Annotated in this window: 113 protein-coding genes, 1 other RNA gene, 2 pseudogenes and 2 other annotated features (2 of these 118 only partly in view); of the genes and pseudogenes, 22 read left to right on the forward strand and 94 right to left on the reverse strand. The window is 39.8% G+C overall.

Annotated features, from left to right (window positions below; translation table 11 throughout):
• Both yqeH and NSQ52_RS11985 read right to left on the reverse strand, forming a co-directional pair.
• Positions 1–453, reverse strand: the beginning of a protein-coding gene (gene yqeH / locus NSQ52_RS11980) for a ribosome biogenesis GTPase YqeH (protein WP_007501357.1). 648 nt of this gene lie to the left of the window's left edge; only the first 453 of its 1101 coding nucleotides appear in the window; the start codon lies at positions 451–453; its stop codon lies off the left edge, out of view.
• A gap of 2 nt (positions 454–455) precedes the next feature.
• Positions 456–977, reverse strand: coding sequence for a YqeG family HAD IIIA-type phosphatase (locus NSQ52_RS11985; protein WP_008356191.1), 522 nt, complete (start codon positions 975–977; stop codon positions 456–458).
• 362 nt (positions 978–1339) lie between these two features.
• Here NSQ52_RS11985 and NSQ52_RS11990 point away from each other — a divergent pair, with 362 nt between their 5' ends.
• Positions 1340–1480 carry a sporulation histidine kinase inhibitor Sda gene (locus tag NSQ52_RS11990; protein ID WP_003217327.1) on the forward strand — a complete coding sequence of 47 codons (141 nt, stop codon included), beginning with the start codon at positions 1340–1342 and terminating at the stop codon, positions 1478–1480.
• A 136-nt stretch (positions 1481–1616) separates the two neighbouring features.
• Here the strand turns inward: NSQ52_RS11990 and NSQ52_RS11995 are convergent, their stop codons facing one another.
• From NSQ52_RS11995 to NSQ52_RS12010, 4 genes are all read right to left on the reverse strand, one after another.
• Positions 1617–1766: a hypothetical protein gene (locus NSQ52_RS11995; RefSeq protein ID WP_003217499.1), complete on the reverse strand. Its 150-nt coding sequence runs from the start codon at positions 1764–1766 to the stop codon at positions 1617–1619.
• Between the two features lie 78 nt (positions 1767–1844).
• On the reverse strand, positions 1845–2573 hold the full coding sequence (locus NSQ52_RS12000; protein ID WP_169476094.1) for a GDSL-type esterase/lipase family protein: 729 nt from the start codon (positions 2571–2573) through the stop codon (positions 1845–1847).
• Between the two features lie 71 nt (positions 2574–2644).
• Entirely contained in the window at positions 2645–3385 is a 741-nt protein-coding gene (locus tag NSQ52_RS12005) for a polysaccharide deacetylase family protein (protein ID WP_178930348.1), read from the reverse strand.
• A 166-nt stretch (positions 3386–3551) separates the two neighbouring features.
• Positions 3552–4673, reverse strand: coding sequence for a tetratricopeptide repeat protein (locus NSQ52_RS12010; protein WP_178930349.1), 1122 nt, complete (start codon positions 4671–4673; stop codon positions 3552–3554).
• A 231-nt stretch (positions 4674–4904) separates the two neighbouring features.
• Here NSQ52_RS12010 and sigK point away from each other — a divergent pair, with 231 nt between their 5' ends.
• The 4 genes and pseudogenes from sigK (at position 4905) to NSQ52_RS12030 (ending at position 7895) form a co-directional block, all read left to right on the forward strand.
• The gene (gene sigK, locus NSQ52_RS12015; protein WP_159145846.1) at positions 4905–5633 is read left to right on the forward strand and encodes an RNA polymerase sporulation sigma factor SigK; all 729 of its coding nucleotides are present in this window, start codon (positions 4905–4907) and stop codon (positions 5631–5633) included.
• A gap of 490 nt (positions 5634–6123) precedes the next feature.
• Entirely contained in the window at positions 6124–6783 is a 660-nt protein-coding gene (locus NSQ52_RS12020) for a hypothetical protein (protein WP_008342520.1), read from the forward strand.
• A 27-nt stretch (positions 6784–6810) separates the two neighbouring features.
• Positions 6811–6963, forward strand: a pseudogene (locus NSQ52_RS12025) (RNA polymerase subunit sigma-70); the annotation flags it as partial.
• A 230-nt stretch (positions 6964–7193) separates the two neighbouring features.
• Complete coding sequence (locus tag NSQ52_RS12030) at positions 7194–7895, forward strand: FadR/GntR family transcriptional regulator (protein ID WP_178930350.1); 702 nt, start codon at positions 7194–7196, stop codon at positions 7893–7895.
• A 73-nt stretch (positions 7896–7968) separates the two neighbouring features.
• Here the strand turns inward: NSQ52_RS12030 and NSQ52_RS12035 are convergent, their stop codons facing one another.
• The 12 genes from NSQ52_RS12035 to NSQ52_RS12090 all read right to left on the reverse strand — a co-directional run bounded on the left by NSQ52_RS12035 (position 7969) and on the right by NSQ52_RS12090 (position 17367).
• Positions 7969–8109 (reverse strand): GapA-binding peptide SR1P, encoded by a 141-nt coding sequence (locus NSQ52_RS12035; RefSeq protein ID WP_017358037.1) that lies wholly within the window; start codon positions 8107–8109, stop codon positions 7969–7971.
• A 129-nt stretch (positions 8110–8238) separates the two neighbouring features.
• Positions 8239–9579, reverse strand: coding sequence for an MFS transporter (locus NSQ52_RS12040; RefSeq protein WP_024718794.1), 1341 nt, complete (start codon positions 9577–9579; stop codon positions 8239–8241).
• Positions 9580–9756: 177 nt separating this feature from the next.
• Positions 9757–10515: a 3-oxoacyl-ACP reductase FabG gene (fabG, locus tag NSQ52_RS12045; protein WP_008342528.1), complete on the reverse strand. Its 759-nt coding sequence runs from the start codon at positions 10513–10515 to the stop codon at positions 9757–9759.
• Positions 10516–10531: 16 nt separating this feature from the next.
• Positions 10532–11491 (reverse strand): transketolase C-terminal domain-containing protein, encoded by a 960-nt coding sequence (locus NSQ52_RS12050; protein ID WP_017358040.1) that lies wholly within the window; start codon positions 11489–11491, stop codon positions 10532–10534.
• Entirely contained in the window at positions 11488–12324 is an 837-nt protein-coding gene (locus NSQ52_RS12055) for a transketolase (RefSeq protein ID WP_017358041.1), read from the reverse strand. The genes NSQ52_RS12050 and NSQ52_RS12055 overlap by 4 nt, the downstream gene beginning before the upstream one ends.
• Positions 12325–12582: 258 nt before the next feature.
• Positions 12583–12855, reverse strand: a complete 273-nt coding sequence (locus NSQ52_RS12060) for a DUF3986 family protein (RefSeq protein WP_058336614.1) — start codon at positions 12853–12855, stop codon at positions 12583–12585.
• A 30-nt stretch (positions 12856–12885) separates the two neighbouring features.
• Positions 12886–13296, reverse strand: a complete 411-nt coding sequence (locus NSQ52_RS12065; protein ID WP_144668553.1) for an Imm1 family immunity protein — start codon at positions 13294–13296, stop codon at positions 12886–12888.
• 20 nt (positions 13297–13316) lie between these two features.
• Positions 13317–13745, reverse strand: coding sequence for an NUDIX hydrolase (locus NSQ52_RS12070; RefSeq protein WP_178930351.1), 429 nt, complete (start codon positions 13743–13745; stop codon positions 13317–13319).
• A 558-nt stretch (positions 13746–14303) separates the two neighbouring features.
• On the reverse strand, positions 14304–15716 hold the full coding sequence (locus NSQ52_RS12075) for a polysaccharide deacetylase family protein (protein WP_342473362.1): 1413 nt from the start codon (positions 15714–15716) through the stop codon (positions 14304–14306).
• 154 nt (positions 15717–15870) lie between these two features.
• Complete coding sequence (locus NSQ52_RS12080; protein WP_342473363.1) at positions 15871–16425, reverse strand: delta-aminolevulinic acid dehydratase; 555 nt, start codon at positions 16423–16425, stop codon at positions 15871–15873.
• Positions 16379–16933 carry a GNAT family N-acetyltransferase gene (locus NSQ52_RS12085; RefSeq protein WP_342474114.1) on the reverse strand — a complete coding sequence of 185 codons (555 nt, stop codon included), beginning with the start codon at positions 16931–16933 and terminating at the stop codon, positions 16379–16381. The genes NSQ52_RS12080 and NSQ52_RS12085 overlap by 47 nt, the downstream gene beginning before the upstream one ends.
• Positions 16934–17073: 140 nt before the next feature.
• Entirely contained in the window at positions 17074–17367 is a 294-nt protein-coding gene (locus NSQ52_RS12090; RefSeq protein WP_008342559.1) for a CotD family spore coat protein, read from the reverse strand.
• 184 nt (positions 17368–17551) lie between these two features.
• Between NSQ52_RS12090 and NSQ52_RS12095 the strand changes: the two genes are divergently transcribed.
• Together NSQ52_RS12095 and NSQ52_RS12100 are read left to right on the forward strand one after the other, a co-directional pair.
• The gene (locus tag NSQ52_RS12095; RefSeq protein ID WP_024718781.1) at positions 17552–17869 is read left to right on the forward strand and encodes a hypothetical protein; all 318 of its coding nucleotides are present in this window, start codon (positions 17552–17554) and stop codon (positions 17867–17869) included.
• 27 nt (positions 17870–17896) lie between these two features.
• The gene (locus NSQ52_RS12100) at positions 17897–18118 is read left to right on the forward strand and encodes a hypothetical protein (RefSeq protein ID WP_224558471.1); all 222 of its coding nucleotides are present in this window, start codon (positions 17897–17899) and stop codon (positions 18116–18118) included.
• 241 nt (positions 18119–18359) lie between these two features.
• Here NSQ52_RS12100 and NSQ52_RS12105 read toward each other — a convergent pair whose 3' ends face one another.
• The 4 genes from NSQ52_RS12105 to NSQ52_RS12120 form a co-directional block, all read right to left on the reverse strand.
• Positions 18360–19700, reverse strand: a complete 1341-nt coding sequence (locus tag NSQ52_RS12105; RefSeq protein ID WP_007501378.1) for a sugar porter family MFS transporter — start codon at positions 19698–19700, stop codon at positions 18360–18362.
• Between the two features lie 83 nt (positions 19701–19783).
• Positions 19784–21205, reverse strand: coding sequence for an L-arabinose isomerase (araA, locus tag NSQ52_RS12110; protein ID WP_342473364.1), 1422 nt, complete (start codon positions 21203–21205; stop codon positions 19784–19786).
• Positions 21206–21222: 17 nt separating this feature from the next.
• The gene (locus tag NSQ52_RS12115; protein ID WP_007501382.1) at positions 21223–21927 is read right to left on the reverse strand and encodes an L-ribulose-5-phosphate 4-epimerase; all 705 of its coding nucleotides are present in this window, start codon (positions 21925–21927) and stop codon (positions 21223–21225) included.
• On the reverse strand, positions 21921–23546 hold the full coding sequence (locus tag NSQ52_RS12120; protein ID WP_342473365.1) for an FGGY-family carbohydrate kinase: 1626 nt from the start codon (positions 23544–23546) through the stop codon (positions 21921–21923). The genes NSQ52_RS12115 and NSQ52_RS12120 overlap by 7 nt, the downstream gene beginning before the upstream one ends.
• Positions 23547–23818: 272 nt before the next feature.
• Here NSQ52_RS12120 and NSQ52_RS12125 point away from each other — a divergent pair, with 272 nt between their 5' ends.
• Complete coding sequence (locus tag NSQ52_RS12125; RefSeq protein ID WP_138278755.1) at positions 23819–24931, forward strand: GntR family transcriptional regulator; 1113 nt, start codon at positions 23819–23821, stop codon at positions 24929–24931.
• 5 nt (positions 24932–24936) lie between these two features.
• On the opposite strand, the gene NSQ52_RS12130 is transcribed toward NSQ52_RS12125, so the two are convergent.
• The 11 genes from NSQ52_RS12130 to NSQ52_RS12180 all read right to left on the reverse strand — a co-directional run bounded on the left by NSQ52_RS12130 (position 24937) and on the right by NSQ52_RS12180 (position 40606).
• Entirely contained in the window at positions 24937–25953 is a 1017-nt protein-coding gene (locus tag NSQ52_RS12130; RefSeq protein WP_342474115.1) for a serine hydrolase, read from the reverse strand.
• A 10-nt stretch (positions 25954–25963) separates the two neighbouring features.
• Complete coding sequence (locus NSQ52_RS12135; RefSeq protein ID WP_243173041.1) at positions 25964–26419, reverse strand: MarR family transcriptional regulator; 456 nt, start codon at positions 26417–26419, stop codon at positions 25964–25966.
• A 94-nt stretch (positions 26420–26513) separates the two neighbouring features.
• Complete coding sequence (locus tag NSQ52_RS12140; RefSeq protein ID WP_019743620.1) at positions 26514–27239, reverse strand: DsbA family oxidoreductase; 726 nt, start codon at positions 27237–27239, stop codon at positions 26514–26516.
• A 148-nt stretch (positions 27240–27387) separates the two neighbouring features.
• Entirely contained in the window at positions 27388–27945 is a 558-nt protein-coding gene (gene hxlB, locus NSQ52_RS12145) for a 6-phospho-3-hexuloisomerase (protein WP_041506847.1), read from the reverse strand.
• Positions 27942–28574, reverse strand: a complete 633-nt coding sequence (hxlA, locus tag NSQ52_RS12150) for a 3-hexulose-6-phosphate synthase (protein WP_024718772.1) — start codon at positions 28572–28574, stop codon at positions 27942–27944. The genes hxlB and hxlA overlap by 4 nt, the downstream gene beginning before the upstream one ends.
• A 398-nt stretch (positions 28575–28972) precedes the next feature.
• Positions 28973–29329, reverse strand: coding sequence for a winged helix-turn-helix transcriptional regulator (locus NSQ52_RS12155; RefSeq protein ID WP_029708013.1), 357 nt, complete (start codon positions 29327–29329; stop codon positions 28973–28975).
• Between the two features lie 71 nt (positions 29330–29400).
• Positions 29401–30270, reverse strand: coding sequence for an alpha/beta hydrolase (locus tag NSQ52_RS12160; RefSeq protein ID WP_337902830.1), 870 nt, complete (start codon positions 30268–30270; stop codon positions 29401–29403).
• 451 nt (positions 30271–30721) lie between these two features.
• A complete protein-coding gene (locus tag NSQ52_RS12165; protein ID WP_135009332.1) occupies positions 30722–31333 on the reverse strand; it encodes a hypothetical protein in 612 nt (203 codons plus the stop codon).
• Positions 31334–31343: 10 nt separating this feature from the next.
• Positions 31344–38363 (reverse strand): DNRLRE domain-containing protein, encoded by a 7020-nt coding sequence (locus NSQ52_RS12170; RefSeq protein ID WP_342473368.1) that lies wholly within the window; start codon positions 38361–38363, stop codon positions 31344–31346.
• A gap of 169 nt (positions 38364–38532) precedes the next feature.
• Positions 38533–39321: a BPU family class D beta-lactamase gene (blaBPU, locus tag NSQ52_RS12175; RefSeq protein ID WP_342473369.1), complete on the reverse strand. Its 789-nt coding sequence runs from the start codon at positions 39319–39321 to the stop codon at positions 38533–38535.
• Positions 39322–39436: 115 nt separating this feature from the next.
• Entirely contained in the window at positions 39437–40606 is a 1170-nt protein-coding gene (locus NSQ52_RS12180; RefSeq protein WP_047946479.1) for an acyl-CoA dehydrogenase family protein, read from the reverse strand.
• Between the two features lie 120 nt (positions 40607–40726).
• Here NSQ52_RS12180 and NSQ52_RS12185 point away from each other — a divergent pair, with 120 nt between their 5' ends.
• Genes NSQ52_RS12185 through NSQ52_RS12200 form a run of 4 tightly spaced genes read left to right on the forward strand, consistent with a single transcriptional unit; the run spans position 40727 to position 43793 of the window.
• Positions 40727–41515, forward strand: a complete 789-nt coding sequence (locus tag NSQ52_RS12185; RefSeq protein WP_277687658.1) for an amino acid ABC transporter ATP-binding protein — start codon at positions 40727–40729, stop codon at positions 41513–41515.
• Positions 41512–42372 carry an amino acid ABC transporter substrate-binding protein gene (locus NSQ52_RS12190; protein WP_047946480.1) on the forward strand — a complete coding sequence of 287 codons (861 nt, stop codon included), beginning with the start codon at positions 41512–41514 and terminating at the stop codon, positions 42370–42372. Before NSQ52_RS12185 ends, NSQ52_RS12190 begins: the two co-directional genes overlap by 4 nt.
• The gene (locus tag NSQ52_RS12195; protein WP_041506838.1) at positions 42369–43067 is read left to right on the forward strand and encodes an amino acid ABC transporter permease; all 699 of its coding nucleotides are present in this window, start codon (positions 42369–42371) and stop codon (positions 43065–43067) included. Before NSQ52_RS12190 ends, NSQ52_RS12195 begins: the two co-directional genes overlap by 4 nt.
• A gap of 12 nt (positions 43068–43079) precedes the next feature.
• Positions 43080–43793 carry an amino acid ABC transporter permease gene (locus NSQ52_RS12200; RefSeq protein WP_041090876.1) on the forward strand — a complete coding sequence of 238 codons (714 nt, stop codon included), beginning with the start codon at positions 43080–43082 and terminating at the stop codon, positions 43791–43793.
• 40 nt (positions 43794–43833) lie between these two features.
• Here the strand turns inward: NSQ52_RS12200 and NSQ52_RS12205 are convergent, their stop codons facing one another.
• From NSQ52_RS12205 to NSQ52_RS12225, 5 genes are all read right to left on the reverse strand, one after another.
• Positions 43834–44874, reverse strand: coding sequence for a 2,3-butanediol dehydrogenase (locus NSQ52_RS12205; RefSeq protein ID WP_326242422.1), 1041 nt, complete (start codon positions 44872–44874; stop codon positions 43834–43836).
• A 70-nt stretch (positions 44875–44944) separates the two neighbouring features.
• Complete coding sequence (locus NSQ52_RS12210) at positions 44945–46165, reverse strand: MFS transporter (protein WP_342473370.1); 1221 nt, start codon at positions 46163–46165, stop codon at positions 44945–44947.
• 370 nt (positions 46166–46535) lie between these two features.
• The gene (locus NSQ52_RS12215) at positions 46536–47285 is read right to left on the reverse strand and encodes a glucose 1-dehydrogenase (protein WP_342473371.1); all 750 of its coding nucleotides are present in this window, start codon (positions 47283–47285) and stop codon (positions 46536–46538) included.
• 237 nt (positions 47286–47522) lie between these two features.
• A complete protein-coding gene (locus NSQ52_RS12220) occupies positions 47523–48680 on the reverse strand; it encodes an iron-containing alcohol dehydrogenase (protein ID WP_096881666.1) in 1158 nt (385 codons plus the stop codon).
• The gene (locus tag NSQ52_RS12225) at positions 48677–50119 is read right to left on the reverse strand and encodes an alanine/glycine:cation symporter family protein (RefSeq protein ID WP_056705387.1); all 1443 of its coding nucleotides are present in this window, start codon (positions 50117–50119) and stop codon (positions 48677–48679) included. The genes NSQ52_RS12220 and NSQ52_RS12225 overlap by 4 nt, the downstream gene beginning before the upstream one ends.
• Before the next feature lie 130 nt (positions 50120–50249).
• Here NSQ52_RS12225 and NSQ52_RS12230 point away from each other — a divergent pair, with 130 nt between their 5' ends.
• Positions 50250–51143 (forward strand): LysR family transcriptional regulator, encoded by an 894-nt coding sequence (locus tag NSQ52_RS12230; protein WP_096881668.1) that lies wholly within the window; start codon positions 50250–50252, stop codon positions 51141–51143.
• A gap of 138 nt (positions 51144–51281) precedes the next feature.
• On the opposite strand, the gene NSQ52_RS12235 is transcribed toward NSQ52_RS12230, so the two are convergent.
• From NSQ52_RS12235 to NSQ52_RS12320, 18 genes are all read right to left on the reverse strand, one after another.
• Entirely contained in the window at positions 51282–52403 is a 1122-nt protein-coding gene (locus NSQ52_RS12235) for an ABC transporter permease (RefSeq protein WP_096881669.1), read from the reverse strand.
• The gene (locus NSQ52_RS12240) at positions 52396–53562 is read right to left on the reverse strand and encodes an ABC transporter permease (RefSeq protein ID WP_096881670.1); all 1167 of its coding nucleotides are present in this window, start codon (positions 53560–53562) and stop codon (positions 52396–52398) included. Before NSQ52_RS12240 ends, NSQ52_RS12235 begins: the two co-directional genes overlap by 8 nt.
• 19 nt (positions 53563–53581) lie before the next feature.
• On the reverse strand, positions 53582–54520 hold the full coding sequence (locus NSQ52_RS12245; RefSeq protein WP_144679930.1) for an ABC transporter ATP-binding protein: 939 nt from the start codon (positions 54518–54520) through the stop codon (positions 53582–53584).
• On the reverse strand, positions 54480–55382 hold the full coding sequence (rfbD, locus tag NSQ52_RS12250) for a dTDP-4-dehydrorhamnose reductase (RefSeq protein ID WP_186365920.1): 903 nt from the start codon (positions 55380–55382) through the stop codon (positions 54480–54482). Before rfbD ends, NSQ52_RS12245 begins: the two co-directional genes overlap by 41 nt.
• 41 nt (positions 55383–55423) lie before the next feature.
• On the reverse strand, positions 55424–56368 hold the full coding sequence (gene rfbB / locus NSQ52_RS12255; protein WP_144679927.1) for a dTDP-glucose 4,6-dehydratase: 945 nt from the start codon (positions 56366–56368) through the stop codon (positions 55424–55426).
• On the reverse strand, positions 56365–56922 hold the full coding sequence (rfbC, locus tag NSQ52_RS12260) for a dTDP-4-dehydrorhamnose 3,5-epimerase (RefSeq protein ID WP_144679924.1): 558 nt from the start codon (positions 56920–56922) through the stop codon (positions 56365–56367). Before rfbC ends, rfbB begins: the two co-directional genes overlap by 4 nt.
• 31 nt (positions 56923–56953) lie before the next feature.
• The gene (rfbA, locus tag NSQ52_RS12265) at positions 56954–57823 is read right to left on the reverse strand and encodes a glucose-1-phosphate thymidylyltransferase RfbA (RefSeq protein ID WP_144679922.1); all 870 of its coding nucleotides are present in this window, start codon (positions 57821–57823) and stop codon (positions 56954–56956) included.
• A 43-nt stretch (positions 57824–57866) separates the two neighbouring features.
• Positions 57867–60323 (reverse strand): beta-ketoacyl-[acyl-carrier-protein] synthase family protein, encoded by a 2457-nt coding sequence (locus NSQ52_RS12270; protein WP_144679920.1) that lies wholly within the window; start codon positions 60321–60323, stop codon positions 57867–57869.
• An 8-nt stretch (positions 60324–60331) separates the two neighbouring features.
• Positions 60332–61360 carry an aminomethyltransferase family protein gene (locus tag NSQ52_RS12275; protein WP_144679918.1) on the reverse strand — a complete coding sequence of 343 codons (1029 nt, stop codon included), beginning with the start codon at positions 61358–61360 and terminating at the stop codon, positions 60332–60334.
• Between the two features lie 20 nt (positions 61361–61380).
• Positions 61381–62688 carry a DUF6365 family protein gene (locus NSQ52_RS12280; RefSeq protein WP_144679916.1) on the reverse strand — a complete coding sequence of 436 codons (1308 nt, stop codon included), beginning with the start codon at positions 62686–62688 and terminating at the stop codon, positions 61381–61383.
• A 1-nt stretch (position 62689) separates the two neighbouring features.
• On the reverse strand, positions 62690–65866 hold the full coding sequence (locus NSQ52_RS12285) for a hypothetical protein (RefSeq protein ID WP_342473374.1): 3177 nt from the start codon (positions 65864–65866) through the stop codon (positions 62690–62692).
• A gap of 3 nt (positions 65867–65869) precedes the next feature.
• Positions 65870–66391, reverse strand: a complete 522-nt coding sequence (fabZ, locus tag NSQ52_RS12290; protein WP_144679912.1) for a 3-hydroxyacyl-ACP dehydratase FabZ — start codon at positions 66389–66391, stop codon at positions 65870–65872.
• Positions 66388–66684 (reverse strand): phosphopantetheine-binding protein, encoded by a 297-nt coding sequence (locus NSQ52_RS12295; protein WP_170825866.1) that lies wholly within the window; start codon positions 66682–66684, stop codon positions 66388–66390. The genes fabZ and NSQ52_RS12295 overlap by 4 nt, the downstream gene beginning before the upstream one ends.
• Positions 66685–66708: 24 nt before the next feature.
• Entirely contained in the window at positions 66709–67452 is a 744-nt protein-coding gene (fabG, locus tag NSQ52_RS12300; RefSeq protein WP_144679910.1) for a 3-oxoacyl-[acyl-carrier-protein] reductase, read from the reverse strand.
• Positions 67452–68387: an ACP S-malonyltransferase gene (locus NSQ52_RS12305; protein ID WP_144679908.1), complete on the reverse strand. Its 936-nt coding sequence runs from the start codon at positions 68385–68387 to the stop codon at positions 67452–67454. The genes fabG (NSQ52_RS12300) and NSQ52_RS12305 overlap by 1 nt, the downstream gene beginning before the upstream one ends.
• 3 nt (positions 68388–68390) lie before the next feature.
• A complete protein-coding gene (locus NSQ52_RS12310; protein WP_144679906.1) occupies positions 68391–68801 on the reverse strand; it encodes an acyl-CoA thioesterase in 411 nt (136 codons plus the stop codon).
• 590 nt (positions 68802–69391) lie between these two features.
• Positions 69392–70621, reverse strand: coding sequence for a formaldehyde dehydrogenase, glutathione-independent (gene fdhA / locus NSQ52_RS12315; protein WP_144679904.1), 1230 nt, complete (start codon positions 70619–70621; stop codon positions 69392–69394).
• A 424-nt stretch (positions 70622–71045) separates the two neighbouring features.
• Positions 71046–71648, reverse strand: a complete 603-nt coding sequence (locus NSQ52_RS12320; protein ID WP_017367683.1) for a methyltransferase domain-containing protein — start codon at positions 71646–71648, stop codon at positions 71046–71048.
• A gap of 318 nt (positions 71649–71966) precedes the next feature.
• Between NSQ52_RS12320 and NSQ52_RS12325 the strand changes: the two are divergent.
• A pseudogene (locus tag NSQ52_RS12325) lies at positions 71967–72041 on the forward strand (YjcZ family sporulation protein); the annotation flags it as partial.
• Between the two features lie 43 nt (positions 72042–72084).
• Here NSQ52_RS12325 and NSQ52_RS12330 read toward each other — a convergent pair.
• The 7 genes from NSQ52_RS12330 to NSQ52_RS12360 all read right to left on the reverse strand — a co-directional run bounded on the left by NSQ52_RS12330 (position 72085) and on the right by NSQ52_RS12360 (position 76761).
• Entirely contained in the window at positions 72085–72240 is a 156-nt protein-coding gene (locus NSQ52_RS12330) for a hypothetical protein (protein WP_236552385.1), read from the reverse strand.
• A 165-nt stretch (positions 72241–72405) separates the two neighbouring features.
• Complete coding sequence (locus tag NSQ52_RS12335) at positions 72406–72540, reverse strand: YrzI family small protein (protein ID WP_008342648.1); 135 nt, start codon at positions 72538–72540, stop codon at positions 72406–72408.
• Between the two features lie 445 nt (positions 72541–72985).
• The gene (locus tag NSQ52_RS12340; protein WP_058336778.1) at positions 72986–73216 is read right to left on the reverse strand and encodes a YrhC family protein; all 231 of its coding nucleotides are present in this window, start codon (positions 73214–73216) and stop codon (positions 72986–72988) included.
• Between the two features lie 72 nt (positions 73217–73288).
• On the reverse strand, positions 73289–74437 hold the full coding sequence (locus tag NSQ52_RS12345) for a bifunctional cystathionine gamma-lyase/homocysteine desulfhydrase (RefSeq protein ID WP_008342652.1): 1149 nt from the start codon (positions 74435–74437) through the stop codon (positions 73289–73291).
• A gap of 1 nt (position 74438) precedes the next feature.
• Positions 74439–75362, reverse strand: a complete 924-nt coding sequence (locus NSQ52_RS12350) for a cysteine synthase family protein (RefSeq protein WP_007501427.1) — start codon at positions 75360–75362, stop codon at positions 74439–74441.
• A gap of 46 nt (positions 75363–75408) precedes the next feature.
• Positions 75409–76104, reverse strand: a complete 696-nt coding sequence (mtnN, locus tag NSQ52_RS12355) for a 5'-methylthioadenosine/S-adenosylhomocysteine nucleosidase (RefSeq protein WP_019743016.1) — start codon at positions 76102–76104, stop codon at positions 75409–75411.
• Between the two features lie 15 nt (positions 76105–76119).
• Positions 76120–76761 carry a class I SAM-dependent methyltransferase gene (locus tag NSQ52_RS12360; protein ID WP_041506826.1) on the reverse strand — a complete coding sequence of 214 codons (642 nt, stop codon included), beginning with the start codon at positions 76759–76761 and terminating at the stop codon, positions 76120–76122.
• 187 nt (positions 76762–76948) lie between these two features.
• Between NSQ52_RS12360 and NSQ52_RS12365 the strand changes: the two genes are divergently transcribed.
• The gene (locus NSQ52_RS12365) at positions 76949–77155 is read left to right on the forward strand and encodes a YrzA family protein (protein WP_058336777.1); all 207 of its coding nucleotides are present in this window, start codon (positions 76949–76951) and stop codon (positions 77153–77155) included.
• Between the two features lie 136 nt (positions 77156–77291).
• Here the strand turns inward: NSQ52_RS12365 and NSQ52_RS12370 are convergent, their stop codons facing one another.
• The 11 genes from NSQ52_RS12370 to NSQ52_RS12420 all read right to left on the reverse strand — a co-directional run bounded on the left by NSQ52_RS12370 (position 77292) and on the right by NSQ52_RS12420 (position 88925).
• Positions 77292–77954: a YrrS family protein gene (locus NSQ52_RS12370; protein ID WP_007501430.1), complete on the reverse strand. Its 663-nt coding sequence runs from the start codon at positions 77952–77954 to the stop codon at positions 77292–77294.
• 67 nt (positions 77955–78021) lie between these two features.
• Complete coding sequence (locus NSQ52_RS12375) at positions 78022–79764, reverse strand: penicillin-binding protein 2 (protein WP_025207694.1); 1743 nt, start codon at positions 79762–79764, stop codon at positions 78022–78024.
• 50 nt (positions 79765–79814) lie between these two features.
• Positions 79815–80288 (reverse strand): transcription elongation factor GreA, encoded by a 474-nt coding sequence (gene greA / locus NSQ52_RS12380; protein WP_007501433.1) that lies wholly within the window; start codon positions 80286–80288, stop codon positions 79815–79817.
• Between the two features lie 648 nt (positions 80289–80936).
• Positions 80937–81569 carry a uridine kinase gene (udk, locus tag NSQ52_RS12385; RefSeq protein WP_007501435.1) on the reverse strand — a complete coding sequence of 211 codons (633 nt, stop codon included), beginning with the start codon at positions 81567–81569 and terminating at the stop codon, positions 80937–80939.
• A gap of 7 nt (positions 81570–81576) precedes the next feature.
• Positions 81577–82845 carry a U32 family peptidase gene (locus tag NSQ52_RS12390; RefSeq protein ID WP_342473378.1) on the reverse strand — a complete coding sequence of 423 codons (1269 nt, stop codon included), beginning with the start codon at positions 82843–82845 and terminating at the stop codon, positions 81577–81579.
• Between the two features lie 20 nt (positions 82846–82865).
• The gene (locus tag NSQ52_RS12395) at positions 82866–83795 is read right to left on the reverse strand and encodes a peptidase U32 family protein (RefSeq protein WP_342473379.1); all 930 of its coding nucleotides are present in this window, start codon (positions 83793–83795) and stop codon (positions 82866–82868) included.
• Entirely contained in the window at positions 83792–84457 is a 666-nt protein-coding gene (locus tag NSQ52_RS12400; protein ID WP_008342672.1) for an O-methyltransferase, read from the reverse strand. Before NSQ52_RS12400 ends, NSQ52_RS12395 begins: the two co-directional genes overlap by 4 nt.
• A 212-nt stretch (positions 84458–84669) precedes the next feature.
• Positions 84670–85752 carry an endolytic transglycosylase MltG gene (mltG, locus tag NSQ52_RS12405; RefSeq protein ID WP_024718365.1) on the reverse strand — a complete coding sequence of 361 codons (1083 nt, stop codon included), beginning with the start codon at positions 85750–85752 and terminating at the stop codon, positions 84670–84672.
• A gap of 73 nt (positions 85753–85825) precedes the next feature.
• A complete protein-coding gene (locus NSQ52_RS12410) occupies positions 85826–86914 on the reverse strand; it encodes an acetyl-CoA C-acyltransferase (RefSeq protein ID WP_304717057.1) in 1089 nt (362 codons plus the stop codon).
• The gene (locus NSQ52_RS12415) at positions 86902–88359 is read right to left on the reverse strand and encodes an acyl-CoA synthetase (RefSeq protein WP_342473382.1); all 1458 of its coding nucleotides are present in this window, start codon (positions 88357–88359) and stop codon (positions 86902–86904) included. Before NSQ52_RS12415 ends, NSQ52_RS12410 begins: the two co-directional genes overlap by 13 nt.
• Positions 88359–88925 (reverse strand): biotin transporter BioY, encoded by a 567-nt coding sequence (locus NSQ52_RS12420; protein ID WP_024718368.1) that lies wholly within the window; start codon positions 88923–88925, stop codon positions 88359–88361. The genes NSQ52_RS12415 and NSQ52_RS12420 overlap by 1 nt, the downstream gene beginning before the upstream one ends.
• Before the next feature lie 268 nt (positions 88926–89193).
• Here NSQ52_RS12420 and NSQ52_RS12425 point away from each other — a divergent pair, with 268 nt between their 5' ends.
• Complete coding sequence (locus NSQ52_RS12425; protein ID WP_342473384.1) at positions 89194–90282, forward strand: hypothetical protein; 1089 nt, start codon at positions 89194–89196, stop codon at positions 90280–90282.
• A 62-nt stretch (positions 90283–90344) separates the two neighbouring features.
• On the opposite strand, the gene NSQ52_RS12430 is transcribed toward NSQ52_RS12425, so the two are convergent.
• From NSQ52_RS12430 to NSQ52_RS12450, 5 genes are all read right to left on the reverse strand, one after another.
• Positions 90345–90629, reverse strand: a complete 285-nt coding sequence (locus NSQ52_RS12430; RefSeq protein ID WP_017358102.1) for a DUF1292 domain-containing protein — start codon at positions 90627–90629, stop codon at positions 90345–90347.
• A gap of 15 nt (positions 90630–90644) precedes the next feature.
• On the reverse strand, positions 90645–91061 hold the full coding sequence (gene ruvX, locus NSQ52_RS12435) for a Holliday junction resolvase RuvX (RefSeq protein WP_003216519.1): 417 nt from the start codon (positions 91059–91061) through the stop codon (positions 90645–90647).
• A gap of 3 nt (positions 91062–91064) precedes the next feature.
• Complete coding sequence (locus NSQ52_RS12440) at positions 91065–91331, reverse strand: IreB family regulatory phosphoprotein (RefSeq protein WP_024718370.1); 267 nt, start codon at positions 91329–91331, stop codon at positions 91065–91067.
• A gap of 89 nt (positions 91332–91420) precedes the next feature.
• On the reverse strand, positions 91421–94057 hold the full coding sequence (gene alaS, locus NSQ52_RS12445) for an alanine--tRNA ligase (RefSeq protein ID WP_342473385.1): 2637 nt from the start codon (positions 94055–94057) through the stop codon (positions 91421–91423).
• An 80-nt stretch (positions 94058–94137) separates the two neighbouring features.
• Positions 94138–94345, reverse strand: a binding site (T-box leader).
• A 43-nt stretch (positions 94346–94388) separates the two neighbouring features.
• Positions 94389–95453 (reverse strand): AI-2E family transporter, encoded by a 1065-nt coding sequence (locus NSQ52_RS12450; protein WP_017358104.1) that lies wholly within the window; start codon positions 95451–95453, stop codon positions 94389–94391.
• 224 nt (positions 95454–95677) lie between these two features.
• On the opposite strand from NSQ52_RS12450, the gene NSQ52_RS12455 reads away from it, so the two are divergent.
• The 4 genes from NSQ52_RS12455 (at position 95678) to NSQ52_RS12470 (ending at position 98630) form a co-directional block, all read left to right on the forward strand.
• Positions 95678–96406 (forward strand): amino acid ABC transporter ATP-binding protein, encoded by a 729-nt coding sequence (locus NSQ52_RS12455; protein ID WP_007501456.1) that lies wholly within the window; start codon positions 95678–95680, stop codon positions 96404–96406.
• 14 nt (positions 96407–96420) lie between these two features.
• Positions 96421–97230, forward strand: a complete 810-nt coding sequence (locus NSQ52_RS12460) for a transporter substrate-binding domain-containing protein (protein WP_041506818.1) — start codon at positions 96421–96423, stop codon at positions 97228–97230.
• Between the two features lie 80 nt (positions 97231–97310).
• Complete coding sequence (locus NSQ52_RS12465; RefSeq protein ID WP_268363284.1) at positions 97311–97964, forward strand: amino acid ABC transporter permease; 654 nt, start codon at positions 97311–97313, stop codon at positions 97962–97964.
• A 15-nt stretch (positions 97965–97979) separates the two neighbouring features.
• Complete coding sequence (locus NSQ52_RS12470; RefSeq protein ID WP_008342693.1) at positions 97980–98630, forward strand: amino acid ABC transporter permease; 651 nt, start codon at positions 97980–97982, stop codon at positions 98628–98630.
• A gap of 38 nt (positions 98631–98668) precedes the next feature.
• On the opposite strand, the gene NSQ52_RS12475 is transcribed toward NSQ52_RS12470, so the two are convergent.
• The 8 genes from NSQ52_RS12475 to NSQ52_RS12510 all read right to left on the reverse strand — a co-directional run bounded on the left by NSQ52_RS12475 (position 98669) and on the right by NSQ52_RS12510 (position 105489).
• On the reverse strand, positions 98669–98800 hold the full coding sequence (locus NSQ52_RS12475; protein WP_008342695.1) for a YrzQ family protein: 132 nt from the start codon (positions 98798–98800) through the stop codon (positions 98669–98671).
• 20 nt (positions 98801–98820) lie between these two features.
• Positions 98821–99012: a hypothetical protein gene (locus NSQ52_RS12480; RefSeq protein WP_003216308.1), complete on the reverse strand. Its 192-nt coding sequence runs from the start codon at positions 99010–99012 to the stop codon at positions 98821–98823.
• Positions 99013–99025: 13 nt separating this feature from the next.
• Positions 99026–99484, reverse strand: coding sequence for a PRC-barrel domain-containing protein (locus NSQ52_RS12485; RefSeq protein WP_039167084.1), 459 nt, complete (start codon positions 99482–99484; stop codon positions 99026–99028).
• Positions 99485–99574: 90 nt separating this feature from the next.
• The gene (locus tag NSQ52_RS12490; RefSeq protein ID WP_342467464.1) at positions 99575–101959 is read right to left on the reverse strand and encodes an ATP-dependent RecD-like DNA helicase; all 2385 of its coding nucleotides are present in this window, start codon (positions 101957–101959) and stop codon (positions 99575–99577) included.
• 19 nt (positions 101960–101978) lie between these two features.
• On the reverse strand, positions 101979–102632 hold the full coding sequence (locus NSQ52_RS12495; protein ID WP_008342707.1) for a tetratricopeptide repeat protein: 654 nt from the start codon (positions 102630–102632) through the stop codon (positions 101979–101981).
• Between the two features lie 61 nt (positions 102633–102693).
• The gene (gene mnmA, locus NSQ52_RS12500; protein ID WP_008342709.1) at positions 102694–103812 is read right to left on the reverse strand and encodes a tRNA 2-thiouridine(34) synthase MnmA; all 1119 of its coding nucleotides are present in this window, start codon (positions 103810–103812) and stop codon (positions 102694–102696) included.
• A 96-nt stretch (positions 103813–103908) separates the two neighbouring features.
• Entirely contained in the window at positions 103909–105051 is a 1143-nt protein-coding gene (locus NSQ52_RS12505) for a cysteine desulfurase family protein (protein ID WP_041506813.1), read from the reverse strand.
• Positions 105052–105069: 18 nt separating this feature from the next.
• Positions 105070–105489 carry an Rrf2 family transcriptional regulator gene (locus tag NSQ52_RS12510; protein ID WP_008342713.1) on the reverse strand — a complete coding sequence of 140 codons (420 nt, stop codon included), beginning with the start codon at positions 105487–105489 and terminating at the stop codon, positions 105070–105072.
• 207 nt (positions 105490–105696) lie between these two features.
• Between NSQ52_RS12510 and NSQ52_RS12515 the strand changes: the two genes are divergently transcribed.
• Positions 105697–106962, forward strand: coding sequence for a replication-associated recombination protein A (locus tag NSQ52_RS12515; RefSeq protein ID WP_008342715.1), 1266 nt, complete (start codon positions 105697–105699; stop codon positions 106960–106962).
• 32 nt (positions 106963–106994) lie between these two features.
• On the opposite strand, the gene NSQ52_RS12520 is transcribed toward NSQ52_RS12515, so the two are convergent.
• The 5 genes from NSQ52_RS12520 to NSQ52_RS12540 form a co-directional block, all read right to left on the reverse strand.
• Positions 106995–107759, reverse strand: a complete 765-nt coding sequence (locus NSQ52_RS12520; protein ID WP_008342718.1) for a tRNA threonylcarbamoyladenosine dehydratase — start codon at positions 107757–107759, stop codon at positions 106995–106997.
• Between the two features lie 92 nt (positions 107760–107851).
• Positions 107852–108032: non-coding RNA, 6S RNA (gene ssrS, locus NSQ52_RS12525), on the reverse strand.
• A 77-nt stretch (positions 108033–108109) separates the two neighbouring features.
• On the reverse strand, positions 108110–109888 hold the full coding sequence (aspS, locus tag NSQ52_RS12530; RefSeq protein WP_026050119.1) for an aspartate--tRNA ligase: 1779 nt from the start codon (positions 109886–109888) through the stop codon (positions 108110–108112).
• Between the two features lie 18 nt (positions 109889–109906).
• Positions 109907–111181, reverse strand: coding sequence for a histidine--tRNA ligase (gene hisS, locus NSQ52_RS12535; RefSeq protein WP_008342721.1), 1275 nt, complete (start codon positions 111179–111181; stop codon positions 109907–109909).
• Between the two features lie 73 nt (positions 111182–111254).
• Positions 111255–111494 (reverse strand) — a binding site (T-box leader).
• A 58-nt stretch (positions 111495–111552) separates the two neighbouring features.
• Entirely contained in the window at positions 111553–111723 is a 171-nt protein-coding gene (locus tag NSQ52_RS12540; protein ID WP_003216250.1) for a YrzK family protein, read from the reverse strand.
• Between the two features lie 137 nt (positions 111724–111860).
• On the opposite strand from NSQ52_RS12540, the gene NSQ52_RS12545 reads away from it, so the two are divergent.
• Positions 111861–113441 carry an SH3 domain-containing protein gene (locus NSQ52_RS12545; RefSeq protein WP_041506805.1) on the forward strand — a complete coding sequence of 527 codons (1581 nt, stop codon included), beginning with the start codon at positions 111861–111863 and terminating at the stop codon, positions 113439–113441.
• 97 nt (positions 113442–113538) lie between these two features.
• On the opposite strand, the gene dtd is transcribed toward NSQ52_RS12545, so the two are convergent.
• Positions 113539–113982 (reverse strand): D-aminoacyl-tRNA deacylase, encoded by a 444-nt coding sequence (dtd, locus tag NSQ52_RS12550; RefSeq protein WP_008342725.1) that lies wholly within the window; start codon positions 113980–113982, stop codon positions 113539–113541.
• A gap of 18 nt (positions 113983–114000) precedes the next feature.
• Positions 114001–115343, reverse strand: the 3' portion of a protein-coding gene (locus NSQ52_RS12555; protein WP_017358115.1) for a bifunctional (p)ppGpp synthetase/guanosine-3',5'-bis(diphosphate) 3'-pyrophosphohydrolase. It continues 868 nt past the right edge of the window; only the last 1343 of its 2211 coding nucleotides appear in the window; its start codon lies off the right edge, out of view — the gene reads right to left on this strand; it ends in the stop codon at positions 114001–114003.

Genomic DNA, 115343 nt, shown 5'->3' on the forward strand with positions numbered 1-115343 from the left:
CTCCATAACCTCAGGCACACCTTGTCCTCTGCTCGCACTGATTAAAAACACATCAATCGGATTGAGCCCATTTTCTTTTGCTTCCCGCTTCATCCATTGAACAAGACGGTCTTTTTTCACGGATTTCGGTAAAATATCTACCTTGTTGCCGACAAGTAAAATGGGATTACCACCAACAATACGGCTCAGTCCATTAATCCAGCTTCCGTTAAAGTCAAAAATATCAACGACCTTGACGATCAGAGAATCAGTCTCGCCAATGCTGTGTAAAATATTTAAAAAGTCGTCTTCTGTTAAAGACACATCCTGAATTTCATTGTAGTTCTTTAACCTAAAACAGCGCTGACAGATCACATCTTCTTTCAATAGAGATGCTGCCGGCGCATATCCTAATTGATCTTTATCTTCCGTCTGAATGGCTACACCGCAGCCAATACAAACAACCTTTTCCATTATTACTCTTCCTCCCACTGAATGTGGCCCTTACGCTTTAAGGCTCCTAAAATTCTGCGTTCAATCTGCCTGTTAAACTTCGTGAAAAATCCGTCCGATGCCGCAACAGGTACAACCAAAATGGTATGGAAGCCATGCCTGTTTCCGCCAAGCACATCTGTCATAAGCTGATCGCCAATGACAACCACATCTTCTTTCTTCAATTGCATATCAGCGACGGCCTTATTAAAGGCTCTTCCCATCGGTTTTCTCGCTTTATAAATAAACGGGATATGAACAGGCTCAGAAAAAAGCTTGACCCTTTTTTCATTATTGTTCGATACAATCGTCACCTGTATCCCGTGATCTTTCATCTCTTGAAACCATTCAATTAAACGCGGGGTCGCACTTGGACGATCCCATTCTACTAGTGTGTTATCTAAATCCGTAATAATTCCTTTTACATTTCGTTCTTTTAGTTTTTGCGGCGAAATGTGGAAAATACTTTTCACAAATTCATCCGGTAAGAAATACTTCTTTAGCACAATTTGCACCCTTTCTTCCATTGGTTTTTCAGCGATTGTGTCGAATCAAATCACAATTTGTCTGTCTATCGAATACAATGAAAAAGTTTTCGACATATGATGAGGACCTTCAACAGGTGTGGATAATTTTACACACATTATCCACCTATATTTCATCACGCTTTCATTCAATTATAAACACTCTACCCACAAGTTATCCACTTAACCATGTGGATAACAGAACGATTGTTCTTGTTTCCCATTCATGGTAGATTAAAGATACTTCAAAGACATTCGATCAACCTATGATGATATGTCTTTTCCTCAAGTTTTATGCCAACTTTTTCAGGGGAGGTGTTTTTCCCATCATATGGGTTTCTAGTATGAAAAAGCTGTCAGATGATTTACTTATAGAATCGTATTATAAAGCAAATGAAATGAACTTAAATCGCGACTTCATTGAATTAATTGAGACAGAAATGAAAAGACGTTCGCTCGGGCATATGCTCTCTGTTTCCTCTTAATTCCATATATCCAGGAACCATGCCTCCCGAGCACTCTCCTTTTTTAAACTCAGGTGACTGATATTATATCACTTGCGCTATAGGCTTACTACTATTTTCCGTAAAAAACACCCCTTCTGATCAAAGAAGAGGTGTCTTATTTGCAAGGCTGTTCATTCCAAAACCATAACCCTCCACCTACGACCAAAATGACGACAAGGAACACAACAAGAAAAGCGTAACCGATTCCTGCTCCTTGAGCTGGATAAGGCGAACACGCAGGGTAAGGATAAGGACATCCCCACATATCAGTTACCTCCTTCTAAGAAGATATACTGTTAGACTATGCTGGATGGATCGTCTTGTTTAGGCAGATGGCCTGCATTTAAAAATGTTTAATGACATCACGCTCTTTGATTTCGTTATAAATGATTCTTGCCCCTTTTGGTGTCATATGATTGCCAGAAGGGTCAATGAGGCCAGACTGAATCAAGGCGTTGTCACTATCTTCACCCGCTTCTCGGATGAACGCTTTCCAATTGTCGACAAGCGGCACTTGCTGTTTTTCAGCTACTTGTCTTGTGATGTCATTATATGAGTTTTGCCAAGCTCTCGCCCCGCCTCTCTCAGCAAAATAAGATGACTTATATCTAGAATAATAATACAAGCCCTTTTTGCCTCCTTCCACCACAGGCACGCACGTCATGAGGATCGGGGTAATTCCCTCTTTCCTACTTTCAGAAATGAAGTAGGATAAGTTTTCTTTAAATCGTTTTTTGGTCACACGGGGATGTTTCCCGTCTAGAATCGCCGCATCATTTGTACCGAACATGATGAGGACGTAAGTTGGTTTTTGTTTTAAAATATCCTGCTCAAAGCGAAGCTTCGCATCTTCTGTTGTCTGCCCGCCAATCCCGGCATTCTGTACCTTGATTTGGCCACGCTCGACGTTTTTCATGAGATTCACCCATTTTTCAGATGTGGGATAATCTCGAAAATCCCAGTTCGATCCTCTTGTGTTACTGTCACCAAATGCAATCACGCTTTCCTGCACTGGTTTTGAGCACCCAGCAGCAACACATAACAGGATGAAAAGGAAAACAAATTTCTTCACAACATTCACCTCCAAAAGCCCTCTTCATATAGTAAACGACAAGACTTTTGGTTTCAATGAATGACTGTTTCTCATTGTAATTGAACCGGCAGATAATCTCTGTTATGGTGCACCAGTTCGCTCACTTTCACAAACTCATAGCCCCTTTTCTTTAGTTCAGGTACGACTTGTTTCAGCGCTTCTACTGTCTGCTTACGATTTCCTCCGCCATCATGTAAAAGGATGATATCACCGCCCTGAATATTCTCAATAATACGGCTGGCAATTTTGTGTGCACCTGGCCTAGACCAGTCCTTCGGATCTTGCGTAAAGGACCACATCACGACATCGTATCCTTGCTTTGAAAGAATGCGGAATGACTTCATCGTCAAGCGCCCGCCCGGGGGACGAAATAATAAGGGTCCACCAGGCTGGAGAGAAGCGATATGAGCCGCTGATTCTTTTAATTCTTGCTTGATTTCTTTCGATGACAAAAGATCAAAATACGTATGGTTCATCGTGTGATTGCCAAGCTCATTTCCTTCGCTCACAATCCGCTCTGCGAGCAGGGGATATGCATGAATACGGCTTCCGATGACAAAAAAGCTGGCATTCACTTCATGCTCTCTCAGTACGTCTAGTATTTGATTTGTGTATACCGGATGAGGCCCATCATCAAAGGTTAACGCAATCTTTTTCCGTTCCTCTCTCATGTCCCAAAAGGCTCGTCCTGTTTTTTCTAGGTCGATTCTTTTTAATGTACGCGCCTCTATGTTACCAGGAACAAAAGCGCATATTAGCAATATACATAACAAGATATGCAACCCTTTCATCAGACCGCCTCCACAGAACATCATTACACATTAAATTGCCCGCTTTCTGATGAATTCATTCAAGTTTCGTGATCGTCTACGCTTCTTTTTCACATAAAAAAAGCCGGCCCATCAGGCCCGCTTTTTGTCTCACGTTTGGTTTCTCTCTTCAACTGTCGAACGTTGCTTAGAATTCATACAGACACTCTCCTTCTTGGATTTGATTTTGAGCCCATAACAATTTTTGATAATACTGGTTGGACTTCTGGTATTGTTGAGAGGTTTCTAAGGCTGTCGCAATTTCTAGTGAGATATCCTCTATATAAGAGTATAGGCTAAGTTTTTCCAAATAATCAATGGTTTTTTGCAGTTGTTCTTCATTGATTTCCTGAACATATAAAGCATCCAGATACTCAAACATATGACAGAACAGCTGGTCTTCATGCTTCTTTGCGGCCAATTTCCCATCCTCTAATATGCGCCTTGCTTCGGTCTTCTCATTTTGTCTAAAAAGCAGCTTGGCCAGTGTATAAAGTGTATGAGGCAGCGTGGGAAGCAGCTCTTTTTTGGCGAGGTCAGCCGATTCGGTTAAATATCGTTCTGCTTCTTCTCGATAACCTAACTCCCCGTAACATTTCCCTAAATTATAGAGTGCTGAGCTATAAATGCGCGGGTGGTCAATTTCGGATGCGAGTTGTTTCGCCTTTTTCAAGTGAGGCAGTGCTCGATCTTTACGTTTTAAATCTTGATAATTTCCCGAGATGACAAAGAGGCACTGAATAATGCGAATGGAATATGCATCATGCTGATCGTATATTTCAAGCGCTTTTAAAATATGGTGCATGGAGACATGCGTTTGTTTCATTATATAGTAGGCTTCTGCTACTTTAAAATGAAACTCGGCCTGCTCAATATCATCAAATACCATAGACAGCTGTTTTTCTGCCATGCGATAATATTTGACGGCCTCCAAATATTCTTTTTGACTAAACTCATGCATGCCACGAAAAAATGCATGGTAATAATGCAGCATATCAGATAACTCATGATTGGAATTTTCGATTTTATCGACAAGGTTAGATACTGAGAAAGGTTGATATTTTGAAGGGTGTATATAGTCGAGCATAATTTGGTGCCGAAAACACATGAGCTGATAATAAATCAGTAAATGCTGGTCCTCTTCCATACGTTCAATTTCCGCTTCTACTTCCGCTTTCAAGATTTCCGCATCTGGAACACTGAACTGCCGTATCATTCGATACCATTCATTAATTTTCATACCGACATGTGAAGAAAGAACCTTCCCCATGTTCCGAAAAAACCCCTTCCTTTTCGGTCTAATATTACATATTTTAGCACGCTTCTAGACCGCCAAGCACCGCAAAGAAACCGCAAACATATGAGAGGGGCAGCACAAACATACGCACAGAAGCACGTTTCTTTCAAATAAGATGATTTTTTCATCGTACAGACACAGACAATCCTTCCTTCACATACATTTGAGGATATAGGCAGCGGCCTAAACATGGTGGAGGTGAAAATCGTGACAGGAGTATTTACAGCGATGGGATTGATGGTCAAAGAATTGGTGTTTTTAGTGTCCTATGTCAAAAACAATGCCTTTCCACAACCCCTTTCGGGAGATGATGAGAAAAAATACTTAGCCCTTATGGCAGAGGGCGATGAACACGCAAGAAACATGCTGATTGAACATAACCTTCGGCTCGTCGCCCATATTGTCAAGAAATTTGAAAATACCGGGGAAGACGCTGAAGACCTCATCTCCATCGGGACGATCGGACTCATTAAAGCCATCGAAAGCTATTCCTCTGGAAAAGGAACAAAGCTGGCAACATATGCGGCGCGGTGTATTGAGAACGAAATCCTCATGCATTTACGCGCACTCAAAAAAACAAAAAAAGACGTCTCTCTGCATGACCCCATCGGTCAGGATAAAGAAGGCAACGAAATTTCATTAATTGACGTCTTAAAATCAGAAAATGAGGACGTGATTGATACCATTCAGCTCAACATGGAGCTTGAAAAAGTAAAAGAATATATCGACATTCTCGACGGCCGGGAAAAAGAAGTCATCGTCGGCCGGTTCGGTTTGGACTTAAAGAAAGAGAAAACGCAGCGGGAAATAGCCAAGGAGCTCGGAATATCGCGGAGCTATGTGTCCCGGATTGAGAAGCGAGCGCTGATGAAGATGTTTCATGAGTTTTACCGGGCAGAGAAGGAGAAGCGGAAACGGGAGAAGGGGAAGTGAAAATGAACTTCCCCTAACTTCTAACAAAAACAGACCTTATTAGGTCTGTTTTTTATTTCGGCACTAAGCTACTGTCTCGCTGCATTTCTTTTGATAATAGCTGCCGCCTTAGCCCTCAAGAACAATGGCAAGATTTTGGTGATGAATTTTGGGTCATGCACTTAGACATGAAGGAAATCAACTGATTACACCCCACTGTTTAGAGAATTGTGGAAAATGAAGGACAAACGGTTTGCATATAAGTTTTGTATTTCAACTTTTATGTTTAGAAAAATAATAGCTATTCAGACTTATAATAATTTCACAAATGAAATATCAGCACTTTTTAATGTTACATACGAATTCACCACCGAATGTTTCGTGACTTTAAACCCATGCTATAAGTCATGAATTATTTTGTCTTATTTTGTCGAAAATCATCAATTTAATATTTTTTATATTATAATGTTTCCTGTATTACTAAAATGTGTATATAGAAGGGTGCAGACTAATGAAAAAAGCTAAACTAATTTTATTCTTATGCTTTATGGCAGTTCTAACTGCTTGCGGTAACACTAACAGTTCAACTGATCCAGCAAAAAAAGAAGAAACGAGCAAAGAGGCTTCAAAAGAATCAGCACAAAAAGAGAATAAACCAACGTCAGGACGCTTATCAAAGATTGGGGAGTGGAAGAAAGATAAAAATGGGTCAACACTGACTTTAAAAAAGATAAACAACAAACAAAAAGAAATAGATTTAAGTCCTATTAAGATGAAAATACAAGATATTAAAGTTTTTGAATACAGTAATTTAGGTGAAGACGATAAAGAGCTTCTTTCTGATAATCAATATGAAAAAGATAAATATCATAGAATACAAATCACTTACACGACTGAAAACACTTCCGATAAAGATGTTTTGTTTTCTGGTGTTAAAGTTATTACCACTAATACAAAAAAACAAATTGAAGTCAATGAGTCTAATTTGTATACGGATAAAGGTGTTGGTTCTTTTTATGGTAAAGTCGAAAATGAAGGTATGGTTGTAGTTCCTTTACTTGTAGATGATGTTTCAGATTTGAGCTCAATCACACTTCACTTAGGAGATGTATTTCTAAATGACGAACCTGAATTATTGCATGATGGGGCAAAAGTGAAATTCGATTTTTAAATTCTGCACCCCCCTTTTGACTTTAATAATGAAATCCTCATGCATTTACGCGCACTTAAAAAAACAAAAAAAGACGTCTCTCTGCATGACCCCATCGGTCAGGATAAAGAAGGCAACGAAATTTCATTAATTGCCTTCTTAACATCTGAAAATGAAGATGTGACTGATACCATTCAGCTCTACATGACCGGTCCGGTTTGAAGTTAAAGAAAGAGAAGGCGAAATGAGCAGGGAATTTTAATAGAAAACATTTTGCAACAGAACAGGCCTTATAAGGTCTGTTTTTATTTGTTTAGGCTCTTACCATTTATGAATTATCTTTTAATTTTAAAAATGGTTTCAGTATATTTTTTTGCCCTTCAAATCTGAAAAGTATATAATTAATATACTTGTATGACAAATAAAGAGGGGTGATTTCTATTACATTCAATCCTGTTTCCAATAAAAAATTATACATACAAATTTATAATCAGATCCTTTCTGAAATACAGTTAGGCTCTTTTCAAATAGGAGATAAACTTCCTTCAGAAAGGGAATTATGCGAACAATTTGGTGTCAGCCGCGCACCTGTTAGACAAGCCCTCAGTGCACTAGAAATGAATGGTATTATTTATTCACGTCAAGGAGAAGGTGTTTTCGTTAAGAGTACGACCATACACAATGAAGGGTCCATCTCTATGACATCGGCATCACCTGAGGATATCGTGGAAGCTAGAATGCATATCGAGCCTTTAATTATTCATTTTGCTGCTTTGAGAGCGACTGACGAAGATATTTTAGAACTGAAACAAACCATTAAAAAAATGGAAGAAGAAACACATTCAGGTGTATACGTCCCGGCAACTGACGAGCAGCTACATATGGGAATTGCAAAAGCGTCACATAATGATTTATTCATTACCTTTATGTCTTCCATTACGAATGCTATGAAGCAGCAGGAAATGTGGAGGTTTATACGTGATCGAACCGTTACCCGTTCTGACTATCGTGAGGTCAACTTTCAGGAGCATAAACTGATTATAGAAGCACTCGAAGAACGGAACGCAGCAGAAGCTGTGAAACGTATGACTGCCCACATGCAAAACCTATATGATCGATATTGGAAAAGCTAGGATCTTCCACTTCCAAATAAGACGCATACAACAAGTAGAAGCCTTGCTGTTATGCGTCTTTGTCTTTTTAAATTCATTTATTTTCCGATGCTCGGCACCCTTCGCATATTCCGTATAAGACTTTAACCCCTTCAGAGCCGTAAGCGATGTCAATGATTTCTCCACATTCCCGGCAAACGATCGTATTTTGTGGTACATTTGTCTCTTTTTCCATGAAAATTTCAGCTCCAATCGTTTTATCCTCATGTATTGTCTCGTTTTCTTTCAGAACTTCTCCTGACAGCTAAATCACCACAATATTTCCCCTTACTACTTCCATCATAGTTTTTTTTATGACCCTCGTTTAAATAGACTTTTCTATACTGGATTTTTCTGTACTTGCTTTTACAACTAGTGCTTTTCCTGACTGTTTAACTAAAAACACAATAATAAAAGAAGCCAGTATCATACTAATACCTAAAAAAATCATACTGATGTGAAAAGAACCTGTGACATCCTTAATGTATCCGACTATATATGGCCCAAAGAAACCGCCAAGATTGCCAATACTGTTGATTAGTGCGATCGCTCCACCGGCGGCTGCTCCTGTTAGAAAAGAAGGGGGAATGGCCCAAAATGGAGAATAAGCACCAAAGGCTCCGCACAAGGCAATGGTTAAGAACACAAAGGATAAGATCACACTGGAATTTGCTATATAACTGCTAATGATCATGGCCATCGCACTGACAGTTAAGCAGGCAGATACATGCCATCGCCTCTCGTTTTTCTTGTCAGAATGATTCCCGACCAGCACCATTACAATGATAGCGACGGTATACATGAAACCTAACAGCCAGCCCATTCCCTGCGTACTTAAGGAAATGGTGTCAGATAATCCTTTAGAGATTGTCGGCAAAAACATATTGATGCCGTAAAACCCAACCATCCAGCAGAAATAGCCTGCCGATAAAATGAGTACATCTCGATCTTTTAAAGCTTGAGTAAATGTATATCGCTTGACCTGTTCTTTTTCAAGCTTTTCTTTTGTTGTGACATGAATCAGCCACTCTTTTTCATCTTGATTCAGCCATTTTACATCTTCAAGTTTGTCATCCAAATAAAAGAATGCAATTACTCCAAGAATGAGTGCTGGAATCGCTTCTAAAATAAACAGCCACTGCCATCCAGACATATCCAGCCAATCAACACCTAATAGAAATGTAGAAAGTGGTGCACCTAGGGCATTCGCTCCCGGAATCGCCAGCATAAATCCAGCAATGGCTTTGGCATGATGTTTGGTTTGATAAAAACCGCTCAAATAAAACACCATACATGGATAAAAACTAGCTTCTGCTGCACCCAATAAGAAACGTGCTGTATAAAACTGCCATGGTTCTTGGACAAAAGCCATTAAAATCGCAATAATTGCCCATGTCACCATAATTCGGCTGATCCATTTACTCGCACCGATCTTTGCCATAATGGCACTTCCCGGAACTTCTAATAAAAAATACCCTAAAAAGAATATTCCAGCCCCAAGTCCAAATACAGCATTTGAAAATCCCAAATCTTCATTCATTTGAAGAGCAGCAAATCCAATATTCACACGATCTAAAATAGCGATAACAAAACATAAGGATAAAAATGGGATAAGGCGAAGTGTAACTTTACGAGTCGTCGACTTTTCTAATGCTTGTTGATTCAACATGATTCCCCCTTCAAGTTGCTTTGTCCAACTGCGTGAAGATGTCTAAATGGCATGACATATTTTTATTAAGCGCTTACAAAATATCATTTCATCAATCATTTTGACTGTGACTCTACTTCCTTTTTATTTAAAATAGAGTCAGGCATGTTCATGTGCCTGCTCCATTTCTTTCTACTAGTCCATATGTGAACCACCATTGATATCGATTTCTTCTCCTGTAATGTAGGATGCTTCTTTAGTAGCCAAAAATGTAATGGCGGCTGCGATTTCTTTCGTTTCACCTGGTCGGCCAAGTGGTATATTATCAATTACTTTTTCGGCTTCATCGATAGGAAGTGACTTCCAAATATCCGTATTCACAAGGCCTGGTGCCACACAATTCACTGTGATACCATCTTTCCCTACTTCACGGGCAAGGTTTTTAGAAAAACCTAATACTGCTGCTTTGGAAGCTGAGTAATGTGCTCCTCCAAATACGCCTCCTCCCCTTTTAGCCGATACAGAAGACAGGTTGATAATACGCCCATATTGCTGCTTGATCATTGGTTCTAGCACGGCTTGTGTACACAAGAACAAACCAAACATATTTACATTAAATACTCTTGTCATATCTTCAAGTGTCATGTTCTGAACGGTTACTTTTTGAGAAATACCTGCATTATTCACCAATATGTCAATGCGGCCAAACGCCTCAAGCGTTACAGCCACCATTTGATCAATTGATTCCTTATTTGTTACATTTACTACTACGCCTAACGCTTTTCCTCCGGCTTTTTGAATGGCTTCTACTGTGAAGCGAATCCCTTCTTCATTGATATCTGCTACCACGACAGCAGCACCCTGTTTAGCAAGTGTTAGAGCGATTGTTCGGCCAATTCCTTTTTCAGAACCGCTCCCTGTTACAATAGCTACTTGATTGTTTAATGTAAACATTGTAAATAACCTACTTTCAAATGTGATTGTTCAGCATGTCTTTTGCTGTATTTATGATGTTTTCGATTGTTATTCCATTTATTTCTAAAAGTTTTTCGTAAGGTGCAGATTCTCCAAAACGGTCTTGCACTCCGATCCGTTTGACTTTTCCTCGACCTTCTTCTGCTGCTACTTCACATACAGCACTGCCTAATCCGTTCAAAATGTTATGATCCTCTACAGTGATCATACGTCCAATATCAAGACACTCCACAACCGCCTCTCGATCTAGAGGTTTGATCGTATGCATATCTAAAAGTGATGCTTCAATCCCTTGTTCTTCTAATTTTTTAACCGCTTCCAAAGCAAGATATACTGTATCACCATTTGCAATGATCGCAATATCTTTGCCAGACCTTAATTTTTTGGCTTTTCCAATCACAAACTCCTCATGTTCATCATAAATCATCGGCACAGCATCTCGGGTAAAGCGCAAATACATGGGGCCATACGTATTCGCTGCCTCTTTGATCAATTTTCTCGTCGAATAGTAATCAGAGCCCATGATGACCGTCATGTTGGGAAATGTTCTTAAAACGCCCATATCTTCTATCGCTTGATGACTTCCACCGTCATTTCCCGGTGTCAATCCTCCGTGCGAGCAGGCAATCTTTACATTCAAATTCGGATAGCATATTTCTTGGCGGATTTGCTCTGCCATGCGCAGCGAGCCAAAAACTGCGTAAGTGCTTACAAATGGAATTTTTCCAGTTGTCGCAAGACCAGCTGCCAGCCCGGCACCATTTTGTTCGGCAATTCCAACGTTCACATGCTGATTGGGAAGCTGCTTAATGAATTCTCCTGTTTTGCATGATTTGCCGATATCAATATCAATCACGTAAATATGTTGATTCTCTTTTCCTAACTTAACAATTTCATCACCGAAGGCTTCACGTGTCGCTTTTTTCTTAATGACCGCTTTTTCAGTTTGGCTCATGATCTCAAACCTCCTGCTAATTCTTCTAATGCTTGTTCATACTCTTTCTCATTTGGCGCAACACCGTGCCATGAGCAGATATTTTCCATGTAGGAAACGCCTTTGCCTTTAATCGTGTCTGCTACAATACATTTCGGCTTTCCATTTTTCATGTTTTTCACTTGATTCAATGTTTCGACTATCTCTTCCATCGAATGTCCGTCAATTCGCTTTGTTTCAAACCCGAATACTTCAAACTTCATTTCTATGTCTTGCAGCGGCATGATTTCCTCGCAGAAACCATCAATTTGCAGACGGTTATTGTCAACAAAAACAATTAAATTATCAAGACGATATTTGACTGCGGTTTGAACCGCTTCCCAAATTTGTCCTTCTTGACATTCGCCATCGCCTACCATCGCAAATACCCGATAATCTTTTTCATCCCGTTTACCCGCAAGCGCCATACCAACCCCACAAGAAAGTCCTTGGCCTAATGAACCTGTTGAAATATCAATTCCAGGGCATTTCTTCATATCAGGATGACCTTGGAACGGTGAACCGTACTGTCTCAATTTGTATACGTTTTCAAAAGGGACATAACCTTTTAGCGCTAAGGCAGCATATTGAATAGGTGCAACATGGCCTTTCGATAAAACAAAACGATCACGATCTTCCCAGTTAGGATTTTGGGGATCGATATTCATCTCTTTGAAATAAAGGGCCGTGATGATATCAGCAGCTGATAAAGAGCCGCCAGGATGCCCCGATTGCGCTTCATAAATCATCGTAATCGCCGTTTGTCTAAGTTCAATCGCTTTTGCTTTTAAATTCGCCAAACTTACATCTTTCACTGGATCACCTCATTTTATTATTTGAAATCCAATCTTATATCCTTAGTTACTTGTTCACTTGTATGACAAGTAATTTATGAGAACACTATACAATTCTTGCAAGCATTTGTCTATCTATTTTTTGAATTTTTAAACAATCAATGTGAATTTGTATTAGATGCTCTTTATATTACATAGAGCAAAATTTTATAAAATCAGTATCCAACATAAAAAAACATCACTCGTCATTTTCATTGAGTGATGTTTCACATTCTGTATTTATCTCACTACCCCGTTTTCTTTTAAAAAACGCTCAAACAGCTGATTTCCTTCACCTTCAATTTTGTCATCTTCAATAGAATACTCGCCAATCAACAGCCCTAAATCTTCATATTTTTCATAATGCTTTAAAAGCGTGATCCCATACCATGTATGGTCAAAGAATAATTGCCACTTTCCTGTTTCTAAACTCTTAAAAAACACCCCTTCAACATCAAGACCATGTTCGTAATAGCCAACATGTACATGCATGGTATCATCTATACGACACATTTTATTCTCCTTCTCGTTCCTCGTAAGAATTTATAGATCTTGCTGAAAATCAATCGTCCTCAACTCCACCCATTCAACACTATCAGGTACCGATTTTGTTTTTAGAAAATGTTGAACGATTTCATAAGCTTGATGTCGATCGACGTAGCTGCATGAAGGTACATACAATGGTGCGCCTGCAACGACATGCTTGATCGTTTCTATCTTCTCTACTTTTTTAAAAGGAACCAAAAAATCTGGATATCTCATGAGAAAAAAGCCATAAGGTTCATGATAAAAGAAAACAAGACTTTCCGTTTCCCAATCTTCATCCACTTCAATAGAAGATTCTCCATTCCCTTGTTTCCAATAGTCTTCACCCTTATGGAAGAAGATTTCTTTCATCCATTCTTCTCCTGGATTTTCCACTGGAGCACCGGTTGGTCCATAATACAAAAACATTCCATTCTCTCCTTATTCATTTATTGATCCCTTGTTCTCTTTCCTTCAAATGTGTAAAATGCACGCGTCTGTTTATTTAATTTTAGCATGCTGAATAACTGTGGATTTAATTTTTCAGCATCTTGGGTGCTTACCCATTTTACTTCTTCAATATCATGATCAGGATCTAAAATGTTCATCTCTCCCCCAATGATTTCCGCAAAAAACGTAAAAATAAGTGCGTGATGCATGTTATCTTGAAAAAGTATTTCTCTAACAGAATGAAGTTCATTTACTTTGATCACATATCCTGTTTCTTCTCTCACCTCACGGATCACAGCTTGCTGCAGATGTTCTCCTTTTTCCACTGCACCACCGGGAAGTTCCCAATATCCTTTTACATTTTTCACCATAAGAATATGTTCATCCATGTCATAAATCAAAGCTGACACCACGTCTACTCTCTTCAACTGAATCCTCCTCACCCATTGTCGAAAATATAAAACGAGCTGTTCATATCAATCTTTTCTCATTATACTGTATCCTTGTTACGAAAGATTGGAGGGCTTAGCTCGTGGATCATTATGCTCTTGCTGATTGTCCAAATCAGATTTACGAGGAACATCGTCTCTCTTTTGAGACAATTCAAGGAGTCAAACGAGAAAATCATTGAAAAACAGACAAGTAAAAAACCTCCTTCATTTAGCGGGAGGTTTGTTTATTTGATTCTCTTTCAATTGTTTCTCATCGTATAACAAATATCTGATCCGCTGTAGATAATGGAGCGCAATGTGACCGAGACAGAACATAAGCCCGATCATTGAAAGTATATAGATGGGCAGCATCAAACTAGGTACATTGTTTATGACAAAAGCCAAACCAACCACTGTCAGCATAACGAGACTTATAAATCTTATCAATACCACTTGAAGTCCCCCTTCATATTCACCATAACAGATTTTCCCTTTATTTTCATGACCTGCCTAAAAAAAGATGCGAATCCGCTAAGATTCACACCAAAAGGGGTATTACCTATTCGACTCACTTCTCTTCTCACGCGCTTCCTTCCACTGCTCAAGCTCAGACACCGTCAATAATTGATATCCCTGTTTAGTGAGTTCTTTGATAATCGTGACGGCTGCGTTGGCTGAGGTGTCATAGATGTCGTGCATTAAGACCGTTTCACCGCTAGATGCATGAGTTAGAATGTAGTTCGCGACGTATTGGCTGTTTCGATATTTCCAGTCTTCAGGATCCACATCCCAAAGAGTAACTTTCATGTGAAGAGCTTCGTTGATTTGCCCGTTTGTCCCGCCATATGGCGGTCTAAAATGAGTCGGTGTGAACCCGCTCGCTTTTTCAATGATTTGCTGCGTGTCTTCTACTTGTTTGATGGCTTGTTTTAAAGGGAGTCTTGTGAGCAAAGGGTGGTTATAGGAATGGTTTCCAATTTCATTTCCACCCTTTCTGATTTCACTTAACATATCGGGATAATACTGAACCCTGCTGCCTAATACAAAAAATGTGGCATGTCCTTTGTTCTCTTTTAATGCTGTTAAAATTTTTGAGGTCGTTGATGGATTGGGCCCATCATCAAATGTGAGTGCAATGGCTTTTTGATTCGGATGAAATGTGGATGTTTTCGGCAGTTTCACAATCTTTCTTGTTGGAATCGGTTCTTTTTTCTCGTTTTTGTTCATTTCTTTCTTCATATATTCAGGTTTTAATATTCCTTTCAGCAGTGTTTTCTTAATCGCTAACACTTGAGGCCCTTGATGATTTGGAGCGATTTGTCCTCTTGGAAAGTAGAATTCGATATAGCGATCCTTGATGGCAAAATACTGATAGTTCTTCGCCGCAGGAGACGTTCCCTGTTTGAGCAGCGGCTGATTTTCAGCTAGCGTTCGATCTTTTTTTAATTCCTCAAAAGTCATATGAGATAATTTTTGAAGATTGTCCTTCTTTGATAGAAAGATATCGTTGATTGATAAAAATGTCTGTTTCTTGAAATCAAAGTTCATCACCTTCGTTTGATTGACGCCTTGCTTTCCGCCCTTCACTTCATATGTATTGAATTTGATTGCGACTGTTTGCTTGGCATAATGAATGATCTCATAATCAATGTTTAATTCGTATCGTTTTTCTTCATTGACATCACTCGCTTGACTAAATGATGTTTTAAACTTTTCTAACGCTGTCTCTGCAAATCTTTTGATCTCCTGATCTAGTTTTTCTTGATGAAACAGCGGATAGTTGACAGCATATCTCATGAATTTCCCGTCATTCACAAGTGTGACAATTTCAACTTGTTTGTAGCTCGCATCTTGTTCTACTTTTTTTCTCTCTGTCCCGCTTGCTTGCTGGTTATGATAAAACGCAGCGATACCGATGACGATCGCAAGTCCACATAGGACGAGGCTGATCTTCCCTTTCGTTGGCACAATGATTCTCCTCTCGTGATGCCGTCCTGTCTGGATGACGTGTGTTTGTAGGATAGACTTTTCGCAGCCCCTTTTTAGTTTGCAAAAAACACATTTGTCACATTTTCGACATATTTTACGAGAGACATATAAAAAGGGCTTGATCGCTCAGCCCTTATTTTTGCATATACAGTTGGAATAACTTAGTTTCTTCATCAATAGAGCGTGCCTGGTCAAAAGCTGCTCTGACTGTCTTTGAGTTGTTCACCAGCTCATACAGCATGGTGAGAACAAAAATAAATGACGCATTTCCATCAATGTAGTCATCGGGCGCTGTATAGGATATCGCCCCTGTTTCTAAAAAAGCTTCTGCCACCTTTTTTTCGCCTAGTGTACAGCCTGTACATATAATGTGGACTCCATTTAACGAAGCATACCGCTTTATGTCATCTGCATCAAAAGCAGCACCTCTCGGCTCACCCTCTTCGTATACATCTTCTCCTAACTCCGGCATGAGAAACGCTCCTTCTTCTCCGTGAAAGGATAAAAGAATGAAATCCGTCTCGCCTCTATTCCTCCCGGATAATACATCAATCAGGTCATTCGGTCTGCCTATCCAATGCATATCGACTTTTGCTCCAAAGTTTTCAAGTGCTGCACGAAGCGCAAAGGATTCCAGCTCACTATTTGGTCCGGCTGCCAATGTGATGCGCATGACTGGCTGGCTCATTTATATCCCCTCCAAACGATGATAAACATAGCACCATTTTTTCCTCATCTACATAAGCACCATTTATTTTTAGTGCTTTTTCCTCTACCGCATACGACTTAAATCCAACAGACTTGTAAAGATGTTTGGCTGGGTCATTTGTTGTGACCACTGTTAAATATATTTGTTCGATGTCTTTTTTTTCGCGTGCAAAAGAAAGTACTTTTGTCAGGAGTGCCTTCCCTATTCCTTTTCCGCGTCCATTAGCCGTTACATACATTGCTGCCACATTGGCACGGTGCTTTAATTTCTGCAAGGTTTCTTGTATGAGTGTAACCGAGCCGACCAGCTGACCTTGATGAAAGGCACCGAATGTCCACATAGATTGTGTAGAGGCAAAACGAGCCTTATATTTATTCTTCGTATCTAGCTTCTCTTCCTCGTAACTCATAGCAAAACTCTCTGGATTTAATCGGAGTGCTTCTAATCTCAAGTTCGCATATTCTTGAGCATCTTCTGGTGTTAACAATCGAATATTCAGAAAATCGCCTCCATCAGAATGAATTGATACTTCCAATTTTATCTTGAAAGGCGCTTTTGATCAAAATTTTTATACAAAAATAAAAAGGCATCCCATCACAGGATGCCTCACTTCTTTTTACCAATAAACTACCACTTACAGCGTTTGACCGGGCGGCAGCAAGGGTTCTTGATATCACTACCACAGTCATATTCTTCCACAATATACTCATTTCGAGTAGATTGCGTCACAGGGTAGTAGTTTTCAATTCTTTTAATGTTTTTATTGACGTTTGTGATATGAGTTGGATGAATCTTTCTGATCGTTTGTTCATTTGTTGTCGTGTTGACAATTTGACGTGTAGGGGATACAACCGTTTCAACTTCTCCATGATTCCCTCTGCGAGGCCCAAAGAAAAAATTGTCTAATCGATTCCGGCTCATTCTCAACACCCCTTCAAGTTGTCTTTCACTTACACTCTATCGTATGTCAGAGGCACGATTAGTGATTAGATGCTTGTCTATTTTTGAAAAAATCCGCTTGTGATCTAGTAGTCTCTTTCTTTGCAATAGGACAATTTTAACATATTATACAAATGATCTCTTGTGAAGGAAAGGACATTCATTGATGAAGACAAGACATAAACTTTTTTCATTTTTCATCCTGCTCGTCGTAGTTATCACCCTTCCCTTGCTGTCGCCTATGGTTTTTACAAATGCGACTGAAAGAGGAGCGATACGGCATGCCATTTATCAAGAAGGCTACCCTTACCAAAGCTATTTTGCTATTTTGCAAAAAAAGGACGATGTAGACCCTCAATATGGTCAGCTGTATGATGTGTATTGGCAGGCTTGGAAAAGCGAGACAGGAATGACACCTTCCGTCTGTTATTCAAAAAAGATAGAAGACCATGAATATAAGGTCAGCTGCGGAACTGCACCATAACATTTTTCAATAACTTTAAAATTAGAGGTGAACGATTTGATCAACACAACACAAACCATCGAACGAAACAAACTGGACATTGCACTTGAACTGACGCAATTGCATTTGAATCGATATGAAGCAAATCATCCTGATCAGCTGAGTGAAATTTATGCGAAATATTATGCGCTTCTTGAAGTACTGGACGTATCCTCATCTGATCAATTAATGGATTTACTGCCAGATGAACTGAAACAAATACTTGATTAAAAAAGCCATCTATCCGCACAGGATAGATGGTTCAGATTGTTGACAAAGGGCTAAAATGAACTTGATTTTAGCCCTTTGTCTTCTTTTCAGCGTGATAGAAAACCTTTGAATTCTAGGAAGGACGAGTACCGGCGCGGAGCGAATTTGACATTCGTGAGCACTGGCACGCAGGACTGACACCGAATGCGAGGGTTTGTCTACACGCTGAAACCATCTATCCACACAGGATAGATGGTTTCCTTTAGACACGTGCAGCCATATCGGTTTCGATTTGTTCTAAGCTTCTTCCTTTTGTTTCAACTAATACAAAGCGCGTGAACAACAGGCCAATTAAGCAGATGACACCAAATGAGGAGAAAATGACGCCAAAGCTGAATTGGTCAGCCAAGATAGGGAACACAAGGCCAACTGCTAATGATCCCGTCCAGTTAAAGGCAGAGGAAATGCCCGCTCCAATACCCCTGACAGAAAGCGGGAAAATTTCACCAATGATAATCCATGTGATCGGTGCCCATGAGAAGGCATAGCACAAAATAAAGCAGCAAAGTGAAATCAATGTGACCCAGTTTAATATGCCTTCACTCACTCCGAGCGCACCTAATGCCGCTGGTGCAAAGAAAGACAGGGCCATCCCCGTTCCCCCAACTGTGAGAATCGTTCGGCGGTCAAACCGGTCGACGAATTGTAAAAAGATCACGGTCGTCACAACAAATATGACACCAACAATGACGGTAAAACCTGCGGCAACTTGCGGAGCAAGACCTACATTTCTTGCGATACTCGTTGCATAATACACAATGGAGTTCGCCCCCTGTATTTGCTGGAGTGTCGCCATTCCCACCCCAATAAAGAGAGCCATTCGGAATTTCTTTTGAAATAATTCACGAATGCCTGAGCGTTCTTCTTTTGCCACTTCTAAAATTTCTTGCATTTCTGCTTCAATCTCTTCACGTGATGAACGAAGTGATCCTAATACTTCACGTGCCTTATGAGCCATTCCGTGTTTAATTAAATATCTTGGAGATTCAGGAAGTTTCAGCATGCCAATATAAAGCACGATCGCAAATAAAGCAGCACTTCCCAGCATCCAGCGCCAGCTGTCTGGAATTGGTTCAAACACAAATGCGACGATATAGCTAAGCAATAATCCACTCACAATCATCAGCTGATTCAGGCCGGACAATTTCCCGCGAATTTTAGCTGGAGCGATTTCAGACATGTAAGCAGGCACGAGCGATGAGGCTGTCCCTACAGCTGTTCCTAAGAAAATCCGGGCAATGGTTAATGAGATTTCTTCTGGTGCAATGGCTGAGCCAAGCGCACCGACAAAAAAGATAATCGATGACACCAAAATGAGCTTTCTGCGGCCAAACTTATCCCCCATCAGACCGCTTAAAATGGAACCAATGATCGCCCCGCCCATTAATGAAGAAACGACGATGCCAAGCCATAACGGGCTGAGCTGAAATTCTTCCTGAATGTGCCCTTCTGCCCCTGCGATAATACCAATATCATATCCAAATAAGATACCTGCAAAGGACCCGAAAAAGAAGATAAATTTACTTGATACTTTTTTCTCCAAGTGGATGCCCCCCTCACTTAATAAACCGCTTTCATTTCTCCCTGCCATTCTACCGTTCACAGTAGAATGCATTTCACCCTTCTTTATAAAACCACATATTCTGCATTCACAAGCTTTGCAAAATGAACAATTTGATCAACCGTTAAATTGAGAGATACGACTGTATGATGACCTCCGCCGTGCTTAATCCATGCTTTGACGCCATCTTGAAAGTTCGGTTTGATTTTCCAGAGGACTCGTGCCACCGGTAAATGTGGTGCTGCTTCCTGCGGCTCAAAGGCTTCCACTTCTTGAATCAGCCATTTGAAATGTGTTCCAAAATCAGCAATGGAGACAACAACGCCCTCGCCTGCTTTTCCATCAAACACAAGACGTGCTGGGTCTTCCCGGTTTCCAATGCCTAGCGGAGACACGACAATGACAGGTTTTGTATGTGCAAGCGCAGGATCTACTTCTAGCATATGAGATTGCAACACTGCTTCCTGACCAGCAGTCATTTCATATGTGTAATCTTCCATAAAACCAGTCGATTGATGATGGCTCATCACCTTTAATAAACGATCCAGTGCGGCGGTTTTCCAATCCCCTTCACCTGCAAAGCCATACCCCTTTGCCATGAGGCGCTGAACGGCTAAACCCGGAAGCTGCTTCATGCCATGTAAATCTTCAAAGTTTGTCGTAAAGGCATTGTAGCCGCCTTCATCTAAAAAACGTTTGATGGCAATTTCATATCGTGCCTGCACTTTCACACTTTGTTCCCATTCTTCCGCCGAATAGCTCCCATAATCCACGTCATATAACGTTAAGTACTCAGCAAACAGAGCATCAACTTCTGCTTCTTCCACAGCATTTACATAGTTCACAAGATCGCCAATTCCAAAGTAATCAACGATCCATCCCAGCTGGATCTGCGCTTCAATTTTATCTCCTTCTGTCACCGCAACGTGGCGCATATTGTCACCAAACCGAGCCACTTTAATGTGGAAGCTCTCATGATAGGCAGCCGCAACGTCCATCCAATCAGCGATTTGCTGCTTCACCTCCCGCTTCGACCAATGACCTGCAACGATTTGATTTTGCTTATTTAAACGTGCATTGATATAGCCGTACTCTCTGTCTCCATGTGCCGATTGATGGAGATTCATATAGTCCATATCAATCGTGTCCCACGGAATGTTTTCATAGTATTGCGTGACGAGATGCAAAAGAGGCTTTTGCAAAAGAGACGTACCACGTATCCACATTTTCGCTGGAGAAAACGTATGCATCCAAGTCATCACACCGATGACCTCATCACGATAGTTGACCTCTTTCATCAGCTCTGTGATTTGATCCGCACTAACCGCCAGTTCCTGCAGAATAATTGGATAAGGCAGCAAACCGCTCTCATTTAAGGCATCTGTTATCTTTTGCGCATCTGCCTTCACTTGCTTCAGTGCCTCGTCCCCATATAAGTGCTGTGACCCGACGACAAACCAACATTCTTTCTTCTGACTTGTTAACATAGAAATCCCTCTTTTCTTTATCTTGAAGGTTTTTGTCCGTAATACGCATGTGTTCCATGTTTTCTTAAATAATGTTTATCTAAAATCACCTGCGGAAGAGGCTCCGCATATTCGTTCAATTGCTTTGCAAACAGGTTCATTTTCGCTACTTCATCTAAAATGACACTGTTCGTTACCGCACTTTTTGCATCTTTTCCCCACGTAAAGGGACCATGACCTTGTAGCAAAATACCAGGAACCGCCATGACATCTATCTGTCTTTTCTCAAACGTTTCAATGATCAGGTGTCCTGTTTCCACCTCATACCCGCGATTCACCTCTTCTTCTGTGAGAAATCGAGCGCACGGAACAGGTCCGTAAAATGTATCTGCATGTGTTGTGCCCATTGCTGGTAAATCAAGTCCAGCTTGCGCCCATACCGTTGCCCACATTGAATGGCTATGTGAAATGCCGCCAATTTCCTCAAAGTGTTTGTAAAGAACAGCATGTGTGGCAGTATCGGAAGAAGGATTGAATTCTCCCTCGACCACTTGACCGTCAAAATCGACCACGACCATGTCTTTTGCTGATAATTTGTCATACGCTATGCCGCTTGGCTTAATGACAAACAGTCCACTGTCACGATCGCACGCACTGACATTGCCCCATGTAAATTTCACAAGTCCGTACTTTGGTAGATCTAGATTTGCTTGAAACACTTCTTCTTTTAACCGCTCTAACATACAGGTGCCGCTCCTTTCTGTGGCGTCAAATGTTCTACTGCCGCTTTTTCTATCGGGAGTCCTTCTTGATAGCGCTTTATAAATTCCTCAAAACCTTTAACATCCAGTGGATCAGGATCAATAAGCTCTTCTAATGTATGGGCAAATACTTGATGCTTGAGAAAATGGCTCAGTGTTTGCTGCTGGTGATTGATCATATATGAAGCAAGGACCGCCATCCCAAACGCACCGCCTTCTCCCGCCGTTGATACGACGGATACAGGTGTCCCGAGTGCAGCAGCGACCATTTTTTGCCCAACTATCGGTGTTTTAAATAAACCGCCATGTCCTAGTAAGCGATCAATCTTGACTTGTTCATGTGCTTTTAACCGATCCATCCCGATTTTCATTGCGCCAAATGCAGAGAAGAGATGCGTCCGAATGAAATTAGCAAGGGTAAACCGGCTTTGAGGAGATCTAACAAAAAGGGGTCTTCCTTCTTTTAGTCTCGTAATATTTTCACCAGAATAATAGCCATAGCTTAAAAGCCCGCCCCCATCATGATCTGCTTCTAAAGCTTGATTTAATAGAGTTTCGTACAATCTTTCTGTTTCAACTGGCTGACCCATTGCTTCAAACGCTTCTCTGAATAGATTCATCCAAGCGTTGAGGTCACTTGTACAATTGTTGGCATGAACCATCGCGACTGGCAGGCCATCTGGTGTCGTGACAAGATCCACTTCTGGGTACACACCTTTTAGATGATGTTCTAACACAATCATGGCAAATACAGATGTCCCAACTGAAATATTCCCAGTTCTCTTTTCCACACTGTTTGTTGCGACCATTCCTGTTCCTGCATCACCCTCTGGCGGGCAAAAAGGGATACCTGGCTGCAACTGTTTGCCTTGGTCTAAAATCGATGCTCCAGCTGCTGTTAGCACACCAGCTTCTTCGCCTGCTAAATAGATGCGCGGCAAAAGATGACGAAGCTTCCACGGGTAGCCTTTTTCTGCAATCAATGCTTCAAATTGATGAAGCATCACTTCGTTGTAATCCTTCGTTTTTTCATCAATGGGGAACATTCCCGACGCATCGCCAATTCCGATGGCCTGCTTCCCTGTTAACAGCCAGTGAATGTAGCCGGACAAAGTGGTCACATACTCTAACCGGGACAGATGTTTTTCCTCTCCTAGTATCGCTTGGTATAAGTGAGCGATACTCCATCTTTCCGGAATATGAAATTGGAATACATCTGTTAGCTTTTGACTCGCCTCGGTCGTTGTTCCATTCCGCCACGTTCGAAACGGGACGAGGAGCTCTCCTGTATGATGACAGGCGACGTAGCCATGCATCATCGCAGATATCCCGATGGAGCCAATGGTTTGAATCGTCACCCCATACAATTGTGCAGCCTGTTCTTTCATCTGACGGTACGCCACTTGAAGACCTGTAATGATCTCAATTAAGTTGTACGTCCATATTCCTTCTTGAAGAGAACTTTCCCATTCAAATGCACCTTGCGCAATTGGCTGAAACTCTTCATCTATTAAAATGGCTTTAATTCGTGTCGAACCAAATTCAATACCCAAAGATGTCCTGCCTTCTCTAATGGCTTTGGCCGTCTCTTCACGATTCATTTTGTTCACCCCCATGATGATAGCGGTTTCAAATATCTATTTCGTTTGATCCATCTTTACTTGTGCACAAAAACAATATAATATTTGTACGTACATATGTCAATAATAAATATAGTTGTGCATACATAATCAGACAAAAACTTTCATATTCTCTAAGGATTAGACGGTAGACACTGCAAGCGCCTGTTTTTGATTAAGCAACCATGTTAAAATATGTCCATACAAGTTCTTCTCAATCCAAGTAGAGGATCAACTGTGAAAGAAGTGAAACGATGAAAAAGAAGTACCAGGTCATTATGGATGATATAAAAAGCAAAATACTGACAGGGGATTACCGAATCGGGGAGCGTATTCCAACCGAATCAAGCTTACAAGAGATGTATCAAGTAAGCCGGCATACGGTGCGAAAAGCCATCTTAGAATTATCGAGTGAAGGTTTTTTACGAAGCGAAAAAGGCTCGGGCACATTTGTCACCAATCAATATCAAACAAAACCTGCTGGACATGCTCATATGAAAACGATTGGCGTCATCACCACATACATATCCGATTACATTTTCCCGTCGATCATTCGGGGCATCGAAAGCCGATTAAATGAAGAGAACTATTCTTTGTTACTGGCGAGTACAAATAACGATGTGGAACAGGAGAAAAAAGCGCTTGAAATGATGCTGTCCTTCGGTGTGGATGGATTAATTGTCGAACCGACAAAAAGCAATTTATATAATCCAAACATTTCGTACTACCTATCTTTTAAAGAGCAGGATGTCCCGCTTATAATGATCAATGCCTACTATGAGCAGTTAGAGGTTCCCTTCCTTTGTTTGGATGATGTAAAGTCCAGCTATTTAGCGACAAAGGAGCTGATCACCTCTGGACATCAGCACATTGGACTGATTTCAAAAACAGATGATTTACAAGGGAAATATCGAATGAAGGGCTATATTCAGGCACTTGGTGAAGCCAAGCTCAATTTCCTGCCAGAGCATGTCCTTTTTTTCGATACAGAATCGAAGCAGTATTTGGGGGATCATATCAAAACCTTTTTACAAGCGCACCAGCATGAGCTGACCGCCCTTGTTTGCTATAACGATGAAGTCGGGTTAGAAGTAGCAAATGTATGTAGTGAAATGGGTTTATCTATTCCAGATGATCTTTCCATTATTGGACAGGATAACTCGTATATTGCCCAAAAAAATGCCCATGTGAAACTGACAACGCTGACACACCCTCAAGAGCAAATGGGACGAGATGCGGCAGACTGGATGATTAAAAAAGTACAAGGGAAAAAGAATCTCCCTGATCAAACATTTTATGAGCCTGAACTCGTTCCTGGTGAAACGATTAAAGCGCTGAACGCAAGAAAAAATGAGCCCTCTTCATAGGAGGCTCATTTGGCTTTAGGCTCTTGTTCAAGCATATTCATCACGTCATAGGCAATTCGGTCGGGAGAATCTTGCGTGATACGATTGCGATAGTTAGACAAGACGACCACTCCTGTTTTTGAATGCGGGCGGAAACCCATGAAGCTGGAGAAACCAGAAGTTGCACCATTATGGCAAATCAATCCCGTATCATCTATGACCCACCCAAGTCCCATTGACATGTTTTTCCCTATCTTTACCTTTGGCTCGTGGGTCATTTTCCATGGAGAAGCGACGTCTGCACTCATATGTGCAGAGAGAAATGAAAGCAAATCAGTGATCGTCGAACGAATCGCACCAGCCCCTTGATAGTCATGCATCTGAAGCGGAGGAACCTCTTTTCCATTCTCTTGATGACCGAGGATCATCTTCTCTTTGACATCCTCCTTGATCGTAATCAAGGTGTTCGATAGTTTCAGCTCATCCACGATATATTCAGTCAGCAGCTCTTCATATGTTTTGTGAAGAGACCATCCCATGATCAACCCGAGGAGTCCCATCCCTACATTGGAGTAACGAGATGGGTATTCTTTTCGCTCATTCCATTTTTTCGAGTGTAACAGTTTCATTAATTCATCAAGGGAGTATTGACAGTACATATCTCTTCTCACTTTTGGAAGGAACCTTAGTTGTAAATCTCTGAGAAAACGATGTGAAGGAAGTCCAGACGTATGGGTTGCCAGCTGTTCCAATTGGATGGGGTGATTCTTTCTTATTTCGGGACAATACAGTGAAATGGAATCGTCTAGCTTCATCTGCCCTTTTTGAATCATGCTTGCCAATATACTTGTCGTAAAGACTTTTGAAATAGAGCCGATTTCAAAAATGACCTCCTCAGGCTGCACGCGCTGCTGTATGGGGTGATCTCCGAAATGAAAAACGTGTCTTTCTCCTTGATGAATCAGTCCGATCACAAGCAGTGCCTGTTTCTTTTTTTCCGTATAAGAAGAGGCAATTCGCTGTACTTCTTGTTTGAGCATCATCAATGGATCATCATCCTTCCCCTTCATTTTGATCTACAATCAATTGATCAAGCTTTGTATAAATGGATGTCAATGTGTTGATCTCTTCGAGGCTTAATTTTGAATAGTATTTTTCAATGATCGCAAGTTCTATCTTTCTCATATTCTCCAAGTACGTCTTTGCCTTTTCAGAAAGTTCAACGTGCAATTCCCGACGATTTTGCGGGTTGATGCTGCGGCGAACCCATTCTTTTTTTTCAAGCGTGTTTAACAACTGGCTCACAGCACTTTGGGTGATGCCTAGTTGCTGAGCAATTTGAATAGGTGAGCTCCCCCCTTTTCGCTCTATGAAATCCAGGACAATATGCTGCTTATCAGTTAACTCATCTACAAATAACTCTTCAAACTCCAATCGGAGCTTTTGATGGATGCGCGCTTCAATTTGGTTTAATTCTTGGATCATCGTTGTTTTGGATGTCACTGTCATCACCTTCACAATTAAGATAACTTAAGTATAAAGGTGTGTTAATTATTAATCAACAAAAATCCCTATCTTTTATCAAAGATAGGGAAAATGCCGATTATACTTCTTCTTTAGGTGAAGGTACTGCACATACGCCATCTGCACATGCTTCTTCAAATGAAGCATCAGCCGCTTTCTCCGTTTGCGCTGCCTCTTCTGTCCAAGCCGTTTCAAGTGCACGAAGGAACGTATCTGCTGGCTGTGCACCAGCAACCGAATATTGATCATTGATCAAGAAAAAAGGCACAGCAGAAATCCCGAGCTGTCTTGCTTCTTTTTCATCTTCTCGTACATCGTCTGCAAATTCTTGCCCGTCTAGAACCTTTTGTACTTCGTTCTGATCAAGACCTGCTTTTTCTGCGATATCTAAAAGGGTTTGACGATCACCAACATGCTTTCCATCTGTAAAATACGCTTGAAACAGCTCTCCCATGACAAGATCGCCTTTTCCCATTTTTCCAGCATATTGTGCGAGCTGGTGGGCATCAAAGGTGTTTGTCAAAACGAGTGGATCGAATTGAAAATCGATTCCTTTCTCCTTGCCCGCCTGTTTCACCTGTTCATTCATTGCGATGGCCCGGCTACGGCTCATGCCATATTTTTTGACAAGCATATCATGCACATCATAATCCACTGCAACAGGTGCATTCGGATCAAGCTCAAAGCTTTTAAACTCTACTTCTACCTGTTCTTTATGAGGGAATTGCTCAAGCGCTGTTTCCAACTGTTTTTTTCCTATATAACAAAAAGGACAGGCGATATCTGACCAAATTTGCACTTTCATCTTCATCTTCCTTCCGTTGCTTACGTTTTTTCTTTCAAGATGTAACTATTATAGTTACATCTTATCCTTTATGTCAAGTGATCCTTCTTTTTAAGTACCATGTATTAAAAAAACCTTTCCTTCAAAAAAGGAAAGGTTTTCATCACGGCTATTCTAAATTCGCATGGTGACCGTACATTTTATGGGTGTCGAGCTCTTTCATTTCCATCAATCTCAAGATGACCGCATCGTACATAAGAAGCAAAGTTTGCTCAAATAATGAGCCCATCGGCTGAATCGTATGATGGTTTCCTTCATGTTGATCCTTTGGCGCACCTGACAGTAAGATGACTTCATCCGATAGATCAGCTATAGGTGACTCAGCTGAAAGCGTGAACGACGCCACGCTTCCGCCAATCGCCCTTGCCTTTTTCGCGAGCACAAGCAGCGTCTCTGTTCGGCCAGAACCGCTCCCTACAATCAATAAATCCTCAGATGTAAAAGCAGGCGTATTCGTTTCACCGATCACATAAGCTTCGACACCAATATGCGTGAGTCTCATCGCAAACGATTTCCCCATCAAACCAGACCTGCCAGCCCCTGCGACGAAGACCTTTCGAGCCGCTAAAATGCTTTTGACAAGCTGCTCTGCTTGTTCGTCTTGAATCGCGGGCGAGTGCTCAGAAAGCTCGCTTAGAATCGCTCTCACATAGTCACTTGTTTTCATGATTGTGCAATCAACTGCTTCATTTGCGCAGCCACTTCTGCTTTATTGTCTTGGCTCGCAATACCGCCGCCGACAATAATCAAATCAGGGTTTAATTTGACGACTTCAGGCAATGTATCAAGCTTAATACCGCCTGCAATCGCTGTTTTCGCCTGTTTGACCACTTGTTTAATGGTCATGAGATCAGCAAATGAGTTTTGACCAACCGCTTGCAGGTCATAGCCTGTGTGCACACAAATATAATCTACCCCAAGCTCATCAAGCTCTTTCGCACGGCCGGCGATATCTTTGATACCAATCATATCGACTAAAATTTGTTTCCCTCTTGCTTTTGCTTCCTTCACCGCTCCTTGAATGGACATATCTTCTGCCGCCGCAAGAATGGTCACAATATCCGCTCCAGCCTCGGATGCCTGCTGCACTTCATAACCGGCAGCATCCATAATTTTGAGATCCGCCAGCACACGTAAATTCGGAAACGCCTGTTTAACTTCTTTTACAGCACGAAGTCCTTCGTTGATCACAACAGGTGTCCCAATTTCCACCACATCAATAGACGCTTCTACTTCTTTGATCAGCTCGATCGCTTCTGGTATATTCACTAAATCTAACGCTAATTGTAATTTCATCTACATTCACTCCTGTTTCATCATGTCATCTTCAAGAGCTCCGCGGATGATGCATCTTGAATCTTTCTTGCATGAAACGAGTATAACAACAGGAATGGCGCAATCCTAGTACGCACTTTTTTTTTACATACTATACTTTTTCGCATATGGGCACAAAAAAGATACTGTCTTTCGACCAGTATCTCAGCGTGTAGACAAACCCTCATATTCGGTGTCAGTCCTGCGTGCTGGTGCTCACGAATGTGAAATTCGCTCCGCACCAGTACTCGTCCTTCCTAGGGCTGCAAAGGTTTTCTATCACGCTGAAAGGAAAACAAAGGGCTAAAATCAATTCATTTTAGCCCTTTGTCAACAATCTGAGATACTGTCTCTCGTTCAGTATCTATTTGTAGGTATTTCTATTTATCGTCCTTTAAAAAATTGCTGTCGAGATATTGTTTGCCCCAATCATACATCGCCTCTAAAATTGGCATTAAGCTTTCTCCGAGTTCTGTGAGAGAATACTCAACCTTTGGCGGAACGACAGGATAAACCTCCCGGTGCACAATGTGATCTTCCTCTAATTCTCTTAGCTGATTGACAAGCATTCTTTGCGTAATTCCAGGCATTAACGACTTTAACTCACCAAACCGTTTTGTCCCTTCTCTGCCAAGGTGCCATAAGATCAACATTTTCCACTTCCCGCCGATAATATTCAGCGTCAGCTCTTTTTCGCAATTGAACACTTTATTTTCCATACGTGATGACAACAACATACACTCCTTTAATTTCAAACCACTTTATCATATACTTCGGCAAAATGGATTGCCCTAGCATACAGTCTTTGTTATTGATTTTGTTTTTTGACGAAAGCCATCACAGCCTTTGTCATCTCTTGCGCTTCTTTTGGCGCTCTGTCAGATCCAAACCATTTATTTAAATCACTGTGGCTCAGCGAATGAACCCGAAACACAAACCGAGAGCCTTGATCATGATTCAGTTTTTCTGCAAATCGGTACACTTCAGGATTTTCCCAGCCTGTGACCAAATAAACAGGCGGTACATTCGTTTGATTCATATAAGTGACAGGTGATGCCTTTGTCCAGTTCTTCTCCTGTTTGCCAAACACTTTTTTATACGATGGAATGGCTTGTATAAATTGATTGATGTTTAACGGCCCATCTAAAATCACGATAGAATTGATCGTTTTTGGCGACAGCCCCACACGTTTTAAGTAAGTCGAATCTGTAGCAACCAATGCCGTCAAATGACCGCCCGCTGAGTGACCCATGACATTGATTTTTGACGAATCGATTTGATATTCATCTGCATGATCCTTCACCCATTTAATAGCACTTGCCGTATCATCTGCCATCTGCTCGAAGTTGGCATCAGGATGAAGCCTATAATTCATTGAAACAAACACATATCCTTGACCCGTAAAATAATCAGCTTTTGAAGCGACTCTATTCTTATCGCCGCCCGACCAGCCGCCGCCATGGAGATAGATCATGACTGGATGCTTCTTCTTTTTGTCTTCTTCTTTTCCCTTTGGCATATACATATCGAGTGTTTGTTGTTTGTTTTGTGTGTCTGCATAATGGATGTTTGTCGTCGGCTTAGGCTGGTTGAAACGGAACACAAAGAATGCGCATACCAATAAGCCAGCGATGACCGCCGCAAATAAGAGCCATTTCATGATTCGATTCAATGTCATTGCACCTTTCTGTGTTGGGATGGGGAAGACTGAATGTCCAATAAAAACTAGAATCGTCTGTTAAGTACAAACCTTTGATTTAAACAGAAGGTAGATTGGTGAATTTTAGATGTATGTCGGCTTGAATCACAGATTCAAATGGGTTGTGCACGTCAATACAATAGATCAAGTCGTTATGTTCATTATACTCTTTAAAGTAGTGAAATTCATTGATTTGCTTTAGATGATTGATTTTGAAATCAGGGATTTGTTTCTGGATTTTTTCATATAAAAACCAAAACATAATAAGTGATACCGCTTAAAATATTTCCAATTAGATAATAAGAAAAGCTGCCAAGTTTCCTTGACAGCTAACAATGGTTGCTTCAAAAAAGTTTCTCAACAAATTGTCAAATGAAAAACAGTTACTTTTCTTAGATTTCCCAAATTTGTATATTAATCAAAAGCTAATTCAGGAATAATTACTGGCTAACTCTCCCCAAAACTCGTCAAATTTTTTTCCATCACTAAATAGTAGCGCTAACCACTCTTTCAAATTACTATTCAGAGGTTTCCAACCATCTTCTGATAATAAATTTTGCATAGAATATTTTTTAGATTTTGTGGCTAAAATACAAATTTCCAAATCCCTATCTCCCCAAATTGCCCAATCCAAAGAATGAGATAACCAAACAACGATATTTGAGTTAGTGAAAATATCATCAGCTATAGAATCTTCTGGGCTAGTCCAAAGTGCATTTACATAATCCTCACCAGAAATTTCAACACTTGTTCTTAGCCAATTATAATAACCAAATTCCTTCAAATAATATTCTACTGGATCTGGCTTAAGGACCGCCGTTAAAAAGTCCTTATCTTGTGTTAAAACTGATAGCTTTTTTATTGTTGTTAAAACCTCATCACTCAATGCCCAATCAAACTCTTGAAACAAAAAATAATTAAAATTCTCTCGAAATACTTGATGAGGCAAATGTTTTTTTGTATAAAAAGCTTTTTCAATCATAACTTTATATTTCTTGAATTCATTATCTGAATTAATAAATAAAGCTTTACTGTTAACCAATAAAGAACACCTACTTCTTTAATCTTATTTTAAGAGAAGGACGCTTGGCTCCTTTTGGAATGTAATCAGCAGAAGGGCCATCATAATCTCTTGACTTATTTCTCAGTGTATATCTTGATCCTTTTTTACTCATAATGATTACTTGCCTATCTTTACTTATTGACTTTTTCCATCCTTGCCTTCTAAGATTTTTCTCAAAATTCCTTTTTGTTACATTAGTAGCCCTGTTATTAACTATAGCTGTTTTCTTTTTTACATTTCTATAACTAGAATATGTTCTTTTTGCTTTAACTTTCTTCCTTGAAAGTTTATAAGACTTCTTCCCAGCACTAAATACCTTTTTCGCTCCCTTTAACTTTCCACCACCCAAAAATCCTGATGCTGCTGCAACTGCTGTACCTTTCCAGCCTTTACCCGATTTATAAGCTTTGTATCCATCATATACAGCAAATCCTGCATTGACAACAAACCATACCCAATGACCATCCGGGTCAACATTCATGACTGGGTTGTTGTTTCCATAGGTATATCCGTTTTGATCTAGTGCATCTCCATCGCTTCCTGGGTCTGGGTCAAGTGATAGGAATACGCCATTTTTTGGTTCATAGTAGCGGGCGATTAGATAGTAAAGTCCTGTTTCTTCGTCGAAGCGGTAACCAGCATAGCGATATGGGTTTCCTTTTACTTCTTCATTTTCTTTTACTTTTGTTGGAACGCCCCATGTATCGTATTCGTACTCAGCAACGATTTTTCCTGCACTATTTGTGATGGCTATGACATCACCGTGTGCATTGTAGTGATAGAAATATTTGTTTCCATTTTGCGTGAATGCAAGGAGTTGTCCACTCTCACCGTATGTGTATGTTTTTGTGACTTCGTTGTCTCCATCTGTTTCGTATAAAACATTCAGACTATCACCGTCATAAAAATAATTGGTGACTTTTCCATTCACTGTTTTTTGAATTCTATATCCACGCTCATCATATTTGTAAGTGACAAATGGCTTGTCTTCCCCTTTTTTCGTGATGGCCGTTATGTTATCTTCTGCATCCCATTTATAAAGGAATTGCCCGTCAGACGTTCGGTTGCCATTTTTGTCATAAGTTAAAGTCTCATCATTTACCTTTGTCAGTTGGTTCATGATGTTGAATGATGCGTTGATTGTTTTTTTAGTGCCATTTTTTTCAGTCGTGACGGTTTTTCTGTTTCCAAACCCGTCATATGTGTACCCAATGACCGTGCCATCTGGATAAGTTTCTTTGATCAATTGATCTAATTTTCCATATTCATAACGAATCTTCCCGTTGCTTCCTTGATCAACCGTTATTCTGTTTCCATTTTGATCATATTCGTAAGCTTCGTTTAAGATCGTTACCCCTTGGCTTGTTCCAATGTGCAAATCATTAATTAAATTGCGCTCATCATAAGCAAAGCTAGCACCACTGCCGTTACCTGTAATAAAGGACTGAACATTTCCATTTTCATCATAATCAAACGAATACGTAGAACTCGAATCCTTCATCTGCGTCATTTGATCAAGCTTATTGTAACTGAATTGGTTCGTTCCTTTTTGATTTCCGTGTGTCCATTCAAAGGATTTCAGTTTATCTGAATTGGCTGGATACGTCCAAGTTTGGCTGCTGCCACGCTCTGTTAACTTTGTGATGCGGTTTTGTTGGTCGAACGTTCTGTTTTTGGTTGTGTTTTGTTCTTTGTTAACAACCGTTGTTTCGTTTCCGTTTTTATCATAGCTAAAGTTATATTTTTCTGTCCCATTGTATGACTTGGATTTCACTCGGTCTGTTCCATCATACGTGAGAGACACTTCATGTCCATTTGCAGAAATTGTTTTGATTAAGTTGCTATTCGCATCATATTCACTTTTCAACACATTCCCTAATGGATCAATGGTTTTTGTCAATTTGCCCATTAGGTCGTATTCGAATTGATACGTCTGATCTGACTCTGCACGAATGGTTTTCGACTGTTCATTGCCCTCTTTATCATACGTTCTCACAATGGATGTCCCGTTAGATAAAGTGATTTTCTTCAGCTGATCAGCCTGGTCATATTCAAATGTTGTTTTTTCGCCTTTCGCATCTGTTTCAGAAAGTTTTTTGCCTGTTTCATCGTAGGCAGATTGAGATGAGTAACCAAGCTCGTCCTCTTCTTTAACTGCATAGTTCCCTTTTTCGTCGTAAGTGGTTTTCGTTAAAAGACTACCTTCTACTAGTCGGATATCATCAAACCAAGCCGTTCCCGTCGCACTTTTTTGGAAAACGATCTGTACGTCGACTTTTTTCAATGGTTTTGTTTTTGGTATGACAACCGCTGCTCGGTTCCATTCCTGTGTACCGGTTGGGAATTTCGCATTAAATGTTCCTGTTGTGCCATCTGTATACGTAACGAACGCTTGAAGTGAGTAATCATTTTCATTTGAGGCTTTGACATTTTCAGCCTTAGACATCCCAGTCAATGTGACATATACAGATTGATCATTCGCACTTTGTTCAATCGGTACAGATTGTTTATAGATGGCATTTGCTTGAGTTGAAGAGGTTCTTGTCATTTTTAACGAAACGTCATCGTTAAAGCCTTCTTCATTATCTAATGAACCACCTGTTCCGCTCCAGCTTGTTGTTTTATCCGTAAAGGAATTATTTTTGACAGGATTATAACTTGATGAAACTTCGCCTTTTTCTAGCTGAATCTCATCGAACCAGGCTTTTCCTTTTCCAGCCTTATCTCGATGATCCACTTCCATATAAATCACAGCTTTGCCTGCATGAGATGGCGTCGTAAACGTGACTTGGCGTTTTGTCCAATCGTTTTTGCCTGATAATGTGCTGTAACCGTTGCTGATCCATTGAATTCGTTTGTTGTTTGTATCTCTTAAATCGATGTTAAAAAATGCTCTTGCTTTTGTTAGCTCTGTCTTTATTTTCCCACTAAGTGTATACGTCGTATTTGGCTCTAGTGTCACTTCTTGAGTAGCAGAAGAATAGCCAAGTTCAGTTCCTTCAGTTGTCGACTGTGAACTGACCTCTAATACTCTGCCGCCAGATAACGGACCACTTTTCCCAGCTGTTTGCGCTAATTTCCCGTCATCCTTAGATGCTGTAAGCTTCCAGCCAGTTAGCGTATCTTCAAAACTGCCATTTTTCAATATACTCGCACCTGCAGCAAGTTCTTTACTCGTTTGTACCAAATTCCCGTACGAGTCATAAATACTTGCTGAAGACATATTTCCACTTTGATCCGTTTCAGATACAGCATCTAATCCATCGTAGGCGATATCTGTAATATCTCCTTCTGTATCTTTCACTTTAGTAACATCATTGTTTTTGTTATACTCGTAGGTTTCTGTCCCGTAAGCATCCTTAGCTTGAATGACGTTGCCATTTTTGTCATACGAATAGCTTTCTGTAGCTTTTCCTTTTTCTACATCATTGGGATCAGTTTCTTCTACGATTTGGTTGCCTTCATATTTCGTTTTAGTAGTAATTTTAAGCCCTTCCGTATCATCTACAACTTGAATTGGATTAGCTGCTTCATTATACGTATACTGTATTTTCCGGCCGTTTGGCTGCGTCAGCATGAGTGTCTTTTTAGACATATCATATGCATACTCAAAAGTTTCTTTTTTTGCATTGATCGCCTTAACTAAACGGTGATTTTCATATTGGTATTCTGTAAAAACAGGCTGATCTTCTGTGCTGTTTTGAGAGAATTGTTTAATCAATCTGCCTTCTTTGTCGTATTCATACAAGATGCTCGTTCCATCTAAATCAATGACTTTCACTAGTAAGCCTGCATCATACTCAAATGAAAGTTTTTTCCATTTTGGTCCTTGAACCGAGGTGATATGACCATCTTCATCATATTCCATTGTTATTTTTCGGCCAGATGCATCTTCCATTGAAGTGAGCTGATTGTTTTCGTTATATTTGTATGTCGTTGTATTTTTATGTCCATCTACAATCTTGGTGATTTTCCCACCATTTTTACTAAAGTGTGCAAAGGTTTGATCCTTCGTTTTTAACATGTATTCATCTTTTGATTCCGTTAATTCAAGGAAAATACCTGTTGGTGGTTGATACGTACCATCTGCTTTTTTTGTAAAAATATGAGTTGTAGCATCCTCATCAAGATAGATGGCACCTTCTTTTGTTGGCGTGATACTAGTTTCTACATCTGCGTACCACCCTTGTCCAAACAAGTGGTCAGCTGCATCTAAACTGTTGTAAGTTCGACCAATTCCAAGTCCTGGTCCTCTTCCATCAATCGACATTTCTTCTTCACTGACAATCACATTACCAGTTGCACCATTCAGCTGGCCGTCTGGTATATCAATAATCGACCAGTAATCCTCTGTCCCAAGGAATTCGGCACCTTCATGGAATGTCGGGTTAAAGGCTGGTGTCGGAATGGTTTCTCCATTTGCATCGTAGGCGGAAAGGGTAAAGGAGTAGTTCTTGCGTCCTTTATAATTTCCATTCGCATTTTCATAAACTGGTGATGGGTCTAGCGCTAATTCCCCGCCTTTACCATCTGTATGAAGCACATATTTCCCACTTTTAACTTCAGTAGGAGTCGGCCAAATATTCTTATTTTGTGTTGTCCAATGATCGACATCACCAACATCAAATGATTGATATGCCTTACCATTATAGATGTTAATTTTATATCCTTTTGCATTTTTTACTTTGTCCCAATGTAAATTGATATAACCTGTTTGGCTCTCTTTCGTATTCGTATAAGCATATCCAGATAAAGCTTTCGGTCTAGATAGATCAGGTAAAGTAGGTCCAGATGGCGGTGAAGCAATAGCTTCTCCATCTTTATTGTAGGCAATCACTCTGAAGGAATAATGTTTTTGAGCCGCATCTCCTCCAGCATTTTTATAAGTCGCACCAGGATGAATTGGAAGCTCAGCCCCTTTTCCATCTTGGAGGTGCAATGCAAATTTACCTGCTTTAATCTCAGCAGCTGTTGGCCATACTTTTTTTCCTTTTGTTGACCATGATGTTTGATTCCCAAGATCCAATGTCTCATAGCTTTTCCCATTAAACATTTGTATTTTATAACCGGTCGCACCGGAAACTGAAGTCCAAGAAAGATCAAAGTAACCTGTTGCGTTATTATTATTGAATCCTTTTGTACTAGGTGCTTTCGCTCTAGCCACATTCGGCACGACAGGTTTTACTTTTGCTGACATTGCGCCTTCACCTTGGTCAAAAATCGCACTTACAGCTACCCAATAATTTTTGCTTGTCGCATAATTACCACCTGAGTTTTTGTAAACCGGGGAAGGATCAACTGCTAATTCTGTCCCCCCTTTTCCATCTAAATGAAGTTTATATTTCTTAGCTGCAATCTCACTTGCTGTCGGCCAAATATTCTTTCCTTTTGTACTCCATGATGCCACATTCCCAACTGAAATGGCTTCATATTCTTTTCCGTTGTATAGCCACACTTTGTAACCTTTTGCGCCAGACACCTTTTTCCAACTTAAGTTTAAGTAACCTGTCCCATTTCCATTACTAAAACCTTTTACAGTTGGTGCATTTGCTTGTGGAATGGTATACGTGACTTCAATGACTGGTTTTTTGGTTGAGTTTGTTGATGAGATTATTTTTTTCCAATGGTCTTGTCCATTTCCATTAGCATGTAATTTAAAGCCGTAGTTAGCTGTTCCGCTATTCCAAGCTTTGATGGTCGATGTCACATCATAACTCGCCCATTGTCCTTTATATACGTTGGCCTTACCGATGTTTTTAGAACTTGGTTTATTGTTCCATGTTAGCTTTGTATGATCATAGTTGGCATTCACTGTATCAAGCCAAAGACCAGTTGCTTTCGTCCCGTAATATGAATGAGCAACATACGTTTTGAGCGTCGCTTTTGTTACATTCATATTTTGAATCGGTTTGAATGAATTAAACTTCATGAACGCGTAGTTTGTACCAGTTGTTTTATCATAATAGCCGGTTTTCAGGACATAACTTTTCAGATTAGCATCCCATTTTTGCGTAGATATTGAATAGTTTGTTGTTGGGTATGCACTCATAATGAATGTGTCTGATGAAACAGATAAAGAAGTCGATGGATCGATAGACACAGGATAAACTCGTTCAGGATCCTTGAGCCATTTCTCATCAGCAGTTACACGAAGTAAATAGCCATCATCTTCTTTTTGCAATTCAAAGCTCACATCTTCTGATCGAGCCACTTCGCCTGACTTTTCATCTAGATTTGAATCGGTCATAAACGGTTTTGGAACTTGAAAAATGGTCTGTTTTTTCTGATCAAAAAATCTAATAGAACCATCTTCCTCAATTTCTCCAGTTAGATCTGTCTTTATTTTAAAAATAAAAGAATTGTAGCCATCATATCGTTTGAGTACAATATCTTCTTTGATATTTTCATTAAAAGTAAATGATCGTAAATCAATATGTGGAAATACCTCTTCGTATGTAAGTTCGTTGGTGTTCTCTTTAAATTGTGCAGAGGTATCTTTGGAACGAATTTCTGATTTGTTTGTTCCTGAAGCTTTTAAAATTGAAAATTCAATTTGATGCTTCTTGTGTTCGAATGTAGCATAGAGCCCTTGCTTCATTTGTTTTTGAAAGGTTGAATCTAACCTTGCATTTTCCGTTTCTATTTCTTTTTTCGAAGTTGCTTTTAACTCTGGAGAGATGTCCTCCCACTCAGCATCTGGTGACTCTTTTATATGAATGGGGTCAGGATATACTTCTTGCGTAAATACTCCCTCTCCTTCATAGAAAAGTTTGCTATTGGCTGTTCTTTCCGAAAGAACTTCTCCGTCTTTTCCAATTTCAGCTTCATCAATCCCTGCTATTTCAAGGGTTTTTGAATCGTCTGTTTCTGGCATGCTGTTATGACTTGATTTTGTATTTTCTACATGTTCTTCTGCAAAAATGTCAGAAGGTAACATTGATATAAGCATCACAAAGGCTAGAAGCGCTGCAATATTTCTTTTCCAATTTACTTTTCTTTTTAGATTCATATTAATCTCCTTATCATATATTTGTAACATTTGTAACAATACGTCATATATCATAATATATTTAAGATATCGTTTCAATATTTTTCTAAAAATATATCATTCTTTCAAACTAAACCAAGTATCATCTTTTTATCAATATATCCCCAAATTCACTCATAAAAAAAGCATCCTAAACGGATGCTTCTACCAAATGATATTTTTTCAAAATACGATAGGTAATTTCTTTTGCTTCTATTCCGGTGCCTTCTATATTTGTGGTGAAGATGTAGGTTTTGTTTTCATGTTTAATGAAGCCTGCGTACCAGCCGATGCCTGATCCGGAGCCTGTTTTTCCGTATAGCGTGGTGTGTTTCTCTTCTTCTTGTATCATCATTCGTTTGACGGTTCTCATAACAGATAGGTCAAATGGGAGACTTTCTTCATATAGCTGTTTAAGGAAATGGACTTGTTCTACTGGAGAAATGCGCAACGTACTGCTTAGCCAAAACTGATCAATTCCGCCAGATATGTCTTGATTCCCATAATGAATGGCTTTTATCCAATGGCCCATGCGTTCTTCCCCGATGTCACGTGCCATGGCTTGATAATACCAGACGACTGAATCTCTCATACCAGAGCCCAGTGTATGGTCCTTATTCCAGTTATCAATCTCTCTTTTTACTCCGTCCCAATATTTGATGTCGTATTCATCTTTAACTGCGCCAGTTTGAAGTCCGATTAAGGCATTTGCAATTTTAAACGTTGATTGTGGTGCAAAGCGCTTGTTCGCTCTTTTTTTGTTATACACCCATGGTGATTTTTCTTTTACTTCTTGAATCACAAATGTGCCTTCCCGCTCTTTCATGAATTCATCGACGGACCATTTTGGAGATGTTCCTTCACTTGATGCAGGCTTGCTCATACAAAGTGCTGCAAGCATCACGCCAGCAATCAGCCATTTCATCTTCTTTTTTTGCAAACAATCACCCTCTTTGCTCATGATTGCAATCGATTGTAGCATGCTGACTGATCAGAAATAAGAGCCGCTCGTCCTCTTTTTCAATAAAAAAAGCCGGTTTTATCCGGCTTTCTGTTTATTGTACGTTCAATTTTTTCTCTTCAATCGCTTGCTTTGCAATTTTCGAAATCGTCATATCGTCCATTGGCGGGTTATGAAGGCCAGCACGAATGTCTCGATAGTAACGTTGAAGCGGGCAGCTAAGGCTTAAGCTTTTTGCACCGACTAAACGCATGGCTTTATCGACCACTTGCAGACTATCATTGACGACTGTATGCTTCACAGCACCGAATTCATTGATTAACAGCTCTCTTTTCTCTGGCTGCTCATACAATGTTGTCGTTGAATAGATGACATGGCGTGCTTGCTTTAGTAGTAAATCAATTTCGCCAATCAGTGTTTGGACATTTGGCAGTTCGCTAATCGTTCCGCTAATACTGTTCGGTGAATGGGTGATGGCATACTGAACAGCATAGTCTCTTGCCGCTTGTGCAATCCCTAAATAACAGGAAGGAATATGTGCGATCCAAGGGTTTAACGTACCGCCCCGAGGTCCTTTTTGCACTTCAACCAACATGTCATCTGGAACTTCCACATGATCTAGAATTAAATCATGGCTCTCTGTTCCTCTCATGCCAACAACATCCCACGTTTCTTCTATAGAAACACCTTTTGTATCACGGTGAATTAAGAAGAAGCCCATCGCTTCTTTTTCTTCGATCCATACACCGACGAGAAAATATGTGAGTGCTGGTGACATCGTTGTGAATGTTTTCCTGCCGCTGATCACCCATTGATCTCCTGATCTCGTTGCAGTTGTTCCAGGTTTGCCTCCTCTTGTTGGACTACCTGTCTGCGCTTCACTGACAGCCCGGTTCACAAGAGCCCCATTTTTGATTTCTTCAGCAAAAAATTGCAGCTGCTTCTCATTCCATAGTTTCTTTTCATAAATTTCACCAACAACTCCTTGGTGCCAGCCGATCGATAAGGCAGTTGCTCCATCCATACTTCCTAGTGTTTCTTGAAAAAGGACCATATCCTTTACAGATTGACCCCCGCCCCCGTACTCAACAGGCAGAGACAACGTTGTATAGCCCAGTTCTACTAATGATTTGATATTCTGTTTAGGAAAATAGGCACCCTCATCATGTTCTTTTGCAGATTGTTCGATCGTTTCACGAAGGGATTCTAGTTGATCTAGCCAATTTTTTTGAAAATCTGTATCGACAAATAATGCTTTAGACAAAACGTATCCAACTCCTCTGTTTCTCGCAATCTATCATATCCGATTTATCCAATAGGTATTATTAAAACACACTTTACTTATAGGATTTAATGTGTTAAATTTTATCAATATTAAGTACATATGTCAAAGGAACGTGATGCTTTTATGATTTCTGCTACTAATCTACATAAATCCTATGGGTCAACTCATGTGTTAAAAGGAATTGATTTCACCGTACAAGAAGGTGAAGTGGTCGCCATTATTGGACCGAGCGGATCAGGAAAAACAACCCTTCTCCGCAGTTTAAACAGCCTTGATATCCCAGACAAAGGAACGCTGACAGTTGGAGAAGCCACGATTCAATTTGAACAATTTCGAAAAAAAGATCTTCTAAAACTCAGACAGCAATCGTCTATGGTGTTTCAGCATTATCACTTGTTTCAAAATAAACGAGCACTTGAAAACATCACAGAAGGATTGATTGTGTCTCAAAACATGTCTAAAAAAGAGGCGGAAAAAATCGGAGAGCAATTGTTAACGCGAATTGGGCTGCTTCATAAAAAAGATGCGTTTCCAAGTGAATTATCCGGCGGTCAACAGCAGCGGATTGGGATTGCCCGTGCTCTTGCCATGAATCCTGCGGTGCTTTTGTTTGATGAACCAACGTCTGCACTAGACCCAGAGATGGTCGGAGAAATCCTTGAAATGATGAAAGATATTGCGAGCCAAGGAATGACGATGGTCATTGTGACGCATGAAATCTCGTTTGCAAAGGATGTAGCGGATACAGTGATCTTTATGGCAGATGGGGAAATCGTTGAAAAAGGCTCACCAGAAGACGTCCTGATGAAGCCTCAGCATGAACGGACGAAACAATTTTTATCAAGAATTCATCGCGGGATGTGGCAAGGATTGGAGGAAGACAGATGAAGCGCAAGACTTTATTCACTGCCGCTAGTATCCTTCTGTTTCTCCTCTCTCTCATTGGCTGCAGCAGTGTGAAAACGACAACAGATGATGGCAGACAAATTGTCAAAGTCGCACTAAGCGCAGAAGTCAATCCGCCTTTTTTAGCCACAAATGACCGCAACGAGCCGATTGGCTATAACATCGATTATTTAAATGAAGTCGAGAAACGTTTGCCACACATTCATTTTGATTATATCTTTGGCGAGGAAGAATCCAATTTAATTGGGATCGGCGCTGGGAAATTTGAAATGGCGGCTAATTGGTTTTTTAGTAATCCTGAACGTGAAAAACGCTTTCTTTATCCTAAGGTTCCATACGGCTATTCGATGACAGGTTTAATTGTGAATGAATCAGAGCAAGATATTGAATCTCTAGACGATATGACATCAAAAAAGCTCGCTCCCGTCAGTCCTAGCGGCGGCCTTCGTTCCATATTAAATCAATATAATGAAGAAAATGATCCGAAAATTCCGCTCACGACCATTGAAAGCCCTTCAAACGAACTCAATTTAAAACGAGTCGAAAGTGGACGGTCCGATGCGGCTTTTATGAATATTTCGACCTTTGATACGATTCAAAAACATCTTCACCTGAAAGTCAAAGTGGGCGGCATTGTCTCAAAGGAACCTATTTATCTTGTCTTACAGCCTAGTCAAAAGAAACTAGCATCACAATTGGACCGAGTGACACAAGAGATGATAGAAGACGGAACATTACCTGACCTTGCGAAGAAATGGTTTGGCGTTGATTTCTTTCAAGATATTGACTATATATCAGAGCAAGGCTATCAATATGAAGAAAGGAAGGAAACGCCATGACGTTTACAGCTGGAGATTGGCTAAGAATCTTTTTACAGGTGGTTGATCGCCTGCCACTCACATTTCTGATGATTGTGGTGTCATTGTTTTTTGCCATCATCATCGGATTGCTGTTTGCTTGCATTCGAATCAAACAAATTCCAGTGCTGAAACAATTGGCGGTCATTTATTTGTCATTTACACGAAGTACGCCGCTCATTGTTCAGTTATTTCTGATTTATTTTGGCCTGCCTCAGCTTTTACTCATGGCCGGAATCCAAATCAATCATTGGGATCGTGTGTTATTTGTGATGATCACATTCTCGTTACATACGGGCGCTTATTTATCTGAAGTCTTTCGCAGTGCATATTCCTCTGTTGGGAAAGATCAGCTTGAAGCAGCTTACATTGTTGGGATGACAGATTCGCAGGCATTAATGAGGATCATTATTCCGCAAGCCTTTCTCATTGCACTTCCGAACCTCGGAAATTACACCATTGATCTCGTGAAAGATACCGCCATTGCATTTACAATCGGACTCATTGATATGATGGGACAGGTCAAAATCATCCTAGGTAATAACTACGGGATAGGGATGTTTGAAGTGTACGTCATCATTGCAATTGTGTATTGGCTGATTTGCATCAGTATTGAACTGATCACGATGCTACTGGAAAGAAAATTTGTGAAAGGCCGCACCAGCCTGTCACGCTAAGGAGGCGATTTGATGCAAACCATTGATATATCATTTGCGATTGACCAAATACCACATATTCTAAAAGGCGTTCCCTTTACCTTATTGATTGCACTTGTTTCTATGGCTGTGAGCCTTTTGATTGGATCTGTTTTTGCTTTCATTCGCCTCTTTCGTATCCCTGTGCTCCGCCAGCTGGTCACGCTCTATGTCTCATTTTTTAGAGGAACACCTCTCATTGTTCAGTTGTTTGCTTTCTTTTATGGCATTCCATTTGTTCTGACCAAAATGAATAGCACTTTTGGGTTGACCTTTCACCCGGATATGGTCTCCCCGCTTACCGTTGCCCTTATCACCTTCAGCCTGCATTCAGCCGCACATTTAACAGAAGTGGTCCGCAGCGCACTCCTTGCGGTAGACAGAGGGCAGCTTGAAGCGGCGAAAATCGTTGGCATGACCACCAGACAGGCGATGATGCGCATTATTTTACCGCAAGCGTTTGTGGTTGCCCTGCCAAACCTAGGGAATCAGCTCATTCAGCTGTTAAAAGCCACATCCCTTTCGTTTACAATTGGTGTACTGGAAATCATGGGAATCTCTCGCATCATTGCAAATGACGGCTACAAATTTTTAGAAACGTATCTTGTCTCTGCTTTGATCTATTGGATGCTTAGTATTTTCTTTGAACTCGCTTTTGCTTTGTTAGAGAAACGAGTCAGCGTGTACGGAAAATCTCTTGGACGTTAAAAAAAGAGAACGGCATCTGCCATTCTCTTTATCGTCCTACTTATTCAGCACTGACTAAAATTTTCACTTGATCTTTTTCATTGATTAATGCATGGAAGCCATCTTCGATCACATCGTCCAGCTTGATTTTCTTCGTGACGAGTGTATCTGCAGAGAAATAGCCTTTTCTCATTAAGTTTAATACAGATGGGAAAACATCTCTGTAGCCGATGATTCCTTTGACTGTACGTTCTTTAATGACAATGTCATTCGGCATAATTTCTGCGCCTTTTTCCCAAATGCTTACAATGACTGTTTCACCTGAAATTCTAGTTGATTGGATTGCTTGCTTCAATACAATAGGTACACCTGTCACTTCAAAAGAAACATCGACTCCACCATTTGTACGGCGTGCGATTTCTTGAACAACATCTTCATACTGAGAAGGATCTACAATGATCGCTCCAAGTTCTTTTGCTTTTTCTTGGCGCTCTTTTGATAATTCCACTGCATAAATGTCAGTAGCACCAGCTGCTTTTAATGCTTCAATGACAAGTAAACCGATTGGTCCACAGCCAAACACAGCTGCTGTATCCCCAGCTTGCACTTTACTAGAACGAACCGCATATAAAGCAACTGCAGAAGGTTCAACAAGTGCACCTTGCTCATATGAAATTTCGTCTGGTAACAAATGAAGTAATTCTTCATCGACAGATACATATTCAGAGAACCCTCCACCGCCACCAGCAAGTCCTAAGAAGCCCATGTTTTCATCTAAGTTGTAAGCACCTTGGTGCCCGTGAGTTGCAAAAATAGGTTCAACAACCACTCGATCGCCTACTTTGTAATTACTCACGCCTTCTCCAACTTCTACAATTTCACCAGAGAACTCGTGTCCCAGTGTAATGGGTGCTTTTTCTTTTGTAAGTGGATGAGGTTCATTCACAGGAATGAAGATCGGTCCGCCTAAATATTCATGTAAATCACTACCACAAATGCCGCACCATTTTACTTTCAGTTTCACTTTTCCTGGAGCAACTGTTGGTTCGTCAATTTCCTCTAGTCGAATGTCCTTTTGATCGTGCCAGCGTAGTGCTTTCATTTGTAAGACTCCTTTTCTCATCAATTTAATTAACTTACTTAAATAATGATAACATAATTTTTTTAATTTTCTAAGTAAGATGCACTATTTTTTTGACAGTCAATGGACGAAAAATGACAAAACATAGCAACAGACAAATAAGAAACATACATAGGCAGCCAATCATGACAGAAGTACGTATCGATAAAACATGCGCCAATGCGCCGCATATTCCTGTCATCATCATCGTCAGAACAGCTTCACATAACGCATAAAAACTTGCCACTCTCCCCATAACCTCTACCGGGATATTCGTTTGATAAAAAGTCATAAAACCGGTGTTTGCAAATGCTAAAAAGAAAGCGAGAACAAAAAAACCAACTGCTGCGACAGTCAATGTGCTTGAAAAAGCATAGATCAAGTATCCAAAAGCCACAAACAAACTTCCCGCACCAAGCATCACTGAAATAGGCAGCCTTTCGACAATGACCGTATTGAGACATGCCCCTGCGATAATCCCTGCTCCAGCTACACTGACAAGAAACCCATATTCGGTATTGGTCAACATCAGCACTTCCTTTGCAAAAGCTGCTTCAAGTGAGTCAATCGCAGTCGGCAGCACCGTGATGGCGGCACTAAATAATAAATACACGGCCATCACTTGCCGGGATGTGAGACTGAAACGAAATACAAGTTTTGCATCTTCCTTTAATACTGAGAGAGAAAAGCCTTTTTGTGCCCCGGCTGCTTTTGACAAAGTCGGTAAACACATCGTCAAAACAGCAGATATCAAAAGGCAGATTGCATTTACATAAATTGAAAGGACTGGTGTACCAATGAGAAAAAGCAACCCTGCTACGGCGGGTCCGAGTAAAAATCCACCAGACTGAAGCAAAGATCGAATGGCATTAAACCGTTTTCGTTTATCCGCCGGGATTAGTGCTGTCATATACACCATCGAAGCTGGATGAAACATGGCTTGTGCCATATGAATGAGAAATAGCATCACATATACGATCAATAAGTGGCCTGAAAATAAGGCAAAGGGTAAACAAGCAATCAGAATGGCCCGGCATAGATCTAGACTGATCATGACATTCCGCTGATTCAGTCTATCTATTAAACTACCAGACCAGCTATTTGTTAAAAGAGCCGAGACAGGTCTTAACATATAGACGGCTGTTACAGCAAGAACGGAGCCCGTTTCCTGAAAAATCAGCAGATGGAGAGCAATCATATAAATCCATTCTCCTATGTTCGCAATACCAATCGCTCCAAGTAACATGCTCATATCCCGCCAATGTTTTTTCATCGTGGTGCCCTCCTTTTTGTCATAAAAAAATCCCGCCCCCAAGACATTTCTGTCTTGAGGACGGGATTGACTCGGCGTTGCCACCTCAGTTCATTCACCTGTTACCAGATGAACCTTAACAGGTTATCGCTAACCCTTCTCTATAACGGGAGAATGCCGCTGCATCACCATCACAATGAATCCGGTGCAGAGCTAAGAGGCTTGGTTCTGTAACGCTTCCCAGCTCCTTCTCAGCTTCACGGAGTTCTCTGTGTGAGGCAGCCATTACATACTCTTCTCTATTTGCGCTTTATCTTTTTTCATGACGATCTTCAGCTGAATTGTTCTATATTGTACTGCGCCTCCGTCAAGGCGTCAATGTTTTTTCATGTTAATCCGCATAAATCATTTTTCTAGTCATGCCGCCATCAACAACCAAATCGGTTCCTGTCACAAATTGATTGTCTTCATCTGTTAAATAAAAACAAGCTTTGACAATATCCTTTGGCGTTCCTACTCGATTGGAAAGGTGCTGCTGATGGTCAATTTCTCGCAAATTTTTCTCATCCTTCGTTTCAATCCACCCAGGGGAAATGCTGTTTACTGTTATGTGATCCTGACTAAAAGAAGCAGCCAGCGCATGAGTAAGTGCTGATATCCCGCCTTTTGATGCAGCATACGCTTCTGTATGAGGCTCTGACATGGTCGCACGGGTAGATGAAATATTCACAATGGTACCGCCGTTTCGATTCTCTTTGATATAACGTGCCGCTTCCCTTGCACATAAAAAAGCACCTCGTAGGTTTGTATGCAGCACATGATCAAACTCATCAACCGTTAGCTCATAAGGCGATTTTGTACACATAACCCCTGCATTATTGATGAGAATATCGATCGTTTGATAACGAGCCACAGCAGCCGACATGATGTCTTGAATATCCTTCTCTTGTTTCACATCCGTTTTTTTAAAAAAAGCCTCAAAGGACTTCTTTTTCAGCTGATCTTCCAAGCGCTTGCCCTTCTCTTCGTCAATATCCGCAAGCACAACACGCGCCCCTTCTTTCGCATAGCCATACGCGATCGATTCACCAATTCCATTGGCTGCGCCAGTGATAACGACTGTTTTATTGTGAAAATTCATCGTTTATCCTATCCTTTCTCTCATGAGATGTTGTCGTCTATCATACCACTCATGTATACACGATACCTAGTCAAATGGGACATAGAAAAACCACCACCTAAATCATACATTAGGAGGGTGGTATATTTGTAATTCTCCATATTAACGACATAGTCGTTTGCTTCTTGTGTAAAGTCTGGGAAAGTTTGTGTTTATCATTCAGTCATTCTAGTCGGCTCTTTTTCTGTATGACTATAATTAAAAAGCAGCCTTTAGTATATCTAAGTAGTCCGCTTTCGTAACGGCACGAACATTGCTTTTTGTAGAGTTGTTTTGTTCTGCTAGTTCAGCCATTTTTTCGAAATCTTCTACTTTTACATAAGATAATTCTTTTAGTGATGGAATACCTAAATTCTTTGTGAATGTATACATACCATCCATTAATTTTTGAATCGCCACATCATCTGCATCCGTTTTATCTGCAAAGCCCATGATGTTTGCAAGCTCTATGTGCAATGATTTGTTTTCAGCTGCATTAAATTGTATGACATAAGGTAAAAACACAGCATTTGCGATACCATGAGGCGTATCATAAAGACTGCCGAGCGCTTCCGCTAAACAATGCACGGCTGCTACATCAGCGGAACCGAAGCATAAGCCAGCGAGTAAACTGCCTTCCTGCATTTTGTATCTTGCTTCTAAATCAGACCCGTCTTCATACGCCTTCGGTAAATAGGTCACAATGGTTTTCATTGCGCTTGCCCCCATCGCCTTAGAAATAGGGTTTGTTTCTTTACATGTATAGCCTTCAATCGCATGGACCAGTGCATCAACACCTGTTGCCGCTGTTATACTTTTTGGCACCGTAGAAGTAAGAACAGGATCCAAAATCGCAATAGTTGGTCGAAGCAAGGCATGTTTTAAGGTGATTTTTTTATGTGAAGCAGCTAACGTAATCACAGATGAACGGGTCACCTCAGAGCCAGTTCCAGCCGTGGTTGGAATACAAATTAAGGGTGATACATTTGTATACGCCTTCTTCCCTGCTATATACTCTTCAGGATTACCGCCATTTGGACCTAATAAAGCAATGGCTTTTGCCGTATCCATTGGGCTGCCTCCGCCAATCGCAATAACCGCTGATGCTTGTACTTTTCTAAAGAGCTCTGCACCCGTTAGACATTCATGATCTCTAGGGTTTGGAGATACTTGATCAAAGACGACAACGGAATAACCAGCTTCTTGCAAATACGCTTCAATAGGCGTCACCAATCCTGCGCTTTTTACACCAGGGTCAGTCACAATCATAATTGTAGCACTAGGCAAAACAATGTCCTCTACAATAGAGGCAATATCTTTAGATTTTCCAGTCCCCATGATCATTTTCGTATGACAATCATATTCAAAATTTATCATTGATTTTCTACCCCTTCATTGGTTGATTTAATTGCTTGTTTTTCTGCTCCCCACCATTCTATTCCTTTTAAACCTGGAATGGTAGAAGCGTAAAAAACAGGGTTCTTTCCTACCTTTCTTTGTCCCATGTAATCATTTAGAGCCGCAAAAGCAAATTTGCCTAAAATCGCAATGGCAACCAAGTTAACAATTGCCATAATCGCCATCGACAAGTCCGCTAACGTCCAAACGATTTGTAAGTTGGCGAGAGCACCAAACATGATCATCATTAAAACAGTGATTCGATACACGAATAGCGCGGTTACACTGTGATGAATAAAACCGATATTGGCTTCACCGTAATAGTAGCCACCTACAATGGAGCTAAATGCAAAAGTAAAGATCGCAAATGCTAAGAAAATACTAGCCCAAGAACCGAAATGCTGCGCCATTGCAGCTTGAGTAATTTCAATACCTGACAAATCACCTGCTGTTTCTACTGTTGATAGCATAATAATAAATGCTGTACAACTACAAACAACTAATGTATCAAAAAATACACCTAATAATTGAACAAACCCTTGTTTTACTGGGTGTGAAACATGGGCAGCAGCAGCTGCATTTGGCGCACTTCCCATTCCTGCTTCATTGGAAAATAAACCACGTTTGACACCGTTCATTATTGCAGCGCCGATTCCGCCTCCAACCATTTGCTCTAATCCAAACGCACTTTTCATAATACTTGCTAATGCTGCGGGTACATCAGCGATATTTGTGACAATCACATAAAGTGCTAAGATAATATAAAACGAGGACATGATTGGCACAATGATTTGGGTAAAGCGGGCAATTCTCTTTACACCACCAAAAATGATGAGAGCCGTAAGAATGGTTACGAATACCCCCATGCCAATTGGACTGATACCAAATGAATATCGAAAGGCATTTGTGATGGTGTTCGTTTGTACTGCATTAAAAATTAAGCCAAAACTAAGAATAACAGAAAAGGCAAAGATCCTACTTGGCCATTTCAGTCCAAATTGCTTTTGTATATAATAGCCTGGCCCCCCTTTAAAACCATCACTTGTTCTCACTTTATATATTTGAGCGAGTGTGCTTTCGACAAATGCAGAAGCTCCCCCTAAAACTGCTGCAAACCACATCCAGAAAATAGCTCCAGGACCACCAACTGTGATGGCAATAGCAACACCTGCCATATTTCCAGTTCCAATCCTCGTCGCTGCTCCGATAAAGAAAGCTTGCATTGAAGAAATGTCTTGACTCCCTTTTATTTTTGGGGCTTTTTCAAAAATAGAACGGAAGATCTCTTTTAGTAAGACAATTTGCATAAACTTCATTCTCACCGTAAAGTAGATTCCAATCCCTATTAACATAACGACTAAAATATATGTCCATAAAAAGTCATTTATTGAATTGACAATCGTTTCAAACAAAGCCATCCCCCCTATAAAATCTGAACATTCTAAATAATGAAAGCGCCTACTTTTATCATAGTAAAAATGTTATGATCTATCTATAGAAGTTTTCTGATTGCATCAATCGGCTCATCCGATTTAGGAGGGATTGACGTTGGAAATAAAGCAACTGATGATGTTCCAAACAGCATCAAAAGTATTAAACTTTACAAAAACAGCACAAATACTTGGCTATGCTCAATCTAGTATCACGGCGAATATCGCTGCATTAGAAGAAGAGTTAGGAACCCCTCTTTTTGAAAGGCTTGGAAAAAGGGTAATTTTAACAGAAGTTGGCATGAAGTTTCAAGATTATACGGATAAGATTTTAGGTTTAACAGGAGAAGCATTAGAGGCTGTTGGCGGAATGAGTGAGCCAAGCGGCATTTTGAGAATATGTGCATCTGAAACACAATGTACCTATCGACTTCCTCATATTTTAACGGACTTTCAAACAACGTATCCTAAAGTAGAACTGATTTTCCGTCCCGGAATAGCTGAAAAGGATGTTTTAAATCTATTACTGGAAGGACAAATTGATGTCGCCCTATTATCGATGAATCCTGTCGTATCCTCACATTTAATTGTAAAAGAATTAAAAGATGAACCGATGGCCATTGTATGCTGTCCAACAAATCCATTGAGCAAAAAACAAAAAGTATATCCTATCGATTTAGACGAGCAAAGATTGTTGTTAACTGAAGACTGCGATTATCGTTACGCCTTCGAACACTCTTTGACACAGGCAGGAGCAAAACCGAGAAGTAAACTAGAACTAGCAGATGTAGAAGCCATAAAAAAATGTGTAATGGCTGGTCTAGGAATTGCTGTACTTCCCGAAATTTCTATAAAAAGAGAAATAACAGAAGGCCATATGATTAAAATCAATTGGATGGGGCCCTGTCTCACAACGAAAATCCAACTATTCTGGCATAAAAATAAATGGATGTCTCCTGCTTTGAAGGCGTTTGTTGATTTAACAGAGGAATATATCCTTCTCAATGGGTAATGTGAAATATTTATTTGGGCAGCCTTCAATTTCTTTCACCAGTAAATATTAACGAGTTATCCAATCATTTAAAGTAAATCACGTGTATACAAAAAGCCCTCTACATAGCTATAGAGGGCTTTTTAGAAGAACAAAGGATTAATAGGATCTGATACTCTTCAAACCAATGATCATAAAGATCACCGTAAAAGCAATTAAAACCGTCGCATCTAATAATAAGATAGAAAGATTAACATTGCCGCTCATGATCTCACCAAAACCAGACATCATCCATGTTTGCGGTATAGTCAAAGAAATCTTCTTCATAATGTCTGGAACGATATCTAGAGGCCAATAAATACCACCCAGCATGCACGATCCTACAATGACAATTGCACTAAAGATTTCAGCTTGTTTTTTCGTTTGAGATAAAGTAGCTATCATAAATCCTAAACTTACGACAAGGCCTATAACAAATGATCCGAACAATAAAATAAGAAATAGGTTGCCTAAGTAGACATTAAAGAAAATAGATAAGATGGTCAAAAGAACACCTAATTGTAGCCATCCAAGAAGGAAATATGCCATTAAATAGCCCAGAAGTACATATATTTTATGGATTGGACTCGAAAGCAATCTTTGCCATGTATAATTTTTATACTCCAAATGTATAGAGGACAAAGAGCTTGAAATCGCAAACATCATAAACATAATGGTAAAGCCAAGCGGTATTAAATTTGGTTGCTGGTTTGCTTGACCATCTTGTTTTTTTTCAACCAACGAAATGGTGCCAGATTCATTTAACTTATTCAATGCAGTGGTGAGAGAAGCACTTCTCTGATCTTTCACACCGTAATTGATCTGATAAATGATCGCTGCTGCCTCTTTTAAATAGGGAGATAAGACTGCATATTCCTCAGTTTTCTTATAAACTGTCACATCAAAAATCTCTTTATTTTCTTTTAAATGGGACTCTAATTGATCAGAGACTTTAACCGACGCAATTACCTTTTCATCAGATACTAATTCTTCCGCTTCAATTTCAGACGCCTTTATCCAAAGAAATGTCGTGTTCTTTTTGAGCATTTTTAATATTTCCTGATTGAGTTCGTCTTGTTGAGGATTTTGAACAAAAGCAACTGTGGGTTTCTTTGTATCTGATGCCGTGCTGCCAAAGATAAAACTAAATATGATTGGCATAACAAATAAAAAAATGAGAGCCAATGGAGACTTTAATGTTTCTTTTAACTTTAACGTGATAATGGCTAATATTTTATGCATAGCGATGCTTCCTTTCAAAAGACATTCTTAATAAAGCAATGATGAAGAAAGCTAGTCCCATCCCACAGCTAAGTAATAATCCACTTTGAATTTCACTAAAATCAGCACCTGCCATACTTTTCAAAAACATTTGAAGTGCAAGAGAATTAGGTAAAAAATAGCTGATATTCATCACCCATTGTGGGAATAAGTATAAGGGCACCATACTCCCACCTAAAGCAGCTAACACTTGAGTTCCTAAAATCCCCACACTGTTAAACGTTTTTTCTCTATTGATAAAAGAACCAATCAGCACCCCTAAACCTGCAGCATTTAATATAAAACTAAATCCGATCATAACAACAGTAAAAGGCTCTCCCCAATTCACCTTAAAGACAAAACTAGTAAATAAAATAATGACCGCAAGTTGAATCATACTCATTAAAAAAATGCCCAATAACTTTCCAATGATATAACTAGTATTGCTTAACTTTGATACTAGTAGTCTTTTATAGACTTCTTCTTCTTTTTCCTCTATCATACTGCCAACCAAGAAAACAACAGTCATTAATAAAAAAAGCACACCCATCCCGCCTGCGTAGTATTGGAAGGATGTAATCGGCTGGCTGTTGATATGAATGTTCCTTTCGTTCACTAGTTCTTTTTTCAGTTGATCAGACACGATCTCCACTTCTTTACCTTGATTCAACGGCACCAGAATACGATTCATATGATAATTTTGAAAGAATTGCAAAACCACATTTTCTAGGACCATTTCCTGTAAGCTTGAATTAGGTCCTTTCAAAATATTCAATTGCACATGATCGTGATTTAATATGCTTTTTTCAAAATTCGGCTTGATGATTATACCCATTGTAATGTCTCTACTATTTAAATCTTTCTCTAGCTGATTTTTCGAGGTGACCTTCACTTCAAATATGTCACTGAGTTCACTCTTAGACAATGTTGAAAGAAACATTTTACTTGTAGCGGACTTATCTTGATCTGTTATTCCTACTCGAAATGAATTGATCCTAATTTCGCTATCTTTCTTCATGTTGTCTCCAAATGCTGCGCCTAATATAGCAATTAATATGATAGGCATAAAAAAAAGTGTAAAAAAGCTTTTCTTATCCCTAAAAAACAATAATAGATCTTTCAGTACAACCCAAATACTCATATACTCACCTCTATTCGATCTAGTCTCGTAATTTCTTACCTGTTAAATACAAGAAAACATTTTCTAAATTTGGTTCTACAACTTCTGCTGAAATAATTTCCACTTTCATATCTGTTAATATTTGAATTAACTTACTAATAAATTCTTGTGGTTTTTGATCTACTATTATAAATTTTTGACCCTCGACATTAAAATCTTTTGAAGGGTAGCTTTCTCGAATATACTTACTCACTTTTTCAATATCTGATTTATTATTCTTAATCGTTAAAATTACTTCTCTTTGTTCTTCAACAAGCTTACTTAGCTCAGCAATTGTCCCTAGTGCAACAAGAGATCCTTGATCAATGATTCCAATTTTGTCACATAAGTATTCAACCTCTTCCATATAGTGACTCGTATAAACAATAGTCATTCCATCTTGATTTAACCTTTTGACAGTTTCTAAAATATGATTTCTCGATTGAGGATCTATTCCAACTGTTGGTTCATCCATAATTAAAATTTTTGGTTTATGTAAAATAGCACAACCAATATTGACCCTTCTTTTCATCCCACCAGAGAAAAACTTGACTTTATCATTTGCACGCTCTTCAAGTCCAATTAATTGAAGAGTTTCTCCCACTCTTTTTTTTAATAATTTTCCTTTCAATCCATACATTCTACCCCAAAAGGTTAAATTTTCTTTTGCTGTCATATTGAGGTATAATGCAATTTCTTGTGGAACAATTCCAATCATTTGTTGTGCTTTTTTTTGTTGCCCATTCATATCATACCCTTCGATTAATACACGACCATCTGTTGGTTGGTAGAGCCCTGTGATAATACTAATTAAAGTAGATTTACCTGCTCCATTTGGCCCTAAAAAGCCAAATGAATCTCCTTTTTCAACTTTGAAACTTATTTCTTTTAATATTTGTTTATCGCCATAGTTTTTTACTACTTGATTGACTTCTAACAAATGTCTCACCACTCCTTCTTTCTTTTAGGTATTGCAAAAGCCTAACACGCCAATTAGGTAATTCATAACCGATTACATTCGAAAACAGCAGACTATCCAGTGCAGAAAACTTTGGTCTTTCGGCAGAATTTGGGTATGATTTTGAATCAACTTTTGAAATTTGTGATACGCTGCTTTTTGAATGCCTCAGTATTTCTTGTGCAAAAGTATATCTCGAAGCTATACCTTTATTAACAATATGATATATCCCAAAATGATTTGTTAATATGAGGTCCAGTGTAGCGGAAGCAAGGTCCACTGTATATGTAGGGGATCCAATTTGATCTGTAATTACAGGAATATCTTTTTGAACTTCAGAAAAATCCAGTATCTTATCTACAAAATTTTTTTTTTCGCCCCTTCCAAAAAGCCAAGAAGTACGAATTATAAAATAACGTGTTGTTGATTCCTCTATATATTTTTCTCCTAACCTTTTAGATTCTCCATAAACATTAAGGGGGTTGGGTTTAATTTTTTCAGTATATGGAATGTTTTGCTTTCCATTGAAAACATAATCTGTACTAAAGTGTACAAAAATTGCGCCTATTTTATCAGTGGCTTCAGCAAGATACTTTGTAGATGTCCCATTAACAAGAATTGCTTTTGCTGGTTCAACCTCAGCTTTTTCAACATCTGTATACGCTGCGCAGTTGATAACAATTTGTGGCTTCACCTTATTAAAGACCTTAACTATTTCTTCTTTTAAAGTGATATCAAGTTTTTTTTTATTAAAAGGATATACAGTATATAGTTTGTTTAATTTTAATTGTCTAAGAAACTCACTACCTAAGGATCCATCTGATCCTATTAAAAGAATTCTCATTGTCATACCTTTCTTAATTTTTATTTAATTTTCAGTTAATCTTAATTGTAATTATTCGCATACCACATCACAGTCTTTTTCAAAGAATCATAGAAGGAATAAGATGGAGCCCATTGAAGTTCATTTTGTATTTTTGAATTATCTAAGGCATAGCGTCTATCATGCCCTAGTCGATCTGGGATGAATTCGATCTTATCAATGGGCTCTTCTAAAATGTCTAAAATTGTTTTTACGATATCCATATTACTTTTTTCATTGTTTGCTCCAATATTGTAAATTTCCCCAGGTACTCCTTGATGTATTACTTTATCAATAGCAGAACAATGATCCTCAACATATATCCAATCCCTAATATTTAAACCATCTCCGTACAATTCAACCTTCTTTCCTTCCAAAATTCTTTTGATTGAAAATGGAACTAACTTTTCTGGGTATTGATTAGGTCCATAATTATTAGTACACCTTGTAATATTCACATTGAGACCGAATGTGTGATAATAAGATTTTACTAACATATCTGCCCCTGCTTTACTAGCTGAATAGGGATTGTTAGGGGATAAGTTGGAATATTCCGTGAACATACCATTAGATAAAGATCCATATACCTCATCAGTTGATATTTGAATAAATTTAATCCCATTAAATTTACAACAAACTTCAAGTAATTGGTGAGTACCTACTATATTTGTTTGTATAAATGGAGAAGAATTAATAATACTTCTATCCACATGTGTTTCAGCAGCAAAATTAACAATAACTTGTATATCATTTTCCCTTATTATATCAGTAACTATTTTTCTATCAGTGATATCGCCCTGTATAAAGGAATAATTTTTTAAATCATTTAATTTTATCAAATTTCTTTCATTTCCAGAATAGGTTAATTTATCTAAGTTAACAAAATTATAAAAGGGATATTTTTTTAACATATATTTTAGAAAATGACTCCCAATAAAACCTGCCCCTCCAGTAATCAGTAAGTTCATTTAAAATCCCCTCCTACAATACTTGAATGTTTGAAGATAGGGAGCCTTTCATCTTTTTTTGAAAGAATTGGTTCTTTAACTGGCCATGGAATATCTAGATATGGATCATTCCATCTTATTCCACAATCGTGTTTTTTTGAATAGTATGCATCTGTTTTGTAAATAACATTTGTATCACTTGTTAACGTACAAAAACCGTGTGCAAAACCTTTTGGTACAAATACCTGCTTCTTATTTTCTGCAGTCAATATGACAGAAATCCATTTACCAAAAGTAAGTGATTTAGGTCGAATATCAACGATGACATCGTAAATTGCACCCGAAATCACTCTTACTAATTTAGATTGAGCAAAAGGAGGCTCTTGAAAATGAAGCCCCCTTATTACCCCTGCATCTTTAGAAAATGAATGATTATCTTGCTTAAAAGTTACATTTATACCAGCATCATTAAAATCTCGTTGATTATATGTTTCAGAAAAGTATCCTCTTGCATCATGATAAATATCTGTCTCAATCACAAAAACACTTTCCAATTCGGTCTTATATATCTGCATAAATAACCCTCTTAACCCTCTTTGATAAATTTTAATATTCCTCTATTAAGCTCTGTAAGTACTCTTTATAAGAATTGTTCGAATATTCATTAGTCATTTTTTCCAGTTCGTTTTTTGAGATGTAATTCTTATTATAAGCAATTTCTTCCAAGCAAGCGATTTTCAAATTTTGTCTTGTTTCAATCGTTTCAATAAACTGAGAAGCCTCTAGAAGCGAACTATGTGTTCCTGCATCTAGCCATACATGCCCTCTTCCAAGTAATTGTAAGTTCAATTGGTTTATAGCTAAATATTGATTATGAATATCTGTTATTTCCAATTCTCCACGTCTAGATGGTTTTAACTGTTTCGCAAAACAAACCGACTGATGATCAAAAATATATAATCCCGTAATGGCATAACTTGACTGAGGTTTTTTTGGTTTTTCCTCAATTGATAGAACACGGTGATTTGCATCAAAGTTAACAACCCCAAATCTTGCTGGGTCACTAACTTTATATGCAAATATCGTGGCCCCCTTTTTGTATTTATGACTTGTCTTTATTTTCTCTATTAATTGGTGACCATAAAAAATATTATCACCGAGTATCATTGTTACTTGGTCTTTTCCTATAAATTCTTCACCAATTATTAAAGCTTCTGCTATTCCTAACGGTTTCTGCTGCACCTTGTATTCGAAATGAAGACCAAATTGAGAACCATCTCCAAATAATTGCTCAAATTTTGAAATGTCATGTGGACTTGATATAAATAAAATGTCTCTAATACCCGCCATCATTAAAACTGAAAGCGGATAGTAAATCATAGGCTTGTCGTAAATAGGAAGAAGTTGCTTTGAAATAATTTTTGTTAATGGATACAGTCTTGTACCACTGCCTCCCGCTAAAATAATTCCTTTCATGTTTGATCTCCTTCATTATTAAATTGAACCAGACGAAAACATGCTATTCTTCATATTTACTTATCACAACAGATTGGTAATTACCTCCATATGAAAAAGAATTCACTAGAACATGTGAAGCCGAACTAGTGTGTAAGGGTTCCTTTAAGTAATTTAATTTCCCCTCAAAGATTCCCTCTTTTAAAAGACGTATACCGGTGTAATGACCTTTTAATGCAAGTAACGCATCAATAATTCCTATAAATCCAGCCGTTCCATGTGTTTCTCCAAATGTATCTTTCGTCGTTCCAATTAGTGGACTTTTTATAGAAAACAATCTACGCATAGCATTAGCTTCAGCTGCATCAAATATTTTATGCCCACTAGCTGACGAAGAAATATAATTAACATGATTCTTATTTAAACCTGCATCTTCAATTGCACTTAGCATCGCTTGCTTCCACGATGTCCCTTTCGGATCAACTTTACCAATTCCGAAATTGTCAGAAGTCATTCCAAAACCTTTCACTTCGCCAATGATTTCAGCGTCTCTTTTTTTTGCATGATCTAGCGACTCTATTACAAATGCAACGCTGCCTTCTCCTAATATATTTCCACTTCTATTTTGATCAAATGGCCTTGCTTCATCATCAGTTAAATATCCATTTATTTTGGACATTCCTGCCATCATAGGTTCATTAAATTCGTCAGAAGATACGACAATGACTTGTGTACAAAGATTTTGCTGAATTAAATTCGTTGCATAATTTAAAGCATTTATTGCTGAAACACCCCCAGCGCAGATAGTTGAGGTAGGGCCTTTTAGTTTAAAGTTTAAGCCGATATTCCCCGCAGCAGCATTCATCACAGTGTTTGGAAAAAGTCTAGCATTTGCCTTTTGAGCACCTTGTTCAATGACAACTCTATTAAACGATTCAACAGTATCAATAGGACCTGTACCTGTAGCAAATAAAAGACCAACTTTTTCAGTATTATTATTTGTTATTTTCAGTTTTGCAGAATCTAAAGCCATTTTCACAGCTACATTCGCTTGTTTACTAATGGGGTCCATTTTCCGCAGCAATTTCGGGTTAATAAATTTTTTATATTCGATATCAGGTAAAAGTGCAGCTTTTTTATATCCATATTTTTCAAAATTAAACTTTCCGTTCGTTGAGAATCCATCCATTCCACTAAGTAACAAGCGTTTAATTTCTTCATAATTTGAGGCATTACCTGCAATAGCCCCAACACCTGTTAAAACAACTCTTTTATCACTTTCTTTTTTCTTTTTCTTTTTTTCCGAATGATGTTTCCCAAAAGTGATGCTGACATTATTTCCTCCAAAAGCAAATGAATTAGATAAAATAACATCTAATTGTGCTTTTTGAGGTATATTAGGTACAAAATCTAGATTATACTGTCTTTCTTCTTCTTTAAAATTAATCGTTGGTGGAATGACACCATTTTTCAATGCAAGTATACTCGTTACCGCCTCTGTGGCACCAGCTGCGCCCAACATATGACCTACCATTGATTTAGTTGATGACACTGGTATATCGCTTTCCTTAATAATAGCTTTGATCGCCTTTGGTTCTGATAGATCATTAGCAGGGGTACCAGTACCATGCCCATTGATATATGACAAATCCTCACCTTGTAACTCAGACTGCTCTAAACAACTTTTCATTGACCTTGTAGCACCTAATCCTGCTGGATCAGGCGCTGTTTGATGATAACAATCAGCAGACATTGCATAATCTAAAATTTCAGCATATATTCGAGCGTCTCTTTTTTGAGCATGTTCTAAACTTTCTAAAACTAAAAATGCTGCGCCTTCTCCAATGTTAATACCGTTACTTTTACTATAAGGAGAACAATGCCCGACACTTAGCGCTTGAAGCGAGTTAAATCCACTTAATGACAACTTAGTTAACGGGTCTACTCCTCCTGCAAACATCATATCTGCTTTTCCAGATCTAATCATATCAGTCGCATGGCCAATTGCATTTGTTCCGGCTGCACATGCATTAGATATGACAGTTTTGGGTCCTTTTACTTTTAAATATGTTGACACATGATCTGCTGGAACATGGATTGGATATTGATAGATAAGCGAAGAGTTTGCTTGATCTAATCCTTTCTTGATCCATTGATCATGAAATTTTTCACCACTTAGTATACCACCGAGTGAGGTACCTAGAGTCACACCAACTCGATAAGGATCAACCTCATGAATTTCGAAGCTAGCAGTCAATGCTGCTTCTTTTGCTGCGATAACTGCAAATTGACCTGCACGGTCCATTGAACTCATTTCACTTTCGCTCAAATAACGCTCTGGGCTGAAATTTTTTACTTCCCCACCAAATTGAGACATCAAATCTGAAGTATCTATTGATTCAATTTTTTTTATGCCGCTTATCCCGTTAGCGGTGTTGTTCCAGAACTCCTCTAAACCTATACCATTTGCGCTTATAATCCCCATTCCAGTAATAACAACTTGATGCTTTTTATATCTCATTGTGTACCTCATATCATCTTGATAGCCCAAGATTTTGGTGCTATATATGGTGACGAGATTGTGTGTATAGTTAAGTTCTCATCTAACCCATCGCAATTTAATTGTAGTTCTAGTCCAGAGACAGCAAAATCATCTTCTAACAGCGCTAAGCCTGTATACTTGTTCGTTACTGGATTTCGAATTAATTGGAACACTTCACCAATCAGTTTGCCTTCAACAATGATTTTTCCATTTGTAGATAGTTGATGGTCTGAGGTTAAATGAAAACCAACTAGGCGTCTACTTACTTTTTCCTTTTTTAATGCTAAAAGCATTTCTTTCCCTAAAAATTCCTCTTTGTCAAAATGAACCATCCATTCTAAACTAGCTTCAAATACATTTAACCCATTTATATCTCGCTTTGTATTAGGCTGTCTAACTTCTAGCATTGCTAGTTCAACGACTTCCATATCAACTTTTAATGGTCGGATATCACCAAATTCAAGTGAGAGAATAAAATCCTCCAACTGAAATTTTGTCGATGACGCGTCAAAAGCAATGACTTTATAGCCATATTCTCCTGTTACACCCGTTCTAGCAAAAATAATGTGCTTGTCACTCCACTTTGTTTCAAAGAACGTCTGGAAAGGCAAGGAAGATATATCTATGTCGATCAATTCTTGTCCCACTTTCCAAGCATAAGGACCTTCAAACGCCAAAACAGCTGTTGATGTTGAAATGTCCTCTAGTTGTATGGGACCTTCTAAATGGTTCTCAATATGGCGAAGTACAGTGTCACGTTTAAATGGGGATGTTTCAATTAACATATAATCCTCTTGTTTATAAATAGTAAGAACATCAACAATGTTCGCGTTTTTATCTAAAATTAGTGTAAAAATTGTTCTTTCACTATCCATAAATTCTAAGTCGACAGTTACTAAACTATTTACAAATTCCTCATGATCTTCTCCACTTATCTTAAATACACCCACTTCATTTAATTCAAATACAGCAACAGATTCTCTTAAAGCTTGATATTCCTTATATATTCTTTTCATAATGTAACCTTCTTTACTAATTATTTTTGAATGAAATACAGCATATCTTTTGCATTTGGTGTATTTTTAATTAAATTTACGTATACTTCTTGTTTTTCAGTAAACTCATGTTTTGTCTTTTCACAATAAAGTAAATTGTGTATTTTTAAACCCGCCTCTTTAATATCAAAAATCTCTACTGTTTCTAAGACTTCTAATATAGGATTTTTATCAAATAAATCTTTCAATTCATTTATCCAGCCATTAGGAAATGTGATAAATGGATAAATTCCATCAGGCAAAACCTTCAACCATTTATCCATAATTTTCAAAAGATTTGGTTGTTCCCAAGTAGATGGTAAAACAGGCCGTTTCTGTTCATCAAGAAAGACTTTTGTATTAATTAAACTAAGAACTGGCACAGATCCAACCAATGATTTTGCCATAGTAGCTGAGGTAATATTATCTGTGACGAACAAATCGCATGATAGTAACAAATCGTCATAATCCTCTAAATCTAAAAAAGGTAATGGAATAAAAGTAACCTTCTCATTGAGATTAATAGGAATAAAATTGTTATCTGGTGACACCCCTACAATCACAATCTTGGACTTGATTGCTTTTAATGATAAATACTCTGTCAATAACTCTTGAATGAAGAATTCATAATTATAAGTACTTTTCATATGACTGCCTGTCTCCATCAGTTTCATTTTCACTAATAAATTTGCCCAAGCAGATTTAGAAAGCATAATTAACTTATCTTCATTAAATAGGCATTGGTACTTTTTTCTTGTTTTTTCCCTAACTTGTTTATTGATTTTTAAGTCTTTTGGATATAATGAAACAGGGAAAATTCGTTCGTCTCTCAGGTTAGGATTATTAACTGGACACGTCCTAATGATTTTCATTTGATTTGGAATACTTCTCACAATATTTTGTTGCTTCTGTGCAGCCTTCTTTTTAGAAGAATGTGCAAACAATTGATTATTTAATATTTTTTCATTTGGTCCAAAGCTAAGAGAGTCAATAGTTGCAACTGGGATATTGAGCTCTAATATTTTATCCAAATCTATTAAGGGCGACTCTATATCTAAATTATGATAGTCTGCAATAATGATTGCTTTAGCTTTTATAGTTTCTGCTGTCTCTTGCACGATATGAAATTGTAGTGTTTTTCTTGGTAAAGCTTTTGCTTCCATCTTTGCATTTATCACATAATCGATATGGTTTTGACTTGTTAAGAAAAAAGTTTTGATTCCCCCTTCTTCCAATTGTTTAGCTAAAGTTACTGCATTATGAAGTTCACCAATACTAAATTGACTTGGGGCAATGAATAAAACACTCATACTATAGCTCCTGACTGATCAAATATTTTTTTGAGTCTTCCAAACAATTGCTAAAAGCTACCATAAATCCATCTTTTAATACATGTCTAGATAGTAAGAGGATAATTTCGATTTGCTTTTCTCCCCATTCATATAAAGTAATTTTGCAGTCTTTATTTTCTGACCATATAGTTACATAACATCCCTGTTTGATTTCTAATATAATATTGGAAGTGTTCAGATATGTCTTCCCTTTTTTCCCTGTTATTTTGTAGCTTCTTTGTTGAAAATCTTCAGTATAATGAATGTAGCTTTTTCCGCTCGACACATTCCATACTGAATGGAAGGCGAGTTGCTCATTATTTATATAATTGGAGGAGAGTTCACCTTTCACTTTTAATAAGGGACTTCCTGAACATATCAAATATTGCACTTGAAAGTCTGTAGATTCACATTCAACTCCCTTCCAAGTAACACCTCGATGATCTTGTATGCTTAATGGACGGTGCTCAAATTTACGATGTGAACCATCATCAAAAATCAGTCCACGGTTTAGCGTCATCGGTCCTTCAATCAAATGTGGAAAGATACCTAATGGTACTAAAAAATGCTGCCCCCAACTCCTTAAATTTGGGAAGTTTGATTTCAATAATTTACTCTCTTTCATTCTTAAGCTTGTAATTGAAGCCTGAAATGCAGGCACAATTTCTACTTGAATTTCTTCATTACAAAATTTATATATCTCTATATCTCTTTTTTGCTGAATTGATTGCTTCATCAAATTTTCTTCATTATAAACAACAAGACTAAATCGCTTTTTCTTAACAAATTGAGAAGTAATTTGCTCAAATACTATTTCTCCACAAATGATACTTTTTTCTCCATTTATCGATGCCGGAAACGTAAGTAACAATGTTTGTCCCCCTGCTAGGTCGATCTGTCTGACTTCTTGATAATCAATAGATGGTATAGAAAGGGTCAGTGTTCCAAGTTTTGGCGAGAGAAGAATGTTTTTTAAACTCAGCTTTAGATTTACGTCTTTTCCTCTTTGAACAATCGTAGTATGCATCTGCATATCGACCGATTCAACTATTGAGAATGACGTATCATTAGAATTATAAAGTGCTCGATACTTCTGTAAAATATGATTGATTCCCTTTGTGCTTAGTCGAAAATAATGAGTACTTGTAGGTCGTAAAATATGATCTATTTTCTTTATCCACATTTTTTTAAATAATAAAGGGAAAATGGAGAGTTTCTTCTTAAATTGACTAAATTCTCTTTTTTGTTCAAAAGACAATGAAGGCATCCAACTCAATCCATAATTAATACTTTTTACATGGCCTTCCCACATAAATCCAATGGATATTTCCTTCGTTTCAAAAACAGACCAGGGCATAGAGTAGCTTATCGGATTAGTTGGTAAATCCATATCTTTCTTAAATTCATAGTCATGTATCAGAAAAGGAAAAGATTCTTCAATTTGTTTTTCTTTTAAAATGCCCTCTTTTAATGGAATATACATAGTACTCCCCTGCATTAAACACCAAGGGTTTAATTTGATAGTTCCTGATTCTAAAAGATAATCATCAACCTTAATAACATCTTCACTTTTTAAGGTGATTTTTCTAATAAGTGTGATTTTATCTTGTTTTTTTTCAGCAAGATAAATCTCATTTCTCTTAGTAACAAATACGTCTATGTCTTTTTTCTTGTGCTCTCTCAAACCATTCTTATAAGGAGTATTAATATCAGGCCACGCTTCAATCAATACATCTCTGTTTAAAAGTTTATGAAAGCATTTGAGCGTTCCAGAATGCTTATCAATTATTAATTGCAGATCTATATTCTCTAAAATGATAAAATCCGCATTATCTTTACATATAAATCCAAATTGATCTATCACATGTATGTGATGAGTTTCCTTTAATAAGAGTTGCTGATTATTTTTAGCTGTCACTTTAACTTTATAGTTCCCTTTTTTATATGTAGGAAGGGGTAATGTTAAACTTTCAGTCGCGTTTGGTGCAATATTAACTATCTTACTTTCTTCCTTACCTGTTTTATTCACAGAGTCAATTTTGACACTAGTCGTATCCTGTTGATTATTTTTAACCAACAGAATAGAATTTTTATATAATTCTGTTTCCACTAAAACATCATCATGCATTTTTAATTCCAAACGATCTTTCAAATATATTCCGTATTCAAAATCAAAAGAACAAGGACCAAATTTTATGTTTGTTTGTAATCCATTTTTCGAATAATTCCCAACAACAACTGGTATTTCAATATGAATTTTCTCTCCCTGTTTCACAAGAAAGCGTTTTTTTTGAAATAGAAGCTTATTTCTTTCTTGAAATTGAGCTTTCAAATGAACTAAAATGGTTTGGGTTAATTTATTTTCAAATTCGTATACTAGGGTTACTCGCTGTCCTACGATTACATGCTGTCCTTCTCTTATATACTGTTGAAACATAAATCTTTTATCTTCAAATTTTGCAACCTTATTACTTAACACATCCACCCAACAACTAATAACTTCTTCTCCAAAGTTCATTCGATACTCAGCTGCTTCCATTCCATTCAACTGAATAGTATCAATATTCGAGGAACGTAAATTTTTTGATACCTCAAGCCCTTTCCAGCCTTTTTCCATGATACTTTGATCCAATTTCTTCACTTTATAACTATCTTTTAAATATGAAATAATATAGGGAAGATAGCTTCTAAGACATAAATATCCGTCGTAGTCTACTTGATTAGAACGGGATCGAATAAAGCCAACTCTTTTGTATAGAGGTAGAGCATTTACATTATTAGGATCCACCTCCACTTCAATTGTTTCAAATCCTTTTTCCACTAGCATTTGTATGGATGTTGAGAAAAACAATGCTGGTAAAGGACCATTGCGAAAACCATCAGCTATCACAAATTTACTTCCCCAAACGCTGTTTTCAGATGCAGATCTTTGTCCACTCATTTTCGAAAATAGCATTGTTCCGATGATTTGCTGTTCATATACAACACACAAATATAAAATAATATCCACTTCTTCTATCATTTGTTTCATATTTTTTTCATTTAACAAGTACCCATGATTGACAGGGCCATATTTTAACCTATTATAAAAATCAGCTAATTCTCTAGCATCATGTACAGTACATTCACGAATATGGAATTTTTTATTTTTATTCATAATTTATCCCTTTGTAGGATTAAGTGTCTCTGGCTTTTGTGATACAGTTAATACGCCCTTTGCCACACATGTCTTATCTACGTAAGCCTCTACTCTCACCTTTGACATCACTTGATATGTACGTTCTATATGAACCTTCAATCTTAATTGGTCACCTGGTACAACGGGTTTTAGAAATTTTAAATCCTTAATGCCAACAAGGTAGCCAACACGATGTGAAATATCAGTAGTAGCATTTAATTCGATTGAAGCTGCCACCTCATTCAAGGCCTCTTCGGAATATTTTAAAATGCCAGTACAATATACAACTGCTGTAGCTTGAGCCATTGCTTCGACAATCAATACGCCTGGCATGATTGACTCGTTTGGGAAATGCCCCTCAAAATATGGTTCAGAGATTGTAACATTTTTTATCCCTACGCCTTTTATGCCTGGGGTTAATTCAACGACCTTATCGAGCATGAGAAAAGGCCAGCGATGCGGTAATAATTTTTTAATTTCATTCACATCTAATATTCGATTCAAGCTTTTTCACTCTCCATATTTTCTTCAATATAATCGGCTAACTTGTTCACCGAGCTAAAAACTTCTATATTATCATCGAAAACTGTCACCCCAAACTCATCTTCAATAACCACAAATAATTCTAGTGCATCAATGGAGTCTAGTCCTAAACCTCTGCCAAATATGGGCTGGTCATCTGTAATAATGGAAGGATCTATTTCTAAATCTAATTTTTCAACAAGTAATTCTTTTATTTTATCTGTAAGCTCTCTTCTGTTTTTTGCTTTTTCTTTTGTCTCTACATAATTAAGCAAACTAATCATCCCTTTATTTAAATTTTATCCGTTTATAAGACCACCATCTATTGTGAAAACTTTTCCAGTGATATATTCAGATAATTGCGAAGCCAAAAATGTCACAAGATTTGCGACTTCTTCCGGTCTTCCTAGACGTTTAAGCGGTATAAGTTCTAGCATCTTATTAAGAGTTTTTTGATCCATTTTTTTGGTCATTTGGGTTTCAATAAATCCTGGCGCAACAACATTTGCTCGAATATTATATTGTGCGACTTCTAGTGCTAAACTTTTTGTAAATGCGATAATCCCCCCTTTAGAAGCAGAATAATTTGTCTGTCCAATAGCACCTGAGATACCACTCGTAGAAGCTATATTAATGATCGTTCCTTGTTTCTTTAAAATCATTTGCTTCACAGCTTCTCGACAACATAAATAAGTACCCTTCAAATTTACTTGGATTACCTCATCAAACTTTTTGCTACTCATAATTGGGAGAAAACCATCTTTTGTAATACCACTGTTGTTTATTAGAATATCTATTTTCCCAAACTCTTTTTTGATGGCTGAAAACAATCTTTTAACATCTTGCTCCTCACTTACATCCGCCTGATAAATAGATGCTTTGCCTCCACTTTCAATAATCGCGTGTCTAATGTTTTCTGCACTTTCTTTGTTATTTTTATATGTTAAAATAACAGTAGCCTTCTCTCGAGCTAATGATTCTGTAATTGCCTTTCCTATCCCACCAGAAGCACCTGTAATGACAGCCACCTTTTCTGCAAACATTAAAACGTCCCCTCTTTCCTTTTTTTCACGATTTTTTTATATGCCATAAATGAATCAGTCGGTAAAAACTTAGGCTTCATTTGAAAGGACCTTGCTAAACCTGTCAACGTTTTTTTTGGACCTACTTCTATGATATTTTTTAGATGTAATGATATTAATTGTTCAACTGTTGCACTCCAAAATACGGTGTCTGTACACTGTTTGATTAGATCTTTCCTAATCTCTTCTACTTCAGTACTAGGCAAAGAAGTATTATTAAGAATAATCGGAATTATCGGTGTATTAAACCGGAATTTTTTAACATAATCGCTAAAATTTATCTGTGCTTCGGCCATTAAATTTGAATGAAAAGCATGACTGACTTTTAGAAAATTAGCTTTTACACCTTTTTTGAATTCAAGTACCTTGTAAATTTCATTAATTTTTCCTTCCAGTCCAGATATTACCGCTTGAAGTGGTGAATTGATAGCCGCAATATCTACTCCTAGCTTCTTAGTATCAATAAGTATTTCTTGCAAAATTTCACTTTGCGAACTAACGATCGCTAACATTTTCCCTCTTTCTTTCGTATTTTTCATAAAAACGCCTCTTTTATGCACTAATTGAACAGCTTCTGAAAATGTGAGAGCTTTTGCAGTAACTAGTGCTGAAAATTGTCCGACACTATGTCCTGTGGTTATGTCTGGACTAATTCCCTCCAATTCTAAAAGTCGCTGAATGCCTACACTATGTAATAATATAGCTGGTTGAGCAATATCTGTAGAAGTCAATTCCTGTTCGCTTCCATTAAAGCAAATCTTCTTGAAATCAATATGTAATTGATCAGCAGCTTCTTCAAAAAGCTGATTAAAAATATGTGGATATCTTACATAGAAGTCTTTCATCATGCCAATATATTGTGACCCTTGCCCCGGAAAAATAAATGCAGTATCCATTTTTCAACTCCTTAAAAAAGTTTTTATTTTATTATCAATATCTTTAGGTATTTTCAACAACAAACCTATATCTTTGTCGAGAAATACATGTTGAGTTTTTCCTTGCACAAGTAAAACTTTCCCTCTTTTACGCAGTACTTTATAATGAAAAATGAGCATCGGCTTATTCGATAATTCAAGTGCTGTTTCAACTAATATCGTATCTCCAAATTTGGCAGACTGCTTATATCGACACTCTAAATCAATAACTGGTAACGTAAGCACTTGATGCAGTCTATGAAAATCCACTCCTGCGACGTGAGCTAATTCAATTCTACCGATCTCAAACCAATTCAAATAATGGGAATGATGAACAATCCCCATTGAGTCACATTCAACATAGCGAACAACAATTTCAGAAGTTACCCATTTCATGTCTCTACATCACACCTATAATGATTATTTCCTATTAAAATCACATTAGAAATAGTAATTTTATCAGAATGACAGACTTTATTATTCCATTAATCCCATTTAATTCTTTATTAACCATTTACTAATTATCATATCGGTTCAAAATAGATAAATTAAACCATTTTTGTGTAAAAATATTATTTTTTTTGAAGAAAAAACCTATAATTATCTTAAATGTTTTTTTATATTTAATAATTTAATATTTAGGTATAATAGATCTTTTCGTTCTTTTTTCTTCTTTCTTCAAGTTTTTCTCGTGATTTATGGATCAAATTATACATATACTCAAAATAAAATATTTTAAAATAATGATTAAAATACTTATTTCCATAAGAAACTCTTTTTATATTCTTGAGCAAAATTGTTGTTTTGAGGAGATTTAGATTAATCAGATTAAATATAATTAGCATTACACTACTGGAGAATAGAAAACGAGGATAAATAGGGAACATCATGAATTGTGCTATTTTTACTTCTATATTTAATATACGTATTTTTAGAAAAGAAAAGGCATTATGACTTGTCATAGTCATAATGCCTTTTCTTTTCAACTATTTACATTCATTATATCGAGAAATCATCCCGTGCGGGTCAATCACAAATTTCTTCGCCACACCCGAATCAAAATCGCTATATCCTTTAGGGGCTTGATCAAGAGAAATGACGGTCGCATTAACGGCTTTGGCGATTTGTGCCCTTCCGCTTAAAATAGATTTCATCAAGCTGCGGTGATATTGCATGACAGGGGTTTGGCCTGTCACAAAGGTATGGGCTTTGGCCCAGCCAAGTCCAATTCGCACTTTCAGAGATCCAACTTTTGCATCTTCATCCACAGCACCTGGATCTTCTGTGACGTAAAGTCCTGGAATTCCAAGCTTACCGCCAACTTTGGTAATATCCATAATTGTATTTAAAACGGTGGCTGGTGCTTCTCCTTGATCTCCATGACCTGAAGCTTCAAAACCGACACAATCGACCGCACAGTCGACTTCTGGCTCTCCAAGGATGTTTGTCATTTGTTCACCGATTCGATCATGTTTTCGTAAATTAATCGTTTCGCAGCCAAAGCTTCTCGCCTGTTCGAGCCTTTGTTCATTGAGATCGCCGACGATGACAGCAGAAGCGCCAAGGAGCTGAGCGGAATGCGCTGCTGCAAGACCTACTGGCCCTGCACCAGCAATATAGACGGTAGAGCCTGGTTTTACGCCAGCCGAATACGCACCATGAAAACCTGTCGGGAAAATATCGGAAAGCATCGTCAAATCAAGTATTTTCTCCATCGCCTGATCTTTGTCCGGAAATTTAAGCAGCTGGAAATCAGCATATGGCACCATGACGTACTCTGATTGGCCGCCAACCCATCCGCCCATATCTACATAACCATAAGCTGAGCCAGGTCGATCGGGGTTCACATTTAAACACACATGGGTTTTTTGTTCTTTACACATGACGCAGCGACCACAGGCAATATTAAACGGAACTGATACGAGATCACCCTTTTGGATAAACTCTACATCTCGTCCAACTTCAACGACTTCACCAGTAATTTCATGACCAAGGACAAGTCCTTCAGGCGCAGTTGTGCGCCCTCTTACCATATGCTGGTCGCTCCCGCAAATGTTTGTTGTCACTACTTTTAAAATGACGCCATGCTCACACTTACGTCCAACATTGGCTTTAGGTACACCAGGGCCATCCCTTAAAACCAAATCAGGGTATCCAATATCCTCAACTGCTACATTTCCTGCTCCTTTGTAAACGACACCTTTGTTTCCCGACATGTTTTCATTCCTCCCTTTTTGTTTAAAAATGAAGTCTCTCCAAAATTCTCTCTTTCTCGGGCTTTTTCCTTCTTTTAACCGCACATTGACTCAAAAAATAAGTGACAAATGTCTATCTAGGAGAGAAAAATGTATTTTTCAGTCAAATAAAAAAGAAAATATTGAAAAAAAAGCTAAACATTTGCAGAACATTGTCGATATAAGGAATAAGCCAGACAGGTATCCTTAATCGACAAACAAATTCCTTATATATACTATCATTCCTTACACACCTGGCTGGCCCCTACATATGAAATGAATGCAAAAGACTCTTCTTGTGAAGAGTCTTTTTTATTGATGAATGATCAATTCCCACATGCAAAAAAGGCCCTTCTGGCGAAGGCCTTTTTTTGAGTGCTTGTTCATTACCTGGGAAATATTTTCATCATTTTAAGGCTTTGATACAGATGTATGTATCATAATGGTAAACAGAGACGTCTCTAAAGTGATACGCTGAAAAAAGACAGCTGATGTCTTCTTCACTGTACGTTGAAAGAGACTGAGAGCGTTTTTGTTCCTTCATCAGTTCCTGCTTTTGAAAAGATAAGAATACTTCTCCATCCACTTGAAGAACACGATATACCTCTTTCATGACTTGTTCGATATCTGGCAAGTAATAGATGGTCTGCACTGTGAACAATTTATTGAATGATCTGTCTTCAAAAGGTAATTGCTCAGCTTTTCCAAGTGTGATAACGGCTTTTTCCTGCTCGACAAGCCTCTTATGTTTTCTTTTCGCGTATTTTACCATATGACGCGAAGCATCGATTCCATATACTTTCCCTCGATCAAGTTTTTCCGCTACTTTAGATAATGTCATACCTCTTCCAGTACCAATTTCTAAAATCCGGTCGTTTTCTTGTATATTTAAGAGTTGAATCGTCCATTGATTGATATTATGATGATTTTTTTCCATATAGCGGGCAACCCATTTTGAGAACAAGCCCTTTGGTTCCCTCATTTGTTTTCCAATCCAGCTTTGAATCAATGTCAACACCTGCTTTGCACCAGTAAATAAAACTATTTACGAATTTTCTTACTTTTCATATCGGCTCTCGCCTAACAAAAGTTAAGACCTAGTCCTAATTTCTTTGTCTTTTATTAGACGGCACCTTTTCTGAAAATGTTTCGCACGTAATGAAAAATATTTAAACAAATAGGCATTTTCATTAATTGTGCTCAGATTGATTTCGTTTTCTGCATGAGCTGCATATTTTATGAATGTATCTTGATTAGATAAAGGTGGTGCTAGATTATGGGCTTTGGCGGTTATTCTGGAGGCTACTGCGGTGGCTACGGTGGCGGTTTTGCAGGCGGATTCGCATTGCTTGTTGTACTGTTCATTTTGTTAATCATCATCGGTGCAAGCTGGATTTGCTAATGTAAAAGGAGCAGGAAACGATAACGTTTCCTGCTCCTTTTCTTTAATACCAATAGGTTGGATAATTGTACATATAGCGTCTGAGCATTTCTTCTTGCTCTCTTTGGATTCTGTATGGATTGCCGTATCCGTGCTTTAAAGAATGCGGAATAGACGCATACCCGTGCCCCACTGACGGAAACCTCATATATGGTGACATCGACATTCATTGATCACCTCACAATCTCCTTTTACGGTTATCATATGTGCAGGTGATCAATGTGGAGCGTGTCTAAACCTGGTCCTTCTCCCTTGTATAACAATCAAGCATTGCAAGCATCATAAACATGTTAATCTCCTCCTTTTCATGTTTTTATTGTCCTTTTTAGTTCATGTACTTTAGTTGTTTCTGCTTCATTTCTTCATAAAACGTTTCGACTTGTTGTTCATAAAGAACGGTTTCAATGTCCTTGTATTTACGTTGGATCGTCAAAGTAATAAAAAATAAATGGATTGTCATATACGCTCACCTCCCTTCAGTTCGCAGCACGCGAAATAGCCCGCAGATCTTCTTTATCAGTTGACCTGCGGGCACACAAAAATGCAGATCAAAAGACAGTGTCTTCTAACCTGCGATGGATGATACGTGAAATCCTCGTTTACTTAAACAGTTTTGTAGCGTGAACCGTAAAAGGTAAAGGAAGGACACGAGCTCTTCCACAGGCTGATGACATGATGAAATTGGTTGTTGAATTGATCACAAGTAGATACGAATAACATATTCTTCAGCCTCCTTTACGTTTTTAATTACTTTGTAAGTATATCCAGCAAGCACCATTTTGTAAACCTGTTTTTAGTAAATTAGATGATTTTTGTGTGTTTGACTAAATTTCTACAGACATTCTTGTCCGATTATCCAGTGCAATTAAAAAAAGTCTCCTCAACACATGAGGAGACTTTTCGACTTAATCTTCATCAAGTTCTTGCAATTTCTTTTGAAAAAAGATCGCACGTTTCACACAAAGAAAAGCAGCCAATAGGAAAACACAATCAACTGCCAGCATCAGCATTTTTGGTAATGCTTCTAGGTGCTGATTCGGTAAAATCGTACCAATATATAAAAAGGTGCTAACAGCAAGCAAAATAAAAGCGTATTGCTTGTAATCTGTCACTAAACCATCCCACTTTTTCTTCACTTGTTTCACCTTCCCGTTATCAATGTCTATTGATAGCTTACCATAGTGAGAGAAAGCGAGGGGCATGTAAATCTATCCATTCGTTACTGCGTCGAGCCCTTGTTCAATATCATGTAATAAGTCATCAATATCCTCAATACCGACAGAAATACGGATTAAACCATCTGTGATACCAAGCTCTTCTCTGCGCTCTTTTGGAATAGATGCATGGGTCATGCGAGCAGGAACAGAGATTAAACTTTCAACCGCCCCTAGGCTTTCTGCGATTGTAAACAATTTCAATTGGCTTAAAAACACGTCGACATTTTCTTCTTTTCCAATATCAAAAGAAATCATACCGCCAAAGCCTGTTGCTTGAGTTTTTGCAAGCTCATGACCTGGGTGAGCGCTTAAACCTGGGTAATAGACACGTGTAATCGCAGGATGCTGTTCTAAAAACTCAGCGATTTTCTGCGCGTTTTGTTGATGTGCTTCCATTCTTAGCCCGAGCGTTTTCATTCCTCGCATTAGAAGCCACGCATCTTGCGGTCCAAGAATACCGCCTGTAGAGTTTTGAACAAAGTGCAGTTCTTCACCAAGCTCTTCAGTAGCTGTCACGACAAGTCCGCCCACCACATCACTATGGCCGCCTAAATATTTTGTGGCACTGTGCAAGACAATGTCAGCCCCATATGAAATCGGCTTTTGAAAATATGGGGTAAAAAACGTATTATCGACAATCATCAAGATGCCAGCTTCTTTTGTGATCCGGCTTATGGCTTGTAGATCGGTCATTTTCAGCAATGGATTGGTTGGTGATTCAATATAGACGGCTTTTGTTTCTGGTAAAATTGCTTTTTTCACCGCTTCAGGATCACTTGTGTCTACAAATGTGGCTTTAATGCCAATCCGGTTGAGCACCTTTGTCATCACACGATAGGTTCCGCCGTACACGTCGTCAGTCAGTACGATATGATCTCCGCTGTTAAACAGCATCATCACAGCTGTAATTGCAGCCATCCCTGAACCGAATGCATAGCCGTTTGCCCCGCCTTCAAGATCACGAATGACTGTTTCCAGTGCTGTTCTTGTTGGATTCGCAGTTCTGGAATATTCATATCCAGTGTGCTCGCCTGCTTTAGGCTGCTTATAGGTGCTGACTTGGTAAATGGGAACAGACACGGCTCCTGTTTTTTCATCACCAGTGATTCCACTATGAATCATCATTGTTTTTGGCTTCATTTTATTTTCCTCCCTCATAAATACCTTTACTTAGATAACGTTCACTGCTATCAGGAAAAATAGTGACGATCACCGTCCCAGGTGATGCCTTTTTCGCTTCCTCTAAAGCGGCAAATAGAGCGGCTCCAGACGAGCTTCCTATCAGAACACCTTCCTTTTCAGCTGCTTCTTTCACCATTCGGAAAGCATCATCGTCACTGACGGTATAAATCTCGTCAAATAAAGTCGATTCCATATAATCTGGAATAAATTCAAGGCCAATTCCTTCCGTTCTATGCGGTCCCGGCTTTCCGCCATTTAAAATAGATCCTTCTGGTTCCACGATCACTGTTTTTAGCGCTTCTTTTTGCTCTTTTAAATAGGCAGCACAGCCTTGAAACGTTCCGCCAGAGCCCGCTCCTGCTACAAACACGTCTATGTTCCCCTGGAGGTCGGACCATATTTCTGGCCCGAGCGTTTTATAGTAAGTCAATGGATTTACTTGGTTTTTAAATTGTAAGACACAATACGCATTGTCAAGGCTTGCCTCTAGTTCAAGGGCTCGATCAATCGCACCCTTCATCCCATCTTTTCTTGGTGTATGAATAATCTCTGCACCAAGCGCCTTCATGAGCTGTTGTTTCTCTTGACTAAAATGTTCTGGTACACAGAAGATCGGATGCAATTGATGTTTTCTTGCACTTAGCGCAAGCCCGATGCCTGTGTTTCCTGCAGTTGCTTCAATAATGGTTCCGCCTGGGCGCAGTTTGCCCGATGCCAGCGCTTCTTTAATCAGCATATCACCTAAGCGATCCTTAATACTTCCGCCTGGGTTCATCATTTCAAGTTTTGCATAAACGTCAACACCTGCCGGCACACCCATCCCTGACAGTTTTAAAAGCGGTGTGTGGCCAATTAATTCCGTAATATCATGTATGACAGCCATATAAATCCCTTCCTTTGTATGGAAAAGAAGGGGGAAACCCCTTCTTTTATTGTGTTTGCTTTATCATACGCAGGACAAGGTCTGTTGAGTGAATCGCTGCTTGCTCTAGAAATTGATCAAAAGAGATATTGGATTCTTTCCCAGCAATATCTGACAACGCTCGAACGACCACAAATGGCGTTTCAAATAGATGGCAAACTTGCGCAACTGCTGCTGCCTCCATTTCCACTGCATACAGCTCTGGAAATTTCTCTCTCACAAACGCGACACGACCAGGATCATCCATAAATGAATCTCCTGTTGCAATCGTTCCTTTTGCCACTTGAATATGATCGATTTCTGAAGCAGATTCCTCTGCCAGCTTCACAAGCTGATCATCTGCGATGAATGCAGCTGGTAATCCTGGCACTTGTCCATATTCGTAATTAAAGATCGTCACGTCCACATCATGATGTCTAACATCAGTAGAGATGACAATATCACCTACATTTAATGAGTGATGGAAACCGCCAGCTGATCCTGTATTGATCACATAATCTGGCTGAAAGCGGTCAAGCAGAAGTGTTGTGCTGACCGCTGCATTCACTTTTCCAATCCCTGATTTTAATAAAATCACTTCTTTATCTTCATAAACACCTGTTGTAAATTCACACCCAGCGATGTTTTCTTGTGTGGCATTCTTTAGTTGGTCTCTTAAAATCGTCACTTCTTCTTCCATTGCACCTATCACTGCGATTTTCAAATCAAAAACATCCTTTCATTCCCTTTTCTTCGCTTCTACGATCCACACAAAATCATTCATTTGATGAAAAGATGTGCTAAAACCTTCTTCTTCAAAGATTTGCTTTAACACACCTATGGATGGATAATATTCCGTTTCTAAATCCTCTGCAAGCTGATCGAACCCAGCGGCTTTCGCTTTGTTCGTTGCAGCTTGATGTGCTGCTTGATTTTGAAACATTGTATCAGCAAAGACTATTTTACCACCTGAGGGAAGGATGTTGCCATAGGTGTGGATGGCTTGTTTTTTTTCTTCGTCCGTTAAATGATGGAAAGCATATGAACTGACGATCGTATCAGGCTCAAAAGGTGGGGCTGGAAACGATAAAAAATCTCCGTCATGAAATACATTTGGTATTCCTTTTTGAAGAGCCGCTTTCTTCATGGCCTCTGAAGGTTCAACGCCAAACACTTTCTTATCTGCTTGAAGCAGTGCCGCCGTTAGGTTTCCTGTGCCGCTTCCAAACTCAATGACATGTTGACCTGCACGGCGAGTAATCTCTTTTAGAATGGCCGGATACCGGCGAAACACTTCTTTATACTGCTCGTCATGACCACTTACAGTGTCATCATAAGATTCAGCCCAATGATCAAATAAAGAAAGAAACTCACGTCCCATTTTTCTTTCCCTCCACTTTATCTATTTATTCCTATCCGTATAGTATGTTTTATTCCGTCGAACAGTTCCTATCCTACCACATCTTCTGATTCTTTCCTACTAAAAAATACTGAGTGGGGTAGAAAAATATTTGCCCTTTTAAATGGGAGAGATTATGATGAATCTAGAGCATGGAGGGATGAATGAAATGGATTTTCAACTGGATTTTTTAAAGGACAAAATTGAATTTTTTGAAGCAACGTCTTTAAAAGAACTTGAACAAAAGATCCAAAAACAAATTGAACATAATCAGGCGATCTTGCTGACTGTTCATTCTGTGAGTCATCAAACGGCTGTCATTGATGATAAAATTTTGTATACAGCAGTTGTTCATTTTAAAGCGAATGTCTCATAAAAAAAGATCAGCGTGTAGGCAGTCAGGTCTGTGCGCCGGTGCTAGTCCTTCCTAGACTGCAAAGGTTTTCTATCACGCTGAAAAGAAGAAAAAGGCTAAAATGAAGTTCATTTTAGCCTTTTTGTATGCATCTTTTTTATTTTAATTTTTCAACCTTCACAGGTTTCCAGCCTTTTTCGTCCACCCACGTAATTTCTACACGGTAGCGTTCACCTGTTGATTTATCACGGATGGTTCCTTTTGCATCTTGAGGTCCTCCGTTATTTCCTAACCAAATAACAGTCATTTGATCTTCTGAGATTCCTGTCGCATAGGACATGGCTTTGATCATTTCTTTCCAGTCTTTTGAGTTAGCATCATAGGTTGCTGTATGTGATCCCGATTGCTCTGTTCCTACAGGCTCCCAGTTATCGTTTTCATATGTTTTGTCTACGTCACTTGTTTTACCGCCATCTGTTTCTGTGGCATCTTTTAACGCATCTTTGTTTGGCTCTTCTTCATCATCTGTTTTCTTTGTATCGTCTTTTTTGTCAGATGAATCGTCTTTTTTCGCATCCGCATCATCGGATGTATCTTTCTTTTGATCTTTCACATCTTCTTCTGAGTTTTGTTTATTTTCACTCGATGCAGGTGCTGTTTTGGATGGTTCGTTGGCTACATCTTTCGGTGGTCTATTAAAAATTAACAAACTCGATGCGACAACCAAAATAAGCACCACAACGATACCAATTAATATGTTAAGCACCATATTCGCCTTTCTGCGCTTATCACGATGTTCAAATCGAGAATTTCTACTCAAAATCTCTGCACTCCTTTGCCTCTGTTCCCTAAGTCGTTACTATTCTAACATGACATGAAGGGATGTTCTATGTCTGTTTCTTTTCAATTTCATTGACCTTTTTTACAATATCATAAAACGCTTCATTTGTCTTAGCCCGGCCACTTGCCTCATCAAGGTGAACAACGACGAGAGCGTATTTTGGTTTTTCTGCCGGAAAGTATCCGGCAAACCACTTGTGATAAAGTGGATTCCCCTGTTTATCTTTGCTGCCGGTTTGGGCCGTGCCTGATTTCCCTGCTATATGGAACGGCAGGTCTTGAAATCTTCTTCCTGTTCCTTTGTCAGACGTCACCACCTGCCTTAAGTACTTTTGCAAGGTTTGAGCTGTATAGCGGTCAATACTGTCACCATCAGGTCGTTTGTTTTGAAAGGATAGCATCGTTGTTCCGTTTTGATACATCACTTTATCTGCAATCCTCACTTCTTTTCGTTCTCCGCCCCTTGCAATCGTTGCCATCATATTGGCAATTTGTAAGGGGGTTGTTTTGACATTTTTTTGACCAATCGCCGTTTGCGCAATGGCTTTTTTGACATGCTTGTCTCTTTTATCTCCCCACACACTGCCTGTTTCTTCACGATCAAACTGTTTGAATTGTTGCTTATGGTATACATCCCCTTCCCAGCCGGCTCGATCCACAAGCCCAAGCTTTGAAGCTGTCTTTTCAAGGATTTGATCATCTGTTTGGATGAGCTGCTCAGCGAGTGTCGCAAATGTATAATTACAGCTTTGCGCAAAGCTTTCAGACAGATTCAGTACTTCCTGCTTTCCTTCTGGCTCTCCATATAAATTCTTTCGACAATCATACATCGTTTGTGGCTGGTTCAAGTTTTTTTCAATCGCTGCGGCAAGTACGACCGTTTTAAATACAGAACCGGGAGCCATTGCGGTCAGCATGTAATTTCTTGCCTCATGCCGGTTTTTGCTGGTCACATTTGGAACACTCGCCATCGCCAGCACACTGCTATTTTGGATGTCGAGCAGAACCGCTCCGCCTTTTTCAACACCTTGTGCTTTGAGAACATTCTCCATTTCCCTCTGCATGTCTTCGTCCATGGTTGTCTGCACTTGCAGCGGATAAAACGAATGAGCTTCTGCTGTATATTTGACGTCCATCCCAAACAAAGGGTTTCCCCTTCCGTCCACATGATATAACAATTTTGTGTCTTGCTCTGGTAATAGAAATTCGTCAAATGTACTTTCCAAACCGAATGTACCGATCTCAGTACGGATTGAAAGCTCTTTTTTGTCCGGATAACGTTTTCTCAAGAGTTCTGGATTCTCGCTTGTGAAACCTAATGTGTGGAGGGCAAGTCTTTTTTTGTCCTTCTCTTTCATATATACGCCGTAAACACCTGAATATTTCATATCATTGATGTCTTTTAGCTTTTTTTTCGTGATATCATCTTTTAAAATGAGTGGTTTCTTCGTTTCTGTCAGCTGGCTCTTCAATTCATCTTCTTCCATCTCAAGTATAGAAGCGGTTTGCTTTAAGTGAGGGAGGTCATATTGCAGGAAAGGAAATATGATGACCGCAGGCTCTTCTTTTGTGAGAAGTGCCTCGCCGTTTCGATCTAAAAATTCGCCGCGTCCGTCTGAAATGACTACTTCTTCTGTCCGCTGCCTGACACTTTCTTGGATCAAATTAATATCAAGCTTTGAAAAAGATTCTGTGAAAAACAACTGAATTTCCGCTAGTCTAAATAGGAGACCGAGCAATAAGATAAAAATAATGACACCTGTCCATTGGATTCTTCTTGTTTTCAGCATAAAAACACCTCGTCCCTATTGTGGACGAGGTGTTTATCGTATAAACGTAATTATGAAATTTTTACAATTTGGACGAACATTTCTCCGCCAGGTGTTTGAACCGTGACTTTGTCGTCTACTTGTTTGCCTAAAAGGCTTTTTGCAATTGGTGAATCGTTTGAAATTTTGCCTTCAAACGGATCAGCTTCTGCACTTCCTACAATCGTATAAGACTCTTCTTCACCGTCCGGTAACTCAACGAATGTCACCGTTTTACCGAGTGAAACAATATTTGAGTTACCTTCATCTTCAATAATTTTGGCATTACGAATCATATTATCAAGCGTTGTAATACGACCTTCTACAAACGCTTGCTCTTCTTTAGCAGAATCATATTCCGAGTTTTCAGAGAGGTCTCCAAAACTTCTAGCAATTTTAATACGCTCTACAACCTCTTTACGTTTAACCGTTTTCAAATATTCAAGCTCTTCTTCTAATTTGCGCTTTCCTTCTTCTGTCATTGGAAATACTTTCTCTTGTGCCATGAATCATTCACTCCTTCTATTAATCCTCATCATACAAGCTTTCTGCATGTGAGTGACGACTGAAATATACAAGAATGAGGACATATTCCGGCCCTCATTCCTTCTGTCCCATATTCGTAAAAGTCCATCTTACATGGCGTCCCTTTTAGATGCAACTATTATGCCTTTTTATTAGGCAGGAACAGCAACGTTCTCATGATGATGTATTATCTTCATCGCACATACTGTGGAAAGGCACAGGAAGCTCCTGTACCTCGTTCGGCCATTTCGATCATATGTAGAAGAATAGCTTATCCATTCTCCATCTTCCAATACATAATATGGTCAGTGTACGATATGTCTATGCTATATTATTACAAAATTGCATTTTGATCAAGAATTGTTTGAAAATTTGTGATGATTTGTTTGTCGTTTTTTTAATATACTTTTACAAAGCAGGAATAACTGAAACTTTCAGCATCCCATCGTGATTTTCCTGTCTCCATTTCGCAGCATTGTTTTCCTATCATATCAAATCTTTTATTCAGAGGACTGCTTCTTACAATGCTCACCGATGATTTCGGACTAGCCATTACTAAAGTATTGACTACAAGAGCAAGATGTTGAAAAGACCTTTACGTCGTAAAGGTCTTTGTTCTTCTCCACCATTTACTCTCCGCGGTTTTGAAGAATCGTTTGAATTTTTGTCACCATGAGATCAATGGCCACATGATTTTGTCCGCCTTCTGGGATGATGATATCGGCGTATCGTTTTGACGGTTCAATGAATTGATTGTGCATCGGTCTGACGACAGATACATATTGTTCAATCACGGAATCAATCGATCTGCCTCTTTCTTTCGTATCACGTAAAATACGGCGAATGATCCGAAGATCTGCATCTGTATCCACATACAGTTTAATATCCATTAAGTTTCTTAGACGTTCATTTTCAAGAGCAAAGATTCCTTCAACGATGATGACATCTTTGGGCTCAACATGTACCGTCTCTTCTGAACGTGTGTTTAGTTTAAAATCATAAATTGGTTTTTCAATGGACTCGTACTTTAGCAGCGCTTCTACATGCTCAATCATCAGGTCATTGTCAAAAGCAAGCGGATGATCATAATTGGTCAGCAGGCGCTCTTCAAATGGCATATGACTTTGATTTTTATAATATAAATCTTGCTGAAGCATGAGGATTGAATGTCCTTTAAATTTTTCGTAAATGGAATTGGTGACGCTCGTTTTACCTGAACCCGAGCCGCCAGCGATTCCAATCACCACTGGTTTTTTCCCCATGTGCCGGTTATTTCCCCTTTCTCATCATGTTGCTAGGGTATACTTTTTGATCAAGCTTAAATTTCACAATTTGCAGTGGATGACGAGCGGCATCGAGTTCGTTCCCTTTTTCGTCCCAAATTGTCTCAATCTTGCATGTGAAATTTTCGATTTCTGGACCGAAAAATTCAACTTCGTCGCCAGCTTTAAAGAAATTACGCTGCTGTAATGTGACAATTTGTTCTTGTTCATCATAATGAAGTACAAGACCGACGAAATCAAAGGTCGTTTTCTTTCCGTGAATGCCAAACATTTGTTCATCCGTTCCTGGTACACCTTCAAAAAAGGCAGGAGCCGTGTCACGGTTGGCACATTTGTCTAATTCATCGAGCCATTCTTGTTGAATGACGAAATTGTCTGGATCCGCACAGTAAGCATCAATGACTTTACGATAGACACTGACAACTGTTGCTACATAATGAATGGACTTCATTCGTCCTTCGATCTTTAAGCTATCAATTCCCATTTCAATCATTTGCGGTATGGATTCGATGAGTTTTAAATCTTTTGGACTCATCGCAAATGGTGCGTCTTCTTCACTGAATAAAGGCGCTTCCTTAGAGCCTTCTAGTTTATAAAGATCATAATCCCAGCGGCAAGATTGGCAGCAGCCCCCGCGGTTTGAATCTCTCGCTGTCATATGGTTACTGAGCACGCAGCGGCCAGAATAAGCAATACACATGGCCCCGTGAATGAACGTTTCGATTTCAATATCCACTTTTTCTTTCATTTCTTTAATCTCTAGGGCGCTTGTTTCACGTGCAAGGACCACACGCTCAAGCCCCTCTTCCTTCCAAAACTGCACCGCTTTCCAATTTGAAAGTGACTGCTGTGTGCTCAAGTGAACTTCAAGCTTTGGAGCTACTCGTTTGCATGTTTCAATGATGAGTGGATCAGCGACAATAATTCCCGCTACACCCGCTCCTTCAATCCCTTGAAGATATTCTTCCAACCCGTCCATGTTTTCGTTGTGGGCGAAAATATTCGTTGTCACATAAATACGAGCACCGTATTTGTTCGCAAATGCGACACCTTCTGCCATTTCTTCGATTGAAAAGTTATCTGCATTTGAACGAAGTCCAAATTCTTTCCCGCCAATAAAAACAGCGTCTGCTCCATAATGCACAGCAATTTTTAGTTTTTCTAAGTTTCCTGCTGGCGCTAGCAGTTCTGGTTTTTTTGTAATGACACGTTTTCCATCGATCACTTCAGAAATTCCATCTTTTAAAAGTGCCATTTCCTCTGCCTCCTTTTATCTTAATAAACCGTTTCTTTAAAGAAGAACCCTGTATCGATTGAACGGTTGACAGGCTGGATCTCTTCAATACGCTCCACCCATTCATCTTTCTGATCTTCATAGGCTTCCTTATCAGTCACTAGTAAATCAATGGCTTTTCGATAGAGGGATGTCACCTCTGTCATATAAGAAAGTGACTTTAAAATTCCGTCAATTTTAAATGAGTCAATGCCTGCGTCGACAAATTCTTCTAATTCATCAATCATACATACATCATTTGGACTCATAATGTGTGTGCCATTTTCATCCTCAAAAATAGGATATTTGTTTTGACGCTCCTGGTCGTGAAGGAATAGACCTTCTTCCATATTTCTGCCTTCCACATCCATTTGTTTGCCTTGATATTCAAAATAGTTGCCAACAAGTGTCCGTTTGGATTGGAACATACAGGTCATGCCGTGGACTTGAATTTCAATCTCCACTTCGGCGTTTTCTTTGATATCAATCACGCTATCCATATTGAGTTCTTTGGCAAGAACAGCACGTGTTGCGCCTTTTCTGCCCCAGTAGTTACAAGTGTAATAGTTTGTCCCAGTTGTTTCTGTACTCCAGTGCAGATTCAAGTTGACACCTGTTTCTTTTGCGGCCATGATCACGGCCGGATCTCCAAAAACGACACCATCCACGTTTAACCCATCGAGAAAGGTTAAATAATCTCCAAGCAGTGCCACACGGTCATTATGAAAAATCGCATTCATGGCGACATATACTTTTTTGTGATGTGCATGTGCAAGTTGAACCGTTTGTTTCACATCTTCTTTTGAAAACTCACCTGCAAGACGGATTCCATATGTTTGTTCACCTATTAAAAATGCGTCAGCACCCGCTTCAATGAGCGGCAGTACATCCGACACCTTGCTTGGCGTCACAAGCAATTCTGGTTTTTTCATGATTGGTCACCTCTTTTTGTACTAATAGCGATCCCATCTCCAACCGGAATGATACACGTTTGGTAGTCAGGATTTGACATCAGCCATTGATTGTATCGATCAATTTTGCCTATTAATTGTTTTTTTCGTTTATCTTCAATTTCTTCTTCATAATTTGTCGCAACTAAGCCTTTAAATAATACGTTGTCTGTAATAATCATTCCGTCATCGGACAGCATCGGTTCAAACAGCTCAAAAAAGCGTTGATACTGACCTTTTGCCGCATCAATGAAGATCACATCATAGGGCGCCATCGTCTGAACCGTTTTAGCTGATTCGATCGCATCGCCAAAAAACACGTGAATTCTATCTTTGAAATGCAATTCTTCAATATTCCGTGTCGCTTCCTCATAACGTTTCGCATTTCGCTCAATCGTATAGATTTCAGCATCTGGCAGAGCTTCTGCCATTCGAATCGCTGAATAGCCAATCGCTGTCCCAACCTCAAGAATCTTCTTCGGTTTTTTCAAAGAAAGCAGCTGCAATAACAGTTCAATGCTCACCTTTTCCATGATTGGCACATGATGCTCTTTGGCATACTCCTCTAATTGAGCGATGGCATCAGGACTCGGCTCAATTAAATCTTCAATATAATCATTTATTTGATCATCTTCGATTGTCATTATATGTCTAGCTCCTTCATGACCTGAAAAAGAAGAGTCCTGCCTGCTGCAGCTCTCTTTCTCGTCAATCTTTCGTTCATCTAAGTAAAAACAACCCGATATATTTTACCACAAAGATGTGGTAATTGCGAACCTATAAAATGGATATAACAACGAAAAAAACTGCAGGCAATTTCACCATTGTCTACAGTCTTTTTCCTTTCACATGAGCGCTAGTTGCTGCCTGTGATGTATTTCGCTTTTGCTTTGTTGTGCTCATTTAACGTTTTCGTAAAGACGACTTCCCCATTTTTCTTTGCTAGGAAGTAAACAAAATCTGTTTTCTCTGGATGGAGTGCTGCTTTCCAAGAAGATTCTCCAGCATTGGCAATAGGTCCAGGCGGCAGCCCTTTGTTTGTATACGTATTATAAGGTGATTTCACTTTTAAATCTTTGTAATAAACACGGGACTTATGCTCGCCAAGCGCATAAAGAACGGTTGGATCTGTTTGAAGCGGCATGTCCTTTTTCAACCGGTTATAAAACACACTTGAGATTTTTGACCGGTCTGTTTTTTCGGTTGCTTCCATTTCTATCAGGGATGCCATCGTTAGGACATCATGGATAGACATCTTTCTCTTTTTCATGTCCTTTTCATACGTTTTCACATATTGATCTGTTTGTTTAATCATCGTGTCAATGATGGTTTCAAGTGATTCATCCTCACGATAAAACGGATACGTCGCTGGGAATAAATATCCCTCTAACGGATGCTTGACCTGTTTCCCGTTCACTTGTGATGTCACCGTTTTCGGGTATTTTTTCATCAATTTTTTAATAAAGGCTGGATCATCCAGCTTCGCTTCAACTTCCTTCGCTGAAAAATTCGTCTGGTTTGCGATAATAGTTGCAATATCAGACAACTGTTTCCCTTCAGGTATCACAAGCTGAAATGCGTAGTCTGTCCCGCCAGATGTCAGCTTTTGAATTAGCTGATCCGCATCCATTGTTTGTTTGAGATGAAAATAGCCCGCTTTAAAGCCTGACGCTTTTTTGTACTTTGCATAGTAAGTGAAAATCGTGTCATTTGAAATCAGCTCATTTTCTTTTAAAATGCTCGCAATTCCACTGACAGATGTCCCATTTGGAATATGAATATTAATGGTTTGTTTGCTTTTTTGATCGACCGGCCCGAGTGCTGATTTTACATATAAAAAACCTGATAATGCTGCAATGATGATCACAGCAAGTACAGATAACAGGACGATCCCCATTTTTCGTTTAAAAAATGGTCGTTTCTTTTGTTCTGAAAACATGCATGGCCCTCCTCACATCTAGCTTTTATAGTACATGATTCGACGGAGTTCGGCAATTACTTGCTCATGCATGTCATGACAGAACTTGCCATAGTGTGGCTAAACCGACACCGCCTCCACTGCCAATTGCAGCCATGACATAACTTCCATTCGGTAAGGCGCGGGCTTCGTAAAACAGTCTCACCATCATAGCAGCTCCCGAGGCGCTATATGGATGACCAAGACAAAGCGCACCGCCTCTTTTATTGATACGGTCATAAGGAATACCTAGTGTCCGGGCAATGAGTACTACTTTGAGCGCAAACGCTTCATTGATTTCAAAAAGTGCAACATCTTCTATCTTCACCTGTTCTTTATGTAAAAGTTTCTTGATTGCATCAATTGGTGAAGCAGCAGGATAATGCGGGTCCATAGCGGTCACGGCACTCCCGATATACCGCAGCATAGGGCTGAAGCCTTTTGCCTCCGCTTCCGCTCTTTCCATCACAACGACGGCAGCTGCACCATCTGCTTCTTTACAGCTATTGGTCACAGTCACAGTACCTTTGCCTGGTAAAAAGACAGGTTTTGCCCGCTTTATCAAGCTTGCAATCGGTCTTATTTTAGCTGCCGCTTCATCTGTACTCATCCCGCCAATCGGAACAATTTCTTCTGAATACGTTCCTTGCTTGAATGCGGTTATACTTCGTTCCCAGCTTAAAAGTGCATAGTCATCTTGCTCTTGTCTCGCAACTGAAAATCTCGACGCCGTCAGCTCTGCCGCTTCCCCCATATGAGGGTCCCCTATCCACTCTGGAGAAAAGCGGGCCCTTTCTTTCATTGGTGACCGAGAAATGCTTTCCGTTCCACCAGCGATATACATTGATCCCTCCCCCGACTGAATCATGATGCACGCTGTTCTAATGGCTTCAAGACCGGAAGCACACTGCCTATCAATGGTCATACCCGGAGTATGTAATGAAAGCCCTGCTTCTAACGAGGACAGACGGGCAATGTTGCCACCACCCCCGACGACATTGCCTAAAATGATGTCATCTGGCTTGGTCACGTTTGAAAAATGCTGGATCAAGGGCGCGGCTAGATGCTCTGGCCGGTAATCCTTCAACATTCCATTTTTCTCACCGAAGGGCGTCCGCTTCGCTTGTACGATCACGGCTTGCATGATAATTGTTCCTCCGCCCACTTTTTCATACTGGCACGAGCGATTTTCCCTCCTGATGTTTCGATCATTTTGTCCGTGACGAGCCATTTTTTTGGTACTTTGTATGCCGCTAATGTTTCTTTTACAGCTTGCCGAATGATTTTTGTTTGCTGTACATTCTCAATAATGGCAACAGGGATTTCGCCCCAATAAGGATCAGGAAGTCCAATCACGATTGACCGATTCACCTCTGGCTGTTCATTCAGCACACGCTCAATTTCCTCTGGAAAAATATTCAGTCCCCCATAGACAATCATGCCATTCTCGCGGCCGCTCATATACAAGTAACCATCTTCGTCGAGCCACCCCATGTCATATACGGTCAGCCACTCTTCGGGCGGTTTTTCATCTTGTAAATAGCCTGAAAAAGACATTGGGCTTTTCACATAAATTCTCCCTATTTCATTTGGCTTGCAAACGGTTTGATCTGCCCTCCTGACTTCAACCTGAATAGAAGGAAAAGGCTTTCCGACAGAAGTAGGCTTTTGCAAAAAATCATCTGAAGATAAATAGGAGACAAAACTCAATTCTGATGTTCCATAAAAATCAAAAAATGTGATGTGAGGATAGCGGTTGACGAGCTGTTTTTTTGAAGAGTTTCCCCAATCTGCACCAGAAGACAGGACAAGAAGCGGATTCTTTCCGAAAGCATCCATTTGCAGTAACGCTTCTGTCATGGTCGGAACCGTATAAATAACCGTGATGTCTCCTCTTTCTAAGATGTTCTTTGCTTTCTCTGGCACAAATTTTTCTAACAATGTCACGGTGCCCCCGAAATAAAGTGTGCTGATCGCACCGTATAAAAAATGAGAGGATAAAAGTGTGCCCAGAATCAGTACATGATCTTTATGTGTGATCCCAAAGACGGATGTTGTCATTTGAAAGCTCTGGATCCATGACTGCTGGCGTCTTATAAAGGCTTTGGGCGATCCCGTTGATCCTGAAGTAAATCCCATATAAAAAGCAGGATCTTCCTCCGTATCACTTTTGTTCGATTGAACTCTTATGCTGAGGCTGATTCTTTCTTTCCATTCAGATAAAGAGAGCACTGGCATATCCAGCTTGTACTTTTCAATTCTTTTGATATATCGATCTTCCACAATGACAAGGTCTGCCTCGCTTAATAAGAGCTTTTCCGCGCATTCCTTATCACTCCACCGCGGATCAAGAGGCACCGCTGTCCATCCTGCAGAAGCTGCACCAGCAAATAGTTGGAGAAACGGAACACCATTTGATACTAAAAAAGCGACTCTTTTTTGCTGATGAGGCGTTTCTTTTAACCATTGTGCAGATGACTGCACACGCTCATGCCATTCTTCATAAGTGATCTTCTCTTTTTCATCTCTGATCGCCATCTGATCTGGCTTCACTTTTGCATGAGCTGCATAGTTTTCCGTTATTCTCATCAAACTGCTCGCCTCCCTCTATGTAAGTCCCTTTTTCGATATGACATCGCTTGAATGATTTTCACCGTGAAGACGGCACATATCCCTGCTTTGATCAGATCACCCGGTAAATAAATGACGCTGAACAGAGCTGCTTGCGTGATCTTTATATGCATCATCATGGCTTGAAAGGGAATTCCGCCTATATATAATATCCCGATACTGCATACCGCATAGATTAAAAATAGTCGTAAGGCCGTCACTTTCTTCAGCCGGTTCAGCCACAGACTGATCATAAAGGCAGCCACTGGATAAGCAAGTAAAAAACCACCGCTTGGCCCAAAAAAGACCCCTATTCCGCCTCTCCCTCCAGATAAAAGAGGTGCGCCTGCTGCCACTATTAGAAGAAACAGAAGTAAACTAATCAGGGCTTGCTTTGGTTTTAACAGCCCTCCAGCAAGCAAAAGACCTGCGGTTTGTAAGGTGATTGGTACAGGTGTAAACGCAAGAAAAATAGGCGGAATCAATCCTAACATCCCAATAACTGCTGTCATGAATGCCATTTGCATCATATCGTGAATTTTCAATTTTCATACCCCTCACTCGATTCATTGTTAAAAATAGAGTAAAAGGTACAGTCCATTATGTCAACTTAAAATAATTTAAAGTTGACATAATGGATGTAAAAAAGAATGAAGTTGAATGTCGGCGTTAACATCATGTCTTTAAATTAAACTTAAATTAACTGTAGATCTATTTATTTCCTGTTTAACTAAATGCTATTATTTTCTTGATAAGGATATATTTCATTAATACCTATATCTTAGTGAAAGTACATACTGGAGGAAACACATTTTGCGTAAAATCTTTTATATTTTAATGATACTAATTGGTTCAGTAACTCTTTTATATCTAGGCGGGTGTAGTCAAAAAAAGACCGTTTCAGAAGATCATAAAATAGAGTTTAAAATTGAGGACAAAGAATTTGGTCATACAACTATGCTCAACTATCTTGTGACAAACTCTGTTTCAGCCGTTGGAGATCATTTATTTTTAAGTGTAGATGACCATAGTCCTTCAAAGATGGCAAATAAAGTAGTTGAATTTAATAGAAAGACACTGAAAAGCAACATACTATTTACAACAACTTTCGAGCGTTCTTCCATTCATGGTTTAAAAGCTAATAAAGACTGGGTCGTTTGGATTGACAGTGATGAATTAGGCGGACAGATGAATTATTACGTCATGAATTTGAGCACACAAGAGATAGAGTCGATTAAAATGAATAACACTTCGGAGACATTAAGTGACACTCTTGAATTAACAGGTCATCGTGCAGTGTGGATATCTCACGATGAAGAAAAGGATGCTACTCATATTTATATGAAAGATCTCAAAAAAAAGCAGACAAAAAAGCTCTTTAAACTAGACTCAATGAATAACGCCCATCTCTCTGTTCACAATGATAAGCTTCTCTTTTTTAATAAAGACAATGGAAAGCAGCAAGCATACATTTACAATCTTACTACTGAGTCACTTAAAAAAATTCCATTGAATCAAAGTTTAATCAATAATGGTCAACTTATTAACGACCATCAATTTGTTTACGAGAAGGCTTTTACTGACTCGGAAGGAACAATCAATAAAAGCCAATTAATCTTTTATGACATAAACACAAAACAATCTAAACTAATTAAGAACACTGACTCGGGTATCGGATCAATCGTGATTGATGATCATAATCGATTTTTCGTCGAAACAGATGAACCTAAAAAGAGTGGTTACACGATACTTAAAGAGAAGAACGATTCCATCAAAAAAATTGGTTCCCTAAAGAAAGAAAATCATTTTCATTTAACATTTGATCATGGTCTTTATTTACTTAACTTTCAAAATGCACAACGAAATAATCAAAAGTTAACCATCACTTCAAAGCTTCCATAAATAATAAAAGGCCTGTGATCATGCAGATAACTCTCATCTGCTTCACAGGCCTTTTATTCGTTCTATTCTTCTTCGTCTTCTTGATCTAAGAACGTATTTAACGTTTCTTCAATCATGTCCCACTCTTCATCCGTTTCAATTGGCTCTAATTCGCCATCTTCACCGTCTTCGTTTGGTGTGAAGCTTGATGCATGAATTTCAATTTCTTCGTTATCTTGTTCAGAAATTGGGTAGTAAAGAACATATGATTTGTTAAAATGGTCGCTTTCAAAAGTAAATAGTACTTCGCAAAGCTGCTCATTTCCATTATCATCAACGATTGTAATTTGCTTTTCTCCGTGTTCCATTTGATTCACCTCATTTTAATTTAAGCTGTCTAAGTACCCTTGAAGGATCATAACAGCCGCCATTTTATCAATGACTTTTTTACGCTTTTGTCTGCTCACATCTGCAGAGATGAGCATTTTTTCTGCTGCCATCGTTGACAGACGCTCGTCCCAAAGCACAACAGGAACATTGTACGTGTTTTCTAACACTTTCGCAAATGATTGGCTGGCCTCGCCTCTTGGACCGACCGTACCGTTCATATTTTTTGGAAAACCAAGTACAATTTTATCCGTTCCATATTGCGAGACGATCTCAGACAGGCGGCTGAGACCAAAGTCTCCGCCTGCTTCATCAATTTTAATGGTTTCAATCCCTTGAGCTGTCCATCCCATTTCATCACTGATTGCCACACCAAGGGTTTTCGTGCCTAAATCTAAGCCTAAAATTCTCATGTTTTACGCCTCTTTATGTGTCTCTAAGTACGATTTAACCAATTCCTCAATTAATTCGTCTCGTTCTAGTTTACGAATTAGGTTGCGTGCATCCTGATGTCTTGGAATATAAGCAGGGTCGCCTGACAGCAAGTATCCGACAATTTGATTGATCGGGTTGTATCCTTTTTCTTGGAGTGCGTCATAAACTGTTATGAGCACTTCATTCACATTGGTTTCAGCTGAATCATCAGAGAAGTTAAACTTCATTGTCTTATCAAATGAACTCACTGCTTCTTGCACCTCTCTTCCAACATTCTACTAGCAAGCTTTTTTCTAACCGCTCATCTAATACCATTATTCTACACTACATTGACTGATTATAAAACGGATTTGACAGATTCTTCGACAGTTGCCAGTGCTTCTTCAAGCTTTTCTGGCTGTTTCCCGCCTGCTTGTGCCATATCTGGGCGTCCGCCTCCGCCTCCGCCGCAAATTTCAGCTGCCTGCTTCACAAGTTTTCCTGCATGAAGACCTTTTTCAATGACGTCTTTTGTCACACCAGCTGAAATGTTGACTTTTCCATTTTGAACGGCACCAAGTACGATGACAGCTGAACCTAATTTCGCTTTTAAGTCATCAACCATCGTTCTTAAATGGTTCATATCTTTGGCGTTTACTTTTTCAGTTAACACGTTCACTCCGCCAACTTCGATGACTTTTTCTAAAATAGAGCCAGCTTCTGCTTGACTTAATTTCGCAAGAAGTGATTCGTTTTCTCTTTGAACTTCTTTTAAATCAGCCTGCAAGGAAGCGATGCGTTTTGGCACATCTTTTGTATTTGATTTCAGTTCATTAGCTGCCTTTTCTAAAATCGCAAGCTGATCATTTAATTCTTCATAAGCACCTTTACCTGTTACAGCCTCAATACGGCGTGTTCCAGCACCAATACCCGATTCAGATGCAATTTTAAACAATCCGATCTCCGCAGTGTTTTGAACGTGACAGCCTCCGCATAACTCGATGCTGTAATCACCCACTTGTACCACACGGACAATATCGCCATACTTCTCGCCAAACAGCGCCATTGCACCCATTTCTTTTGCTTCAGCAATTGGTTTCAGGTCAATGGCAACCGAAATGCCTTCCCAAATCTTTTCGTTGACGATTTTTTCAATTTGTGACAATTCTTCTTTTGTTACTTGTCCAAAGTGAGAAAAGTCAAAGCGAAGTCTGTTTTCATTCACAAGTGAACCCGCTTGGTTAACGTGGCTGCCCAATACATCTTTTAGCGCTTGGTGCAAAAGATGTGTCGCTGTGTGATTTTTCACAATGCCTTTTCGAAGCGCTGATTCGACTTCCGCAGTGACTTCAATGCCTTTTTGAACCGTACCACTTACGACGACTCCTTCGTGGACATGCTGGCCGTTTGGCGCCTTTTTCACATCTTTGATATCAATGATCGCTTCGGCACTTTTTAACGTTCCTTTATCCGCCACTTGTCCGCCGCTTTCCGCATAGAAAGGTGTTTCATCTAATAAAATTTGCACCGTTTCCCCTTCGTGAGCTTCTGTGACAATTTCACCGTTTTGAAGCAATTCGATAATACGAGCATCTGCAGTTAAATTTTCATAGCCCACAAACGTACTTTCTGCTTTAATATCGCCTAAAGCCCCGCCTTGAACCTGCATACTACCTACATCTTGTCTGGCATTTCTTGCACGTTCACGCTGCTTCTCCATTTCTAGCTGGAAGCCTTCACGATCGACTGTCATGTTCTCATCTTCTGCATATTCTTCTGTAAGTTCGACCGGGAATCCATATGTGTCATAAAGCTTAAACACATCTTTACCGGAAATTTGTGAGTTGCCATTGTCACGTTCTTTTTTGATCACTTCTGATAAAATGGCTAACCCTTCATTCAGTGTCTCATGGAAACGCTCTTCTTCATTTTTGATCACTTTTGCAATAAATTCTTCTTTTGCTTGAACATCTGGATAGAAATCCTTCATGATCTCCGCAACAACTGGAACTAGGTCATACATAAATGGACGGTGGATATGGATCGTTTTTGCATAACGCACAGCACGGCGCAGCAAACGTCTTAACACATAACCTCGGCCTTCATTAGAAGGAAGTGCTCCGTCACTGACGGCAAAGGCAACAGTACGAATATGGTCAGCAATGACTTTAAATGCTGTGTCTTTTTCTTTTGACTCCCCATAGCTTTCTCCAGAAATCGTTTCTACTGCACGAATAATCGGCATGAACAGGTCTGTATCAAAGTTCGTCGGTACGTTTTGAATCACAGAGACCATACGCTCAAGACCCATTCCTGTATCAATGTTTTTCTTCGGAAGCGGTGTGTATGTACCATCTGGATTATGGTTAAATTCAGAAAAAACAAGATTCCATACTTCTAGATAACGTTCATTTTCTCCGCCTGGATATAATTCAGGGTCGTTCATGTCGTTGCCATATGCTTCGCCGCGATCATAGAAAATTTCTGTATTCGGACCACTTGGCCCCTCGCCAATATCCCAGAAGTTGCCCTCTAGACGAATAATTCGTTCCTCAGGGACACCAATTTTATCTCTCCAAAGAACATACGCTTCTTCATCCTCTGGATGTACCGTTACAGATAACAGATTCGGATCAAAGCCAATCCACTCGTCACTTGTGAGGAATTCCCAAGCCCATTCGATTGCCTCTTCTTTGAAATAGTCTCCAATAGAGAAGTTGCCCAGCATTTCAAAAAACGTATGATGGCGTGCTGTTTTCCCTACATTTTCAATGTCATTTGTACGAATTGATTTTTGTGCGTTGCAAATACGTGGATTCTCAGGCACGACGCGGCCATCGAAGTATTTCTTTAATGTTGCCACCCCGCTGTTAATCCATAAAAGTGTTGGATCGTCATGCGGTACGAGGGACGCACTCGGTTCGACAGCATGTCCTTTTTCTTTAAAAAAATCTAAAAACATTTGACGTACTTGAGCTGAAGTTAAAGTTTTCATCATAAATCCTCCCTTTTTTATTCCTCAATCTTCACACAAACGAAAAAACATCCCGCCCTATGCAAGCAAAAAACTACTTACACAGGGACGAGATGCTCTCGCGGTACCACCCTGATTATAGACATATGCGTCTATCACCTTCACATCCGATAACGCCGGAAGAGAGCGGCAGTGTTTATCTGCACTCGGGACTAGCTTCCGTTAAAGGTCTGATAAGGCTTTTCTCAGCAAACAAAGCCTCTCTCTGCAACAGCTTTTTAACGTACTCGGGTCCGTCATTGAATTCAATATGTATGAATCGAAATTATTATAGACAACTCGGCTCGTCTTGTCAATGAACGCTTCGTCTCATGTGAATATATTGCACAATAATGACCCTCATAATGGCTGCGGACGGCACGGCTAAAATCATTCCAATCAAGCCAAACAGCTCACCTCCAGCGAGTAACACCAGCATGATTACGACAGGATGCATATGCAGGCTTCTCCCGACAATGATCGGACTCAGTACATTGCTTTCTAAAAATTGAAGCACGGCTACTGTAATTAGCACAATGATCACTGACTTCACTGAGATGGTAAAAGCGATAAAGACAGCTGGGATCGCTCCAATAATCGGGCCAAAATACGGAATGACATTCGTTGCACCGATTAACATACCTAGTACAAGCGGATATGGAATATGGAACAGCCAAAGAACAATGGCAGCAGCTCCTCCAATTAAAGAACAGACAAGCAATTGCCCTCTAATATAATCCCCAAGTGAGTCATCCACTGCTTTCACAAAGGCATGTCCCCTTTTTCGGAAGCTTGGCGGGGTTAAATACCATGCTGCCCGCTTCATCGTGTTCATATCTTTCACCATATAAAAGACAAGAAAAGGAATAAGTGCAGCAACTAAGGCGTAATCAAGCAGTACTTTACAGCTAAGAATCATCCGCTCTGCCCCATTTGCGGCATACGTCTCAGATTGGACAATAAAACGATCCAGCCGTTCATGTAGTCCATCAGGCCAGTGGCTTGTATGACGATGAACATGTGATAAAGCACCATTATACGTTTCGGCAAGCATGGGAATTTGCTCCGACAATTCATTTAACTGAGCGATTAAAACCGGTGCCCCTTTATACACAGCCAAACCAATGCCGCCAAAAAACAGCACATATATCAATAAGAGACTGACCGTCCTTGGCAAACCTCGCTTATGTAGTCTTTCAACAATGGGATAAAGAAGATAAGAAATAAAAATAGCGATAAGAAGCGGGATCAAAACCGCTTTGAGCAATAAAAAAATAGGCATCCATAACTCGTCGAGCTGAACCAAAATGAGTAAAGACGCAAGGACAAGCAGTACACCTGCAGCATATATTAGAAACTCGATCGGACGTTTCTTCACCTTTTTCACCTCTCTTCTTATTGTTTAACCAACTTCTGCAATTATCCATGTAAATAAAATTTGTCCTAACTTTGTTAAAAATGAATACACATGAAACATACGGCTCCATCCAAAGTCACTGTTTGCTGTAAAATCTCGTTAGAAAACATTCCATTATTTTCTTATTTTTGCCTCATTTATGCTAGAATCCGCTTTAGCTCAATCATTAGAAGAGGAGGTTCTTCATGATCACATTCGAAGAAGTCAACAAGCATTACGGCCAGTTCCATGTACTTAAGGACATTAACCTACATATTCAAAAAGGTGAGGTTGTTGTGATCATCGGTCCTTCAGGGTCTGGAAAAAGCACGATGCTCAGATGTATCAATCGTCTTGAAAGCATTGATGAAGGAAAAGTCCTTGTCAATCAAGTGTCTGTTCAGCATCCGAAAACCAACATCAATCTCATCAGGCAAAATATCGGGATGGTGTTTCAGCACTTCCATCTTTATCCGCATAAGACGGTGCTTGAAAACATTATGCTTGCACCGATGAAGGTTAAAAAAGTGAGCAAAGAAGAAGCAAAGGAAACAGCTGAATTTTATTTAAATAAAGTTGGCATTCCTGAAAAAGCAGACACCTACCCTTCTAGACTCTCAGGAGGACAGCAGCAGCGTGTGGCAATCGCAAGGGGACTTGCAATGAAACCTGAGGTCATGCTTTTCGATGAACCAACATCAGCTCTTGATCCAGAGATGATCGGTGAGGTGCTAGATGTGATGAAACAGCTGGCAAGGGAAGGGATGACAATGGTCGTTGTCACGCACGAGATGGGGTTTGCCCGTGAAGTCGCAGACCGTATTGTGTTTATTGATGAAGGAAGAATTCTTGAAGAATCTACACCAGCTGCCTTTTATGAAAAACCGCGCGAGAAACGCGCTCAGCTCTTTTTAAGCCGTATTTTAAATCACTAGGGGGAATGAATTTGATGAAAAAAATGAAACGCTTTGGCCTATTACTGTTGATGACTTGCTGTATGATCGCTCTCGCTGCTTGCGGATCTGCCGAGAAAGGCTCAACCGATGCAAAACAAGGCAGCTCATTAGAAGCCATTAAGAAAGACAAAAAAATCGTTTTCGGTGTGAAAAACGATACTCGTTTATTCGGTCTAAAAAATCCTAGTAGCGGGGATATTGAAGGGTTTGATATTGATATCGCAAAAGCGATCACTAAAGAAATGCTCGGTGATGAAGGAAAAGCAGAATTCAAAGAAGTGACATCTAAAACAAGAATTCCTTTACTGCAAAAAGGAGATATTCATGCCATTGTTGCCACAATGACGATCACAGAAGAGCGTAAAAAAGAGGTCAATTTCTCAGATGTTTACTTTGAAGCAGGACAATCACTGCTTGTGAAAAAAGGCAGCGACATTCAATCGATTGATGATCTTAAAAAAGGTACGAAGGTGCTTGCAGTGAAAGGGTCCACTTCTTCTCAAAACATTCGCGAAAAAGCACCAGAAGCATCCGTTTTAGAATTTGAAAATTACCAAGAAGCCTTTACAGCCTTAAAATCAAATCAAGGGCAAGTTCTGACAACTGATAATGCAATTTTATTTGGCATGGCAGACGAAGATTCAAATTATGAAGTCGTTGGCGGAACATTTACCGATGAGCCTTATGGCATCGCTGTGAAAAAAGGCGATGAAAAATTGACAGAAGCCATTAATAAAGCGTTAAAGGCATTAAAAGATAATGGAGAGTATGACAAGATTCATAAAAAATGGATCAAAGAATAATCAATTGACTCGATCAATCTCAACACCCTCAGGAGAGCCGCTTGCCGGCTCCTCTGTTGATTAGGAAGGAAGTGAACTGATTGCTGCGGTTTTCCATTTTAACTGAGAACTTCCATCTTTATTTAGAAGGGTTTAAATATACGATTGGTGCAAGTGTCATTGCGTTGATTGGAAGCTTTTTCATCGGTACACTCATTGCCATTATGAGAATTGCGCCACTAAGGCCGCTCAACTGGTTAGGGACGGCTTACGTGGAATTTATTCGCAATATTCCGTTATTATTGATCACCTTTGTGTTCTTTTTTGGTTTACCGGTACTTGGCATTGTGGCAGATGGCTTTACAGCAGGAACCATTGCCCTCTCCATTTATACGTCTGCTTTTATCGCTGAAGCCATTCGTGCAGGTATACAAGCTGTACCGCTTGGACAAATGGAAGCAGCTAGAGCTTCTGGTCTGTCATATAGCGGAACGATGCGATATATTATTCTGCCGCAGGCAATCAAAATTGTCATTCCACCACTTGGGAATCAATTTATCAACCTTGTGAAAAACTCGTCTATTTTAGGTGTCATTGCAGGGTTTGATCTGATGTACCAAGGAGACCTTATCGCTTCGAGAACGTTTGTGACATTTGATGTATACATCTTTGTTGCCATGTTCTATCTTCTATTGACCATTCCGCTTAGTCTAGGCGTTGGTTATTTAGAAAAAAGATTAGCACGAAGCCACTAGAAAGGAGGAAACACAATGGATTTTATAGGTGCCTACCAGCCCGATCATCTCGCCTTTTTACTTGAAGGATTTGCTGTCACCTTAAAAGTGGCTTTTATCTCCATCATTTTAAGCTTTATCATCGGATTAGTCGTTGGCACATTGAGGTTCGCACAAATCCCTATTTTATCAAAGGTGCTTGCGGTCATTGTGGAAACCGTTCGGAACCTGCCGCTTTTGCTGATCATCTTTTTTACGTATTTCGCCCTACCTGAAATCGGTATTAAGCTGAGCATTACAGCCTCTGCCATTGCGGCTTTAACCGTGTTTGAATCCGCCATGCTGTCAGAAATCATTCGCAGTGGATTAAAATCAATTGATAAAGGACAAATCGAAGCGGCCAGATCCTCTGGTTTAACCTATATTCAAACATTAAAAATGATTATCATGCCACAGGCGTTACGCCGAATGGTCCCGCCGATTGTCAGTCAATTTATTTCTCTTTTAAAAGATACATCGCTTGCCGTTGTGATTGCCCTTCCAGAGTTATTGCATCACGCGCAGATTTTAAATGGTCAAAGCCAATCTTATTTACTTCCTATTTTCCTCTTGGCGGCCATGATGTATTTTGTTGTGAACTTCAGCTTGTCTATACTTGCACGGAGATTAGAGTACAGGCAGGCATAAAAAAAGGACATCCACTCATGGTGGATGTCCCTTTTTGTTTAAAGCATTCGCATAACTCGTTTTCTCATCTTTTTCATATCCCGCTTAGATGGCATATCATATCGACTTGCAAAGTGATATGCGAGTGCACCTGCACCAAGCGTTAATAGTGAAGAAGTCATTTTGCCCATTCGAAATTCCCCCTTAACACTTATAGTTGAATTGAACGTTCATCGTCACTAAACAGGTCGTCTAAACTGCTTAGTGTACCGTCTTCCTCCACTTGGTGAGTAGATATTTTGCCTTTTGACAGTGTCAATTCAATAAAACAGCCCCAGCAATAATATTGATTGACCCCAATTTTTCCGATGTCTTTACATTTGCAATTTGGGCAAATGAGCATACTCAGCACCTCTTTACGTTCGGTTTAGAACAAGTGCTTCCTTTTGAACATCCATCAAGGTTCCGGCAGCATGCAGCTGCTTTCGAATCCCTGATAGCTCTGTAAAGAAGCCGTCCGAGAGTTCATATGCTACGATTGTGCCCGAATTTGTACAAAAGTATACATCTTCCAAAACACCTAATGTTTCACCATCTGGCGTATGGATCATTTTCTTTTTTAATTTCGAAAAGAAGAAGGATGGGGCGGAGGTATCTATCTCGATGCCCTTCTGGCAGCTCACATATAGACCTTTGTCTGTCAGTTTGTCGCCAGCTGAGAATGGAATGAAAGCACAGTCTTTCTTTTTCCCATCTAAAACATATCCCCCGCAGCTGCCGCCGGCTAAAAAGCAAATATCTTTGATCGCCCCAAGTGAATGAGACAGCTCGTCTGTATAGATCGTCAGTCCTTCAAGCTCTCGACATGTTCTCAAAATGTGATCAACCACCTTTTCGGAACAGTCTTATCGTGTGCGTTTCCTCTATGACTCATACGAAGAAATGGCTTCCATGAAGGAAGCCATTTACTCTTGCATAAAATCAAACGGAGTGATTCCCTCCATGCCAATATTGGCATCGTGTACACTGAAAGGAAGTTCTTTTTGGAGGGCTGCTAGCTCAGCGTCCATGATTTTTTCCGTTTCAGTAAGACGCATGGTTAAAGACGTTTGTCTGAGGGAGTCTTCATTATTTTTCACGCCCCACTCTAATGCTGATTCCTCGCCGCACAAAATTAAAAACTTTTTACTTCGTGTAATGGCCGTGTAAAGCAAATTTCTTCGAAGCATTCGATAATAACTTCTCACGACTGGCAGCACCACGATTGGGAATTCACTGCCCTGAGATTTATGAATCGAGCAACAATAAGCGTGTGTAAATTGATGAAAATCTTTTTTCGTAAACGTGATTTCGTTTCCATCAAAGGAGATGACCGCCATATCTTCTTTTTCCGTGTTTTCTTTCGCATAAAAGATCGAGACAATTTCGCCAATATCTCCATTAAAAATGTTATTCTCGGGCTGATTGACAAGCTGAAGTACCTTATCGCCTGTCCGGTAGACGACATCACCAAATGGAATCTCTCTTCCTTTTGGCTTTTTAGGATTCAAAATTTGCTGGAGCATTTTATTCAGTTCATTAATGCCTGCTTTTCCTTTATACATCGGGGCAAGCACTTGAATGTCCTTTGCTGAATAACCCTTTTGAGCAGCATTGCTGACCACTTTCTCGATGACTTCTTTCATTTGGTCACTAGAGCATTGAATAAAGGATCGATCCTTCGAGCGCGCAGTAATATCCTTTGGCAATACACCATTTTTCATATCATGCGCAAGCTCAACAATTGTTGAACCGTCTGCCTGCCGGTAAATATCAGTTAGTGTCACTGCCGGTATAGCTTGTGACGCAAGCAGGTCTCTTAACACTTGACCAGGTCCGACAGATGGAAGTTGATGTTCGTCTCCAACCATAATGACTTGAATATGATCTGGGATCGCCTTAAACAAATGGTTCGCCAGCCAAATATCCAGCATACTCGATTCATCAATGATGACAAGCTTCCCTTCAATCGGCTGGTCTTCATCATGTGAGAAGCCTTCTGATCCATTCCAGCCTAGCAACCGGTGAATGGTCACAGCAGGAAGTCCAGTGGATTCTGTCATTCGTTTCGCAGCACGTCCAGTTGGTGCGGCAAGCACGAACGGAAATGCTTCATCTTTTTTATAATCACCCGGGTCAAGAGATACGCCGTGAAGATCGCTGTAAAGCTCGACAATCCCTTTAATGACCGTCGTTTTCCCTGTACCCGGTCCGCCTGTTAAAAGCAGCATTGGAGACATGAGTGCCTTTTGAATGGCTTCTTTTTGGGTTGGTGCATACTGGACACCAAGCCGTTCCTCCAGTTCACCGAGTGCAAGCAGAAATTCTGATTCAGGAAATTGATCTGCATATTCCGTTTGAGCGACAATTTTTTGAATGCGTTTTGCCACACTTTGCTCCGCATAAAAGAGCGACGGATGATAACAGCGCTCATCTTCAATAATCATTTCTTTCCCTTCACCAAGTGCAATGATCTGATTGGCAACGTCCATTTCAGTCACTTTGTAGTCATTGCCGGTTTGATTCAGCAGTTTACGGGTTTCGACGATCAGATCTTTCGTTTGTATGTACGTATGACCGTCCTGCAGGCTTGCTGTCTCAACGGTATACAAAAGGGCTGCACGAATGCGGTCTGGATCATTTCCAGATATCCCTGTTCTAGCGCCGAGTTCATCTGCTTTAATAAAGCCAATCCCCTCGACGTCTTTGACGAGCTGATAAGGGTTTTCTTCAATTTTCTGCAACGTTTCACTCTCGTAAACTTGGTAAATCTTCATGCTAAGCTGAGGACCAAAACCATATTGATTCAGGCTGATCATGATTTGCTCAAGCCCTTGATGCTCTTGAAGTGCGGCAGCCAGCTTATCGGCCTTCTTTTTTGACAGGCGAGGGACATCATACAACACAGACGGATCACGCATAATTTGATGAAGCGTCTGATTGCCAAGCTTGCCGACGATTTCTTCCGCCGTCTTTTTCCCAATCCCTTCAAACAAGTCACTAGAGAGATAATGAATGATGCCTTGCTTTGTTGTAGGGACTTCCTTTTGAAAATGAGTGGCTTGAAACTGCTCGCCAAACTTCGGATGACTTGTGACCTTGCCATAGAAGGTGTAGGTTTCCTCCTCATGAAGCGCTGGGAAGTACCCTGTGACAGATGCTGTCTTTTCCTCTAAATTCTCTGATGTTTCAATGACTTTTACTTTTAACACCGAGTATAAATTACCTTCGTTATGGAAAATAACGGCTTGAACCGTCCCTTTTAAAAACGGTTCATCTTCAAGCTTCATTTGATCTGGATGTTCCTGCACAGGTCTTCCCTCCTTCCGGTTATTCTGCCTCTTGAATCAGCTTTTGCGCATGCAATGCAAGCATATGATCAGGCTGCACGTCAATGGCTTTTCCTAGCATTTCAAGCGCTTCGTCCTTTTTCTCTAAATACGCATACGCAACGCCCGCATTATAAAAAGCGTCTGCATGCTGCGGATCTCGCGTAATCACTTCAGTAAAGACTGCGACCGCTTCCTCCAGCAGATGTTCATTCGCTAAGCACATGCCAAATTGAAATCTTGCTTCGTTATCTTCTTCGTTTAGCTCAACTGCACGCTGAAGATAAGGCATCGCAAGCTTTGGCTGCTCTAATTTCATCAGTGTCTGCCCTAACATATAAAACAAATCACTGTTTTCCATTCCAGCTTGTAGCGCTTGCTCAAAATAGTCTTTCGCTTTCATAAAGTCTTCTTTCATCGTGTAAACATTTCCTGCTCCGTAATAGGCTGCAGCTGCTGTATGATCAAGTTCAATGGCTTTTTGAAAGAAGTTCAAAGCACGTTCAAATTCATGAACACTTGAAAGTAAATTCGCAAAGTTAATATATGGAACCGGGTCCTTTGGGCTTTCTTCAATGGCTTTCGTAAAAGCTTCAGCTGCCTGTTCGATGTTCCCTTGATTTAAAGCTTCAATACCGATTTCGTTATGATTCATTCGCTCTCTTCATCCTTTCATTAAAAAACCTCAACAGCGACGTTGAGGTTTTTAACACATGTTACACATACGACAGCTTTTGGCCATCTTTAAAGACATCGTCAATGGTCCCGCCGCCAAGACATTCTTCGCCATCATAAAAAACAACAGCTTGTCCTGGAGTGACAGCACGAACGGGTTCATCAAAGATCACCATTGCTTCCTGCTCACCTGTCATTTTGACTTTTACATGATGGTCTTCTTGACGGTATCGGAATTTCGCTGTGCATGTGAGTTCACCGTTTTCGCCGACAATATGAGGACGCGTCCAGCTGATGTTAACAGCTGAAATACTTTCAGAGTATAAAAGCGGATTGTGGAAGCCTTGTTCAACAAATAAGATATTTTTCTCTAAGTCCTTCCCAACAACGAACCACGGATCACCGCTTCCGCCAATGCCAAGTCCTTGGCGTTGACCGATCGTGTAATACATGAGTCCATCATGTTCACCTTTTACTTCTCCGTCCATTGTCTGCATCACACCGGGCTGTGCAGGCAAATATTGGCTAAGGAACGTTTTAAAGTTTCTTTCCCCAATAAAGCAGATGCCCGTAGAATCTTTTTTCGTTGCTGTTGCGAGCTCTGCTTCTTTCGCTAATTCACGCACTCTTTTTTTCTCTAAATCGCCGATTGGGAACAATACTTTATCAAGTTGTTCTTGAGTCAGCTGATTCAAGAAATAAGTTTGGTCTTTGTTTGTATCAAGACCTCTTAGCATTTTCACTTCATCGCCGGTTCTGTCGACACGGGCATAGTGCCCTGTTGCCAAATAATCCGCTCCAAGCGACAATGCATGCTCAAGAAATGCTTTGAACTTAATTTCTTTATTACACATGACATCTGGATTCGGCGTTCTGCCTGCTTTATATTCATCAAGAAAATATTGAAACACTTTGTCCCAATACTGTTTCTCGAAATTCACTGCATAATATGGGATTCCAATCTGGTTACAAACACGAATGACATCCTCATAGTCCTCCGTTGCTGTACATACACCATTTTCATCTGTGTCATCCCAGTTTTTCATAAATATGCCGATCACATCATAGCCTTGCTCCTTTAGCATGAGCGCAGCAACTGATGAATCGACGCCTCCAGACATACCGACCACAACTCTTGTGTCTTCAGGTCTTTTTGTCATCTTCATCAACTCCAATTTCAATGAAACAACGTGCGCGTTTCGTTCTTCAGGTGCCTAGCTGTTTCATTTTTCACACACGAACAAAAGGGGAGCCATTTATTTGGCTAGGCGTTTCACGACAGCCGCTATCTTATGCGCCGCCTGCTTCACATGTTCCTCTTCATTTCCAAGACCGAAGCTTATTCTGACTGAGGATGTCAGCTCTTTTGCTTCTTCACCATACATGGCGCTTAATACGTGCGAAGGAAGGACAGATCCAGCCGTACATGCTGACCCGCTCGAAACAGCAATCCCTTCCATATCTAAGTTCACAAGTAACGATTCAATAGAAACGCCCGGGAAGTGGACATTTAAAATATGCGGCAATGTCTCTTTCGGATGTCCATTGATAGAGAAATTGAGTGATTCCTCTTCGAATACTTGCAGCATCGCTTCTTTGAGCTTACCATAATGCACTGCTTTTTCTCTTCTATTTTGCTTTGTTAATTGAACTGCTTCTGCAAGTCCAATGATTCCCGCCACATTTTCAGTACCAGCACGGCGTTTTCTCTCTTGTTCTCCTCCGAATAGCTGCGGTGAAAGTTTTACACGCTCATTCACGTATAAAAAGCCTGTTCCCATCGGGCCATTTAGTTTATGACCGGACGCAGATAAGAGGTCGATATGAAGTTCTGTGACATCAATTGATATTGTCCCAAATGCCTGTACTGCGTCTGTATGAAAATAAGCAGTGTGTTCGTGTAAAAGTTGACCAATTTCTTTAATTGGCTGAATCACACCCGTTTCATTATTGCCGTACATGATAGTCACAAGAATTGTATCGTCTCTTAGTGCTTGTTTTAATTGATCAAGATGAATCAATCCAGTGTGATCCACATCTAAATACGTCACATCAAAACCAAGATTCTCTAAGCGTTCGCATGTATGCAGCACTGCATGATGCTCAGTTTTTGTTGTGATGATATGTTTTCCTTCATGCTGCCTTGCCATTGCCACACCTGTAATGGCCAAGTTGTCTGCCTCTGTTCCCCCGCTTGTGAGGATGATCTCCTGCTGCTTACAGTGTAATTCTCCTGCAATGACTTCCCTTGCTTCATCGAGCCACTTTCTTGCCTCGCGCCCATATGAATGAATACTAGAGGGATTGCCAAATATCTCTGTAAAGTAAGGCATCATCTTGTCCACAATCCGTTGATCCATAGGCGTTGTGGCTGCATGATCTAAATAGATACGTTCCATTTACGGTACACCTCTGATCTAAATATAGAACATATACGCCTCTTGATCCTCGTCATCTTTATAGCTTGCCAAGTCTTCAAGAGTTGTATTGTCCAGTACGTCTTTTACTGCATCACGAATACGAATCCAAAGTGCACGCTTTGCTGGTTCTTCGTTTTCAATCACTTCAACAGGACTAATAGGTCCTTCTAATACACGAATAATATCACCGGCTGTAATCTCGTTTGGCTCATGGGCAAGCACATAGCCGCCATACGCTCCGCGGATACTTTTCACAAGACGTGCATTGCGAAGTGGTGATACAAGCTGCTCTAAATAATGCTCAGACAAATCATTGTTTTGAGCGATTGATTTTAATGATGTAGGGCCTTCGCCATGTTTTTTGGCTAATTCGATCATGATCGTCAGACCATATCTGCCTTTAGTAGAAATTTTCAAGTTAAACACCTCTGCGTTTTCTATTTCTATGTCATCAATTATTTTTCTGATTTCATATACGCTTATATAGACCAAAAGCAATTATATCATACTTTTAGCCAACTTTCATTTGCGGGTTCTGAGCTCAAAACGAGGACGCATCCCTTTTCTATTTGAAGAAATTTCGGTACTCTATACAAACAAGACATTGCTTTAGGAGAGATAATCATGAAACCTTTAGCGTATCGGATGCGCCCAAGTCATATTGGAGACATTATTGGGCAGGAGCATCTCGTTGGGGAAGGTCAAATTATTAGACGAATGGTCGAGGCAAAACATTTGTCCTCGATGATTTTATACGGACCGCCGGGAATCGGCAAAACATCCATTGCAACTGCAATTGCTGGCAGTACAAGCATTGCCTTCCGTACATTGAATGCGGTGATTCATAACAAAAAAGATATGGAAGCTGTCGCCGCTGAAGCGAAAATGAGTGGTCAGGTCATCCTGATTTTAGACGAAGTCCACAGACTCGATAAAGGGAAGCAGGATTTCCTTCTTCCGTATTTAGAAAATGGCATGATCATTTTAATTGGCGCGACAACAGCTAATCCGTATCATGCGATTAACCCAGCCATCCGCAGCCGGACACAAATATTTGAGCTGAAGCCGCTGGAAACAGAGCAAATTAAAGCTGCATTATCTCGAGCTTTACAGGATGAACATCGCGGGCTTGGCGGTTATTCGGTCAAAGTTGATGAGGAGGCAATGAATCATTTTGCAAATGGATGCGGAGGAGATGTGCGTTCCGCTTTAAATGCGCTTGAACTAGCCGTCTTATCGACAAAAGCGGATGAATCTGGACAGATCACGATCACTCTAGCTGCAGCAGAAGAATGTTTACAAAAAAAGAGCTTCTCGCATGATAAAAACGGTGATGCCCATTATGATGTCCTCTCGGCTTTTCAAAAATCCATTAGAGGATCTGATGCAGATGCTGCGCTGCATTACCTTGCAAGACTCATTGAAGCGGGAGACCTTGAAAGCATTTCGAGACGATTACTTGTGATGGCTTATGAAGATATTGGCCTAGCCAGTCCGCAGGCAGGGCCACGTGTGTTAAGCGCTGTTCAAACAGCTGAGAGAGTTGGTTTTCCAGAAGCACGAATTCCACTCGCTAATGCCGTGATTGAACTGTGTCTTTCTCCAAAGTCAAACTCCGCTTACCAAGCGATTGATGCGGCACTGCATGATATTCGCACGGGGAAAATTGGTGAAGTTCCCGTTCATTTAAAAGATGCCCACTATAAAGGAGCAGCAGCACTTGGAAGGGGCGCCGATTACTTATATCCGCACGATTATGAAAATGGCTGGGTGAAGCAGCAATATTTACCTGACCCGCTGAAAAACAAACAATATTATGAACCAAAGCAAACTGGAAAATTTGAAGGTGCACTAAAGCAAGTGTATGAAAATTTAAGACGGCAAAAATAAAAACAGCCCCCTGCTCTAAGCAGGCGGGCTGTTTATTTATCTTTCACACGTGTAATCGGAATGTCTTTTAACAGTTTCATAATGACATGACCACCCATAATCAGTCCAGCCACAGATGGAACAAATGCATTGGATGATGGCGGCATTTGTGCCTTACGAATTTTCGCTTCATCATTTCCAACTTCTTTTCTCACATCTTCACGAATGACAATCGGACTTTCATCAGAGAAAATAACTTCAATTCCCTTACGAATGCCTTCCTTCCGCAGGCGTGTTCTGACGACTTTCGCAATTGGGTCTGTATGTGTTTTCGAGATGTCATCAATTTTAAAGCGTGTCGGATCTGTTTTATTTGCAGCACCCATACTCGAAATAATGTTCACATCGCGTTTCAGGCACTCTTTCATTAAATGAATTTTATAATGAATTGTATCTGATGCATCAATGACATAATCAAGTGGATACTCAAAGAATTGTTCATATGTTTCTTCTGTATAGAACATTTTGAGCGCAACAACTTCACATTCTGGGTTGATGTCAGCAATTCTTGCCTGCATTAAGTCAACTTTAGGCTGACCAACCGTTGATAGCAAAGCTGGCAGCTGCCTATTTACATTTGTAATATCAATATCATCTTTATCAACAAGAACAATACGGCCAACACCTGAACGAGCAAGAGCTTCTACTGCAAAAGAACCTACGCCGCCTACTCCAAGCACTGCAACTGTACTGTTTTTTAATATATTTAAGCCTTCCTTGCCAATGGCAAGCTCGTTTCTTGAAAACTGATGTAACAAGTGCCTCACTCCACCTTTATTTAAAATGAATCGAAAGAATCATATCATATTCAGCGTTCTCCGTCATCCTTCTCAAATAGAAAAAAACACAAAAAAGTCCCGATCACGCCGCCAGCTTTTCCTTCGTTTTGAACCCCGCACCATGCAGGTGGGTGCTTTCTTCCTCACTTTATAAGTCCTCAGAAGAGGCATTTATGCAGAAAGGAAAGGCAAGCTCCCGTAGAAAAAAATGTTCGGTCAAAACTAGGTAACCACCGTACGTATCAGGACTTTATTTATTGGTTGATGAAAGCATATCATAGGCATGTCCCTTTTTCAAGCGTTTACATGCCTATAAACATGCGCCTATTTTACTGTTTTACTTTTGTTTTAATAGCCAAACTCAGTTCATCTAGCTGCGCTGCGCTTACAGTGCCAGGAGCATCTGTGAGAACACAGCTTGCACTTGCCGTTTTCGGGAACGCAATGGTATCTCTTAGGTTAGATCGGCCGGCAAGCAGCATCACTAGGCGGTCAAGTCCAAGCGCAATTCCGCCGTGCGGAGGCACACCATGCTCAAATGCATCAAGAAGGAAGCCGAACTGATCGTACGCTTCTTCTTTAGAAAAGCCAAGTAAACCAAACATTTTCTCTTGAATGTCCTTTTCAAAAATACGAATAGAACCTCCGCCAAGCTCATAGCCGTTCAGCACAAGATCATACGCTTGAGCTTTCATATCTTCTGGACTTGTTTCAATTAATTCAAGATCATCACGAACTGGCATTGTGAAAGGATGATGAGCAGCATAGAAGCGGCCTTCTTCTTCATCTTTTTCAAGCAGCGGCCAGTCGACTACCCATAAGAAATTGAAGACAGACTCATCGATGAGTTTAAGCTCTTTGCCAAGTTTCAAACGAAGTGCGCCAAGCGCATCATGGACAACAGACGTTTTGTCAGCGACAAAAAGTAAAAGGTCTCCCTCTTCAACTTGAAGCTGTTCTTTTAATTCTGCTTGTTTTGACTCATCAAAGAATTTAGCGATTGGTCCTTTTAACTCTGTCCCTTCAGCTTTTAGCCAAGCAAGACCTTTTGCACCATAGTTCGCTGCAAATGCACCAAGTGCATCGATGTCTTTTCTTGAGTAGTTTGCTGCAGCCCCTTTGACATTAATGGCTTTGACAGCTCCGCCATTGTTTACAGCACCGCTGAAGACTTTGAAATCTGAGTCTTTTACCGTGTCTGAAATGTTGACAAGCTTCATGTCAAATCGGGTATCTGGCTTGTCAGAACCATAGGAATTCATCGCTTCATCGTACGTCATACGAGGTAATGGCAATGTCAGGTCAACGCCTTTGACATCTTTCATCACCTTTGCCATCATCTCTTCAGCAAGCGTCATGATGTCTTCTTGGCTCATAAAGGACATTTCAATATCGACTTGTGTAAATTCCGGCTGACGGTCAGCACGCAAGTCTTCATCTCTAAAGCAACGAGCGATTTGATAGTAGCGGTCCATCCCAGACACCATGAGCAATTGCTTAAATAATTGCGGAGACTGCGGCAGCGCATAGAATTCTCCTTCGTGTACACGGCTTGGCACAAGATAGTCACGCGCACCTTCTGGCGTACTTTTTGTTAAAATTGGTGTTTCAATGTCTAGAAAGCCGTGATCATCTAAGAAATGGCGGAATGCTTTTGTGACTTCATGTCGCATTTTCATCGTTTCAAACATCGCAGGACGGCGAAGATCTAGGTAGCGGTATTTTAAGCGCACATCTTCTGATACCTCATCTGCTTGATCAGAAATCACAAATGGAGGCGTCTTGGCTTCATTTAAAACAGTGACTGTGTCGACTTGAATTTCAATTTTGCCTGTTTTTAAATTTGGGTTGATCGTAGCTTCTTCTCTTGCGACCACTGTCCCTTTAATATCAAGGACATATTCATTCCGAATCGATTCTGCTGTCTCAAGAGCCTCTTTTGATTGGTCTGGATGAAAGACAACTTGCACAATGCCTGTACGATCACGCAGGTCAATAAAGATTAATCCGCCAAGGTCACGACGTTTTTGTACCCATCCTTTTAATACAACGGTTTGACCGATTTGGTCTTCTGTTACTTCTCCACAATAAAAAGTTCTACCAAACACAAACATTCCACTCCTTCTTTACGCTTTCTGGTGGGCTTTCATCATTTGAATCAGCTCATCAAGCTTCACTTCAATTTGTTCACCCGTTGTCGTATCTTTTACGTTTACAATTTGCTGCGCTAGCTCATCTTCACCAAGAACTGCAATAAACTTGGCTTTCAAGCGGTCTGCCGCTTTAAATTGTGCTTTTAGCTTTTTCCCTGTATAGTCCATTTCACTTGAAATGCCTTCTTTTCTTAGGCGATTCAATAAGCCAACAGCATAATCTTTTGCTTGATCTCCTAATGCCGCAATATATAAATCAATGCCGTCTTGAACAGGAAGCTCGATCTTCTCTGCATCAATCGCTGATAGGAAACGTTCAATACTCATCGCAAAGCCGATACCTGGTGATTCAGGACCGCCAATTCCTTCAACAAGTCCATCATAACGGCCGCCGCCGGCTAATGTTGTGATCGCGCCAAAGCCTTCTGCATTACTCATGATCTCAAAGGCAGTGTGATTGTAATAATCAAGACCGCGCACTAAGTTCGGATCGACGACATATTCAATGCCTAGATCGGTTAAGTATTGTTTTACTTTTTCAAAATAAGTCCGTGATTCTTCATTTAAGTAATCTTGAATGGATGGTGCCGTTGCCATCAGTTCGTGATCGCGGTCCTTTTTACAATCAAGAATACGCAATGGATTTTGATGTAAACGAATTTGGCAGTCGTGACAGAATTCATCAATTCTTGGTTCAAAATGCTCGACAAGTGCTTGACGGTAATCTGCACGGCTTTCTTTGTCACCAAGGCTGTTAATAACGAGTTTTAAGTTGGAAAGACCTGCTTTCTCATACACACTCATCGCTAATGAAATGACCTCTGCATCAATGGCAGGATCTTTTGAACCGATCGCTTCAATTCCGAATTGATAAAATTGACGATATCTTCCCGTTTGTGGACGCTCATAGCGGAACATTGGTCCAATGTAGTACAGCTTTGTAGGCTGTGCAGGCTGTGCAAACAGTTTATTTTCAACATAAGAACGGACAGTTGAAGCTGTTCCTTCTGGGCGAAGTGTGATGCTACGTCCTTTTTTGTCTTCAAATGTGTACATCTCTTTTTGAACGATATCTGTTGACTCGCCTACTCCTCGTGCAAACAGTTCCGTATGCTCAAAAATCGGTGTGCGGATTTCTTTGTATTGAAAGGCTGCACATGTATCTCTCGCAATTTGTTCAACATACTGCCAGCGTTCTGATTCTCCCGGTAAAATATCCTGTGTGCCTCTTGGAATATTAAAACTCATTTTTCGTCCTCCTACGACCATCATTCATTTTTTATGTGGACATATAAAAAACCCCCGCCTCTACTATGTGTATAGTAGGGACGAGAGTTATACCCGTGGTGCCACCCTAGTTGGAACATGATCTAGCCATGTTCCCGCTCAAATCCTTAACGCAGATTCACGTTCTCCGCCTAATGACTCATTTTTTGAGTGTTCAGCAGGAAACCTACAGAGTGTTCTTTCGTGATAAATGCCATGCGGATTCGCTTTCAGCCTTAGGCGATTCCTCTCTGCTCACGCAATTTACCCTACTATTCTCTATCATCAGTTCCACATTTTAAATTTTCAAGTGTGTTGATTTATATTATAATAAGGTCGGTGCTGCCACTCTGTCAACCCTTGCCGTGTCTCTTTTTCTTTTCCAGCTCTTCTTTTGATGTGCATCCGTATTCAGATGCTGTTTCTTCAAGGAAGCCTGGTTGATCCATTTCGTCGTGCTGCCAGCGGTCGATATCACGATGTCCATTATATTGCACTCGTCCTAATTTTCTGCTTAATCTCATGTTTGTACATCCTTTTATCACATTTTTATTTAGTATAAACAGATTGATTCAATTTTATTAGGGAAACTGCAAGGAATTCATCCATTACATAACGAATTAACATTCATCGGTTTTACAAGGGAGGGGAAAACACCGTTTTGAATCTGAAAACACACCATCACATGATGTTGCTGCTCACCTGTTTTGTCCTCATTGCCAGCACTTGGCCAATGACACATGCGACGGCTCAAACAGATCAAGCTGTCGTTGCAACAGATGAAATCAATGTGCGAACCGGACCTGGTTTAAGCTACGGGATCGCAGCAGTTGTGAAACGAGGAGAAAGCTACCCGATTCTCACTGAACAAGGAGAATGGGTACAGATCGGTCTATCGAACGGACAAAAAGGCTGGGTCGTCTCATGGCTGATTACCAAGTCATCTGATGCACAAAAGCCTGCTAAGCAAAAGACGCAAGGTCAAAGTACGCAAGGAAGCAGTTCAATTACGTCAACAGCCTCTGACCTTCGCATTCGGACAGGCCCAGGGACTTCCTATCAAGTCATTGGCACTTTCCCGCAGGGCGCTTCCGCTAAAAAGCTGGACACAAGCGGCGAATGGACAAAAATATCGTACAAACAAGCGGAAGGCTGGGTCCACTCTGATTATATTTCTGGCGGACAAAACGCTTCTTCATCCAGTTCAGCTGAGCCCGCTCGTTCTAAACAGTCCGGCACAGTTGGCGTATCAAGCTTGAATGTTCGAAAATCGGCGGCACCAAACGCACAAGTGGCCGCTTCACTTTCCCGCAACACTCAAGTCACCATTTTACGGGAGCAAAATGGCTGGTATGAAATCGAAGCAAAAGGCGTTAAAGGCTGGGTTGCAAGTTATTATATTGTCTCAAACCAAGGAACAAGTGCAGCACCTGAAAAGAATTCATCCTCTTCGTCATCTCATCAGAAAGCGTACATCGTTTATGATGGAACGAATATTAGAAAAAGCGCTTCTACCTCTGCTGGAATTGCAGAAAGAGCAACAAAAGGAGCTGCTTATCAAATTGTTCGTACGCAAGGTGACTGGTACGAGGTGACATTATCAAACGGCGGAACAGGCTACGTGGCGAGCTGGGTCGTTCAAACAAAGAAAAATAGCAGCGAAGCACCAAGACCTCAGCAGGATTCATCGTCTGGCACTGGATCTTTAAAAGGCAAAACAATTGTTCTTGATCCTGGGCATGGCGGAAAAGACAGCGGCACGATCGGCGCAGACGGTGCATTTGAAAAGAATATCACGATCAAAACCGCTCATTTGCTGGCGGGTAAGTTAAGAGCTTCTGGAGCAAATGTCTATTTAACAAGAAGTGATGATACATTCATCAGCCTTCAATCGAGGGTTGCCACTTCACATTACCGAAATGCAGATGCATTTATTAGTCTTCATTATGATAGTTTTATGGACCAAAGTATCAGAGGGAGCACCGCATATTATTATCAAGCATCCAAAGATCAACGTCTGGCGACAAGCGTTCATACGGAAGTCGCAAAACGATCACAGATCCCTGATAAAGGAGTCAAATTTGGAGATTATTTTGTTTTAAGAGAAAACAAGCGCCCTTCCCTTTTATATGAACTCGGCTATTTAAGCAATCCTCAAGAAGAAGCGATCATTTATAGCGCCTCTTACCAAGAACGAGTGACAGAAGGAATGACAGAAGGATTAAAACAATATTTCCGATAGAAAAAAGAGGCCGCTGCGCCTCTTTTTTGTTTGATCGCAAAAGAAAAAGACTCTAAACAAACTCTCAGCAAGAGTTTATCTACAGTCTAATGTCTTTCTATTCTTTGCTGTCCATCAACATGGTGACAGGCCCCGAATTGGTCAATGAGACGTCCATCATCGCCCCAAAACGTCCAGTTTCAACATGGATGCCTTTTTCTCTAAGCGTTTCATTGAAGCATTCGTAAAGTGAATTCGCCACATCCGGTTTGGCAGCTTTCATAAAGTTCGGCCGTCTGCCTTTTCTCGTATCACCATAAAGAGTAAATTGAGATACAGACAGTACACTTCCTTTTACATCTAACAAAGAATGATTCATTTTCCCGTTTTCATCTTCAAAAATACGCAAGTGTGCGAGCTTTTCAGCTAAGTAATGCACATCTTCTTCTGTGTCTTCATGTGTAACCCCAACGAGCACCATATAGCCTTCATTGATGGCACCTGTGATCTCTTCTTCTACTTTCACAGATGCACTCGTCACACGCTGAACAACAAGCCTCATAGACGATATACTTCCTTTCTAATTCATGAATCGGCGAACAGAGTAAATGTCTTTGATTTGTTTAATGCGTTCTACCACTTTGTGCAAATGGTTAATATTTTGGATAAAGATCGCCATATGGATCGTCGCCACTTTGTTACGATCAGACTTACCAGAAACCGATGAGATGTTCGTTTTGGTTTCGTTGACTGCTTGAAGCACCTCATTAAGTAAGCCGCGTCTGTCATATCCTAATATTTCGATTTCCACATTGTATTCTTTACGGTTTCGAGCAGGCTGTTCATGCTCCCACTCAACCGGGATTAACCGTTCCTGCGCTTCTCCTGTCTTCACGTTCGGACAGTCATCACGGTGAACAGATACGCCACGGCCTTTTGTAATAAAGCCAACAATGCTATCACCAGGAACAGGATTACAACACTTAGATAAACGGACAAGCAAGTTATCAATGCCTTTCACTCGCACGCCAGCTTCTCGTTTTTTCCCGTGATATGGTTTTGACTCTACAGACACTTCTTGAACGGTTTTCTCTTGTTCTTCCTGATCTCTTTGTTTTCTTTCTTTTTCCGTTAAACGATTCGCCACTTGGAGTGCCGTAATTCCGTTATAACCGACAGCTGCATACATGTCCTCTTCATTTGAGAAATTAAATTTATCGGCCACTTTTTGCAGATTTTCAGTGGTCAAAATGTCTTTGACATCGAACTCAAGGTTTTTGATTTCTTTCTCCACAAGTTCTCGGCCTTTTTCGACATTTTCTTCACGGCGCTGTTTCTTGAAAAACTGTCTGATCTTGTGCTTCGCTTGGGAGGTTTGGGCAAGTTTGACCCAATCCTGGCTCGGTCCATAGCTATGCTTAGAAGTCAGAATTTCAATAATGTCACCTGTTTTTAGCTTATGATCAAGTGTGACCATTTTACCGTTGACTTTGGCTCCGATTGTTTTATTCCCAATTTCCGAATGAATCCGGTATGAGAAATCAATTGGTACGGAACCAGACGGCAGCTCGATGACGTCACCTTTTGGTGTAAATACAAACACCATATCAGAGAAGAGATCGATTTTTAACGATTCCATAAATTCTTCCGCATCTGTGGATTCATTTTGGAATTCAAGGATTTCTCTAAACCAAGACAGCTTCTTCTGGAAAACGGCTTCTTCCGTCGATTCTGCTGACTCTTTGCCTTCTTTATACGCCCAGTGTGCCGCAATTCCGTATTCCGCAATTTCGTGCATTTCCACTGTACGAATCTGAACTTCAAGCGGGTCCCCTTTTGGACCAATCACCGTTGTATGAAGAGACTGATACATGTTCGGCTTTGGCATCGCAATATAATCCTTAAATCTGCCTGGCATCGGCT

It is taken from the genome of Bacillus sp. FSL W8-1141 (assembly GCF_038593205.1).
Classification (GTDB): Bacteria; Bacillota; Bacilli; order Bacillales; family Bacillaceae; genus Bacillus; species Bacillus altitudinis.

What these genes read in the sequence shown, in the direction of transcription:
- NSQ52_RS12360 (WP_041506826.1), bottom strand. Translation starts at nt 76,761, where the DNA reads ATGGGACGTGAGTTTCTTTCTTTATTTGATCATTGGGCTGAATCTTAT.
- NSQ52_RS12335 (WP_008342648.1), bottom strand. Translation starts at nt 72,540, where the DNA reads ATGACAATCCATTTATTTTTTATTACTTTGACGATCCAACGTAAATAC.
- rfbC (WP_144679924.1), bottom strand. Translation starts at nt 56,922, where the DNA reads ATGCAGATATATAAGACCGAATTGGAAAGTGTTTTTGTGATTGAGACA.
- NSQ52_RS12330 (WP_236552385.1), bottom strand. Translation starts at nt 72,240, where the DNA reads ATGTCACCATATATGAGGTTTCCGTCAGTGGGGCACGGGTATGCGTCT.
- hxlB (WP_041506847.1), bottom strand. Translation starts at nt 27,945, where the DNA reads ATGAAAACAAGTGACTATGTGAGAGCGATTCTAAGCGAGCTTTCTGAG.
- udk (WP_007501435.1), bottom strand. Translation starts at nt 81,569, where the DNA reads ATGGGGAAAAAACCAGTGGTGATTGGAATCGCTGGCGGCTCGGGTTCA.
- NSQ52_RS12050 (WP_017358040.1), bottom strand. Translation starts at nt 11,491, where the DNA reads ATGAGCCAAACTGAAAAAGCGGTCATTAAGAAAAAAGCGACACGTGAA.
- NSQ52_RS12430 (WP_017358102.1), bottom strand. Translation starts at nt 90,629, where the DNA reads ATGGAACACGGAGAAAAGCAAATTACAATCGTTGATGATAATGGAAAT.
- NSQ52_RS12455 (WP_007501456.1), top strand. Translation starts at nt 95,678, where the DNA reads ATGATCACATTCGAAGAAGTCAACAAGCATTACGGCCAGTTCCATGTA.
- NSQ52_RS12415 (WP_342473382.1), bottom strand. Translation starts at nt 88,359, where the DNA reads ATGAGAATAACGGAAAACTATGCAGCTCATGCAAAAGTGAAGCCAGAT.
- NSQ52_RS12495 (WP_008342707.1), bottom strand. Translation starts at nt 102,632, where the DNA reads ATGAATCATAACGAAATCGGTATTGAAGCTTTAAATCAAGGGAACATC.
- NSQ52_RS12460 (WP_041506818.1), top strand. Translation starts at nt 96,421, where the DNA reads ATGAAAAAAATGAAACGCTTTGGCCTATTACTGTTGATGACTTGCTGT.
- NSQ52_RS12060 (WP_058336614.1), bottom strand. Translation starts at nt 12,855, where the DNA reads ATGTGTCGTATAGATGATACCATGCATGTACATGTTGGCTATTACGAA.
- NSQ52_RS12155 (WP_029708013.1), bottom strand. Translation starts at nt 29,329, where the DNA reads ATGTTGTTGTCATCACGTATGGAAAATAAAGTGTTCAATTGCGAAAAA.
- rfbA (WP_144679922.1), bottom strand. Translation starts at nt 57,823, where the DNA reads ATGAAAGGAATTATTTTAGCGGGAGGCAGTGGTACAAGACTGTATCCA.
- NSQ52_RS12305 (WP_144679908.1), bottom strand. Translation starts at nt 68,387, where the DNA reads ATGGATACTGCATTTATTTTTCCGGGGCAAGGGTCACAATATATTGGC.
- NSQ52_RS12345 (WP_008342652.1), bottom strand. Translation starts at nt 74,437, where the DNA reads ATGAAGCCAAAAACAATGATGATTCATAGTGGAATCACTGGTGATGAA.
- NSQ52_RS12010 (WP_178930349.1), bottom strand. Translation starts at nt 4,673, where the DNA reads ATGGGGAAGGTTCTTTCTTCACATGTCGGTATGAAAATTAATGAATGG.
- NSQ52_RS12005 (WP_178930348.1), bottom strand. Translation starts at nt 3,385, where the DNA reads ATGAAAGGGTTGCATATCTTGTTATGTATATTGCTAATATGCGCTTTT.
- NSQ52_RS12480 (WP_003216308.1), bottom strand. Translation starts at nt 99,012, where the DNA reads ATGCTCATTTGCCCAAATTGCAAATGTAAAGACATCGGAAAAATTGGG.
- NSQ52_RS12065 (WP_144668553.1), bottom strand. Translation starts at nt 13,296, where the DNA reads ATGTTTTTGTATTATGGACCAACCGGTGCTCCAGTGGAAAATCCAGGA.
- fdhA (WP_144679904.1), bottom strand. Translation starts at nt 70,621, where the DNA reads ATGTCGGGAAACAAAGGTGTCGTTTACAAAGGAGCAGGAAATGTAGCA.
- NSQ52_RS12470 (WP_008342693.1), top strand. Translation starts at nt 97,980, where the DNA reads ATGGATTTTATAGGTGCCTACCAGCCCGATCATCTCGCCTTTTTACTT.
- NSQ52_RS12270 (WP_144679920.1), bottom strand. Translation starts at nt 60,323, where the DNA reads ATGAGATATAAAAAGCATCAAGTTGTTATTACTGGAATGGGGATTATA.
- NSQ52_RS12225 (WP_056705387.1), bottom strand. Translation starts at nt 50,119, where the DNA reads ATGGCTTTGTTTGAAACGATTGTCAATTCAATAAATGACTTTTTATGG.
- NSQ52_RS12215 (WP_342473371.1), bottom strand. Translation starts at nt 47,285, where the DNA reads ATGAATTTTCACAATAAAACAGTCGTTATCACTGGCGCAGCCAATGGA.
- NSQ52_RS12170 (WP_342473368.1), bottom strand. Translation starts at nt 38,363, where the DNA reads ATGAATCTAAAAAGAAAAGTAAATTGGAAAAGAAATATTGCAGCGCTT.
- araA (WP_342473364.1), bottom strand. Translation starts at nt 21,205, where the DNA reads ATGTTAACAAGTCAGAAGAAAGAATGTTGGTTTGTCGTCGGGTCACAG.
- NSQ52_RS12540 (WP_003216250.1), bottom strand. Translation starts at nt 111,723, where the DNA reads ATGAGATTAAGCAGAAAATTAGGACGAGTGCAATATAATGGACATCGT.
- NSQ52_RS12185 (WP_277687658.1), top strand. Translation starts at nt 40,727, where the DNA reads ATGTCAAAGGAACGTGATGCTTTTATGATTTCTGCTACTAATCTACAT.
- NSQ52_RS12285 (WP_342473374.1), bottom strand. Translation starts at nt 65,866, where the DNA reads ATGAATAAAAATAAAAAATTCCATATTCGTGAATGTACTGTACATGAT.
- NSQ52_RS12120 (WP_342473365.1), bottom strand. Translation starts at nt 23,546, where the DNA reads ATGAATCGTGAAGAGACGGCCAAAGCCATTAGAGAAGGCAGGACATCT.
- rfbD (WP_186365920.1), bottom strand. Translation starts at nt 55,382, where the DNA reads ATGAGAATTCTTTTAATAGGATCAGATGGATCCTTAGGTAGTGAGTTT.
- NSQ52_RS12310 (WP_144679906.1), bottom strand. Translation starts at nt 68,801, where the DNA reads ATGAAATGGGTAACTTCTGAAATTGTTGTTCGCTATGTTGAATGTGAC.
- NSQ52_RS11995 (WP_003217499.1), bottom strand. Translation starts at nt 1,766, where the DNA reads ATGTGGGGATGTCCTTATCCTTACCCTGCGTGTTCGCCTTATCCAGCT.
- rfbB (WP_144679927.1), bottom strand. Translation starts at nt 56,368, where the DNA reads ATGAACTTACTGATTACTGGAGGGGCAGGTTTTATTGGGAGTCATTTT.
- NSQ52_RS12280 (WP_144679916.1), bottom strand. Translation starts at nt 62,688, where the DNA reads ATGAGTGTTTTATTCATTGCCCCAAGTCAATTTAGTATTGGTGAACTT.
- NSQ52_RS12390 (WP_342473378.1), bottom strand. Translation starts at nt 82,845, where the DNA reads ATGGCACTTTTAAAAGATGGAATTTCTGAAGTGATCGATGGAAAACGT.
- NSQ52_RS11990 (WP_003217327.1), top strand. Translation starts at nt 1,340, where the DNA reads ATGAAAAAGCTGTCAGATGATTTACTTATAGAATCGTATTATAAAGCA.
- NSQ52_RS12275 (WP_144679918.1), bottom strand. Translation starts at nt 61,360, where the DNA reads ATGAAAAGAATATATAAGGAATATCAAGCTTTAAGAGAATCTGTTGCT.
- dtd (WP_008342725.1), bottom strand. Translation starts at nt 113,982, where the DNA reads ATGAGGCTTGTTGTTCAGCGTGTGACGAGTGCATCTGTGAAAGTAGAA.
- hisS (WP_008342721.1), bottom strand. Translation starts at nt 111,181, where the DNA reads ATGAGTTTTAATATTCCAAGAGGCACACAGGATATTTTACCGGGAGAA.
- NSQ52_RS12350 (WP_007501427.1), bottom strand. Translation starts at nt 75,362, where the DNA reads ATGGCTGTCATACATGATATTACGGAATTAATTGGCCACACACCGCTT.
- NSQ52_RS12160 (WP_337902830.1), bottom strand. Translation starts at nt 30,270, where the DNA reads ATGACATTGAATCGAATCATGAAATGGCTCTTATTTGCGGCGGTCATC.
- NSQ52_RS12395 (WP_342473379.1), bottom strand. Translation starts at nt 83,795, where the DNA reads ATGAAAAAACCAGAATTGCTTGTGACGCCAAGCAAGGTGTCGGATGTA.
- NSQ52_RS12140 (WP_019743620.1), bottom strand. Translation starts at nt 27,239, where the DNA reads ATGAAAGTGCAAATTTGGTCAGATATCGCCTGTCCTTTTTGTTATATA.
- NSQ52_RS12200 (WP_041090876.1), top strand. Translation starts at nt 43,080, where the DNA reads ATGCAAACCATTGATATATCATTTGCGATTGACCAAATACCACATATT.
- NSQ52_RS12410 (WP_304717057.1), bottom strand. Translation starts at nt 86,914, where the DNA reads ATGCAAGCCGTGATCGTACAAGCGAAGCGGACGCCCTTCGGTGAGAAA.
- NSQ52_RS12090 (WP_008342559.1), bottom strand. Translation starts at nt 17,367, where the DNA reads ATGAGCCGGAATCGATTAGACAATTTTTTCTTTGGGCCTCGCAGAGGG.
- NSQ52_RS12365 (WP_058336777.1), top strand. Translation starts at nt 76,949, where the DNA reads ATGGATTTTCAACTGGATTTTTTAAAGGACAAAATTGAATTTTTTGAA.
- NSQ52_RS12095 (WP_024718781.1), top strand. Translation starts at nt 17,552, where the DNA reads ATGAAGACAAGACATAAACTTTTTTCATTTTTCATCCTGCTCGTCGTA.
- NSQ52_RS12400 (WP_008342672.1), bottom strand. Translation starts at nt 84,457, where the DNA reads ATGACAATCGAAGATGATCAAATAAATGATTATATTGAAGATTTAATT.
- NSQ52_RS12220 (WP_096881666.1), bottom strand. Translation starts at nt 48,680, where the DNA reads ATGATAAATTTTGAATATGATTGTCATACGAAAATGATCATGGGGACT.
- NSQ52_RS12375 (WP_025207694.1), bottom strand. Translation starts at nt 79,764, where the DNA reads ATGCTGAAAACAAGAAGAATCCAATGGACAGGTGTCATTATTTTTATC.
- NSQ52_RS12205 (WP_326242422.1), bottom strand. Translation starts at nt 44,874, where the DNA reads ATGAAAGCACTACGCTGGCACGATCAAAAGGACATTCGACTAGAGGAA.
- greA (WP_007501433.1), bottom strand. Translation starts at nt 80,288, where the DNA reads ATGGCACAAGAGAAAGTATTTCCAATGACAGAAGAAGGAAAGCGCAAA.
- ruvX (WP_003216519.1), bottom strand. Translation starts at nt 91,061, where the DNA reads ATGAGAATTTTAGGCTTAGATTTAGGCACGAAAACCCTTGGTGTGGCA.
- mnmA (WP_008342709.1), bottom strand. Translation starts at nt 103,812, where the DNA reads ATGACAAAAAGACCTGAAGACACAAGAGTTGTGGTCGGTATGTCTGGA.
- NSQ52_RS12195 (WP_041506838.1), top strand. Translation starts at nt 42,369, where the DNA reads ATGACGTTTACAGCTGGAGATTGGCTAAGAATCTTTTTACAGGTGGTT.
- NSQ52_RS12515 (WP_008342715.1), top strand. Translation starts at nt 105,697, where the DNA reads ATGAAACCTTTAGCGTATCGGATGCGCCCAAGTCATATTGGAGACATT.
- NSQ52_RS12135 (WP_243173041.1), bottom strand. Translation starts at nt 26,419, where the DNA reads ATGACAGTGACATCCAAAACAACGATGATCCAAGAATTAAACCAAATT.
- NSQ52_RS12475 (WP_008342695.1), bottom strand. Translation starts at nt 98,800, where the DNA reads ATGGGCAAAATGACTTCTTCACTATTAACGCTTGGTGCAGGTGCACTC.
- fabG (WP_144679910.1), bottom strand. Translation starts at nt 67,452, where the DNA reads ATGTTTGCAGAAAAGGTGGCTGTCATTACAGGTGCTTCTGGTGGGATA.
- NSQ52_RS12020 (WP_008342520.1), top strand. Translation starts at nt 6,124, where the DNA reads ATGAAAAAAGCTAAACTAATTTTATTCTTATGCTTTATGGCAGTTCTA.
- NSQ52_RS12190 (WP_047946480.1), top strand. Translation starts at nt 41,512, where the DNA reads ATGAAGCGCAAGACTTTATTCACTGCCGCTAGTATCCTTCTGTTTCTC.
- NSQ52_RS12125 (WP_138278755.1), top strand. Translation starts at nt 23,819, where the DNA reads ATGAAAAAGAAGTACCAGGTCATTATGGATGATATAAAAAGCAAAATA.
- hxlA (WP_024718772.1), bottom strand. Translation starts at nt 28,574, where the DNA reads ATGAAATTACAATTAGCGTTAGATTTAGTGAATATACCAGAAGCGATC.
- mltG (WP_024718365.1), bottom strand. Translation starts at nt 85,752, where the DNA reads ATGTTTTCAGAACAAAAGAAACGACCATTTTTTAAACGAAAAATGGGG.
- NSQ52_RS12240 (WP_096881670.1), bottom strand. Translation starts at nt 53,562, where the DNA reads ATGAGTATTTGGGTTGTACTGAAAGATCTATTATTGTTTTTTAGGGAT.
- NSQ52_RS12210 (WP_342473370.1), bottom strand. Translation starts at nt 46,165, where the DNA reads ATGAAAAAACATTGGCGGGATATGAGCATGTTACTTGGAGCGATTGGT.
- NSQ52_RS12035 (WP_017358037.1), bottom strand. Translation starts at nt 8,109, where the DNA reads ATGGAAAAAGAGACAAATGTACCACAAAATACGATCGTTTGCCGGGAA.
- NSQ52_RS12505 (WP_041506813.1), bottom strand. Translation starts at nt 105,051, where the DNA reads ATGGAACGTATCTATTTAGATCATGCAGCCACAACGCCTATGGATCAA.
- alaS (WP_342473385.1), bottom strand. Translation starts at nt 94,057, where the DNA reads ATGAAAACTTTAACTTCAGCTCAAGTACGTCAAATGTTTTTAGATTTT.
- NSQ52_RS12235 (WP_096881669.1), bottom strand. Translation starts at nt 52,403, where the DNA reads ATGCATAAAATATTAGCCATTATCACGTTAAAGTTAAAAGAAACATTA.
- NSQ52_RS12130 (WP_342474115.1), bottom strand. Translation starts at nt 25,953, where the DNA reads ATGATGCTCAAACAAGAAGTACAGCGAATTGCCTCTTCTTATACGGAA.
- NSQ52_RS12080 (WP_342473363.1), bottom strand. Translation starts at nt 16,425, where the DNA reads ATGAGCCAGCCAGTCATGCGCATCACATTGGCAGCCGGACCAAATAGT.
- fabG (WP_008342528.1), bottom strand. Translation starts at nt 10,515, where the DNA reads ATGTTTACATTAAACAATCAAGTAGCTATTGTAACAGGGAGCGGTTCT.
- NSQ52_RS12115 (WP_007501382.1), bottom strand. Translation starts at nt 21,927, where the DNA reads ATGTTAGAGCGGTTAAAAGAAGAAGTGTTTCAAGCAAATCTAGATCTA.